Source organism: Nonomuraea sp. WAC 01424, from assembly GCF_003947315.1.
GTDB classification, from domain to species: Bacteria; Actinomycetota; Actinomycetes; order Streptosporangiales; family Streptosporangiaceae; genus Nonomuraea; species Nonomuraea spiralis.
Genome location: NZ_QHHZ01000006.1, coordinates 57,672 through 173,014 on the forward strand (window position 1 = coordinate 57,672; position 115,343 = coordinate 173,014).

Consider the following 115,343-nt stretch of genomic DNA (forward strand, 5'->3'; position numbering starts at 1 on the left):
TGGAGTGAAGTGCCGCGGCCATTTGGCTTGAGGCGGGATCAAGGTTGCGTCGAGAACGCCTAAAAGAACTTGCAGGGCCTGCAAGTAATCTCTTCGCCTCGAACAGCCCCCGCCTCAGAGGCCGACGAGCACAGGTGTAACCCTGTGCTCGTCGGCTCCTTATTCATGTTCGACGGACTGGCCCACCGAGCAAGACGCGACCATGCGGACGCTACAAAGGTTGAATTCGTAAAGTCGGTCATGGCTTTGCCCAGGGCCGTGGCGTTCTCGACTGGCGAGACTGTGCCGCTCGAATATTGAGTTACGTGTCCTGAGCTGCGGTTAAGCGGCGTGGTGGTATTCGCTGATCATGCCGGCAACGACGGGTCTTCGATGGACGGTTCGCTGATCGTTGAGGTCGGTCACGTCATGGGCGCGCGGCGTTGTGAGGTCCGGGGGGCGTTGCTGCCGGGATTGGTGCGGCCGGTGCCGGTTGTAGTGGATCAGGTACTCCTGGAGCACGAGGGCCAGGTGGCGTTCGTTGAGGATCAGGATCCGGTCCAGGAGTTCACGGCGCAGGGTGCCGATGACGCGCTCGCAGATGGCGTTCATCCTCGGCGTCCGCGACAGCGTTGTGATGATCTGCAGTCCTTCGGCTTCGAAGACCTGCCTGAAGGTGGAGGTGAAGAGCGGATCCCGGTCGTGGATCAGGAATCGCAGCCCGGCGATGCGGTCACTCACGTCCATTGCCAGGTTGCGGGCCTGCTGCACGGTCCATGCTCCGGTCGGGTGGGCGGTTACTCCGGCCAGGTGCAGTCGTCGGGTGCCGTGCTCGATGAAGATCAGTACATACAGTCGTTTGAGCAGCACCGTCTCGACCACCAGGAAGTCACACGCGGTGATCGCGTGGGCGTGAGCGGCCAGGAACTGTCGCCAGGTCGGCCCGGACCGGCGAGGCGCCGGATCGATACCAGCCCCGTGGAGAATCTCCCACACCGTGGAGGCCGCAATCGTGCACCCAAGGCGCGCCAACTCACCTTGAATTCTCCGGTGCCCCCAGGTCGGGTTCTCCCGCGCCATCCGCACAATCAGTGCCTTGACCGGCCGGCGGGTTCCGGGCCGCCCCGGGCGCCGCCTGTCAGTGAAGGTCCACTTACGCGCCACGAGGTGACGATGCCAACGCAGGATCGTCTCCGGGGTGACCGGGAAGACTTCCGCCCACCGGCGGCGGGGGATCAGACTCGACAATGCCGCAGCCAGAGCCGGTCGGCGTGATCCCACCGCGGCCGGCCACCGAGTTGACGGCGTAGCACTTGGTTCTCGTGACGGAGCACCAGCAGCTCAACGTCCTTGGACCGATCGGCACGGATCAGGATCACCAGCAGGCCGAACAAGCCCCTCAACAACCGGTAGACAAGCGACAACAACACCTCGTGATGGTCGAAGCCGCTGCCCAGACCGCGCAGCAAAACCCCTGCTCACAGTACGAAACCATATTTCGAGCGGGACACGATCATCCACTCCGACCAGGGCGTCCAGTTCGGCTCCTGGGCCTTCACCCAGCGGGCCAAGGACTCCGGCCTGCTGCCCTCGATGGGCAGCGTCGGGGACTGCTTCGACAACGCCATGATGGAGTCGTTCTGGTCGCGGATGCAGGTCGAGCTCCTCGACCGTCAGCGATGGAACACCCGGATCGAACTCGCGAACGCGATCTTCGAGTACCTGGAGATCTGGCACAATCGGCAACGACGGCACAGCAGCCTGGGCATGCTCACCCCGATACAGTTCGAGAACGCGTCCATCGTGGCATGACAATCCAGAAACGCGACTCCATCGAACCCAGGGCACACCATTGCCTCTACGAGATTCGGGGAGGTTCACACGGAATGGACCTGCCTCTACCGTGGATGAGGGTGGGCGAGGATTTGAACGACGCGTTTGTTTGGTTGGTGCTCCTCGGGGTTGTGCTGCTGGTGACCATGCTGGTGTCCGGTGACTCCGAAGCCAAGCCGGTCGACTACGAAGCCGACCCGGCCGTGAAGCGACGGCGGTGGGAAGTGCGGGTCCAGGCGGCACGCCGCCTCCTGGAGGTCTGCCTCACCAACGCCGCAAACGGGGAGAAGCACTACCAGGAGGCTGAGAGGCGCCTTGCCACTCCTGGTTCGGAGGCCCTCGCGGACATGGAGATCGAACAGGCCTGCATCTACGGGCACTGGCGGGCGCTGCTGCACTTGGCGGTGATCCGCGCCATGGAGAGGAAGCCCCAAGAGGCGATATGGGCGTTCGACAAGGCCGTCCTGAAGGTGAACCCTGCGGGGATCGAGCCCGATGACTTCCGGCCCAAGATGGTCGGGATGGCCCTGGTCTGGCTGGAGGTCCGCTCGGGGCTGGCCAAGGTGTGGGAGGAGTCCGTAGGCCGGAGACATCCTGGTCTGTCCGGCTCGCAGCTGCGCGCCAAAGCCGTCGAAGAGATCATCGAGACGATCCCGCCCTTGAAACCATGACGCCCTCGCAGGGCTGCCACAGGACGGGCGGGTTCTGAGTTCAGTCGAGGGTGGGTACGCGGTTGGGGTGTAGGGGCCGGTACCCGTCGGCGTCGAGCTGGGCGAGTTCCCCGTCGATGTCCACGGAGTGGGTGCCATAGAAGTGCACGTTTTCGTGGTGGGTGGGCCAGTACACCGCCGCAGGCATGCGACAGCCCCGCCCCAGGGAATTCACAGGGGCGGGGCTGTCTGGTGGGGACCATGCCCCCGAGCAGTGGAGACCTGGGTGTGGACTCCGGAGTCCGGCGCGGGACTACCCCTCCGTCATCACGTGCCGGACAGGCTCGGGGGACATGGCCGCTGGAGGACAGTGCACCGCGCTGCGTACAGCAGGACCAGGCGCGTAGGTCCACCAGATCAGACCGCCCTCACACCGGGCGGTGATGCCGGGGAACACCACGACCAGCGTGTGGTCTTGCGTGGAGGCGGCGATGTTGTACTCCTCCGCCAGGACGTCGCACAGGTCACCGGCGAGCCGGGCGTCGGCCAGCGTGGCGGTCAGATGGGGCCCCTGGAGGGAAGGCATGCCGCAACTCAACCGCATGCCCAGAGTCACCGGCAGGGGGCAGACTGTCCCACAGGCGGATATCCCCAGTCTGGCCTGGAGTGATGGCGATGAGCGAGGAACCTGTACCCCGTTGGGCGGCACGGTTGCGTGCCGAGCGGCTTAGGCCAGACAGGAGGTGGAGCCTGGCCCGCATGGCGCGGGAGCTGCGGGTCGCCGCCGGGGACCGGGTCCCGGTGTCGCATCCGGCGAGCCTGCGCCGCCAGGTCCGGGGGTGGGAGCGCGGAGAGCACCTGCCGGACGAGCGCTACCGCACTCTGTACGCCCTCGTGCTCAACATCCCCGAGCAGGAGCTGTTCGCCAGCACAAGCCCGGCGCGCATCGAGGAGGACGTGGAGCAGCTGCCGGGCCGTGTCCACGTACCGCCTGGCGGCGACGCTCGCCAGCGTCACCTCCCATACCGGTCGGCCGGGCGAGAACGCCATGGCGCCGCCACGGCCCACGAGGTGGCCACAGAGGTGCCTGCCTCCAGCGCGCACATCGTCGCACTCGACATCCGGCTCGGCGCCCGGGGCATGGTGGACACCGTCGTCAGGGCCGCCGCTCATGCCCATCGCACCGCACACAAGTTCCCCGGCAACCGGGACGTGCTCGCGGCAGCGGCCGAGGCGCATGGCGCGGACCGGGATGGCGAAAACGTGAGCGAGCGGGACACGACGTCCACAGTCGGGCCAAGATCGCGATCCTGGATCAGGAACCGCAGCCCGGCGATGCGGTCACCCAGATCCATGACCAGGTTGCGGGCTTGCTGCGCCGTCCATGCTCCGGTCGGGTGCGCGGTCACTGCGGCCAGGTGCAGTCGCCGGGTGCCGTGCTCGATAAAGACCAGCACATACAGCCGTTTGAGCAGCACGGTCTCCACTACGAGGAAGTCACAAGCGATGATCGCGTGGGCTTGAGCAGCCAGGAACTGCCGCCAGCTCGGGCCGGCCCGGCCGGGCGCCGGATCGATACCGGCGGCGTGCAGGATCTCCCACACGGTGGAGGCCGCGATGTTGTGGCCCAGGCGGGCCAGCTCGCCTTGGATTCTCCTATGCCCCCAGGTCGGGTTCTCCCGCGCCATCCGAATAATCAGTGCCTTGGCCGGCCTGCGGGTGCGGGGCCGTCCTGGGCGCCGCCTGTCGGTGAAGGTCCATTTACGCGCTACCAGGTGGCGGTGCCAGCGCAGGATTGTCGCCGGGGTGACCGGGAATACTTCCGCCCACCGGCGGCGGTGGATCAGCCGCGACAATGCCGCAAGCCAGAGCCGGTCGGCGTGACCCCACCGAGGCCGGCCACCGAGCTGACGGCGGAGCACCTGGTTCTCGTGACGGAGCACCAGCAGCTCAACGTCTTTGGACAGATCAGAGCGGACCAGCACTGTCAGCAGGCCGAACAAGCCCCTCACCAACTGGTAGCCAAGCGACAACAGCACCTCGCGATGGTCGCAGCCGCCGCTCTGATCACGCAGCGAAACCCAGCTCACGCCGCGAAACCGGGTTTTCGAGCGGGACAGGGTCCAGCGTTGACTGACCAGCTGGTGGTGCCAGGCCAGCAATGTGCCCGGCGTCACGATCCGATGGAGGCGAAGCCGCGTGGGCAACAGTCGCGCCAGCGCGGCCAGCAGCGCTCGGTCGGCCCAGTCTGGTCGTGGTCGGGAGACCTGACGACGCAGGACGGCGACCTCATGACGCAGCACCAAGATCTCTACGTCCTTGGAGGTGTCGCCCCGTGTGAGAAGCGTCAACCAGCCGAACAACCAGACCATCGGCAGATACAGCAGGCGTAGAAACACGAGTGCCGAGGATAGAAGGCCAGATCAGATGCCACGGGCGAGGTTTTGGCACCTCACAGGTGCTGAACGCTGAAGAAGGTCACGAAGACCGATCGTGCGAGCTACGGTATTACACCTTGACGTTGTGCGGATATCTGCTGGTCACGTTGCGGGAGGCTCTTGCCGTGGCCCTGGCCCCTGGCCCCTGGCCTCAGCGCCGCGCGGGCGGTGGTGCGCCTGGTCGGCCTGCCGGTCCAGTGCCCTGCGAGGACTTGGAAGCGGTACAGGGCGAGCGCGACGGCCTCGTTCCCATCGGCCGCCTCGCCGACCACGTCGATCCCGTCCGCGCTCTCCGTGACCAGCCGGAGACCCGCTCTGATCATGGCATGGTCATCAGCGATGATCAGCTTGATCGTCATAAGGCATTCCGCATGTTGCAGGTACGGTTTGACCTTGCCTGGCCCGGAAACATGACCACCTCGGCTGGAACGCGGAGCCGTCCGCGCCCTCATCTCCGCCCTCCGGCCGAACCGCCCTCCGCCCGGCGGCCATCTTCACCAGTTCCGATCAGTCCTCCATCAACGCGGCGGCCTCCTCGTCGGACAACTGGTCGATCTCGGCGATCAGGCGCGCTTCCACGGCGGCGGCCAGGCGGCGCACCGTCCTGGTCTGGAAGAGCGTGTTGAGCGGCAACTCGAGGTCCAGCTCGGAGCAGATCCGGGCGATCACGCGGGCGCCGAGCATGGAATGTCCGCCCAGGTCGAAGAAGTCCTCGTCCACACCGAACCCGTCGTGACCGAGCACTTCGCCCCAGATCTCGTGTACCAGTTCCTCCGCGGCGGTCACCGGGGCGGAGCCGGCGGCGGGGGCCTGCGCTCGGGGCGGTGCCGGCAGCGCGGCGCGGTCGAGCTTGCCGTTGGGCAGTCGGGGGAAGGAGTCGACGCCGACGTAGAAGCTGGGGACCATCGTGGGCGGCAGCCGCTCCTCCAGGAAGGTGCGCAACTCCGCCACCGGGACGTGCCCGTCCACATAGGCCACCAGAGCCGGCCCGCCCGAAGCGTCGGCACGGACCGCCGCTGCGGCGTGCCGGACACCGGGATGGGCCGTCAGTACCGACTCCACCTCGCCGAGTTCGATCCGGACACCCCGTACCTTCACCTGATCGTCCACCCGTCCGACGAACTCCAGCAGGCCGTCCGCGCCGCGCCTCACCAGATCGCCGGTGCGGTAGAGCCGGCCGCCCTTGCCGTACGGGTCGGGGACGAAAGACGACGCGGTGAGCGCCGCCCGGCGGTGGTAGCCGCGTGCCAGTCCGTCGCCGCCCAGGCAGAGCTCGCCCGTCACGCCGATCGGCACCGGCTCCATGGCCTCATCCAGGACGTATGCGATGGTGTTGGCCACCGGACTGCCGATCGAGATGGTCCGGTCCTGCGGCTGGAGGCGATGGGTGAGGGACCAGATGGTGGTCTCGGTGGGGCCGTACATGTTGTGCACCTGCCCGGCCGCCTCCTGCAGCGGGCCCGCCAGCCCGGCCGTGAGCGGCTCACCTCCGCTGAACACGCGGGGCAGCCCAGGGGGCAGCCGGTCGATCAGCTCTGCCAGAACCGACGGCGGTGCCTGGACGGTGGTCACCTCCGTTTCAGCCCGCAGCGGGCCGCTTTCCGGCGGCGGTGCCACCACCGTCACGCCCCCGGCCAGCAGCGGCCCGAAGATTTCGAGAGCAGCGATGTCGAAGGAGAGAGGGGTGAGCAGCAGCATACGCTCGGTGGCGTCGAAGGCGAGGCTCTCGACCAGGTTGACCACGCCTCGGTGCGGCACCATGACCCCCTTGGGGACACCCGTGGAGCCGGAGGTGTAGATGACGTAGGCGAGGCTGTCGGGAGACACGTGCGGGAGTACGAGATCGCCCGGCGGGACCGAGGGGAATTCCGCGGCCACGAAGGTCGCCACCCCGGGCAGCCGTTCGGCCAGCTCAGCCGTGGTCAGCGCCAGAGCGCACCCGGAGTCCTCCAGCATGAAACGCAGCCGGGCCGCCGGATAACGCGGATCGAGCGGCACGTAACAGCCGCCTGACTTCAGCACCGCGAGCAGTGCGATCAGCAGCTCGCCGCACGGTGGCAGGCATACGGCCACCGGTGACTCCGCGCCGACGCCACGCTCGATCAGCGCGGACGCCAGGGCGGACGATCGCCGGTCGAGTTCGCCGTAGGTCAGCGTGCTCTTCTCGTGCGGGACGGTCACGGCGGGCGCGTCGGGCTCGGCCGCCGCGCGGGCCGCGATCAGCTCGTGCATGGGCTGCTGAGGGTACGATCTGCGCGGGCCGTGCCAGGATGCCAGCACGTGTTGGCGGCGCGCCCCGGACATCAGCGGCAGGCGCGACAGCGGTAGCGCGGGCTCGGCGCGGACCGCGTCGAGCAGCGAGAGATACCCCTCGGTGAGCCTGACCACGGTGTCTCTGTCGAACAGGTCAGTGTTGTACTCGAGCCAGGCGCTCATCTCGCCTTCCGGGTTCTGCACCTCCAGCGTCAGATCGGTCTTGGCGGTCCTGGTGCCGAACAGGCCGCGGACGTCGTACGGCACCTGGTTGATGGCGACCTGGTACAGCGGCGTACGTGCGGGGTCGCGCGGTGGGCGCAGCTTCTCCACGATGAGGGCGAAGGGCACGTCCTGGTGGTCGAGCGCCTCTATGGTGGTGGCCCGCATCCGGTCGAGGGCCTCGGCGAAGGACGGATCGCCGCCGAGGTCGGCACGCAGCGGCAGAACGTTGACGAACATGCCGACGAGCGGGCTGAGCTCGGGCAGATCCCGCCCGGCGACCGGCGAGCCGATCACCACGTCGCTCTGGCCGCTCCAGCGAGCCAGCAGCGCGGCGAAGGCGGTGAGCAGCACCATGAACGAGGTCGCGCCGGCGGCCTTGGCCAAGGCGCCCACTCGTTCCGCCAGCTCGGCGGGCACGGTGAAGGCGTGGTTGGTTCCCGCGTAGCTGAGTTCGGCCGGGCGGGGCCGGTCGGTGGGCAGTTCCAGCGGCACGGACCCGGCCAGCCGGTCGGACCAGTAAGCCAGGCCCTCGTCGAGTTCTCCGGCGTCGAGCCGGGTGCGTTGCCAGGCGGCGTAGTCGGCGTACTGGATGGGCAGCTCGGCGAAGCGGGGCGAGCGGCCGGCACGCACCGCGGCGTGCGCTTCGACCAGATCCTCGGCCATGACCTCCGCCGACCACGCGTCGAAGATCGTGTGGTGGACGACGAGCACGAGCCGCCACTGGCCGCCGCCCAGCTCCACCAGCCTGACCCGCCACAGCGGCGCGCGGTCGAGAGTGAACGGCCGGGCCGCGTCGGCCGCGGCAAGAGCGGCCAGTTCCGCCTCCTGGGCGGATCCGTCGAGCCCGGACAGATCGGTGTGGGTCAGATGCACCGGCACCTCGGGTGCGATGAGCTGCACGACCTTGCCGTCGCGCAGTTCGAAGCGGGTGCGCAGCGGCTCGTGCCGCTGGACCACCAGCCTGAGCGCCTCCTCCACCGGCTTGGGCCCGGCGACGTCCAGCCGCTTCAGGTGGGAGATGGCGCCGATGTTGTAAAGCGGCAGGTCGGGCAGCAACTCAGTGAGGAACCAGATGCGTTCCTGCGCGTGCGAGGCGGGAAACTCGTCCTCTGTCATGGCGTCTCCGTCAGGTGTCGGCGTATCTCCCGTGTGATCGGGTCAAGCGCGCTGACCTCGCCGATCGTGGCCAGCCAGTGCCACTGGTCCAGGGCGTGGTAGAGCCGGTAGAAGGCCAGGCGCCGCGCCCAGTCCTGGGGCGGTGCGCCGTATCCCGCCAGCAGCGCCCGGCGGCGCAGGGAGTCGTCGCGGACGGCGAAGTAATCGGTGCGCGCCAGGTCCATCAGCGGATCGCCGCCGAGCGCGTTCTCGACGTCGATGACACCGGTCAGCCGCCACCGTCCGGCCTGCTCGGCGACCATGACGTTGCGTTCGTGGTAGTCGTGGTGCAGCAGGACGGGAGTCTCGCAGCCGGCCAGCAGGTGGCGATCGGCGTGGAAGCGTTCGGTCAGCGCCGTGTGCAGTTCCGGGTCGCCGCCGAACTCGGCGAACTGGGCGATCTTCAGTTCGAACTGGCCGCCGACGTAGGCGAGATTCGTCGGCTCACGCGGCCCGTCCAAGGGGCCGAACATGGGCAGTTCGACGCTGTGGATCGCGCGCAGTACCCGTCCCATGTCGTGGTAGAGCCGCTCGATCGTCTCCTCGTCCAGGTCGGCGGAGACCTGCGAGAGCGGCCGGCCGGGAACCTTGGTCATGATCAGGTATGCCTGGGGCAGGTCGCGCTTGGAGTCGTCGGCGCGCACCACGGCGGGCACCGGGGCGCCACTGCCGCTCAGCAGCTCGTAGACGTGCTGCTCCTTGCGCATGCGTTCGGTGAACACCCTCGGGTACAGCTTGAAGATCAGCTCACGTCCGCCGCTGCTGACCTCGTAGACGGCGCTGATCTCGCCGCCGGTGCGCAGCAGCACGCCGTCGACGGGCTCGCCCAGCAGCTCGCTCGCTTTGGCGGCGCTCAACGGCATGGTCAGCGCCTTGGCGAAGGCGGGCGCGCTCCACGCCAGGCTGACCGTGTTGCCGGCGCGCGCCTGCAACGCCTGCGCGCCCACGAGGTCGTCGGGTTCCGCCTCAGGCACCTGGTCGTCGAACTGGGCCAGCACCGGGATCCGCATCGAGACCAGCACGTGGACGGCGATGCCGAGGCCCAGCAGGATGTACATGAAAGCGAGGCCGCGTCCCTCGCCCACGCCGATCACCGCGCCGACGGTGGAGGCCAGCGTCCCACCTGGTGCCAGGAGCGGCTCCAGCAACAGTTCTCCGAGCGGTGCGACGACGGCCATGCCGACCGGCAGCGTCGACCAGGAGACCATCTGGTTGAACGCCGTGACCCGGCCGTGGAAACGTTGCGGCACCTTCACGTGAATGATCGTCATGAAGACGCCGTTGACGACAGAGAGGCTGCCCCACAGGCCGAACGCGCCCAAGCCCACCACCAGTGGCGAGGCGTACAGCCCCGTGATGACGGCGAACAGGCTCAGCAGCAGCGTGCTCAGCATGACCGCCCGCATCCGCCGGTGCCGGGGGCCTCCCCACAGTGCGACGAGCATGCCGCCGAGCGTGGCGCCCAGGCCGCCGACGAAGGAGATGAGCCCGGCCGTCTCCAGGTCGGAGAACGACAGCACCAGCGGCGAGATGGACATCAGCACCGCGGCCAGCATGATGTTCAGTACCGCGAAGTAGAGCAGCGCGGCCCGCAGGTGCCGGTTGCCCAGCGACATCCGGAACCCGGCCGCGATCTCGGTCGCCATCGGCTCGCGCCGCTCCAGGCCCAGGGTCGCGGGGAAGCGGATCAGCGCCAGCGCGACGAGCACGACGGCGAAACTGGCCACGTCGATCATCAGGATGCCGTCCAGGCCGATCCCGGCCAGCAGGGCGACGGCCAGCAGCGGCGCGGCGAACTGGGAGGTGCCGACCAGCGTCTGCACCACGCCCGCCGCGTGACCCAAGTAGCGCTTGGGCACCAGCTGAGGCAGTGCCGAGATGTAGGCGATCCGCTGGATGACCAGGGTGACCGACAGCGCCGCGGTGAGCGGGTAGAGATGCCAGGAGGCCAGGTTGCCGGTCCACAACAGCAGCCCGAACAGCAGTTGTACCCCGCCGGCGAGGCTGTTGCCGAGCGTCATCACCGCCCGCTTGCCCGACCGGTCGACGATCGCGCCGATCAGCGGCGCGACCAGAACTCCCGGCATGATCCCCAGGGCGATCAGCAGGGTGAAGCTCAGCAGAGAGCCCGTGGTGGTGTAGACCCAGATCGGGATGGCGAAGTCGGTGACCGCAGTGCCGATCATGGAAGCGAGCTGGGCGGCGGAGACGCTCAGGAAGCGCCGCAGACTGGGCGGTGGTGGCTCCTTCCCCCGCCGCTTCGAGGATGGGTCGCGCTGCGCCGGTGGGTGATCGTGCCTCTTCGGAGGGTGCTCGTCGGTGTGGGACGTGGTCTCCTCGATCCACCATCCCGCCGCCGGGCCCCGTGCGGAACGGCTCAACGCCTCGGCCGCCCCGTACTCCATGGCGATGTGCGTGTTCGTCAGGATCTGGGCCAGGTCGTCGGCGCGGTACTTCAGGTAGTAGTGGCCCGCCTCGTCCAGGACGACCAGCGCGTTGCTCGGCGACAGGAAGTGCCACTCCTTGTAGCGCTCGCGGTAGTAGTCGGTGGCCGGGTCCTGCTCGCCGACCACCGAGATGACGGGGGCGCGCAGTGGCTCGCTCCGTTCGGCCAGCATGCGTGTGAAGCTCTCCTCCGCGATCAGCGTGTCGCGTCGCTGGTTGCGGACCATGAACCCGACCTGCTCCTCGTCCAGGCCGGAGATGTCGTTGCCCATCGACTTCATCCGGTTCTCGTAGACGCGGTCGCCGCGTAGCCGGTCGGTTCGCAGCAACCTGCCCAGGGGCCCGGCGATGCGGCCGACGGGGCGGGCGAACGGGAAGATCGCCCCGAGGTAGACCGCTTCCGGCTCGCGGCCTCGTGCCTCCAGGCGCCTGGCGATGTCGGCGGTGACGGCGCCGCCGATGCCGCAGTGGCCGTACAGGACGATCGGCCCGGGTATGCCGTCGAGGATTTCCGTGACGCACTGGGCGATGACGTCTTCGAGCGGCATGACCGGCTCGTCGGGACGGCCGGGATCATGACCGGGGAAGGCCATGGAGTACAACGCGACCTCGTCGGGCAGCGCGTCGGCCAGAGGCTGGTAGACCAGGGCGCTGCCACCGCCGTACGGGAAGCAGATCAGGGTGAGCGTGGGAGCGGAGGACGAGCGCGTCAGCCGGTGCAGCAGTTGGCGCGGCCGGTCGTCTGACGGGGCGGGCCCTTCGATGAGCGCCGCCAGCATCCGCACGGTGGAGTGATTGAACAGGTCCATGACGCCGACGGAGCGTCGCTCGGCGGCCGCCTGCACGTGCCGCAGCCTGGCCACGGCCTGGATGGCCATCAGCGAGTGTCCGCCGAGTTCGAAGAAGTCGTCGTCCAGGCGGATGTCGGACACACCGAGCAATTCGCTCCAGATCTCGGCGATGGCGATCTCGGCCGGGCTGCTCGGCGCCGCTCCCTGCCCGCCCCCGGCGCCGGGACGCGGCGGCGAGGGCAGCGCGGCGCGGTCCACCTTGCCATTGGGGCTGAGCGGCAGCGCCGGCAGGAAGACGTACGCGGTGGGCACCATGTGGTCGGGCAGGAGCGCTTTGAGCGCCGCGCGCAGGTCAGCGTCGGGAACGTCGGTGACGACGTAGGCCGCGAGTCCGTCGCCGCCGGCCACCACCAGCGCCACGCGCACGCCGGGCTGTTCGCGGAGCACGGCTTCGATCTCGCCCAGTTCGACCCGCTGGCCGCGGATCTTGACCTGGTTGTCGATGCGGCCGAGGAACTCCACGGCGCCGTCACGGCGCAGCCTGGCCAGGTCGCCGGTGCGGTAGAGACGCGAGCCCGAGTGGCTGTAGGGGTCGGGCACGAAACGCTCGGCGGTCAGCGCGGGCCTGGCGTGGTAGCCCGGGGAGAGCTGAACCCCGCCGATGTGCAACTCGCCCGGCACGTCGAAAGGCACCGGGCGCAGCCGCGAGTCGAGGATGTGGATGCTGGTGTTCTGCAACGGGTGCCCGATCGGCACGCGGCTCTCGCCCGGGGCGCACCGCCATGCCGTCACGTCCACGGCCGCCTCGGTCGGTCCGTACAGGTTGTGCAGCTCGGCATGCGGCAGCCGCTCGAAGAAGCGGGCGGCCACGGCGGGCGGCAGCTCCTCCCCGCTGCAGATCACCCGGCGCAGCGATGTGCACGCCTCGACGCCGTCTTCTTCCAGGAAGGGGGCCAGCATGGACGGCACGAAGTGCATGGTGGTCACGCTGCTGCCGATGATGAGGTCGCGTAAGTAGGCGGTGTCGCGGTGGCCGTCGGGCGCGGCCAGCACCAGCCGGGCACCGGTGATGAGCGGCCAGAAGAATTCCCAGACCGACACGTCGAACCCGGCGGGGGTCTTCTGCATCACCGCGTCGGCGCCGGTCAGGCCGAATCTGCGCTGCATCCAGTCGAGCCGGTTGCCGATGGCCACGTGGGTGTTGGGCGCTCCCTTGGGGCGGCCGGTCGAGCCGGAGGTGTAGATCATGTAAGCCGGGTGAGCGGGGCCCGCCGTGACGGGGGGCGCATGATGCGGCGGATCGACCGGCTCCGCCACGGACGGCCCGGACGGTTCCTCTGGAGCTACGGTTGCGATCCCGGTCTCGGGGAGCCGCTCGCGTACCGCATGCTGGGCCAGCAGCACGACGGCCTGGGCGTCGCGGAGCATGAAGTCGAGCCGGTCTCGCGGGTATTCGGGGTCGAGCGGCACGTAGGCGGCTCCGGACTTGACCACGGCCAGCAGGCTCACCACCAGCTCGATGGAGCGCTCGGCGCAGATCGCGACCCGGGTGCCCGGCCCCGCACCGCGTTCGCGCAGGCGGTGCGCCAGCCGGTTGGCCCGCTGCTCCAGCTCCGCGTAGGTGAGCCGGTGGTCGCCGAACTCCAGGGCGACGGCCTCCGGGGTGCGGGTTGCCTGGGCCTGGAACAGCTCGCCCAGCGTCTTGTCCGCCGGGTACGGCAGCCGCGGCCCGTGCGCGCGTGCCAGAATGCGGTCGCGTTCGTCGGCGGTCAGCATCTCCAGGTCCGACACGCGCAGGTCGGGAGCTTCGACGGCGGCGCGCAGCAGGGTCGCGAAATGGACCCCCAGGTCGTCGACGGTCGCCCCGGCCAGCACGTCGCGGTTGAAGACGAACACGCCGTCGAGCCCGCCCCGCCGTTCCGTGAGGAAGAGCTCCAGCTCGAAGGGGGCGGCCGTGGCCGCCATGGGGAACGGCTCGACGTCCAGGCCGGACCAGGCGGCGGTGTCCTCGGCGTAGCTCTGCAAGGTCAGCGCGACCTGGAAGACCGGGGTGCGCGAGGTGTCGCGTGTCGCTGCGAGTTCCCCGGTGAGCTGCTCGAACGGCAGCCGCTGGTGTTCGAAGGCGGCCAGCGTGGTCCGCCGCACCCGGGCGAGCAGCTCGGCGAAGGTAGGATCGCCCGCCAGGTCGGCGCGCATGGGCAGCATGTTGACGAACGTGCCGATGAGCTGCTCCAGCTCGCTGCGGGGGCGCCCGCTCACCGGCGTGCCGACGGCGAAGTCGTCCTGCCCGCTGTAGCGGCCCAGGAGCACCTGGTAGACCGCCAGGGCGACCATGTAGAGCGTCGCGTCGTGCGCCTTCGCCAGGTTCTTGGCCGCGGCCAGCAGGTCGGGGCCGAGTTCGAAGGCGCGGGAATCGCCCTCGAAGGTGGGCGCGGCTCCGCGTCGCCCGTCCAGGGGCAGGTCGATGGGCGGCACTCCGGCCAGCCGCTCGCGCCAGTAGGCCAGATCCGCCTCATCGGCGGGGCGGGTGCGCTGCCACAGGGCGAAGTCGCCGTACTGCACGGCGGGCTCGGGCAGGTGCTCTCCCGCGTAGAGCGCGCGCAGCTCCCCGGCCAGAATCTCCAGCGACCAGCCGTCACAGGCGATGTGGTGCACCGTCACCAGCAGTACGTGGTCGTCGTCGGCCAGCCGCACGAGCAGGGCCCGCAGTGGCGGCTCGGTGGCGATGGAGAAGGGTCTGGCCTGCTCCGCGCTCACCAGGTCACGGACGCCGGCCTCGTCCGCCGCGCTCCGCCTGCGCAGCTCGGTGCGGTCGGGAGCGGTCACCTCGACCAGCGGCCGTCCGCCGGCGTCGGTGGGAAAGCGTGTGCGCAGGATCTCGTGCCTGGCCACGACCGTGTCGAGGGCGTGCTGCAGCCGGTCGACATCGAGTCGGCCGCGCAGGCGCAGCACGAGGGGGATGGTGTACGCGGCGGTACCCGGAGCGAACTGCTCCATGAACCACAGGCCCTCTTGCGCGAACGAGAGAGGCACTTCGGCGTCGGGGGCGCGGCGCGGGATGCCGGCGGGCCTGGCGCCGGATCGGCGGCGCAGACGTTGCTCGACCAGTGCCCGCTTGGGGTCGGAGAGCGTCACGTCACTCGAGGAAAGCCCTGGCGAGGAGGTCACGCAAGCCTCTCTTTCTGGCGGGAACGGTAGACCAGGACGCGTGGATGAACGCCGGATGTCGTACGGGTTCGCGGGCTCGGTGATGGATGAACGTATTCATACACACTTTTAAGTGTCAAGTCGATGCCAGGAAAACGGCGGCTGGAGAGAATTCTTGCTTTGGCGAGGATGTCCGGGCCCATGTACAGAGGTGGAAAGTTCGGGGTCTCATGTCTCGCGTTCCGCGGCTCGTGGGTACACGGAATCATCCAGTGGGATGATTCCGCTGGTAGAGCCCTTGTCGAGGATGCGATCAAGCGCTCCGAGCCGAAAACGCGGTCACCCGGCCCGCCAAGAACTACTACGGTGGGCTGTGCTCTTGTGATTCTGTGTAGTCATGTATTTGCGGTTCACCCAGCGGGGTAACGCGGACGGGGCGAGTGTGCGGTATATCGCGCTCGCCCGTCATCGTCGGGTTGGCGGCAAAGTCAAACGGACGTCTTGTTGAATCTGCCGCAGGCAAGAAGCAGGCATTCGAATGCTGCTGCCCGGACATGAAGGAGACGAAGTCCCTGACGAAGGCGCCGCGTGAGTAGCTGCCGCCGCCGCTGTCGAGAGCGGTCTGTAGCTCGCGCCACCAGGTGGCGTACGCCTGAAACAGCTGCTCCTCGTCCTGCGCGCCCAGGTTGAGCCGCGTGGCGATCTCCCTGGCCATGGCGGCCAGATCGGGCCAGCGCAGGCAGCCGTCGCCCGTCTGGTCGAGGACCTCGGTGAAGAAACTGTCGGCAGATCGGACCGCACGGTCGTCCTCGTCGGAGGCGGGGTGAGCAGCCGTACCAGGGCGCGCGGCCTTGCCGGTCGGGCGGCGTACGGAGGGCGGCGCTCAGGTACGTGGACCGCATGAGCGTCCGGGCTTCCGGCAGGTCGGGCAGGGCGAGGCGCCGGCTGAAGGCTTCGGGGAGCGAGGCCATGGTGATCACGGCGGACTCATGGAGGACGCCGCCGAGCCGGTCTCGTCGGCGTACATTCAGGTCGATGATTCGCTCTGGATCCGTGATCGGATCGGGGACGGTGCGCAGTGGGGCTGTTGGTTCAGGGTTTAATGCGCTCGGTGCTGGTTGTAGAAGTGTTTGTACCCGCGCAGGGCGTGCCGAAGGTGGCGTTCGCTCCATACGAGGCAGCGGTCGAGAAGCTCGCGGCGGCACGACTGCACTCACCGCTCCGTGATCGAGTTCATCCGCGGCATCCGAATGCCGGTGAGCACCGTCTTGATGCCGGCCGCGGCGAGGACGTCGTCCATGAGGGCCGGGAACTTCCCCTCCCTGTCTCGGAGCAGAAACGCGCCCGGCAGCCGACATCGTCCAGATCCATCAGGTTCCTGATCGCTTGGGTGACCCGGTTTGCGTTCGGGTGCGCGGTGGAAGCCTGCTCGGGCGCTGGATCAAGATCGGCCTGTTTGAGGATCTCTCAAACGTTGGACGGTGCCATTTCGATACCGAGGGTGGTGGAGCTCACCGTGGACCCGCGGGGAGCCCCAGCCGGGGTTCTCCCGAACCAGACGCAGGACGAGAGAGTGCGGATGGAGCGGACCGTGCGCGGGCGGCCAGACCTCTTCGGCCGGCAGGTACGGGCATGGTGCTGTCGTATCAGATCGCGGTGCCAGCGCACGACGGGGTCCGGGCGGACGAGGAGCCTCAGCCGGTGTAGGGCCTCGCGGGGCAGCGCGGTCAGGAGCGCGGCGAGAAGGGTGTAGGGCGTCAAAACTCGCGTGCGTGGGTTGAGCTGGGGTTTCTCCGACGTAGCCGTGCGACTCGGCGGTACTCGTTGATCACTCCTCCGAGCACTTTGTTGCGTTCGATCCGACCTTCCATGGACACCACCGTCACCAGGCGTGCGCCCAACGACTCACCCGATCAAGACGAACAGGCACGATTGGGCCAGTGCCGCGAGAACGGCTCGGTCGGCCCAGTCCGGCTTGGGGCGTCCGATCTGGCGTCGTAGTACCGCCACTTCGTGACGCAGCACCATGATTTCCGCGTTTTTCGACGCATGACTGCGGCCCAATGACATCAGCCAGCCGAAGAGTCGCAGCGTGATGAGGTAGAGCAGGCGGACAAGTACAAGACGCGACCTGTGTCTCACATCTCGGGTGGCACGGACAGCTGTTGAGATTCCTCCCGTGAGACTGGGCCGCCGGCGAAATCTGACACTGCCGTACGACCGAGGATGACCGGAAGATCTGCCGGCGGTTGACGGTTGCGCGCAGAGATCACCGCTCCGACGACTCGTCAGGCAAGGCGCTCCGCAGGTGCCTGGCCATCGTCTCGCTGACCGGGACAGTGGTGGGCAGTTGGGGCTCGTCGAAGTAGCGGGACTTGTACCGGCGCAGCAGTGACTCCCCGTGCTCGGGCCAGGAGAAGCCCTTCTTCTTGAGAAGCTTGCCGAAGACCACGCCGGCATTGTCCGGGGCGGGGTCGGTCAGGAGCCGGATGGCCGCGGGGGAGATGTCGTCGCCCCGCAGGTAAGAGGTCAGGGTTTCGCGGTAGCGGCGCCGGTTGATCAGGAGCGGGTCGGCGAAGAGCTCCTGGAGGAGACCGAACTCGAGGTAGAAGCTGATTCCTGTTTCCGGGTCGAAGTGGATGGCCACCGTTTCGGCGTCCAGCACCTCCTCGGGATAGGTGAAGCCGGGCAGGGGGAAGGTGTTGCCGGGCTGATCCCGGTCCATGCAAGCCCGCATGAAGGCATCGTGTCGCGGGGCCACGTCGTCTCCCGAAACCACGATGTATTCGGTGCCGTACAGGTCGAGGAAGACCTCTCGCTGTGCGGCGAGCATCCGGCGGGCGGCGGCGAGCTTGTCCGGGTTGCGGAAGACCAGCTTGGGGTTGCGCAGGCCGATGTCCGCGGCCTGGGTGAGGAGCTGGTCACGGGCGTCGGCGGGAAAGAGGCTGATGTGCGCGCTGACCAGCCAGTCCTCGCCGAGCGGCACCAGGCGGCAGATGAGGAACATGCCCCTCTGGATCGGGCGGAACGCGGACTTGCCCATGTTGGACCGGGCGCGATAGGTGAGCTCGTCCACGAGGTTGAACAGGACCAAGGCGTCCTGTTCTTGTCCCTGGACCTCGAAGATTCCTTCGACCACGTCCCTCCAGCCGAGGAGCATCGCCCGCTCCTGCGGGCTCAGGCCGGGGTGGGCGCGCAGGAAGCGGTCGATGACCGTGTCGCCGGAGGCCAGTCGGTGCTGCAGGGCGAAATGATCGACGATCATGCTGGCGGTCACCTCGCTGTCGGCGAGGTCGTCGGGACGGCTCCGCTCGAAGGCTTCGTCGAGTTCGCGGGTGAACTGGGGTGAGAGGGCGAAGTTGACCAGCCGCTCCTTGAGGGCCGCGGCGTGCTTGATGGCGTCCATGACAGCGCTGTTTCTTTCTCGAGCCCGTGCTTTCGCCGGGCTTGTTCGGTTACTGTCCGACACCTGCCCCGTTCCGTAGACCGGGGGACACGTGCCGGGCGGCTGAGACTGCCTGACCACCGGGTCGATGATCACAAGAAAGTCCGGGTCTCAGTGCCTGCCACCTTCCTTCGGGATCAGGTCGGCGATCAACTCGGCGAGTACGAGCTCCTCCTCGACCCGTACGCCCCGTCGCTCCATCGCGATGCCCAGTTCCGGATCCCAGGGAGTCGGGCGCACCTGCCCTGACAGTGGCGCCGACGAGGGCACGGCTTGATAGGAGGCGGTATCGAAGCGCCACGGCAGGAACCCGACCCTCTCGTGGACGGCGGCGGCGATGGCGATTCCGCCCCAGTCGAAGTCCCCGTGGTAGGCGAACGCCGCGCCGCCGACCGCGAGAAGGTCCAGCATCCGCCAGACGGCCGCCGACGGCCGGCCGCCGCCGCATACCAGGGGTGGGCAGGAGGCTCCGAGTTCGTCGGCCGCCGCGGCGACCACGACCGGGTTCTCGCAGATCCTGACCAGGTCCGCGCGCAGCGGTGCTTCGTGGCGGCGGAGTTGACGCAGGGTCAGCACGCACGGCTCGCCCGCAGCCCTGGCGGCGCTGAGCATGCGTCCGGTAGGGGAGTGGTCGTCACCTGGCAGCCCCAGGCAGAGGACGAGGGAGGACAGGTCATCGAGATGCACGCCGACCGCGGCCCAGGCCGAGCGGCGGGCGTCCGCGCCGCCTTCGCCCGCGTGCGGCAGACCGGACAGGGCACGGGCCGCGGACAGGGCGAGGGTGGCCAGCGGGCGTCCCTCGTCCAGAGCGTGTGCGTCTGCGCAGGTCTCGGCGGCGAGCCGGCCGAGGGGCGTGCCCGGTGACGGCAGTCGCTCCAGCACGGCGCTCAACCGGTCGAGCAGGATACGTGCTTCTTGGGCTGTGGCGGCGAGCCTTCTGACCAGTCCGGTGGACTCCAGCCATGATCGCCACCCGGACAGCTCGGGCCGGTCGGCGATGAGAGCGTCGAGCCTGGCGAAGGCCCGTTCCCAGGCCGCCGCCTGCGCGGCCTTCTCGCCGGCCTGGTCCCGGATCGGGCCACGCAGGCGTACGACGGCCTCGCGCAGCCCGCCTGCGGTGACGCCGCCCGCTCGCAGGATGCGGTCCACCTCGTCCAAGGAGACCGACAGGGAAGAACCGGCTCCCGCACGGCGGCCGAGCAGCACCTCGGCCGCGCGGCGCTGCGCGGAAGTCGCGGCCGTGAGCGTCACCGTCCCGGTCAGCGGCTTGCCCTGTTCCAGGCGGCGGCGTGCCCGATCGACCAGCCAGGCGATCTCGTCACCGCCGAGCAGCCGCCCCAACCGCTCATCCTGGACACTCATGCGAACAGGCCGTCCTGTGCCACGGCCACGTCAGGGGCCGGCATCGCGGTGACCGGGCGCTCCGCTCGCCGCCGCTCGCGCCCGTCCCAACGCCACGGGGTGACCAACACCGCGTCCACGCCGTCGCGACGGGACAGCTGGCAGATCGCAAGCCCCGGGACCTGCGGGTAGCAACCCCATTCGCGCTCGCTCGTCATCACCACGTCCATGTCGAACGTGGCCAGCAGGCCCAGGCATTTGGCGCGCGAGTCGTCGTCGACGCCCGCGAACGCCTCGTCCAGGGCGACCAGCCGCGGAGCGTACGGGTTGCCCGCCGATTTGTAGTGGGCCGATGCGGCGGCGAACAGCGGCACGGACGCCGCGAGCACTCTCTCACCGCCGGAGGCCGGCCCGGTGGCGGCCCGCCATTGCCCGTCCTGCAGCCGCTGGATCGCGAACTCGTGCCAGACGCGGTAGTCCAGGGCCCGGGTCAGCGCTTCCGTCCATCCGGCGGCAGGGTTGTCGGCATGCTCGCGGGCGATCCTGTCCTGGAGGAATGCGCCCACGGCCGACCGGTCGGCGACGGACCAGGCGTCCACCGTCTGCCGGAGCTTGTCGCGGACCCGCTCCAGCCCTTCAGGAGCGTTCCTGGCGATCTTCCAGACCAGGCGCAGGCGCATGCCGGTAGAGGTGGGGCGGGACTCCAGCTCGGCGTTCATCTCCCGGACCTCGGACTCGGAGGCGGCGATCAGCTCGTGCAACGTTCCGGCGACCTCGTTGAGCAGGTGGTTCTCCAGGATTTCGCGTTCCTTGGCCGACAGGAGCCGGGCTCTGTGCCCGGTCTCTTCCGCCAGCGCTTCGGCGAGGCCGGGAACGTCCCTGCTGCGGCCCTGGAACAGCACGTCCACGATCATGACCCCGTCCCGCAGGGTCAGTCCGACGGAGTGCCCGTGTCTGGCCATGGCGTCCGACAGCAGCTTGTGCTCCTCGGCCACCTTCTTCTGCACCCGGTCCCAGGGGCCGTGGCCGTCGTCCACGGTGTCGAGCTCGGCGTTGACCGTCCTGGCCAGAAGCACCGTGGGGGTGGCCGCCCACTGGCCGTCCGGGTCGGGCACGTCCAGAGCGGGGAGCGCGACGTGCAGCAGTCCCGTGGCGGCGAACGCCTGGAACTCCCGTACGGCGGTGTCGCGTGCCGTGGTCGCCTCGTCGATCTGGCCGCGCAGAGCGTCGCGCACGCCCTCGGCCTTGCCTCGTTCCTCCAGGGCCGCCTGTTCTTTGCGGCGGGTCTCGCCCTCGGCTGAGGTGCGTTCGCGCAGTTCCCGCTCCACCTCGTCGAGCCGGCGGAACAGCTCCTCGACCGCGGCGCCGGCGGTTTCCACCAGTGCGCGGTAGGTCTCCGCCGCGGCGTCCGCCTCGCCGCGTGCCCCCACCGCCAGATCGGCCGCGTCGTCGAGCCGGCTCCGGGTTCGTTCGAGGTCGTCGGCGGCTTCGTGGGCGGCCTCGCGCGCGGCTCGCCGCGCCTGTTCGGCGGGCCAGAACCGGGCCAGTGTCAGCCGGTAGCCGGCGACTCCGCTCTTGACCTCGGCCAAGGCCGGAGGCTCGGCAGGCAGGCCGACGTCGCCGGCGAACTCGGCGGCCCGGTTGCCGGCGGTCTCCAGCTCGCTCTGCCGTTGGAGCGCCACCCCTGTCGCGGCGGTGTGCTGGGCGTCGAGTTCGCGCCGGCGTTCGTACTCGGCGGCGAGTTTGACGTGGGCCTCGCGCAGCGGCGCGTCCGGGGGCAGCGCCCGGTGCTCGGCCGCGAGCCTCTCGCGCCGGGCGGCGAGCGCGTCGAGGTCGGCGCCGAGGCGATGGATCCGCTGGGCGACCTGGTCCAGCTCCTCTCGGAGAGCCGCCAGTCGGGCACGCCGCGCCGCTTCTCGCGCGCCCTCGCCGATGTAGTGGGCGTCATTCTTGCGCCATGAGCCCGCCAGCACGCCGTTGGCCCACTGTCCGTCGACGGTCACCCACGTCCCACCACCCTGGCCGAGCGCGATGCTCTTGAGCACCGTCTCGACGGCGGCGTCGGACAGGGCCGCGGCCTGCGGGTCGGCGCGGTCGAGGGCAGGACGCAGGACGGCGGAGCACGACGCCCCGGCCGGCGGCTCGCCGGTCACGACGAAGGTGTCGTCCTCGGCAAGCAGCCGCCCGTCGGGCGTGACCCACGCGTCCAGGATGCCCGCGGCCTCCAGGGCGGCCTCCAGCCCGGCCCGATGCGCGGCCGGCACTGCCTCAGCGAAGTCCACCACCTTCCACAGCGGGCCGCCAGGACGGCCGAGCCGGGCGTCTGAGCCGCGCGTGTGCGGGGTGGGCGGAGCGTCGTGTCCGCCCGCCTCCAACCGGGCCATTTCTTCCGTCAAGGATGCGGCGGCCCGCCTCGCCTCGCGCAGCTCCGCCTCCAGTCCGGCGCCCAAGCGGCCGAGCGCGTCGGTGGCGTTCCTGGCCGCGTCGTCGGCCGCCGTCGCGGCCGGGTTGGGGCCATCGACGGAGACGGCCCAGCCCTCCAGCGTCGCGAGCATCTCGTCAGGGTCGTCCAGCCGCAGCTCGGTCAGGCCGGCCAGGTACAGGGCGTACTCGTGGACCAGCCCGGCCGTGGCCGCGCCGGTGGCCTGCTCGGCGGCTTCGATGCGCTCGGCGGCGGACTGCAGCTCGCCGGTCAGCCGGTCCACCTCCGTACGGGCCGTGGCGAGCCGGGACCGAGCCTGCCGCACGGTGTCGATGAGCCGCTCCAGCTCGTTGATCGCCTGCTCCTGGCGGTCGGCCAGCGTCTCGGCCTCCCGCCGGGCCCTGGCCTGCTCCGACGGCTCGCCGAGCGCGTGCCAGTCGATGACGGCGAGGTGCCCGGCCTCGAACGCCGCCGCGCGGGCGGCCGCGAGCGCGGACTCCCTGGCCTGGTCCAGCTCCCGGTCCGCCTCCTCGGCCTTGCCGAGGGCGGTGCTCGCCCGCTGCTCCCGGCGCTGGGTCTCGCCGGTGAGGCGGTCGCGCTCCTGCTCGTACCGGCGCGCGTGGGAGTCCAGCCGGCCGGCTTCCTCTCCCATGTGTTTGAGCCGCTCGGCGTCACGCATCTCGGGGCTCTGCCGCAGCGCCTCCTTGCGGGCCTCCAGCAGGTTCCGCTGGGCTGCCAGCTCCTCCAGCACCTGCTGGGCCGCGGACAGCTCCGCCTCCGCGGCCGCGTGGCGGGCCTCGGGCTCGCCCAGGTCGCGGCCCAGGTGCTCGTACCGGCTCTGCGCCAGGCGGGGGACGGCGGCCTTGCGCTTGGCCGCGATCGCGGCGTACCGGCGGTAGTGGACGAGGAAGTCGGCCGCCGCCCCGCGCGCCTCCTCCAGCCCGCGCAGCGCGTCTCGCTCCTCGTCAAGGCCGCGGAACGCCTCGGCGACCGTGGCGATCAGAGTGGGGCTGAGCGGTGGCAGCGCCTCGGTGAGGGCCCGCGACAGGAGCTTCTCGTCGGGCTTCTTGGACAACTGCGGCTGCCGCAGCTGAATGAGAAGGTTCACCAGCGCCTCGTAGCGGTGCTCGCCGAGCCCGAACAGCGCTTCGTCCACCGCCCTGCGGTAATCGGCGGCCCGGTCGTAGGCCATGCCGTGGCCCTCGATCGCCTCCCGCAGCTTCTCCCGGGTGAGCACCACTCCAGTGGAGCTCAGCAGGTGGAGATCACGGCCGATGCGCTGGGGGGTGACGAAGAACCAGTGCCGGACGATGCCGCGGTCCTTGACCGCCTTGAGCCCGCAGCCGATCGTACGGAACTCCTCGCTCCCGTCGGCGGCCCGGCGGCCGAACTCCATCCATGCGTACCCCAGCCGCTCGGGGTGCGGGTGCCTGCCGCCCAGCAGCAGGTTCCACTCCATGCGCTTCTGCCGGTCGCCGTCAGGCTCGACCCGGTGCGGGGCGAGCTCGCCGTCGAGCAAGAACGGCAGAGTCAGGGCCAGCACCTTGGACTTGCCCGTGCCGTTGTTGCCGCGCAGCAGCAAACGGCCGTCGTGGAAGTGGAACTCCTCCACGTCGTAGTAGAACATGTCGACGAGTCCGGCGCGCAGCGGCTTCCAGCGCTCGGAGGTCGGAGAAGGCAGCATCACTGTCCTTTGATGACGGGTTCGTCCAGCGCGTAACGGGCAATGGCGGGCAGCCCCACGGCCGCATCCTCCGTAACGTGGACCAGCCGCAGCGCCGTGAGCTTGCCCAGGGCCGTGGCCAGCCGCTCGTCCTCGGCGCCCGGCTCGGTCACGCCCTTGCGCCAGAACGACACATGGTCACGGGCGGCCTGCCGGACGAAAGCCCTCAGATCATCCATGCTTGATGCCCCGCGGCTGGCGAGGTGCTCGGCCACCAGCAGCGTCACGTGGCCGTCGGTGCGCTGTTCTGGCATGCGCACGTCGGTCAGTTCGTCGTCGGGATCCACCATCGCGATGCCCTCCGCGCGTACTTCCGCCACTAACCCGGTGGCTTCCACGATCCGGCGGGTGATCGCGTGCCGTTGGGAGGTCAGGTAGACACGCTCTGCCTCGTCCAAGTCGGCGAAGTAGATCACCGGGTCCTCCAGCAGCCTGCGGGTCAGCCTGCGGCGAAGCGCCTGGTTGCGCAGGTCGTCGGTGTCGGGGACAGGCTCGGCGGTGAGCTCGGCCAGCCGCTCCTCGAACGACCCCGTGGTGATCGTCGATGGGCCTCGCGTTCCGGTGAGCAATGCGGCCAGGACCGGCCTGCGCACGTCGTACAGCACGTCACCGGTCGAGGTCAGATATGCCTCCTCATCGCCCGAGACTCTGCGCAGCACTCCCCAGCCGAGCAGCGTGCGCACCACGGTCACCAGATCGGCCCGCTCGACACGGCTGTCAAGGGTGAAGTGAAAGTCCAGTTCGGGCTCCGCCGCCGCCGACAGCACCTCCTCGGCCAGGCGGCCGAGCGTGGTCTGCGCGTCGGCCCGCTCCAGCACGGCCAGCGCCAGGCAGAACAGGACGTAGCGGCGCCTGCCGTACGGTTCTCCCGCTTTGCCCCTGGCGGGGTGGGTGGCGTCGGACGTGTCCGCGACGCCCTTGAACAGCCGCGCGGCGCCCGAATCCACCGTCAGCCGCCAGCCGGTCTCCCGGGAGAGCCACTCGCGCAGCTCGGTCAGATGACGGCGGACCAGCACCAGCGCCTCCGCGTCGTCCTCGGCCGTCAGCAGCGGCTTGGCCAGCAGCGCGCGCAGCGCGCCGCGCCGCTGGGCCAGCTCCTCCTCGGGCGTCATCGGACCACCATGAGATCGGAGATCTCCACCACGTGCTCAGGTCCAGTGAGAACGCCGTCCTCGGTGTGGATCGCGACCTCGCCGCCATCGGGGACAAGGGTGAGCCGCACCCCCATCGAGCCGTCGCCCGTCACCGTCTTCACTTCCGTCTCCCCGGGCCGCCGCGCCGCCAGCGCGTCACCCAGCAGCCCCAGGAACAGCCGGAACGCCCGCGGGTCCAGCACGTTCAGCTCCGAAAGCAGCACCGGCCCGTCCGTGCGGAGCCGGGCCCGGGCCGCGGCGGTCTCGGCCGCCTCCCGCTCGGCCTGCTCCATCAGCAGCCTGCGCGCCTGGCTGCGGTCGGCCACTTTGTTGGGCTTGCCACGCCGCTCGTAGGAGCCGGTACGCCGGAGCCGGGGAGAGATCCTGATCGGCGGTGCGTCCTGCCAGGAAGTCCCGGCGCCGACCTCCCGCCACTCCTCCAGGGTGGCGGTGGTGACCGTCAGATGGCGGGCCGGGGTCAAGCCGAAGGCCGCCCGCCACAAGCGGTGCATCGCCGCTTCGTCGGGCGCCTCGGCGAACCAGCGAGCCAGGGCACGGAAGTCCGCGGATCGGTCGGAGCGTCCGGACCTCCGCTCGTTGAGCAGCCCGACCGCGTCGATGAGCTGCTTGATCGCCGTGATCGCCGCCTGGCGCAGCAACCGCGCCTGTGACGGCCGGCCCACATCCGTGGAGACGAACCAGTCCCGAAGTCCTCGCCAGCGGTTCAGCCACGAGGAGTACGCCGCCTCCTCGGCCCTCCCGTACGCGTCTGCGGCTTCCGCCCGGTCGGGCACCGCGTCGGCGGCCTCCCTGCGCGCGGCCAGTCTCAGCAGCTCCTCATGCCCGCACGTCTCCAGCCGGGCCAGCAGGGTCGCTATCCGCGCGCCGGAGTTGGCCAGATCGGCGATGAACCGGTTGATGTACTCGATCAGCCGCTCCTTGTAGGCGACGAACCCCGCCACGTCGCCGTCGGAGAAATCGATCGCCCGGCGCAGCGAGGCCATGAACGCCTGGGCGTTGTCCGCCAGCGACGAGAAGCGCTCGGCGAGGGAGAGCAGGAGCAGATGAACCCTGGCCGGGTCGGGATCCTGCTCCTGAGCCAGAAGGGTCAGCGCCTGCAACTGTTCGGCGATGTCGCCCAGGGCCACCGACTGCAGCACCCCACGCCGCCCGATCGCCTCCTCGTAGAAGTCGATCGCCTGCTCGGCCGCCTGACCCGCAGGGGTGAGCTGGAACAGGAACCGCTTGCGGTGGAAATCCTCCACAGAGGTGACCCTGCCGGTGTCCGCGTCGGCCCGCAGGTTGCCCCACTCCCGCAGCTTCTCCAGGGCTTGCGCGAGCGCATCGTCGTTGTCCCGCCGCAACTCCGCCGCCACGTCCTCCGGCCGCAGATGCACGATGAAACGTTCCTTCGCCCGGGCGAAGACGCGCAGGATCTCCCGGTAGAGGGCAGCGTTGGGAGCGCTCAGGTGAGCGAAAGGCTGATGCTCTTCAGACGGGGAGGCCATGGTGCCAGTTTTCCTGACCGGAGAGAGTGCCGTGCCACCATTGGTGCGAGATGTTCGCAGATAGTAGGTGAATCTCGCCGTACGGTCACCGCACTGCCGCGCTGTTCGGCGATTCGGTGCATCAGGGTGTGCGCTGCGCACCGGTGGCGGGAAGGGCCAGGTCTGGGCATGTGTCGATGACCTGGTTCGCTCGCTCGACGGTCTTGCGGTGGTCGGCCAGCACGCCGTCGACGGTGTCTTCCGCGGACGGTCGCATGGTGGCGCGCCAGTCGCCGATCTTCGGGTCGATCTCGTCACCGGTCTCCAGCGCCGGCGCGTCCGACAGCGTCGGTTTCCCCGTCTGGGTCGGCTTCCGGCCTGCGCCCACCCACTGTTGCGTCCAAGTATGGTGCAGCGTTCGGCCTCAGCCGCCCGTGTCGCCGGAACGCAGTACTCCCAGCCGATGAGATACCTAGGATCGGGTGCCATGCCGAAGAAGCGTCGAGCGAAGGCAAGCCCCACGCGGGGAGTCAGCGGCCATCCTGCCCGGCGCGCGCTGCAACTCGCCGCCCGTCAGCCCTCGCCAGATCCTCGTTCTGTGCTGTTCGAGTCGCTGCTGGGGACCGCTGGGGATCAGTGGTGGCCGGACTCCCAGAATGCGATCATCGAGCGCCTCGCCGACCTGCCCGCCCACTCGCCTCTGCGGCTGGAGAACGCCGTCGTCGACTTGGTGGGCGAGGAGCTGTGGGCACGTACCCAGACCGAGACCATGGGTTTCCACTGGGACCAGTACCTGGCCGCTCTGGCTGACCTCGTCCGCGACGAGATCCGGAACGCCGCGCGCAGCGGCGGGCAGGTGGCTGACCTGTGGCGACTGTTGCACGGGCTCGCCGCGATGACCGCGCGGTCCAGCGGGGAGACGCTGCGCCGCGACCTCGATCTCGCTGTCCGCGAAGCCGTCAAGGACACCACGACGGCCTTGGCCGAGGCCGGCATCGCTCCCGGGTGGCCGAGTGGGATTCTCCGGGCTGCTCCGGCAGGGGAGCCGCTGCTGCTGGCCGACGAGTACGGCTCGCGGTACGCGCTCCTGGCCCCCTTCGCCTGGGGCGAGGAGGACCCGCACTGGTACTGCTGGGACATCGACCATTGCACCGGAGAGCGGGTCGTGCACGCCGCCGTCTTCGCCTCACCGGAGGATGCGCTCGCCGAGTGGCGAGCCGCCGTGGGGACGCACGCGGCGCCCGCCTCCACCCAACCGGCCCCGTGCGACCAAGCCACCGCCCGTGACCTGTTGGGCCCGCTGTGCCGTTCTGACCTCCTGGGTACCCTGCTGCTCGACAGCGAGTCGCAGCAGCTCGTCGCCGAGCGTTTCCGCCTGCGCCAGCGAGCCCGCGCCCTCTGCGAGCCGTTCACCGTCGCTCCTGAGCCCAAGCCCCAGCAGGACCTGAACCCGATCATCGACGACTTCGCCGCCTGGCTACGCGATCGAGCTGACCACACGCCCGAACGAGAAGACATCGCCACGCTCGCCGACAGCTGGTCCCACCTCTCCGGGCCCGGTTACTATGCCTGCTCCCCGCATCGGATCGAGCACGCCGTGATCCTCGTCGCGGACGGATACATCAAGAAGTACGCCGAGGCCGTCCTCGATCTGCTACCGCAGTGGGTCGAATGGTGCATCGAACGCACCGGCCTGACCGGCGAACCGGCAGAGCGAGCCCGCCAGGCGGCCGCGAACAACCGGTGGGACGGATCCGACAGCATGGACCTGCGCCGGACCGAATAGGGCGGCCCCGTTGCCAAGGTCGTCGCTGATGCCGCTTTCCGCAAGCACTGGAGAGCCTCCGACCTGTGGTGACCTGGGTGGGGGGACTGAGCGGCGGCAAGGTCGTTGGTCAAGGGCTGATCACCGAGGATCAGAGACGCGTTCTCACGGGTCCGCGCCCTCCGCTTGAAAGCTGCGCGAGCGTGGGGTGCTGGCTGGGACGAGTGCGTGCAGCAGGCGGCCAAAGGCGCTCAGATCGGCGCATTGGATCAGGCGAGCGTAGGCGATCGGCTTCGTGCCGGTGTGCAGTCTTTTGGGGAATCGGCGCATGTTGGAACCATGCCGTAGGTCGGATTGGACGGTGAGGCCGTGAACAGTGTGCAGCGGGGTGACATCGGTCTCGGGGTGAATCATGACAGCGATCGCGTTTTGAGGGATGCGCTGTCGGTCGAGATAGCACGTGATATGGCTGTCAGGATGACTAAGTTCGCAGTAGTACTTCACGAGGTGGGTGAGGTTGAAGCCCCGGTCGTCGGCGGCATCGACGAGGCACTGCTCGAAGTCCGTCAGGGGGTGCCTGGCGAGGTCCATTCGGCCTCCTCTTAACAGTCGCGCAAGGTCATCCATTATGGTCGTTCGGGGTCCTTGGGGTGAGGGATGCGGCCGTGCTCGGTGCGTGCTCGTACGCCCCGTCACACGCCGCCAGGACCCGGCACCGCCTGACACGCAAAACGCGCCGAGGTGCCACGAACCATCACCCAACGGCACGGCATGGTACTAAAAGATCTTGCTTCTAATCCGACGGTCGCAGGTTCGAATCCTGCAGGGCGCGCTTTGATCATGGCCTGACCTGCGGATATGCGGGATCGGGCGCGTTCTAGAATTTTCGTCTAGCGGTTGCGTGCTCCGTACGTGCCCGGTTGCACCAACCCTGGACACACCATGATCATCCGCCCTCCCGGCCCGGCTCGGCAAGAGCAGCGGCCCCGCCTCGCCGCGAGCAGGCGGCGAATGCGGGGCCGGACGCTTAATCCGACTGTCAGCTCCTCAACGAGACCACTCTCCCGCTCTCGCCCTGCTCTTCCTTGCCGAACAGCAGGGCCGCGGTCTTCTCGGCCGCCGCGGTGGCCACCTGCGGGTAGACGGAAGTGTAGGTGTCGGCGGTGAACGCGCTGGAGGTGTGGCCCAGCGTTTCCTGCACCACCTTCATCTCCACCCCGGCCGCCAGCATCAGCGAGGCCGCGCCATGCCGAAGGTCGTGCAGCCGGATGGGGGGCAGGCCGGCCAGGTAGGCCAGCCACAGGAACTGGTCGGAGACGTGCTGGGGGTGCAGGCGGTTGCCGTCGGGCTGGGTGAACACGAACCCGCTGTCGACCCACGCCTCGCCCATGGCAAAGCGTTCCTGTCGTTGCTGCTGGCGGTGGGCGCGCAGCACTTGGCGCGTGTCGGTGTCCAGGGCGACGGTACGGACCGAGGCGCCCATCAAGCCCTCGACCAGGTGGCTCCACTCCGCGCCGCCCCCGACCCGATCACCAAATCGGCGCGCATCATCGACCTGACCATCCGTCGACACGACCGGCTCGGCGGAATCCTCCACGAACACTCACACGCCGCTTGAACTGCATGGATGCGATTTTCGGCAGGCGTAGAGCGCCACCACCCCGACTGATGCTCGTCGATGCGTGCGAACAGCTTGCTCGGGTCCGGCGTGGCGTAGCGCGCGCAGTGGCGCACTGTGTGCGTATAACTACTCTGTGCCAAATGAAGTACGGAAAGTGATTTGTGTCGGTGGCGGACCCGCTGGCCTGTATTTCGCGATCCTGATGAAGCTGCGCGATCCTTCGTATGACATATCCGTTTTCGAGCGCGATCCGGCGGGTTCGACGTACGGCTGGGGCGTGACGTACTGGGGCAGCCTGCTCGACCGGCTGTACGAGAGCGATCCCGAGTCGGCCCGCGCCATCGGCGAGGCGTCCGTGCGGTGGCATGACGGGATGGCCCTCATCGGCGGCCGCACCACCACGCACCGCGGCGACGAGGGCTTCGGCATCGGCCGCCACCGGCTGCTCGGCATCCTGGCCGACCGGGCGATCGCACTCGGCGTGCGGGTGGAGTACGAGCGCGAGATCCTCGGCGAGGTCCCGGACGCCGACCTGGTGGTGGCCGCCGACGGGGTGAACAGCCAGCTGCGCGGCCGCCACGACTTCGGCACCGAGGTCGCCACTGGGGGCAACACCTACATCTGGCTCGGGACCACCAGGGTCTTCGACGCCTTCACCTTCGCCTTCGTGGAGACCGAGCACGGCTGGATCTGGTGCTACGGCTACCGCTTCGACGACGAGCGCAGCACCTGCGTGATCGAGTGCGCGCCCGCCACGTGGCGCGGGCTCGGGCTCGACCGCGCCGACGAGGCGGGCAACCTGGAGCTGCTGGACAAGCTGTTCGTCGACCTGCTCGACGGGCATCGGCTCATCGGGCGCGGGCAGGGCGTCGCGCAGTGGCTGCGCTTCCAGACCGTGACGAACCGCTCCTGGCACCGCGGCAACCTCGTCCTGCTCGGCGACGCCGCGCACACCACGCACTACTCCATCGGCGCCGGGAGCACGCTCGCGATCGAGGACGCCATCGCGCTGGCCGGCGCGATCGAGCGCCACCCCACCCTGGCGCCGGCGCTCGCGGCCTACGCGCGGGAGCGCAAGGCCGCGCTGTTGCCGGTCCAGAGCGCCGCCCGCTACAGCGCGCGGTTCTACGAGGACCTGCCGCGCTACCTGCGCCTGGAGCCCGCGCAGATGTTCGCGCTGCTCGGCCAGCGGCACTCGCCGCTGCTGCCATACATGCCGCCGCGGCTGTACTACCGGCTCGACCGGGCGGCGAGCCGGCTGGAGGCGCTGCGCAAGATCAAGCGCTGGGCCGGGCACAGGATCGCCGGGTCACTGCAGTCGTGGTCGCGCTGACGGGGTCAGCGCAGGTCGCGGACGAGGCGGCCGATGACGGAGTGGACCCTGCCGTCGTCGAACGAGTCCGAGCCGATCAGCAGGGTCATAGCCCGCCGCCGCGGAGTTCGGGAGACCCGGTGCGGGCCTTGGACCAAGCGGCTCCGCTGCGCACTGCTCCTGATCCGATCATCGATCCCGAGCGAATCACCGACCTGAACATACGCTGACGAGACGGGTAAGGCGGCATCCATCACGAGTACTCACATGCCGATTGGCCTGGACGGATGGAACTATTGGCAGGCGCAATGTCAAGGACGGTCCGGGTAAGGCCGCCATCGCCGCCGAGCTGACCGGCCTGCTCGCCACCGCGGCTGACGGGCGCTCGTCCATGCCGTGGCGGACGCCGCCTACCACGGAAATCCCCTGCGCGACCTGCCCGCTGCGGTGTCGCGGATCACCAGGGATCATGATTCGTGATCCTGTCTACGGTGTACGCCATCGCCCGGCGCTTGCTGTCAGTCTCCGCGCTGCTGCTACGGAGGAGCGTCTCCAAGGAGGCGGAACTGCTGGTGCTTCGGCATCAGAACACGGTCCTGCGCCGCCAGGTCCCACGGGTGCGCTACGAACCGGCCGATCGCCTGTGGTTGGCGGCGCTGCTCAGCGCCGGAGGTGATTCGAGTTATTGAGCCCCACAACCGCTGGGTGAGCGAGGCCCGATCCCGGACCTGAGGCGGTGCCGAATCGCGCGGGGACGGTCGCTCACCAAGGACCTGCGCCATCGGCTCGCGCAGGCTTTGTGGGAGATGGCGCATCCCGGTTTCGTCAGCGACATCTTTCGGGCCCGGCACCACTCGCGGCTATCCATACTGGCCTTCATCGAGCTCCAACGGCTTCTGGAGGAGCAAGGTCGCTTCCGTGCCATGATCGCCGACGCCGTCGACCTCGCTTGATCATGTGCCTGGCCGCGGCGCAGGAAGCGCGCAGACATATTGACACGGCCGTGTGCTGAGTCCGTGTCAGCAGTCAACCGCTCGGCCACCATGGCAGCTCAGTGACGGGGGCGTGCCTGCGGGGAGCGGGACCTCGTCAAGCTGTGCTACAACCTGACGGCCGTCAGGACCGTCCAGCAGAAAGCGCCGGTGCTCGGCGTGAGGGTGTTCAGGCAGCTCGCGTACGGCCTCGATCAGCGCGGCGGCCCGCCTGTGTGGCACCCGTGGGAGGCATGCCGGTGTAGTGAGTCGGCCAGGATGGCTACGGCCGCCGTAGCGACGTTGACGCCGCGGCGGCGGTAGGCGGACAGCGAGGCCTGGGGCACCGGATGGTCCAGCAAGGCGACGGTGGTCTCCAACGGCGCCGGTGTGTATGTCATGCGCACCTGCTTGCGCTTGAGGTGGACGCGTTCCGCCGGGTCCTGCGCGGCTTGGCGGCCAGTGCGGCCGGCGACGACCGGCCCCTCATCTAGGGCGGCGATCTCGAGAAACTGCTCGGCGGTAACGTCGATCAAGTAGTCCAGGGGGTAGCCAGACCACGGTGTGCCCGTGGATCATTCCGTCTTCCCAGCGTGGGGTGAGGGTGCCGCGGCTGATGACGGCCTTGTCCAAGACACTGGCGATAGCGAGGTCCACCGCGCGGACCTGGGCGGGGATGCCGAGCTGGGCATAGGCGTGAGCAAGGGTCATGCAGTCGTCCAGGCAGCGCTCGGCGGGCAGCAGGTACTCGGCGGCGATGACGTCGAGGAAGAGCGGCAGTACAGCGGGAATCTGCATCGGGTCGGCTGGGGGGCGGTAAGCGATCGTCCCGGCGATCCGCGCGGCCGCGCGATACACCGGATCGGTCTCTCTGGCCACGCGCTCGTCCATGACCCGACGCCGAGGGTCACCGGAGCGGTTGATGACACGACCCGCGCTGAGGCCGAGGCTTACGGCTGCGGGGCTTGGCCACTCTTCGACGGTAGCTCGTCGTGGCCGCCATGGTCCGCCGTAGCGAGGACTGGGCAGCTGTCCCTTCCGGATGAAGTTGCCGGAAGGGACAGCGATTGTCCTGCAGTAAGTCATGTCGCTGCGGACGGTTTCGGCTGGAGTCGTTCAGATCTTGTTGTCGACGAGACGGGCAGGTGCTGTGCAGAGGTGAGCCAAGGACATCGACGCCACCCTGACCTGGCTCTGAGCGTTGATCATTCGGTGGGGCAGACTGTGCCCGGTTCTGGGAGTGTCAGGTCGGTCAGGTACCTGGTGGCGTGCCGGATCGGGCACTTCTTGCCTGACAGGTACATGACGTGACCGGGTCCGTCGTAGGCGATGGTCACCGATCCCGGGATCATGCTGGTGAAGCTCTTGGTCGAGGTGTAGTCGAACCACGTGGTGCCCACCCCCAGAAAGGGCGGCAGACCCCGCGTGAGCAGCGGGCGGGACGGATTGGCCACCGGCAGCGGCCAGCCTGTGCAGCCGAGCGCGTCGATGGCCGCTCCCGCGTACTCAGGTGCGATCTTCCGCGCTTTCCTGCGGAAGTCCTCAAGCTGGGCATAGCTGGTGTATCCGCGGTCGTCCCCGCAGCTCATCACCTGTGCCCCGGGCGTTGCCGAATATCGCGCGTTGAAGAGCGCCTGATCGGCGAACCCTGACCCGTCCCCGCTCCGCGCCTTGTCCACCGCGGCCGCGAAGGTCAGCCAGTTGGCGTTCTCCGGCCCTGGGTCGAGGGGGAGGGTGGATGTCAACAGCCATCCGGTCAGCTTCCCCTTGCCGTACTGGGATGAGGTGACCGAAATCGGATGGCGATCGGCATCCCGCAGGAGCCTGCGCCACACCGCCTCGGCGTCCTGGCCGTGCAGTGCGCAGGCGGGAGTCTCCGCGCACCAGTCGGCGAACCTGGTGAACATCCGCTGCATGACCGGCAGGCTCAGCAGCCGCTGCGCGGGCCAGCCCTCGGTCTGGTTGTTCACTCCATCGAGGTACATGGCCTGGATGCGCTGTGGGAACAGCCGGGCGTACGCGGCGGCCGCGGACCCGCCGATGCCGCTGGCCATGAAGCTCAGCCGCTCTTCGCCCAGCGCCTTGCGGATCGCCTCGGTGTCCCTGGCGATCGACAAGGCATCCAGGTGCGCGAACAGCCCCGTCGTGTCCGCCTTCTGACACTCCTTGAACGCCTCGTTCATCGCCGCGGCCAGCGCCGCGAGCTCCTTCGCGTTGCGCGGATCATGCAGGGACACCCCCGGCTGCGTGCATGCCTGGGGCATGTGTGCGATCCACGTGGTGGTACGCGCGTTGTAGCCGACCAGATCGAACTTGCGCCGCAGCTCGGTGAGATCCGCCGCGGAACGGGTCAGGTCCTGGATCCCGTAACCGCTGGAGATGCCCAGGACGCTGCCGAGCCGGCGTGGCGGCTCAGTGGCCGGCAACCGGGCCAGCTCCAGTGTGATCTTCTGTCCCTGCGGCTTTGCCCAGTCCGCGGGGACATCGATCGCAGCGCACTGCATGCCCGCGGGTACGCCCTCGCTCTCGCAGTCCTGCCATCTCAGCGGTCCGTCAATCCCGGCAGCCGACGCCGCCGGGGCCATCCCGATCAGCATCGCCGCGGCTACGGCGATGACCGGCCACCTGCTCCTACGGCGTTCGCCGCCGTGGCGCTTACCAGGGTTCCGTGCGCGTATCGTGATCATGATCCCAGCGTGCCGTCGCGGGCGGCCGATTACTTCCTGCCTTGAGACGGTTCCAGCAGAGGCGATCTGGGACCCCGGTCCTAGTCTCCAGGGTGAACCAAGGCCACGTAGGCGTGATCGCGGCTCGCGGGCGAGCCGCTTCAATGGCTCTGCCACGATGCCAGGCCAACAGGGTGCCCGGGGTGTCCACGTTTATGGGGGAAGCCCCGAAGCGGTCGCGAAGACACCACGCCGACCGCGACGACGAGCTCAGCGCCCTCGCCGGGCCTGCACCACGTCGACAGAGGGTGTATCTGCTCCGGTGGATGACCTCAAGATGGTCAGGTGCCCGGCCCAGACGTAACGACTTGCCGCTGGCCATCCGTTCTGAGCTTCTAACGGCTTCCGCAGTTGCCCGTGGGTGGTGGTGAGACAAGCGGCGCGGCTGCGCACCGAGCCGGATCCGATCACGGCAAACGATGGCCGTGTGGGTACCCGTTGCCCGAACGATTTTGATCCTTTTAGGTTGGCAGGCGCAGTGCTCCAGGCCGGTCGGTGAGGCACCTTCTCCTTCCTGCGGATCCGTTCGCCGCCGCGGTATCTGTCGGCGGCCTGGTGCTACGGTTGGCTCTCTAATGCGCACATAAGGGGACGTATGTTCGGCATTGTCCGCCCGTGTCGGCACGTCATGTGCAAGGGGCTCTACGCGGACTGGATGGGGCACCTGTGCGGGCTCTGCCTGGCGCTCCGCGACGAGCACGGACACCTGTCGCGCCTGGTGACCAACTACGACGGCCTGCTCGTGTCCGTCCTCACCGAGGCCCAGTCGCCCACGTCCGCGTCGCGTCGGCGGGCGGGCCCATGTGCGCTGCGCGGTTTCAAGGGCGCCGACGTAGTGGAGTCCGAGGGAGTACGGCTGGCGGCCTCGGTGTCGCTGCTCCTGGCGGCCGGAAAGGTGGGCGATCACGTGGCGGACGGGGACGGCGTGTACGCCCGCGGCCTGGTGGCCGCCGGCGCCACCCGTCTGGCGGGCCGCTGGTCCTCGGCCGGCACGGCCATGGCCGGTACGCTGGGGTTCGACCCCACTCCGCTGACAGCAGCGGCCGACCGCCAGACCCTCCTGGAACGCGCCCCCGCCCAGGCGCCCCCGGGGAGCAGCGCGGCGCCCGGGTTACGAGAGTTGACGGGGCCCACCGAGGACGCCGTAGCCGCCGCGTTCGCGCACACCGCAGTGCTCGGGGGGAAGCCGCACAACCGGGAGGCCCTGGAGGCGGCCGGTCGCGGATTCGGGAAGCTGGCACACCTGATCGACGCGGTGGAGGACCTGGCCGACGACCGGGTGTCTGGGGCGTACAACCCGCTGGCCGCCACCGGCACCGGCCTGGACGAGGCGCGCCGCCACTGCGACGCCGCGCATGCCGAGCTGCGCGCCGCCGTGGACGAGCTGGACCTGCCCCGACCTGGCCTGACGCGCGCCCTGCTGGTGCGGGAGACCGGCAGCGCCGTCTCCCGAGCCTTCGCCACCGCCGCAACCCACGGCACCGGCCACCCGCCTGGACACGCGCCCGGCGATCCCGGCGCCCCGCCGGGAGGACGGCCGCCGAAGCAGGATCCCGGCGGGCTGCTGTCGCTGGCGTGCGCCGCACTGACGTGCTGCACGTGCGGCCTGTACCGGCCTGCCTGGGACGAGGACCGCGAGGGCTCCTTTTGCGAGCGCTTCGACTGCTCCGGCTGTGACTGTTGCGGCAACTGCTGCTCCTGCTGCCCGGGCGAGGACGGCTGTTCCTGTGACGGCTGCGGCTGCGGCTGCGACTGACCGCCGCGGGGAGTCCCGTCAGCAGGGTCTGGGCGATAAGCACGGTGGCCGATGCCGAAGCGCGCCCGGTCAGGATCGCGACCCCAGGAGCGTGCCGTCAGACCTCAGCACCGGCGGTCAGCCGTGCTCGGCTTCAGAGCGCGGTGCCGGCGCCGGACTGTGTCCGGCCGGACGAGGAGCCGCAGCCGAATGGTAATCGCAGTGCGGCGAACATGTTCGTGACGGTGAGGCTGGCCAGGTGGAGGAGCACGGCCGATTGTCACACTGCACCGGGTTCGTCTCCTGGCTGGTTGGAGTCTGCGCCGCCACGTGAAGCCATCGCAGAGGCATGACCTGGGCGGATGTGATTATCGGCAAGCGCAGTGACCACCAATTGCGGAACCCGGGTTGCTCTTGCGGCGGACCGTCTCCATGTTCGGGAGCGTGTGGATCTCGGCCGGTGTGCGTACGATCTGGATCGGCGATTCGGGTACAGGTGGCGGCCTCGCCAGGGTTAGCAGGTCGCGCAGCTTACGGGGGCGGTCCTGGATCCTGTCTGTGCCCCTAAAATTGCCGCATGCCGAACAGTGGGGGCTTCGCTTCGTCGCGCCGTGAAGGCGGCGGCCACAGGGGTGGGACGGATGACGCGCGCTCACGGGCCAGCGTGCAAGATCGGGTGCTCAGCCGGAACGCCCAGTTCCAGGAGTGGCAGGCGCTGCTGACCAACCGTACCAAGCGCCAGCGCCTTGGGGAGTTCCTCATCCACGGCGTCCGGCCGATCTCTCTGGCCGTCGAGTACGGCTGGCCGTTGCGCCGGCTCCTCTATCCGCTCGGGCAGAAATTGTCCTCCTGGGCCGAGGACCTCCTGAGCGAGAGCGGCGTCCAGTCGGTGGGGGTGGAACCGGAACTCCTGCGAGAGCTCGGTGAACGAGAGTCCGGGGCTCCGGAACTGATCGCCGTCGGTGCCCTACGGTCCGACGACCTCGGCCGGTTGAATGCGGGCGAGGACTTCCTCGGGGTTGCCTTCGACAGGCCGACGAACCCGGGCAACATCGGCACGCTGCTCCGTTCCGCCGACGCCTTCGGCGCCTCGTGCCTGATCGTCACCGGCCACGCCGCCGACGTCTATGACCCCAAGTCCGTACGGGCCAGCACGGGCTCACTGTTTCGGCTTCCCGCGGTCCGCACGTCCTCCCCGACGGAGGTATTGGACTGGGTGACGGCACAGCGCGAGCGGGGCCTGCCCATCAAGATCGTCGGTACGGACGAACGCGGTGACGTCCTGGTCACCGAATGCGACCTCACAGGGCCTGTCCTCCTGGTGGTCGGCAACGAAACCACCGGCATGAGCTCCCGCTGGCGCGAGCTGTGCGACGAGATCGTGCGCATCCCCATCGGAGGCGCGGCCAGCTCGCTCAACGCCGCCTCGGCGGGCACACTCATGCTCTATGAGGTCGCCCGGCAGCGGGGGTTCCCGACGTGACGGATTCGTACGACTCGACGGTGCCTTACGGCTCGTCGGTGCCTGCACACCGACAACGCTGGAGAGGGCCGTCCGCCGCCCATGGCGATCGGCCGGGCGGGCGACGTCATGGCCCAGCCGAATTTGGAACCGGTGGGCCGGCGGAGCTAGAGCGGCCGGACGGGCTCTGCGCGCCCGCTGAGCGGGCCATATGGCTTGGCCTGGGATGGGAGGCATCTAAGATCGGACCGGGGAGAGTCTGATCGGGAAGGAAGCCGGGTGAGCTACCGCCACGTCCTGACCAAGGGCGACTACTCGGACCTCGCCAGTGGTTCCGTCCTGCGTTCCGCGCCCGGATTCCCCGCCTTCCCTGTCCGCCTGGCTTCGGAGATCTTTCTGCGTGCTTTGGCGCTGCGCGGCGGCGACGCTCCGGCGGTCGTCTGGGATCCGTGCTGCGGCAGCGGCCATCTGCTCTCGGTGGTCGGGCTGCTGCACCGACGGCTGATCGCCTCGCTGGTCGCCAGCGACATCTCTGCGAACGCGCTCGATCTCGCCGCCGCGAATCTGCTCCTGCTCGATCCCGACGCCTTGGAAGCTCGCGCACGGGTTCTGGAGGAACGCGCGGAACGTTTCGACAAGCCCTCCTACCTGGAGGCCGCCGGAGCGGCACGCAGGCTCGGCGGCGGGCTCGCGGCGGCGGGCGGCTCCCTTCCGTCCTTGGTCCGGCGGGCTGACGTCTTCGACCGCGACGAGCTGGCGGCGGTGACTGCCGCGACCACCCCGGACATCGTGATCACGGATGTCCCCTACGGGGAGCAGACGAACTGGCTGGGTGGGCACGGCGAGGCCGGCGTGCCGGAGATGCTCGGCAACGTGGCGTCGGTGTTGCCCGGCGAGGCGGTGCTCGCGGTGACGGCGCGCGGGCGGAAGGTGCCGCTGGGCGCCGGCCCCCGGCCCAGGAAAGAGTTCCGCATCGGCACCCGGTCGGTCGCGTTGCTGAAAGTCGCGCAGTTTTCCACCTGACCAGTAGATTCACTACTCCCGACTGGTGATCCTGCCTTTTTGGAAATCGGTCCCGTAATCTTTGATCGCTCCGCTGAGCGCCTTGGCGTACTCCTCCAGGGCCGTTCGAAGGTGGCGCGCCGCCGATGGGTTCTGCTTCGCCGAGGCGGTCGAGGAGGTGCTGGGGCAAGACCGTCATCTCCCAGGAGGACTACTCCGACCAGCTCGACGCGGCGGTGCGGAAGTTGTTGAGCGTGCTCGACCAGGACAAGCAGCTCGTCGAGCTGGGCAAGCGGTTCGCCGCGTGCCTGGGCGTCAGCAAGAGCGAGCCGACCGAGCTGGACGGTCTGAGCCACACGAAGATCGTGCGGGAGCTTCGGACGTCGCCAGGCCGTACCTGGACAAGGAGATCAAGGCGGCGCTGAAGGACCTGGGCTGCGGCAAGGACTTCTACCCCGCCTGCTCCCCGAAGGCTGTGGAGATCACGTCGCGGGTCTGCCAGGAGTTCGGCCGGGAGGGCGCGGCCCAGGCGATCCCGTCCCGGATCCACCGCAAGCTCGTCTGACGCGGCGCCTCCGGGGTGCCGCTCGTGGCGCGCGAGCGGCACCCGTTGCGACCGGTCCGGAAGGGCATGCACCTGATCGCTGACGCTCTCGGCTGTCCCTCCGCCTGCTGCCGGCCGTCGATGCACGTGGCGTGGACACGCCGCATCGTCGTGACAGCTCTAGTTCACCGAGCTCTCCAGATGGGCGAGTGCGCTGTCCAGCAGCGCCGGGGCGTCCATTTCCGGATCCTGGGCCCAGTCCAGCCAGACCGAGAGCAGGATGCCGAACACCGCGCCCGCGACGGCCCGCACCTGGTCGTCGTGTCGCGGACGGCCGAGCCTGGCTGCGACCAGTTCGGTGAGCGTCTGCTTGGTCCTGGTGATGTTGGCGAGGCTGGCCGCCCACAGCGAGGGGACGCTGAGCACCAGCGCCTGGCGCTCCCGCTTCGCGGCGACCTCTGTGTCGGTCAGGTCGGTGAACACGGCCCGGAAGGCGTTGCGCAGCGCCGACACCGGACCGAGTTCCGGCGGCTGGGCCGCGCACGCCTCGGCGATGAGGGTGTCGTAGTCATCGAGGGTGACCAGCGCTTCCTTGGTCGGGAAGTAGCGGAACACCGTCCGGTGCGAGACGTCGGCCGCCTGGGCGATCTGCTCGACGCTGGTGGCGTCGTACCCCTGCTCGCGGAACAGGCGCAGCGCATGTCGCTGAATGGCGGCGCGAGTGCCGGCCTTCTTGCGCTCCCGCAGGCCGGGCTGCTCGGAATCTGACATCATGCGAAATCCTTCAGCGGGATGACCGTCCGGTACTTTCCGCCGGGGGCTTGCTGCGGCGGCTCCTCAGCGCGTTCCAGGATGACATGGTCCAGCTTGTGGTCGGCGAGCAGGCCGCCGATCCCGTCACGCACTGTGCTCCACACCGTTTCCGGATCCGCCCCGGGCGCGGGCAGCATCCGTATGCGCAAGCTCGCCGGGCTGGTTTGGACGATCTGGTAGAGCTGTACTCCAGGCGTGCGGTCCACCAGGGTGTTGAGCATCAGCGGCGCGATGACGACCTCGCCCCGTGCGGTGGCGAACGTGAGCAGGTTGGCCACGCGTCCCTGTACATGCATGGCCGGCAGGGGGTTGCCGCACGGGCACGGGTCAGGCCGTTGCAGCACGCTGTCGCCGAGGTCGTAACGCAGGATCGGCTGTACGCGGTTGGCCAGATTGGTCACCAGAACGGTGTGGGACGGCCTGCCCGGCGGGGTGGGGGAGTAGTCCGCTTCGACCGGTTCGACCAAGGCCCAGTCGCTGTTGACGTGATACCAGCCGTACGCGCAGCCCTCGGTGAGGAAGGGACACTCGCTGGCGCCGTAGGTGTCGCGTACCTTGGCTTCGAAGGCGCGGGCCATCCGCGCGTAGTCGCCGCTGGTCAGCGTCTCGCCGGCGGGTTCGACCACTACCGGCGCGATGTGCAGCCGTCCCGACTCCTGCTCGGCGGCGAGCATGTTGAGGACGCTGCCGTACCCGAGCAGGAGGGCGGGGCGGAACTGGTTGAGCGCCTCGACCAGTTCGCGGAGAGGGGTGTGCACGGAGAAGAGGCGGATGGACCTGCGCTGCAGCCGGTGTGCGCGCATGCGGGCGGCGCCGGCCGAGACCAGGAAATGGCCGTTCGTCGCGGCCACGATGGCCATCCGTCCGCCGCCTGCCACGATCCGGGTGATGTCGGCGAGGTTCAGCCAGGACCCCATCATCCGCATGCTGAGGGCGTAGTTGACGGCGATGTCCCGATCGTCCTTGACGAAGATCGCGGGGTTTCCTGTGGTGCCTGAGGTGGTGACCAGCAGGTATCGGTCGAGGAACCGTTCACCTACCAGTTGCGGATCGGTGGCGAAGGCGCGCGCCCGTGCCAGCGTCACCTCGCGATCGGTGGCCCAGTCGTCGTAGTGCGCCATCAGCGCCTTCTTGCCGGTGACGGGCAGGGATGAGGAGTCGTCGACGCCGGGGGGCAGGCCGCTGTAGAGATCGCGGTAGTAGGGCGAACCGGTGCGGGCGTGCTCGACGATCTCGCCGAGCCGCCGTCGCTGAACTGCCACCCACTCGTGGCGCCTTCTGACGCGGCGTGCGTCTCGCAGCAGCCGCGGAACGCTTTCGTTCATGCCCAACATCATGTCATATGAATGTCAAATGTCACTCCGATGACAGATTTGCCGTCTGGGGTGCACCGCTCGGGACGGGTCGGGCGCCGCGGCGGCCGAGCCCGCACAGGCGTCCCGCTCATGTCGCGCCAGTAGGTCCGGTCGCGCCCGCCGTGACGTACGGCGCGGGCCCGACAGTAGGGGCCATCGCGTGCCTCCTTCGATCTGGCTTGTGCCTTCGAAGGAATCACGCGATGGCCGTCACCACACCAGTGACCAGGTCGACGCAATCAGGAGTGTCCTTGACGTGCCGGAGGCGGACCTCAATGGCGGCCGGAGTCGATCGCGAGCTCGGTGCCGAGAGCCGTCACGGCACGCGCCGTCTCGACGACCTGGGGTCCCATGACCTCTCTCAGCTCGTCCGCGTCCATCGGCCGGGCGATGGAGACGTTGATCGACGCGATGGGACTGCTCACCGCGTTGAAGACCGGAGCGGCGATGCGGTGACGCCGACGCCGGCGACCGTGCCGAGCGAGGGCGAGCAGTTGAGCGGGTTGCTCTACCTACCGGACGGGCCCGGCCCCCATCCCGCGGTCGTGCTCGCCGGAGGATGGTGTTACGTCAAGGAGGTGGCGCAACCGCTGTTCGCCGAGGTGTTCGCACAGTCGGGGATCGCGGCCCTCGTCATCGACTACCGGTACTTCGGCGAGAGCACCGGCGAGCCGCGGCGGCACATCGACCCGTGGAAGCAGATCGAGGACTATCGCAACGCGGTCTCCTTCTTGCAGGCCCGCGAGGACGTCGACGCCGGCAGGATCGGGGCCTGGGGCATCTCCTACAGCGGTGGCCACGTGCTCATCCTCGGCGCCGTCGACGCCCGGGTACGTGCCGTCTGCTCCGTGGTCCCGGTCATCGACGGATACGACAACCTGCGTCTCGCTCACGGCACGGTGAGCTTCCGCGTACTGCGGAAGGCCCTTGAGACGGCTCGGCAGCGGTTGTTCGAGACCGGCGAGCACTCCTACATCGATCACCAGCCGGTGGAGCTGGGAGCGGTCGGGATGCATGGACGACCTGGTCGAGCACCGGTGGTGCGCGTCATCGCGGCCGCCCGGCGTACTGGGGTGATCCCAGGCCAGCTTGTCGGTGGCGTCTGCGACCGTGTGCTGCGTGGGTGAGCTGATCGAGCGGGTGGATGAACAGGACCGCGTGCTGCACGTCGTGGAGCGCGCGGAGGCGGTGCGTCGGCGGTGGATGCATCGGATCGCGACGACGATCTGCCGCGATCCGACGGGGCGGATCCTCGTGCTGCGCCGAGCCGAGGAGCATGTTCGTTTTCCCGGCCACTATGACGTGCTGGCCGGCGGCGCCGTGGGCGTAGGCGAGTCGTACGAGGACGCGGCGGCCCGCGAACTGGTCGAGGAACTGGGGGCCGGCGTCCCGGTCCGCTTTTTGTTCAAGTTCCTGTGCCGGGACGGGATCAGCCCTGCCTGGTTCGGGGTGCACGAGGCTTTGATCACCGGGCCGTTGTCTCCAGATCCGTCCGAGATCGCTTGGCATGCCTGGCTCACGGAGCCCCAACTGCGGAACGTGGTCGATCGAGGGCCCTTCGTACCAGGTGGGCGAGAAGCCCTGCGCCGATATCTTGGCCGCTCGCCTCAGTGACGAACAGCCGCTCCCTGGCTGATGCTTCCCCAGTCACAGCACAGGGCAGCGGCCGGCACGTGCTGGAGGGCGGGGGTTCAGGTCCGGCGGGAGTTTCGGCGAGGCGGCCGTGGCATGAGTACACGCAGGAACGTCGAGGGCGCGTACAGACTGAGCGGGGTTCGCAGGGCGGTGAAGACCTGGAGGAAGGCCAGGTGGACCTCAGGGTCTTGGGTGCCTGCCGCCCGCAGGCGGCTCAGGTATCGGGCCGCGAGGCGCCGCGCGGGCGAGGCGCCGGAGGTGTCGCCGGACATCATGTGATCGCCGAGGGTGGCCATGTACCAGAAAGCACGGTTCGCTCTTGCGAGCCGGTGATGGTAGCGGCGGGCCAGGTCAGCGGGATCATGGCCGGCCTTCAGGCAGTCGCCGAGGAGCACCGCGCCGAACGCCGCGGTGGTCATGCCTTGGGCGTAGAGGGGGTTGAAGCAGTACGCGGCGTCGCCGGTCAGCAGGAGATTGCCCGGACGGCCCGGTTCTGCGGTGATCAGGCGGCGGCGATTGGCGGTGGCGCGGGTGGTGACGACCTCCGACAGCGGCTGCGCGCCGTTGACGGCGTTCGCGACGAGCGGGCTGGGCAGGCTGCGCGCGTACGGCAGGAAATCCTCCCCCCGGGCTGTGGGGCGGTCGGAGCCGACGCCGAACAGGGTCACGATCCAGCGGTTGCCCTCGATCGGGATGAGGGTGGATCCGCGGAGCCGGTCGCCTCGTCCGGGCAGGAGGTGGCAGGCCTTCCAGTCCGCGGTGTGTCCGGGCGGTATGGCGAAGATCCGGCTGGCGTAACCCAGGTGAGGGTCGAAGGACTGCTCGGCCGGTACGGCGGCGCCGATGTCGCCGAGCCAGGCAGGGGTTCGCGAGCCGCGTCCGGCCGCGTCGACGACCAGGTCGGCGGCCAGGACCTCCTCGACCGTCTCCCGCGACGGCTCTCGCGGCACTTCCTGCCCTCGTGGCCGGACGTGGACACCGAGTACGGCCTTCGCGTCGCCGGCCAGGCCGCAGGCCCGGGTCTGCTGCCGTACGACGACGTTGGGCAGTGCCAGGACCCGGCGGCGGATGATCCATTCGACCAGGACGCGGCTGGCGCCGATCACGCGCAGGCCGCAAGGGCGGCGGGCGGCCCACCCGGCAGGGGAGAGCATGACGAACTCGGAGCCGAGATCGCATGTCGGCGCCTCGTGCTCGATCAGTTCGGCGGTGAAGCCGGGAAGCAGGTCGTCGATCGCCTCGCGGCCGCCGATGAGCAGTCCGTGCACGTGGTGGGACTGCGGCACACCGCGGCGGTGTCCGGGGGAATCGGGGAAGGTGTCCTGGTCGACCACGGTGACCTGGTGGAAGTGGTCGGCGAGGACGCGGGCGGCCAGCAGACCGGCGATGCTTCCCCCGATCACCACCGCGTGGCCGTGGCGGGGTGGGGCGGTCACGGGGAACTCCAGAAGCCGGGGAGTTCGGCGGGCGTGATCGTGGCCGCCAGCCCGCACAACACCAGGACGGCGATGTAGCAGAACGTGACGAAGTTGGCGACGCCGATGACGGCCAGGAAGGGCACCGCGCGGCGAAGTGTGCGCGGGCCGGTGGAAGCGGGCCGCAGGAAGTCGCCGCCGTGCAGGCGGTACCAGCAGTAGAAGCCGACGAATCCGATCATCAGCATGGAAAAGGCCAACGTCTCGTGCAGCGGGAACTGGTGCCAGGTGCCAGGCCAGAGGGTGAAGCCGTCGATTCCCTTGTCGTAACGTACGAAACCGAGCGCGAAGAACAGCGGATCTTGCAGGTTGACGACCGCGACACTGCTGATGACCAGCAGCGCGATGAAACGCCGGGTGCTCATGTCCGGGTGCCGGCGCCGGTGGCGGATCAGCCCTTCCCCGTACAGGACTCCGGCGACGGTCCCGCCCACCCAGGCCGGCACGAGCGTCAAGGGCTGGTGCGTGGCGTGATGGCGAGCGGGCCCCTGCCAGCCGGGCAGATACGGCGCCCAGGACGAGGCGGGGCCGACCGCGTTGGCGTTGTACTCGATGATCAGGCCCGCCACGTTGGCCAGCGGCTCCAGCCACAGCGCGAAGACGATCGCGGCCCCCAACGCGACGCCCATCCTCAGCCGCTGCCGGACCAGGACGATCCCGCCGAAGAACAGGATCATCACGTACATCCCGCAGACGATCGTCTGGGTGATGAGCGGGAAGAGGGATCCGTCGGAGGGCCGGGGGGTGGCCAGCCGGTATCCATGGTCGGCGAGCCACGCGGAGTACAGGAGAAACTGCATCACCAGGCATGCCACTCCCACCCACGCCCACACCGGGCGAGGCACCAGAAAACGCCGCTTCGGATCGGGGGGCGGTAGGTCGTACGGCATGGGTCGCTCCCTTCTTCGACGGGCTGGCCCTCCCTTGAGCACGTGTGTCAGGCACCCGCTCCCTCGCCGGACCGGAGTCCCATCCGGTTCATGATCCATTCGGTGAGGCCGGCCGGGGTGGGACGGACCCAGATGACCCCGGGGTCGATGGAGGTCTTCAGCGAGTTCTCCAGCTGGGCGCGTAGCCGTACCGCGCAGAGGGAGTCCAGGCCGAGGATGACCAGGCTGGTGGCGGGTCCGATGTGCTGGGAGGTGCCGCCGAGGATCTGGCGGGTGAGCGTGATGATGTGATCCTGGATGAGTGACGTGCGCCGGCCGTCGGTCTCGGCGGCGAGAACCTCGTCCAGCAGCGCGGAGTCGCCGTCGTCGCCCGCGAGGCCGAACTCGGCGAGGAGCTCGGAGGCCGCCACGGCGGGAAAGCCCTTGGCGTACGCGCCGGCCTCGATCGGGGAGTAGGCGACCCGGGTGTGGCCGGCGGTCAGGATGCGGCCCAGCGCGTCGGTGCCGTCCTCGGGGGAGATCATGACGAAGCCCCGGTCGGCGAGGTGTTGTCCGCGTCCGGTACGGGCCCAGGCGCCCCAGTGGATCGCGGTGGCGGGCAGTCCGCGGGCCGCGCGCCAGTCGGCCAGGTCGTCCAGGAAGGTGTTGGCCGCGGCGTACATGCTCTGGCCGGGGGAGCCGATGAGGGAGGCGAGGGAGGAGTACAGGACGAAGAAGTCCAGGTCCTGGCCGGCCGTGGCGGTGTGCAGGGCCCAGGCGCCTTCGGCCTTGCCGCGCCAGACCCGGTGCAGGAGATCCTCGTCGACATTGGCCAAGGTCGCGTCCTCCACCACGCCCGCGGCGTGGATCACTCCGCGCAGCGGACGCTCCCCGGCGGCGGCCGTCGCCCTGGCCGTGACCGCGCTGTCGGCGATGTCCCCCTGGACGACGTTCACGACGGTGCCCGACTCGCGCAGCCGTGCGAACGTCTTCTCGGCGTCACCGGTGGGAGCCGAGCGGCCGACGAGGATCAGGTGGTCCGCTCCCTGAGCGGCCAGCCACTGGGCGGTCGCCAGCCCGAGACCGGTCAGTCCGCCGGAGACCAGGTACGAGGACCCGCCCCGGATGAGCGGCCGGCTCCCCGCGGCGGGCTCCTCGGGGGACCCGGAGCGCAGATGGGCCACGTGGCGTACGCCGTCGCGCCAGGAGATCTCGATCACCGGATGCGCGACCAGGATGTCGGCCGCCACCTCGGTCAGGTCGGTTCCGGAGGTGAAGTCGATGATCGAGGCGGTGAGCCGGGGAAGCTCGTAGGCGGCGGCCCGCAGCACGCCGCGCGGCCCGGTGGTGGCGGCGGCGGGACCGTCCTGACGTGAGGCGATCCACAACCGGGGCGGGTCGGGCAGTTCGGCCAACCGGCGGATGAGCGCTGTCAGCCGGACGACGCTGTCACGGGCGGCCAGCGGCGGTGCGGTGGGGCTGTCGCCGGTCGAACCGCCCAAGGCCAGCACCACACCGCCCAGGTCGCCCATGTCACTCATGTCGTCCAGGCCGGGCAGGCGGGCCAGGCGGGCCAGGCGGCACACCGTACCCTGGCCGGGCGTTCGCCGGGCCAGCAAGCGGGAAAGGTGTCGCGACAGCTCGCCCGCCAGGCCGTCTCGACCTGGGTGCCGTCGGTGAGCACCAGCCAGGACCCGGTCCGAGCCGTCGGCCCCGCCTGCCCGGTCGCGTCGTCGCCGAAGGGTTTCGCGGGCACCCAGGCGACGTGGGACAGCCGGTCGGCGTACCGCTGGTCGGGCGGGGTGACGTTGGTCAGCCGCAGGCCGCGGATCTCGGCCACCACCGTGTCGTCGGCGTTCATCAGCACCCCGGAGGAGGTGCTGGCCAGGTCGTCGGCCTCGTGCAGGCGCACCCGGGCCCGGCGGGCGTGCGCGGTGGGACCGTAGACGCGGATCTCCTCGAACCCGGCCACGACCACCGGGCCGGGGCTGATGGCATGGCGGGCCAGCCAGACCGACGCCGCGGCCTGGACGAACTCGTCGGTCAGCGCCGGGTGCAGCGTCATCATCCACGAGGTGACGCGGGCGCTGTCGTCCAGCCGCAACGTCGCCACCGCCACGTCCTGTTCAGGGTGGATACGCGTACGTTCCAGCCCGGCGAACGCGGGCCCGTGGTAGATCTGGTGCCGGTCGCGGAGGCGCTCGTACAACTCCTGCGGTGGCGACTCCTGCCAGTCCTCACCGGCGTTCCCGGTCTCGGCGGGCGGCGGCCCGTCCAGCGTTCCTGCGGTGGCGTGCGCGTGGACCTGCAGATTCTCCCGTTCGCCGGAGACCACCTCCACCGTGGCGGGCTCGCCGTCCTCGCGCAGGGTGAGCCGGGTGGTGACGGTCGGTTCGGGGTCGAGCACCAGCGGGCTGAGCAGCGTGACCTGGCCCAGAGCGACCTGATCGCACCCCAATGCCGCGCGGGCGGCGCTCAGCATCATCTCGGCGATGCCCGCGCCGGCCAGCACCGGCACCCCGGCGACCTGGTGATCGCCGAGCCATGGCAGGCGGCGCGGTGAGATCGGCGTCTGCCAGGTGTGCAGGTGCGGCTGTCGCGGATCCCGCACGTGCCCGCCCAGCAGCGGGTGCTGACCGGCCCCGACCAGGTGCGGGGGGACAAGCCGGTACGGTTCGCCGTCCCCGCCGTGCCGTTCCCGGTTCCACGCCCCGGTCGGCAGCTCGGCCAGCTCGCCGTGCGCGTACCGCGAGGCCCACTCGACGGGGAGTCCGGCGCAGTGCGCCATGCCCAGGTTGGCCAGGAAGGTCTCCTGGTCGTCGGTGCCGCGGCGCAGGGTGGGCACGGTCACGACATCGCGTACGTGCCGGGCCTCGGCGATGCCCGCGACCGCGCGCAGTGCCAGCGGGTGCGGGGTGCACTCGACGAACAGCCGGTGCCCGTCGGCCAGCGCGGCATCGGTGGCGGCCGCGAACCGTACCACCTGGCGCAGGTTGTCGCGCCAGTAGCCGGCGTCCATCGGCTGGTTCCGGCGGGGGTCGTCGGTGACGGTGGAGTAGAGGGCCAGTTCGGGCGAGCGCGGGCGCAGATCCTCCAGCGCGGCCTCCAGCCGCCCCAGGATCGGGTCCATGTACGGCGAGTGCGAGGCGACGTCCACCTCGATCTCGGCGGCGGGCACCCCGGCCTCCCGCCAGGAGGCGATCAGCACGCCGATCTGCGCCGGATCCCCGGAGATCACAGTGGAGTCGTCCGCGCTCATCACCGCCACCGACACCCGATGGGCGCCGGCTCGGGCGATGTCGTACTCCACCTGTTCGGCGGGCAGCAGCACCGAGGCCATCGCACCGCCGGCGACCTCACCCAGCAGCGCCGAGCGGCGGCAGATCACCGCGGCCCCCTCGGCCGGGGTGAGCGCGCCGGCGACGACCGCGGCGGCGGCCTCGCCCATCGAGTGGCCGATGACGGCTGCCGGGCGTACGCCCCAGGACCGCCACAGTTCGGCGAGGGCGACCTGCAACGCGAACAGCGCGGGCTGGATCCGGCCGACCGTCGCGGGTGGATCCTGTGCGAGCAGGGCCTCGCGCAGGGAGAAACCGCCCTCGGTGGCGATCAGCGGTTCGAACGCGTCGATGGCGTCGGCGAAGGCCGGCTCGGCCGCGAGCAGGGTACGGCCCATGCCCGCCCATTGGGAGCCCTGGCCGGTGAAGACGAACACCGGGCCCGGGTACCCGTCCGGCAGCAGGGTCGTACCCGTGACAAGGCCGTCGGCTTCCCCGTTCGCCGCGAAGGACGTCAACTTCGCGGCGAGTTCGCCCGCGTCACGCGCGACCGCGGCCAGCCGGAAGGGGGCGTGGCTGCGCCGAAGGGCCAGCGTGTGGGCGACATCCACCAGTTCGGGGCCGTCCCCGTCGGCGGGGTGTCGCTCCAGCCAGTGGCCGAGGCGACCGGCGGCCATGCCCAGCGCCGCCTGCGAGGACGCCGACAACGGGAACAGCGACGGCGGCCGCGCGGCAGTGGTGTCCGGTTCGGTGGCATTCGTGTGCGGGCCGGGGTCGGCTGCGGTCTTCTCCTCGTGGCGGCGCGGGGCGCGGGTGGTCGCCCGCGGCCCGGTGCCGGGGGGCGGCGCCTGTTCCAGCAGGATGTGCGCGTTGGTGCCGGTGACACCGTAGGAGCAGACCGCCGCTTGCCGCGGCCCCTCCGCGACCGGCCAGGGGATCAGTTCGGTCGGGACGAAAAGCCGCGACTCCTCATCCAGCGGGATCGCCGGGTTCCAGGCGCGGAAGTTCAGGTTGGGTGGGATCTGTCCTTGCCGCAGCGCCTGGACGGCCTTGATGGTCCCGGCGATGCCCGAGACCGGTTCGCTGTGCCCGATGTTCGTCTTGATCGAGCCCAGCGCGCACCGGCCGCGGCCCCGGCCGTACACGGCGTTGATCGAGGTGTACTCGATCGGGTCGCCCACCGCCGTGCCGGGGCCGTGCGCCTCGACCAGGCCGACCCCGTCCGGGTCCATCCCGGCGCGCTTCAGCGCGGTCCTGAACAACTCCTGCTGTACGACGGTGGACGGCGCGGTGAGCCGGGTGGACTGCCCGTCGTTGTTCACCGCCGAGCCGCGGATCACCGCCAGCACCCGGTCGCCGTCGGCGCGGGCGTCCTGCAGCCGTTTGAGCAGCAGCATCCCGGCGCCCTCACCACGTACGTATCCATCGGCGCGCTCGTCGAAGGCGAAACAGGCGCCGCGCGCCGACAGCAGCCACGGCGCCTCCAGCAGTTGGGTGACCGGGGACAACATCAGCAGCACGCCGCCGGCCAGCGCGGCGTCGCACGCCCCGGTGGTCAGCGCGGCGCACGCGGTGTCCACCGCGACCAGCCCGGACGAGCAATGCGTGGACACCACCATCGCCGGGCCGCGCAGGTCCATCGCGAAGGCGACCCGCCCGGCCGCGCCCGCGGTGAAGTTGCCGAACAGGTACAGGCTGTCGGGGGAGTCCTCCACCGGGCGGGCCTCGCGCAGCAGGTTGTCCGGCGCGTAGGTGCCCACGTAGACGCCGGTACGCGTACCGCGGATCGAGCCCATCGGGATCCCGGCGTGCTCGACGGCCTCCCACGCCACCTCGGCGATCAGCCGGAACTGCGGGTCGATCGCGTCCTGCTCGGCCGGCGCGACCGACAAAGCCTGCGGATCCCACGCCCACACGTCCCCGTCCAGGAAACACCCGCGGGCGGCGCGGGCGGCCGTCTCCGGATCGTGCACGGCCGACAGCCACTCGGCGTCCCATCGTCCCTTGGGTACCGGGCCGATGGTGCTGCGCCCCTGACTGACGAGATTCCACAGCTCGGCGGGCGTCTCCACCCCGCCCGGGAACCGGCAGCCGATCCCGATGACCGCGATCGGCGTCTGCGTAGTCGGCGACATGCGTCGTTCCTCCCGGCCGGCGACGTAGGTGCGGTCATGAAGGTCCCCGAGTGAAGCTCTTCGAACTGTCGTTACTGTGCGTACCCGTCAATTGACAAAGAGCTTCTCTTCTTGCAGGTAAGCACCACACTTGACGACATTTCGACGCAATCGTGAGAGCGGCGTGACAGGTCGGCAGGGGGCGCCGGGCAGTCGCGTCACAGCGAGAGTTACCTTACCGAGAGTAACTGTTTGCACTCTTGTAACTACTGTACGTAGTCGCAATGGTGGGAGGGACCGCCCGGGTGCGTCCAAAGCCATGACACAGGCACCCGGTCAGCACCCCCAGAGGAGTTCCCTTGTCACAGTTCCCTCGCGTCGCCGCCCTGCTGGCCACGGTGATCGCCACCGCCGGCCTCACCTCCCTCACCACGCCCGCCTACGCCGCCGGAAGCGTCACCTGTGACACCTCCGGCACCATGTACTTCAAGCCCGGAGTACAGATCGTCCCCCTCAAACAGGACATCGAGATCCGCGGCGCCAACGGCTCCTGCCGCGACTCCACCGGCCTCGGCATCGACGAGGCCAGGCTCACCGCGAACTTCAGCGGCGTCTGGCTCACCTGCGAACTCGGCGGCGGCGGCACCGGCCACGGCACCGGCACCCTGGACTGGACCCTGGACGACGGCAGGAAGGCCCGCAGCGACCTCGACCTGAACTTCGAAAGCAACATCGCCAGCGAGGTGACCCTGTCCGGCCAGGTCGTCGGCGGCCCCCTCGACGGCGAGAAGTTCTCCGCCCACCTCAGCGCCGACCTGTTCCGCGGCAGCCTCAAGTGCACCGTCGGCGGCCCCTTCGGCGGCGCCAAGAGCATCGGCTACCACGGCGACCTCAGCGTCGGCTGACCTCACCCGCAACACCGACCAGAACGACGGCAGCACCGGCATCCGCGCCTCCCACCCCGACCGGCCTCGACCAGCCTCACAAGGTGGACGGATGCCGCGTGCGCCGCAGCCTGCCGGCACTTGGGTCATGGGGCTTGACCTGCGCGACGGCTTCCCGCTGGTGGTGTGATCCGGAGTGACGCTCGGACGGCGTCGGATGCCTGGCTCGAAGGGCTGACACCGCGGTGGTGATCCGCCTAGTCGGGGGAGCGCAAGAGCATTGCCTCCACCTCGGCGCCGGCGTCGGCCGTGCAGACGTACGTGGGCCTTCCGGTCGCCGGATCGACGAAGTACAGGGTCGCACGCTTGCCGCACCTTGAGCACCAGGAGTCAGGGCCGCCACCGAGTTCGGCCAGGCCGACCTTGATCTCTGGGATAACAAAAGCCATGCGGGAAGCGTAAGTCGGCCTGGTCAGGACTTCTGTGGCGACAGTGCGGCTTGCGTAATCCATGCCCGTAGATTGGCCGACGCGGGAGGTGGCGGGCCGACCGGGTCGTGAGGTGGGATCCGGAAGGACTGGGCAAGACAACAAGGCCTTCAGCATTCCCGACGCAGGGGTGACGCCCAAAGGCGCGATCGAATGGTGAGTCGTTCGCGAAACCCGGGCCTGACCTGATTCAACGGGTCAGCGGTCCGGCGCTCACTCATCACGTAATGATCAATAGGACTCCCCGCGGCGGCTCCGAGTGGCAGCATCTGCAGAATGCCTTCATCTACCGGATGGGTCTCGCCGTGATCGCCGCGACCAATGCGGGCCGTCTGCTGGTGGGCCTTCTCGTGGTCATCGGCGCAACGAGTTGCGCGACAGCCGGGGAAGATGGGCATGCCAGTCCCATCAGGTCGAGGGCGGCGCATGGCTGAACACAGCACGATCATCCGTCGACACCGCAAGGTCATCGGCTCGAACTGGCGGCATCTCAACCCGGGACAGCTGTATGCAGCCGATGTCGCTGAGGGGAGGACGATCGAGTAAGACGAGAATGCGGTCATCATCGACGAATCTCGCAGGATCAGCGCGGAGGTCGCCCATCCGTGCCGTGACCGTGTTCTCCGGTGCCCGCCGGCTGGCCGCGCCGACTGGCTCCGGCGCTGAGGGTCTCGGCTCGGGAGTGTTGGTAGGTGACCTGCGTGGTGGATGCTCGTTCGGGGGCTGGATCAAGGCCGTTCCTTTTGGAGAGTTCCCACATCGTGGACGGCGCCGCTTTGACGCCGGGCGTGGTGCGCTCTCCACGGATCCGCCGGTACGCCTCAACGGGCGTTCTCTTGGGCGCGACCGGCGGCGGGAGATGCTGTGTTGATTCCAGGTCTTGACGATGGCTCGTGGCCGGTGCTCACCTGAATGTGTTCTCCTTCCCAAATGTGAGGAGTCACCTGCGATGAAGATCAGCCGATTACATTCCGTTCTCCTCGCCGCGGCTCTGAGCGCCAGTGTTCTGGCTGGTGTCGCACCCGCCTTCGCCGCCACACAGTCCAGCGCGTCCGTGGCCGGCGCGGGCTGGCCCACACCGGACTGGTACCTGCAGGGCCCGTACCAGACCCTGGCCGCCTGCGATGCCGCCTATGAGGACGCTGCGCAGAACGGTCAATACACCGGGCTCGTCTACTGTCATTGGTTCCGCGGAGGTGGCCCCTATCTGCCGGGCTTCTACTACGAGGTGTACATCCCCTGATCAGCGGGCGCACCGGGCAGGCCGGCCGCAACGCCGGGGTGATCATCCGAGTTCCGGGCGCTGATCGCCGAGGCATGGTGGGCCGTCTGATGTAGCGGGGAGTCGATCACTCCCCGCTGTCGTCCACGGCGGTCAGAGGGCTGAGGGCAGCGCCGGTCTCATCGCCTCCGAACGAATCGCCTCCGAACGAGGCGGTTGGCGGGTGGACGTGGGCGACGGCGGCATCGGATCCTTGAGGGCGGGCCGGCCAGGCAACTGTCGGGTGTCTTGTCGAAGCGGCCCTTCGTGCGACCTGGCCTGCTTCGGAGCTGTCGCACCGCCTGCGGGCCGATTTGATCGTTCGACAATTCTCGCACTATCATCGTGCGAAAATTGTCGAACGATTGAAGGTGGTTCCGTTGGCGCCGTCACGCATGTACCAGCATCCCGAGGTTGATGAGATCGCGATCCCGCGCGTGCTGTTCGCGTTGAGTGAGCCGCTGCGGTTGTCGATGGTGCGGATGCTCGCGGAACGCGGCGAGGTGGACAGCATAGAGCTGGGCCCGGACCTGCCGCGCTCGACGCTCACACATCACACCAGCCTCCTGCGCGAGTCCGGAGTGGTGTTCGTCCGCGCCGAGGGGCGCAAGTGCCTGATCCAGCTTCGCCACGACGACCTGGAGGCGCGGTTCCCCGGATTGATCGACACCGTGCTCAACGGCTACCAGGAAGCCGCTCCAGCGCAGGAGGATGCGTGATCCGCCGCGTCTGGCCGCTGGTCGCCGCCGCGATCGCACTGGGGATCGACGCGTACGTTCTCGCCGGGGTGCTGCCCTCGATCGCCGATTCGCTCGCCACGACGGTCGCGGCGGTCGGCCTGGGGGTGACGGCCTTCACCGCCGCGTACGCCCTGGCGGGACCGTTGTTGTCCGGATCGCTGATCCGCGGGAGCACCGCGAGGGCGCTGCTGATCGCGCTGGGCGTGTTCAATCTCGGCAACCTCGTCACCGTGGTCTCGCCGGGGACCGAGGTGTTCCTCGCCTCACGGGTGATCGCGGGCGCCGGCGCCGGCGTGCTCACCGCTGTGGCGACCGCAGCCGCCGCCGCCATGGTCGCCGACCATGAACGGGGTCGCGCCATGGCCATGGTGACCTTCGGCCTGTCCACCGGGACGGTCGCCGGAGTGCCGGTCGGGATGCTCATCGGCGACCGGCTGAGCTGGCGATGGACCATGGCCCTGGTCGTCGCCGTCGGCCTGCTCAGCATGGTGGCCCTGGCCGTCAAGGCGCGTACGATCCCGTCGTTGCCCGCTTCGCGTGGTCCAGCCTTCGCGGTGCTGCGTTCGGCGAGGACGCTCGTCGGGATCGCTGCCGCGTTCCTTCTCGGTGTGGCCAGTCTCGGGCTCTACACCTACCTGCTGCCCATGGCCGAGGCGCGAGGGCTCCAGGATTGGGGTTTCGCGCTGGTGTGGGCCTGGGGCATCGGTGGAGTCGCCGGCTCCGCCCTGGTCGGCAGGCCCCTGGACGCCTTCGGGCCCCGTGCGCTGCTCATCGTCCTGCCCGCCGTGCTCCTGGGGGGCTTCGCCGTCTTCTGGCTTTCCGCCGCCCCGGCGGCCTGGCTCGTCGCGGCGGCGTTGTGGGGTGCGGCGGGGTGGGCGAGCGTTCCCACCCTGCAACAAGCCCTGACCGGAGCCTGGCCCGAGCGGGCGATGCCGATCGTCGCGTTCCAGATGGCGGCGATGTATCTCGGGTCCGCCGCGGGAGCCGCCGTGGGCAGCGGCCTGCTCGCCAAGGGCGTCGATCCGGGCGATCTGTCCGCATGGGCACTGATCCCCGCAGCCCTGGCGTTGCTGCTCACCTGCCGGCTCGGCATCGGTACGCTCCGCGCTCATGCCCGGCACCCCGCCGCCCGCCTCGCGTGCGAGGCCGCAGACTGAGCGGGCGACCCGTACGACACGTCGGTGGGGACGGTCGCCGTCGCGGCTAGCCGGAGGTCGTGAGGCGTTGCGCCTGCGCGCGGCCCACCGTGGCGGCCTGGTGGAGGTAGTCGGCGATCAGGGCCAGTGCGTCGTCGTCGTAGCGGTCGAGCATCTCGACGAACGCCCTGCCGGGCGCGTCCCAGGCCGCACCGATCCGGGCGCGGGCCTCGGGGGTGAGGGCGACCAGGGCGCGCCTGCGGTCGGCCGGGTCGGCGTGCCGTACGACGAGGCCCGCCTTGTCCAGGCGGTCGACCAGGCGGGTGGCCGATCCCGGGGTGAGGCCGGCCAGGCGGGCGATCTCGCCGGTGCTGATCGGGCCCGACTCCAGGTCGAGCAGGGCCACGCATTGCAGGTCGGTGGGGTGGATGCCGAGCTGGTCGGCCATGGCCTGGTTGAACAGGGTGTAGGCCGCGTAGTGGCGCTGACTCTCGTCGGTGATGCGCTTGAGCATCTCGGCTCGGTTTGACACGTGCGGCTCCATGCTCCCCATAATATTCGTCACACAATATTTGCGTGACGCAATGTCTGTGTCACGCTTCCATTCTATCGACAGGTGCCGCGCTCAGGTCGCGGAGCACCTCGGTGAAGGGATCTGTACCGACATGACCATTCTTGTCACGGGCGCTCGCGGTGCTGTCGCGACCGCGCTCATCGGCCTCCTGCGCGAGCAGGGCCTGCCCGTACGTCCGGCCTCCAAGGCCCCCGCCGACCCGTCCGTCGTCAGGTGCGACCTGGGCGACCCGGCCACCTTTGCCCCTGCCCTGGCGGGTGTGACCTCGGTGTTCCTGTACGCCGAACCGTCCCACGCGCAGGAGTTCGCCTCGGTGGCCGCGACGGCCGGGGTCGAGCACATCGTGCTGCTGTCCTCCGCCGCCGTGCTCGCGCCCGACCCCGACGGCAGCCCCCTGGCCACCTCGCATCTCGTCCCGGAACGCGCACTGGCCGCCTCGCCCGTGCCGAGCACCGTTCTGCGGCCCGGCACCTTCTGCGGCAACGCGATGGCGTGGTCATGGTCGATCAGGTCGGGGACGCCGATCAGCCTGCCCTACCCGTACGCGCACGTCGACGCCATCCACGAGGCGGACGTCGCGGCGGTGGCAGCCGCTGTCCTGGCCGATCCCGCGCTCGGCGGCAGGGCGTACACACTGACCGGGCCGCAGTCGCTCACGTTCACCGACCAGATCGGGACCCTCTCGCGCGTCACCGGGCGGGACATCGCGATCAAGCCCGTCACCAGGCAGGAGTGGAAGGCCGAAGTGGCGCAGCACATGGACGGGACCTTCGCCGACGCCCTGCTGGACTACTGGCAGGGCTGCGACGGCCGCCCGGTCGAGCTCACCTCGGTCGTGGAGGAACTGACCGGGACGCCCGCGCGGACGTTCGCCTCCTGGGCCGAGGAGAACCGGGCGGCGTTCCTCGGCTGACGTGCACGGTGCTCTCCTGGGGCGTACGGCGTGCTCGGTGGTCAGCTGTTGAGTCTGGACCGGTCGGTGTTCGTGATCCCGAAAGGGGGAGGTCCTGGCTCTCGGGCTCGGGTGGTTCTCGTCGCCACGGGTGGTTGAGGTGAGTGGCCTCGGTTCGGGGCGAAGCGGGAGTCGCGGCTCTTCAGCCGGGTACGCCGGCAGGTGTGACGCGACGATCAAGCCTGATCGTCCTGGTCGGCGGGTGGATTGTCATTGCCATCCGTGCGGTGGCGATTTACGATCACGAGTCCTACTCACACCCCCCTCTCGGAGTCAGTCGTGCGACTCAAGCTCCTTCTCGCTGTCCTGCTCTGCTTAGCCATGGTCGCCGTCGGTGGCACAGCCGCGCTCGCCGACGTCGGCCCCTACAAAGCCAAGACCGCCATCGACGGTCGCGGCAGCATGGATCCGAACGACAGGATCCGCACCGACGCCTACCTCGCCGAAGCCGACATCATGATCCGCTGCCAGGACACCGGCCCCTCCGTGGGCGGCAGCACCATCTGGGACTACACCTCCGACCTGCTGTGGGTCCCCGACGTCTACGTCCGTACCGGCACCACCGGCTTCCTGTCCGGTGTGCCCCGCTGCCTGTCGATCGGCATCGACGGGAACGCGGCCAAGGGCTCGCCCCACGGCCCCTACAAGGTCAAGATCGACGTGGACGGCCGCGGCAGCCCCAACCCCGACGACCGCGTGCGCACCGACGCCTACCTGGGCGAGAGCCAGGTGTTCATCAAATGCCAGGAGTACGGCCTGGCCGCGGGCGGCAGCACCTTGTGGGACTACACCGGCGAGGGCTTGTGGGTCCCGGACGCCTACATCACCACGGGCACGGACGGCTGGATCTCGGGCATGCCCTCCTGCTCCTCCCTGGGCATCGCGACCGGCGGCACCAACACCGCGGGCGGACGCCAGTTCCTGGTACGGACGACCCTCAACGGCTACCGCGCCAAGAGCCTGTCGGCCGCCAGGGAAGAGGACAGATACGCGGACGGGTCGTACATCACGATCAAGTGCCAGGCGTACGGCGAGGCCAACTACGGCGGCTCCAGCATCTGGGACCTCACGACCGACGACCTGTGGGTGGCCGACTACTACGTGCGTACCGGCTCGACCGGCATCGTCATGAACCGCTGCGACGGCGACGGCCCCGGCTCCGGCGGCGGCAACCGCTTCCTGGTGCGCACGACCCTCAACGGCTACCACGCCAAGAGCCTCACCGCCGCCAGGGAGGAGGACCGGTACGGCGGCGGCACCTACGTCACGATCAAGTGCCAGGCCTATGGCCAGTTCAACTACGGCGGATCGGCGGTCTGGGACCTCACCTCGGACGACCTGTGGGTGGCCGACTACTACGTGCGTACCGGCTCCAGCGACATCATCATGAACCGCTGCGACAACGATCCCAAGCCCGCGGGAGGCGGCAACGGAAACCCGGCGACACCGCTGCCGCCCGGCGCGGGGTCGGTCGGGCAGGGCGACATGCGGTACAAGATCGTCCAGGCCGCCTACAGCCAGCTCGGCGTGTCCGAGTGGGGCGACAACTGCAACCCGTACGGCGCGGGCGGGACGGTCAAGTGCGGCTGGGCGTGGTGCAGCATGTTCGCGAGCTGGACGTGGCGGCAGGCGGGCATCGACGTCTTCCTCCCGTACAGCGGCACGTTCTACTCCTGGGGCCGCAACCGGGGCACCGTGCGCGCCCTCTCCGACGCCCGGCCCGGCGACGTCGTCCTGTTCGGGTACGGCGCCTCGGCCAGCGAGCACGTGGGGGTGGTCGTCGACGTCTATCCCGACGGCCGGATCACCACGATCGAGGGCAACTTCCACGACGAGGTCCGCCTCGTCGGCCCGTTCTCGCCGTACGGCAGCAAGCCGGGCGGCCACAACTACCCGATCTACGGCGTCGTCTCGCCGATCGCCGACTCCTCCACGGCCTGGGCCCCCTCGGACGGCTTCCCCGAGGACGCGAACGCGATGATCTGCACGCAGACGGAGTGGAGCAGCGGCCTGCTCCCCGAGTTCAAGACCTGCCTGGAGAACAACCGCAATCCCGACACCCCGTCCTGGTCGCCCGGTCCGTGGGTGCGGGTCGTGGCCATGATCAGGTCGGTGGGCGGCGTCAACCGGGCCGACATCACCCTGCGAACACCCGACCTGCCCAACGGCCGGACCACCACCTACCGGTACAGATGCGAGTCGGCGCTGACCCTGTCCACGTACCGCAAGTGTGTGACGCCCTGGCAGCAGCGCGGCATCGGCGGCACCACCGCCGAGGTGGTCTACAACTTCAACGGCGCCACCGTCGTACGCAACCTGGGCGATCTGCCCTTCCGCGGATGGGCGCAGTCGTACGCGACCTACTGCGGCCCCTCCGCGCTTCAGGCCGTGCTCGCCAGCACGGGCGCGGACCCCGTCCCGAGCCAGGGCGAGCTCGACGGCGTGCTCGGCACCAGCGTGTACGGCACGCTGCCCAACAAGATGGCCGACTACCCGGTCAAGATCGTGGGCTACCAGTACAACAACAACGAGCTGGTGAACATCAACGACAACGACGCGGGTCTCATCGACCGCACGATGGCCCGCATCAGGCGGTTCATCGATCGCGGCCAGCCGACGCTGCTGCTGGCCAAGTCGGCGAACCTGCCATGGGTCGGCAACGTCAACAGCCTTCTGCGGCACTGGCTGCCCATCCACGGATACGCCACCCAGGGAGGTACCACCCGTTTCCGGGTCTGGGACCCGCAGACGGGGAGGTTCCACTTCATGACCGTCAACGAGGTGATGACCGCCGGGCAGGCCGGCTCCATCATCGCCCCTGACCTGCGGCACTTCGTCATGCCACGCGAAGACCTCTGACCGCTCACCCGGACCGGCCGCCACAGGCGACCGGTCCGGGTTCTCCCGGCCCGTCGTCGCCGCGGCGTCAAGATCGTGAAGCGGTGCGCTGAGTTCGTATAGGGATGGCGTCAAAACGCACCCGGTCGCGGCCCGTGAGGGTGAGGCTGGGGAGATCAACAATGCGGACGAAAGCGACACATGCCTACCAATCCAGCGCCATGGCTGCCCTCCGGCGAGCCTCCCGGCCCGTACGACGTGGAGATCGAACGAGCGAGGCTCAGGGAGCTCAGGTCCCGCCTCCCCGACGCCGCCCGGCCGCTCGACGGCGTGCTCCCGAGCCTGGCCGGGCTCACGGTGACGGAGTCCGCCTTCACCTCCTTCACGTACTCGCTGGCCCTGGCCTACGGCGAGGTCGAGGCGTTCACCATGGTGGAGGTGCGCCACCGGGTGGAGGACGTCGTACGCATCCAGGACGGCATGACCACGTCCATCACGACCTGGGAGAACGCCGAACGCGCCAGCGCGGTGGGCCGGTGGTGAACCTCACGACCCTGGGCCGGGACGGCCTGATGACGGGCACGGGCGCGGCGGTGACGCTGTCGGCTCTGGGCGTTCCGGCGGCGTGGCCGTTCGTCGGCAAGATGTACGTCCACCAGTACGATCCGCAGGCGTTCTTCGACGCGGCCACCACCTGGTTGTCGGCGCACGACGACGTGGTCGCCACCCGGCTGGACGTCGAGGCCCTCGTCGCCGGAGTGGCCGTGACGGACTGGCGCAGCGAGGACGGCCGGGCCTTCCAGCGCCGCATGGACGCCTACCTGGCCGACCTGCGCGGGGTCGAGATCCGCGCCGTGGTCACCGCGATCGTGTTGTACACGGCGGGGGCGGCGCTGGCGGCGATGTTGTTGTTCCAGTTCCTGGTCGCGGCGGCCATGGCGGCGGTGGCGCTCTGGGTGCTGACCGCGGCCGTCACGCCGCTCAGCCTGGCCTCGGCCCGGCTCCTGGCCATGCAGTGCCTGATCAAGCTCTTCGAGGGTTACCAGGCGGTGGAGTCGATGCTCGACGCGCTGCTGCACGCCGCCGCCGCCACCCTGGGCGCGGCGGTGGCGGTCGACGTGGCCGCCGAGACTGTCCGCGGCGATCGCGGCGGCCTGAACGACCTCGCCGCGGCGACCTTCGCCCAAGGCCCCATGCTGGTCTGGGGCACGGCCAACCGCGTCGAACGCGACCTGACCGCTCATGGCCTCAGCGGCCGGTTCCCGTCCTCCGGCCCCTGGTCGAGCGCACGCGGGGGCTCGCCACTGCCGCCCGGCCTGTCGCAGGTGGCGGGCGGCAAGGCGGTCAACGACCTGATGACCGGCGGCCAGACGGTCACCGGCCGGTTCACGCCGGAGCAGAACGCCGACGGCTCGTACTCGTTCCCCTGGGAGTGACCATGGACTTCAAGGACGTGCTCGGGATCGACCCCGAGCGGCTCGCGGCCGACGCCGACGGCTTCTTCAGCCTGCTGGGCCGTGCGACCGGCGGCGTCGCGACGGCACACGCCGAGTCGAAGGACGGCTGGGTGCGCGTCGAGTACAGCTGCGCGTCCGGCGTACGGGATCTGCGCCTTGACCCGCGGGCCATGCGCATGGACTCAGGCCGGCTCGCCGAGACCATCCTCGGCCTGATCCAGCAGGCGCGCGAGCAGGCCGAGAACGAGGAACGCGCCAGGGCCGAGGCTCTTCTCGGCACCGGCAACACCCTCCTGACCGACCGCCGGCTCGTCGCCGACCAGCTGCGCGCCGCGACCGGCACTCTCCAGGAGAACCTGGAACGCGCCGGCGCGACCATCGACCGGGTACGCGCCCTGCTCCACGCCGACCGGCCCCGGACCCGCCCGTAGTCCCGGACGACCCGGACGACCCGGACACGGTACGTGGCCCTGATCCGCGTCGATCGCGTCGCTCGTACGGGCGTGCTCATTCGCCTTTCATGAGCCGCGAGAGGCGGTCCCAGGCCGGGGAGGAGACGCCGGGCAGGGACTGCGCGAGCAACTGGGCGAGGGCGGGGTCGTCGACCGGACGGGACTCCGATCGGCTGTCGCGGCCGGCGAACCACCTCATGGTGCGGTCCGCGAGGGGGAGGAGTCGGGGGTCGTCCGGCGACCAGTCGTAGGCCGCGTCGTGTTCGAGGCAGAGGGCTCGGAACTCGGGATCGGCCATGAGCTCCCGCTTCTCGCTGATCCACACGGCGGCGTCCTCGGGGGAGGCGGTCTGCATGAGGATCCAGCCGTCGCGTTCCAGGCGGATGTGGCGTTCGCCGGCGCCGAGTTCGCGCAGGTCGTCGAGGTAGCCGGCGACTTCGGGAGAGACGAAGAGCTGGTCGCCGTCGCGCAACTGGGCGAGCTGGTCGCGGGTGCGCCGCAGTTGCGCGATGCGTTCCTGGAGGTCGCGGTCGATCTCGGCGACGGCCGACGCGAACGTGTCCTGGTCGGCGTCGAGGAGTTCCTTGACGCGGGCCAGCGGCACGCCGGCACCGGCCAGCGTCCTGATCTTGATGAGGTCGACGGCGTCCTGCGCGGTGTAGCGCCGGTAGCCGGAGGAGTCGCGGTCGGGCTCGGCGATCAGGCCGCGCTGGTGGTAGTGGCGGACGGCCTTGACGGTCACTCCGGCGTAGTCCGCGAGCCGCCCGATTGTGATCATTCTGGACATCCTTCCAGTCGCCGGTCGGGTCAGGCGCGCCGGGTCAGGCGGCCGCCACCGTTGCGGAAACGCGCCTGGCCGTCGCGGAGGTCATGGTAGGAGACGAGCAGCAACCGCAGGTAGCCGTCGAACGTCTCCGGCGGGTATCCGGCGGGCGCGAACAGACCAGGCCGGATCGGTACGTATCGCTGCGGCGGGGCCGACGTCGCGCCGCCGGCGAACTCGGTGAAGATGTGCTCCTGCGAGGCGTCCGCCGGTTCGTAGGTCACCCGCTCCTCAAGCTGGCCGTCGACGATGCTGACGTCGACGCGGAGCTGGTCGGATCGGTAGGTGCCCACGTAGGGGGTGAGGTCGACGTCCTGATCGGACTCGGTGATCAGGGCGGGGATCCGGACGCCGAGATGTTCGGTCAGGAGCCACCGCAGGAGCTCGTCCTGCAACATGATCGCGCCCGGGGTGTTGCCGAAGGCGGCGAAGACCAGGTCGTGCTCGGGCATGACGCACAGGATGGACACGCCGCCGGGCGAGGCGCCCGACATCGCCAGGACGGTCGTGTCCCCGAACGGGTAGCGCACCCAGCCCAGGCCCATGGGCGGGACGTTCGGGGTGTCCATGTCGTACGAGACCTCCTGCATCAGCGCGGTCGAGCCGGCCGACAGGACGCGCGCCCCGGTGGGGGACACCCCACCCGCCAGGTGGGTGCGTCCGAAGGCGAGCAGGTCGGCGATGGTGCCGATGGGGGTGCCTCCGGCCGGGCCCCAGGTGTCGGGCAGCGTGAACATGCCCGTGGGCCTGGCCGCCATGGTGTCCGGGTCGAGGAAGTGGCCGACGGCGGTGCTGCGCAGGATGGCCTGCTCGGCCGAGGTGCTGGAGTCGGTCATGCCGACGGGCCGGTAGATGTCGCGTTCGAGCAGGTCGGAGAAGGACAGGCCGGTCACCACCTCCAGCAGGCGGCCCGCCACGATCATGCCGCCGTTGGAGTAGCTGAGCTGCTCGCCGGGTTCGAACAGGGTGCCGCAACCGCTCGCCAGACCCTCGACGTAGGTCTTCAGGGCGTCGCGGCCCTTGGCGTCGGGGAAGAACAGGTCCGCGTCGATGCCGTTGGTGTGCGAGATCAGGTGCCGGACCAGGATCTTTTCCACCGCGCCCGGCACGGTCAGGGCCAGCTCGGGGAGGTACGTCACCACGACCGCGCCGATGTCCAGGACTCCGCGTTCGACCTGCTGGAGGACCAGCGTGGTGGTCAGGACCTTGGTGACGGAGCCGAGCAGGAAACCGGTGTCCTGGAGCATCGGCGCGCCGGTGGCGACGTTCGCGACGCCGTGGGCGACGACGATCTGCTCGCCGGCGTGGTGGACGCCGGCCACGAAGCCGGGGATGTCGCCGGCCTCGCAGTGGGCGGCGGCCTGCTCGCTGATCTGGGCTGCGACTGCGCGCAGTGCGTTGTTGCTCATGACGGCCATCGTCCGACCCTGCCCCTGGGGCAAGGTCAAGCCTTGAACGGTGAGGAGCCGGATCACGGTCTGAAGCGGTAGCCCATCCCGGGTTCGGTGATCAGATGGACCGGGCGGGCCGGGTCCCGTTCGAGCTTGCGGCGGATCTGGGCCATGTACTGGCGCAGGTAGTGGGTCTCCTTGACGAACCTGGCGCCCCACACCTCGGTGAGGACCTGGCGCTGGCTGATCAGCTTGCCGGGATGGCGCAGCAGCAGGTCGAGGATGTGCCACTCCGTCGGCGTCAGCCGTACGTTGCTGGAGATCGTCTTGTTCGTGAGGTCGATGACGTGGTCGCCGAGCCGGATGCTCGCCAGCTCGGCCTCCTGGATGGCGGTGCGCCGGGTCACCGCCCGTACGCGGGCCAGCAGCTCGTCGATGCCGAACGGTTTCGTGACGTAGTCGTCGGCGCCGGCGTCCAGGGCCTCGATCTTGTCCTGGTTCCCGGCCCGGCCGGACAGCACGATGATCGGGATGCTGCTCCAGCCGCGAAGGCCGTGGATCACCTCCACGCCGTCCAGGTCCGGCAGGCCGAGGTCGAGGATGACCAGGTCCGGGGCGGCGTCGGCGGCGGCCCCGAGCGCGGCGGCGCCGTCGGCGGCGACGGTGACGTCGTAGTGGCGGGCGGCCAGGTTGATGCGCAGGGCGCGCAGGATCTGCGGCTCGTCGTCCACGACGAGGATGTGGGTCACGGGGTCACCCTCCGGGAGGTGGCGATGGGCAGGGTGAGGATCATGGTGAGACCGCCACCAGGCGTCTCCTCGGGTACGAGCGTGCCGCCCATGGCCTCGGCCAGCCCGCGCGACAGGGCGAGCCCGAGCCCGACGCCGGAGTGGTTGTCGCGGTCGCCGAGTCGCTGGAACGGCTGGAAGACCCGGTCGTGCGCCTCCGCCGGGATGCCGGGCCCGCGGTCCATCACCCGGATCTCGACGTGGTCGCCGTGCCCGCTCGCGGTGATCAGTACGGCCCGGTCGGGCGGGCTGTAGCGCACGGCGTTGGACATGAGGTTGACCAGGACCCGTTCGAGCAGCGCGGGATCGGCCAGGACGTCCGGCAGCTCGACGGAGATGTCGCCTTCGATGCGAGCCTGCAGCGGCCCGAGATCGTCGACGGCCCTCGGCACGACCTCTTCCAGCGCCAGCGGCTGCGCGCTCACGCCGAGCACGCCCGCCTGCAGCCGGCTCATGTCCAGCAGGTTCGCCACCAGCCGGTCCAGCTTGTCCAGCGACTCCTCCGCGGTGGCGAGCAGCTCGGACCGGTCCCGTTCCGACCAGGCGATCTCGGTGCTGCCCAGGCTCTCGACGGCGGCCTTGGCGGAGGCGAGCGGCGTACGCAGGTCGTGGCTGACGGCGGCCAGCAGCGCGGTGCGCATGCGGTCGGCCTCGACCAGCGGGCGGGCGCGTTCGGCCTCCTGTTGCAGGCGTTCCTGGCGCAGCGCGACGGCGGCCTCGGCGGCGAACGCCTCCAGCACCGTACGGTCGGCGGCCTCCAGCGGCGCGCCCTTGGCGGCCAGGACCAGCTCCTCGTCGATGACCACGTCGGTGTCGGAGCGTCCCGGACAGGTCGCGGGGGCGCCGCCGGAGGTGGCCACGATCCGCCAGGCGTCCGGGTCGGACTGGTGGTCGGGGATGCGCGCGGCCTCGGGCTGCCGCTCCAGCAGGGTGACGGAGGTCAGTCCGAACGTCTCGCGCATGCGCTCCAGCAACGACGGCACCGCGGCCTCGCCGCGCAGCACGTGGCCGGCCATGGTGGACAGCAGCTCGGCGTCCGCGCCGGCCCGCGCCGCCTCCCTCGTACGGCGGGCGGCGATGTCCACGATCGTGCTCACCGCGGCCGCCACCAGCACGAACACGACCAGCGCGAACAGGTTCTCCGGCGCGGCGATGGTGAACTCGCCGACCGGCGGCGTGAAGAACCAGTTGAGCAGCAGCGACCCGCCGACGGCTGCGGTGATGGCCGGCCACATGCCGCCCGCCAGCGCCACCCCGACGGTCAGGCACAGGAAGAACAGGATCTCGCTGGGCAACGACAGCAGGTCCCGGAACGGCCACAGCGCGGCCGTCAGCAGCGGCATCCCGGCCACCGCCAGCACCCAGCCGGTCGTGCGCCGGGCACGGGTGAGCGCGGCCCGCGACCGGGCCGGCCGCCGGCCCTTCTTGACCTCCTCGTGCGTGATCATGTGGACGTCGATCGAGCCGGACCGCGCGGTCGTCTCCACCCCGACGCCCCGGGAGAAGATCTGCGCGAACCGCCCCCTGCGCGACGCCCCGAGCACGAGCTGGGTGGCGTTGACGCCGCGGGCGAAGTCGAGCAGCGCCCGCGGGACGTCGTCGCCGACGACCTGGTGATAGGTGCCGCCCATGTCCTCCACCAGCGTGCGCTGGCGGGCCAGGCTGGCCGGATCGGCCCCGGCCAGCCCGTCGGCGCTGGTCACGTGCACGGCCAGCAGGTCGGCGCCCTTGGTACGGGCGGCGGCGCGGGCGGCCCGCCGGACGAGCGTGTCGCCCTCGCGGCCGCCGGTCAGGGCGACGACGACACGTTCGCGGGTCTCCCAGGTGGTGGCGATGCCGTGGTCGGCGCGGTAGCGGTCGAGCTGGTCGTCCACCTTGCCGGCCACCCACAGCAGCGCCAGTTCGCGCAGGGCGGTGAGGTTGCCGACGCGGAAGTAGTTCGCCAGGGCCGCGCTGACCTTCTCGGGGGCGTACACGTTGCCGTGGGCCATCCGCCTGCGCAGCGCCTCGGGCGACATGTCCACCAGCTCGATCTGGTCGGCCCGGCGTACGACCTCGTCGGGCACGGTCTCGCGCTGCGGCACGCCGGTGATCTCCTGGACGACGTCGTTGACCGACTCCAGGTGCTGGATGTTCACCGTGGAGATCACGTCGATGCCGGCGTCCAGGATCTCGTCGATGTCCTGCCAGCGCTTGACGTTCACGGAGCCGGGCACGTTGGTGTGGGCCAGCTCGTCGATCAGCGCCACCTTCGGCCTGCGGGCGATCACGGCCTCGGTGTCGAGCTCGGTGAACGTGGTGCCGCGGTACCGGAGGGTCTTGCGGGGGATGACCTCCATGCCCTCCAGGAGGGCGGCGGTGCGGGGCCGGCCGTGGGTCTCGACGAAACCCACGACCACGTCCCGGCCGCGCTCGCGGGCCCTGCGGCCCTCGCCGAGCATCGCGTACGTCTTGCCGACCCCGGGCGCCGCCCCGAGGTAGACCCGCAGCCGGCCCCTCACCTCATGCCTTGTCGAGCGCGAGGTTGAGTTCGAGCACGTTGACCGCGGGCTCGCCCATGAAGCCGAGGACGCGGCCGGTGGTGTGCTCCTTGACGAGCCGCTCCACGGCGGCCCGGTCGAGGCCGCGCTCGCGGGCCACGCGGGGCGCCTGGAGCTCGGCGTACGCGACCGAGATGTGCGGGTCGAGGCCGGAGCCGCTGGCGGTCACCGCGTCGGCGGGGACGACCGCCGTCGTGTTCCCCCGGACGGGGACGGTGCGCCCGGCGGCGTAGTCCTCGCCCGGCCTGCCGCACTCGACCTTGACACCCTGGTACGTGGCGACGAACGGGACGGCCGGGCACGCCTGGTTGACGCTGACGACCCGCCCGGGGAAGACCTTCAGCACCGCGCCGACCCCGTCGGCCGTGCAGTACGGACGGGCGCCGCTGACGCCCTCCAGCTCGCCGGCCGCCTTGGAACGGGCGCAGACCCGGGTGAGCAGCGACTGCCTGCCCTCCTCGCCCGCGCCCGGCAGCACGTCCACGACGTCCTCGGGGCCGAGGTTGCTGGCCCCGGACGCGGTCGGGTCGTAGCCGTCGCCGGCCGCCGACGGGCGGGACTGGAAGTACGTCCTGACCGGATTGCCGTCCTTGTCGGTGAAGGACTGGCCGATCAGGGCACTGCCATGACCGCCTTCGACGATCGAGCCGTTGGCCAGGCCGATGAACAGCGCCTGGGCGACGCCGGTGGTGACCAGTGGGTAGACGATGCCGAGCAGCACGGTCAGGACGGCGACCGCGCGCAACGCGGCGAGATGCTGGCGGACCCAGCTTGGCAGGCGTTCCATTTAAGACATCCCCGGAAGGAACTGGATCAGCAGGTCGATGATTTTGATGCCGACGAAGGGGGCGACGATGCCGCCCAGGCCGTAGACGTACAGGTTGCGGGAGAGCAGTTTGGAGGCGCTGGAGGGCCGGTAGCGCACCCCGCGCAGCGCCAGCGGGATGAGGGCGACGATGACCAGCGCGTTGAAGACGACCGCCGACAGGATGGCCGACTGGGGGCTGGCCAGGCGCATGACGTTGAGCGCGTCCAGGCCGGGGTAGACGGCCGCGAACATGGCCGGGATGATCGCGAAGTACTTGGCGATGTCGTTGGCGATCGAGAACGTGGTCAGCGCGCCCCGGGTGATCAGCAGTTGTTTGCCGATCTCGACGATCTCGATGAGCTTGGTCGGGTTGGAGTCCAGGTCCACCATGTTCCCGGCCTCCTTGGCGGCCGAGGTGCCGGTGTTCATGGCGACGCCGACGTCCGACTGGGCCAGGGCGGGGGCGTCGTTGGTGCCGTCGCCGGTCATCGCGACCAGCCGGCCGCCCTCCTGCTCCTTCTTGATCAGCGCGAGCTTGTCCTCGGGGGTGGCCTCGGCCAGGAAGTCGTCCACGCCGGCCTCGTCGGCGATGGCCTTGGCGGTCAGCGGGTTGTCGCCGGTGATCATGACGGTGCGGATGCCCATGCGGCGCATCTCGTCGAAGCGTTCGCGCATGCCCTGCTTGACGACGTCCTTGAGGTGGATGACGCCGAGCACGTGGCCTCGTTCGGCCACGACCAGCGGGGTGCCGCCGGAGGCGGAGATGCCGTCCACGATGTGGCCGACGTCGTCGGTGGGGTGGCCGCCGTTGTCGCGTACCCACTTCATGACCGCGGTGGCCGCGCCCTTGCGGACCTCGCGGCCGTCCAGGTTCACGCCGGACATGCGGGTCTGCGCGGTGAACTGCACCCATTCGGCGCCGTGGATCTCGCGTTCGCGCAGGCCATAGCGTTCCTTGGCGTACACCACGATCGAGCGGCCCTCGGGGGTCTCGTCGGCGAGGCTGGATAGCTGGGCGGCCTCGGCGAGCTCGGCCTCGGTGATCCCGTCCACGGGGACGAACTCGGCCGCCTGCCGGTTGCCCAGCGTGATCGTGCCGGTCTTGTCCAGCAGCAGCGTGGACACGTCCCCGGCCGCCTCCACGGCCCGGCCCGACATGGCCAGGACGTTGCGCTGCACCAGGCGGTCCATGCCGGCGATGCCGATGGCCGACAGCAGTGCCCCGATGGTCGTCGGGATCAGGCAGACCAGCAGCGACACCAGGACGATGCCGGTGACGCCGTTCGCGTCCAGGGCGATCGAGTCGGGGACGCCGGGGTTGATCTGCTTGGAGTAGATGGCCAGCGGCTGCATGGTCACGGTGGCGACCAGGAAGATGATCGTCAGGGCGGCCAGCAGGATGTTGAGCGCGATCTCGTTCGGCGTCTTCTGCCGGTTGGCGCCCTCGACCAGGGCGATCATCCGGTCGATGAAGCTCTCGCCGGGCTTCTGGGTGATCTTGACGACGATCCGGTCGGAGAGCACCTTCGTGCCGCCGGTCACCGCGGACCGGTCGCCGCCGGACTCGCGGATGACGGGCGCGGACTCGCCGGTGATGGCCGACTCGTCCACCGAGGCGATCCCCTCGACCACGTCGCCGTCGCCGGGGATGACCTCGCCCGCCTCGACGACCACCAGGTCGCCCTGCCGCAGGTCGGGCGCGCCGACCGCGTCCCACTCGCCCGTGCTCCCGCCGCGCAGGCGGCGGGCCTGGGTGTCGGTCTTGGCCTTGCGCAGCGTCGCCGCCTGCGCCTTGCCGCGCCCTTCGGCGACGGCCTCGGCCAGGTTGGCGAAGACCACGGTCAGCCACAGCCATACGACGGTCGCCCAGGCGAAGAACGACGGCTCGACGATCGCCAGGACGGTGGTGAACACCGCGCCGACCTCGACGATCAGCATGACGGGGTTGCGCCACAACGTGGCCGGGTTCAGCTTCCTGACGGCGTCGGGGAACGACCTGACCAGTTGCCGGGGGTCCAGCAGTCCGCCGCCCACGCGGCCGTCCCGCCGCGCGGCGGGTTTGTCCAGTACGGGGCTTGACATGTCAGGACAGTCCTTCTGCGATCGGGCCGAGCGCGAGCGCCGGGAGGAAGGTGAGGGCGACGAGGATCACCGTCACGCCGACGACCATGCCGACGAACTGCGGCCGGTGCGTGGGCAGCGTGCCGGCGCCCGCCGGGACGGGCGACTGCGCCGCCAGCGACCCGGCCAGGGCCAGCACCAGGATGATCGGCAGGAACCGGCCGAAGACCATGCACAGGCCGAGCGCCACGTCGTACCACGGGGTGTTGACGGTCAGGCCGCCGAAGGCCGAGCCGTTGTTGTTGGAGGCGCTGGTGAAGGCGTAGAGGACCTCCGACAGGCCGTGCGGGCCGCCGTTCAGCATGCCCGCCCGCTGCTGCGGGGAGCCCATCGCGAAGGCCGTGCCGATCAGCACCAGGGCTGGGGTGACCAGGAAGTACAGGGAGGCGAGCTTGATCTCGCGCGCCCCGATGCGCTTGCCCAGGTACTCGGGGGTGCGGCCGACCATCAGGCCCGCCACGAAGACCGTGATCACGGCGAGGATGAGCATGCCGTACAGGCCCGAGCCGACGCCGCCGGGGGCGACCTCGCCGAGCATCATGTTGACCATCGTCATCATGCCGCCGAACGGCGTGTAGGAGTCGTGGAAGGAGTTCACGGCTCCGGTCGAGGTGAGCGTGGTCGCCGCGCCGAAGGTAGCCGAGTTGGACACCCCGAAGCGCAGTTCCTTGCCCTCCATCGCCGCGCCGACGGCCTGCGGGACCGTGGCGTTGCCGGACAGCTCGAAGACGTTGGTCAGGATCACGCTGGTCAGCGCGATGACGGCCATCACGGCGAGGATCGCGTACCCCTGCCGGACCTGGCCGACCAGCCGGCCGAACGTACGGGTGAGCGAGAACGGGATCACCAGGATCAGGAAGATCTCGAACCAGTTCGTCCAGCTCGTGGCGTTCTCGAACGGGTGGGCGGAGTTGGCGTTGTAGAAGCCGCCGCCGTTGGTGCCCAGTTCCTTGATGACCTCCTGGGAGGCCACCGGGCCGCCGGTGATGCCCTGCGTGCCGCCGGTCAGCGTGGTCACCTCGTGCACGCCGGAGAAGTTCTGCACCAGGCCGCCGGCCACCAGCACCAGCGCGCCCACGAAGGCGATCGGCAGCAGGATGCGCAGCGCGCCGCGGATCAGGTCCACCCAGAAGTTGCCGATCGTGCCGGACTTACGGCGGGCGAACCCGCGTACGAGCGCCACCGCGACCGCCATGCCGACGGCCGCCGAGACGAAGTTCTGCACGGCCAGGGCGGCCATCTGGGTCAGATGGCCCATCGTGGTCTCGCCCGAGTACGCCTGCCAGTTGGTGTTGGTCACGAAGCTGATCGCGGTGTTCCAGGCGATGTGGTCGGTGACCGGCGCCATGCCCAGGCTGAGCGGCAGCTTGTCCTGAAGGCGCTGGAGGCCGTACACGACCAGGACGGAGACGGCCGAGAACGCCAGCAGGCTGCGCGCGTAGACCGGCCAGCTCTGCTCGGCGTCGGCGCGCACCCCGAGCAGCCGGTAGATCCCGCGCTCGGCCGCGTTGTGCCTCGTCGTGGAGTAGACGCGGAACATGTAGTCGCCGAACGGCTTGTGCACCAGCGCCAGCGCGGCGATCAGGGAGGCGATGAAGATCAAACCTGCGACGGTCGTGCTCATCAGAACCGCTCCGGGAACAGCAGGGCGGCGACCATGAAGATCACCAGGGCCGCGACCACTACGAGACCGGTGGCGTTGATCGCGCTCACAGGCGCTCCACCGCCTTCACCACGAGCCCGAAGACCACGAACACCGCGATCGTCAGGGCGACGAAGATGACGTCTGCCATCCCCACTCCTCAGCTCTGGAACATTCCTTACCGCCCGGAATGAGCGGTTCCAGACCAAGGAAAACCCGGAAAAAGCCCCGTTTAGCCTTTCTTGACGGCATCCCTACGTCGGGGTCCTGATTCTTGACGCGATTCATACGCGCCACCTCGGGACAGCCCGATTCGGCCCGGCTCAGCCCACGTGGACGTGCGGGCGGCGTTCCAGGTCCGGCTCCGCCTGGCGCAGCACCTCCCTGGTCAGCGGCGGTACGTCCCCGCCGCCGAAGACCAGGTAGCGCAGCATCGCCACGACCGGATTGCCCTCGGTCCAGTGGAAATAGATGTGCGGCACCGAGCCGGTCCGGTCGCGCAGGTGGAGCAGGAGCGCGGCGAGCGAGTTGGGCACGGCCGAGCTCTCGATGGTGAGGATCCGGTGGCCGTAGCGTTCTTCGCCCTTGACGTGCAGCTCGGTCTCGAACTCGGAGGCGTCCGGCACCGAGACCTCCACGAACAGGACCGGCTCCGAGCTGCGCAGCCGGTGGTTGAGCCAGGTCTCGCGGAGTTTGTCGTGGTACTCGTCCTGGTCGCGCTGGTGGGGCTCGTTCGCGATCAGGTGGAGGTCTCCGCAGGCGTCGTTGACGTACTGCTCGGCCAGCGGGTCCAGGCGCACCTCGGTCACGCGCAACTCGGTGGAGCGGGTGGCGCGCGAGATCAGCGAGGTGACGACGATGGCCGCGATGAAGAACGAGGCGATCTTCACGCCGTCGGGCCGTTCGATCACGTTGTCGACCAGCGTGTAGACCAGCACCGCCGTGATCACGGCGAAGCCGGCCGCGGCCCGGTGTTGCCGCTTCTTGCGCGCCGACAGGGTGACCGCGACGGCCGCCGACAACATGAGCACCAGCACGCCGGTGGCGTACGCGCCTCCCTGGGCGTCCACGTCGGCGTCGAAGATGATCGTGATCGCGAACGCGATCACGGAGAACACCAGCACCAGCGGCCGGACCGCGCCGGTCCACTCCGGCGCCATGCCGTAGCGGGGCAGGTAGCGCGGAACCAGGTTGATCAGGCCCGCCATGGCCGACGCCCCGGCGAACCACAGGATCGTGATGGTGGAGACGTCGTAGACGGTGCCGAACCAGTCGCCCAGGTAGCCGTGGGCCAGGTAGGCCAGGGCCCGGCCGCCGGCCCTGCCGCCCTCCTCGAACTCCTCGTGCGGGATCAGCACGGTGGTGACGAAACTGGAGAAGATCAGGAACACGCTCATGATCAACGCCGCGACCGTGAGCATCCGCTTGGTGCCCTTGACCCGCTGCCCGACCTCGCCCTTGACCACCGGCATCACCGCCACGCCGGTCTCGAACCCCGACAGGCCCAGCGCCAGCTTGGGCATCACGAGCAGCGACAATCCGATCATGGTGAGCGGGCTGCTGAAGTCGAGGCTCAGGGCACGCTGCCAGTCCACGACCACCTGCGGCGCCTGGACGACCCGTACGACGGCGGTGGCCACGACGACCGCGTTCAGCCCGAGATAGACGAGGACGAGCAGCACCGCGATGCCGATCGCCTCGCTGAAGCCCATCAGGAACACCCCGCCGAGCGCGGCCAGCAGCACCAGCGTGACGATCACCCGCCGGCCGGCCAGGAAGTCGGGCACGAAGGGGTTCTCCAGGATGTGCGCGGTGGCGTCGGCCGCCGACAATGTCATGGTGATGACGAAGTCGGTCGCCGCGAACCCGAGCAGCGCCAGCACGAAGAACTTGCCCCACCACTGCGGGGCGAGCTTCTCCAGCATCGCGATCGAGCCCTGGCCGTACGGGCTCTCGGCCGCGACCCGGCGGTAGACCGGCAGCGCGCCCAGCAGGGTGAGCGCCACCAGGAAGAGCGTGGCCAGGGGCGACAGGAACCCGGCGGCCAGGGCGGCGATGCCCGGCTGGTAGCCCAGGGTGGAGAAGTAGTCGACGCCGGTCAGGCACATCACCCGCCACCACGGGTGCTTGACGTGGGGGCCGTGCTCGATCTGCCTGCGGTCGGTCTGCAGGCCCTGGAGGAGCCAGGAACGCAGTGTTCCTTCCGTGGCCGCCGGCCGTTTCGCCAGCACCATTTCTGGTTGTCCCTCCGTCAAGGCGGCGTAAATACGCATCGCACCCTACTGACGGTTTGGGGCGGTTTGGCTGGGTTGGGGCGTCAAGAAAACGTATGGATGCGTATGTGCGTGTGGGACGGCGGCACCCGGGGTCAGGTGAGGGTGATCAGCGCGACGAGGGCGATCAGGGCGAGCAACACCACCGCCTCGGGCCGGATCCGGGTCACGGTCCCACCGCCTCGGGCCGGGTTCGGGTCACAGGCCCACGTCCCGGCGCAGGAGGTCGTCGATGTCCTCGCGGCGTACCACGACCCGTGCCGCGCCGTCCGCCACCGCGATGACCGGCGGGCGGCCGGTCAGGTTGTAGGTGGAGGCCATCGAGTGGTGGTAGGCGCCGGTGGCCGGCACCGCGACGACGTCGCCCGGCCGGACGTCCGCGGGCAGCGCGACGCTCTCGGCGATCACGTCACCCGCCTCGCAGTGGTGCCCGGCCAGGGTGACCTGCCGGGCGGGCGCGGCCGACCGGGCGGCGGCCGGGCGGGCGGTGTAGCGCGCGCCGTACAGGGACGGGCGCGGGTTGTCGCTCATCCCGCCGTCCAACCGCGACGAAGGTCCGGGTGAGGGTGCGCTTGACCGCGATCACCCGGTACAGGGTGAGCCCCGCTGGGCCGCTGATCGACCGTCCCGGCTCGATGACCAGCAGGGGCATGGGGAGGTCCAGGGCCGCGCAGCGGTCCCGCGTCACCTTGAGCACCGTCCTGGCGAACGCCTCGGGGGTCAGGCCGCGCTCGTCCTCCAGGTACGCGATCCCCTGGCCGCCGACCAGGTCGAGCTGGGGGAGGACGATCCCGTACGTGTCCCGTACGTGGGCGAGCTGCTCCACCATGACCCGGGCCGCCCGCTCGTACGGCTCGGCCGCGCGGATCTGGGAACCCAGGTGGCAGTGGAGGCCGACCAGTCGCAGTTCCGGCCGGCCCAGCACTCTGGACACGGCCTCGGCCGCGTCCCCCGAGGCGATGGACAGGCCGAACTTCTGGTCCTCGCCGCCCGTACGGATCGCCCTATGGGCGCCTGCCTCGACGTCCGGGACGACGCGCAGCAGGACCTGCTGACGCCGGCCCGGTGGGATCAGCGCGGCGAGCCGGGTGATCTCGGCGAGGTTGTCGACGACGATGCGACCCACGTCGTACTCGACCGCCTCCAGCAGTTCCCGGGGGGTCTTGGCGTTGCCGTGGAAGACGATCCGGTCGGCCGGGAAGCCGGCCGATCGGGCGACGGCCAGCTCGCCGCCGGAGCACACGTCGAGGCCCAGCCCCTCCTGGCGGATCCAGGTGGCCATCGCGCGGCACAGGAACGCCTTGGCGGCGTAGAGGATGTCGGCGTCCGGCAGCGCGGCGCGGAAGGCGCGGCAGCGTTCGCGTACGTCGGTCTCGTCCATGACGTACGCGGGGGTGCCGTGGCGTTCCACGATGTCCATGAGGGGCACGTCCCCGGTGCGGGCGACCGGCCGGAGGCGGGTGGTGGACGACCAGGGCTCCGCCGTCTCCTGCCCCGCCCGGTCCTGTCGGAGGACTCGCGCTCGGTCCTGCTGGAGGACTCCCGCCTGGTCCTGCTGGAGGAGGCACATCATGCCACCTGCTTCGCCGCGGGGCCGTTCATCGTGCCCGCGGGATCGACGACGACGCCGGTGACGTCCAGGTCGGCGATCATGCTCCGCAACGCCGGAACCGTGAGCACCACCCACCGTTGCTGCGGCCCGAGCACCTTGGCCAGCTTGAGCGGCGAGGAGAAGGCCACCGCCGTCCGCTCGCCCGACGCGGTACGGAACAGCCGCAGGCCCATGGCGTACGCGCCCGCCCTGACGGGGACGAAGAATCGAGGTTCTGGCATCTGTTTCCTTCCAGCGAAAAAGCCGAACAGGAAAGACGCTAGAACCGTCTCCGGCGATACTCCGCGATCACTACGCGATTCAGACGCGGACCTCAGGAATTCTGGCGTGACATTGACGCCGTCCCCGTACGGACGGTCCCGAACAGGCTGCCGGCCCGCGAACGCGACAACACCGGCAGACCTCCGGCGAACCCGAGACCGAGGAACACGAGCGCCCGCACCACGTCGGCGCTCGCGAAGGTCAGCTCCCCGGCGCCGTTGACCAGGAAACCCGTGGCGAAGAACCAGCTCATGACCGCGGTGGCCGACCCGGCGACCGCGCTGCGGGACCAGAACGAGTAGATCGGGACGACCGCGCCCATCACGACGACCCGGAGCGCGACCGCGTCGCCGGGCAGCACCAGGGACACTGCGGCGCAGGCCGAAACAGACAACACGAACCCGCCCACGATCAGAAACTCCAGCGGCCGACTCGTCCGCATGATCCCTCCGTTCCAGATGGAAATGCTCATACAGCAAAACGCATTCATCGGCGGCGGGGAACTTTTCGATATGACATCACTACGGCTTCGGTACACGCGCTTACGCGATATTGATGCCGGCGTTCTGGCCGGGCATCGTGTCGTTCCGCGACAGTGACTCCCTGCACGAGGACCTCTTCGGCGGCGCGATCGACCTCGGCGCGGTCGCGCGCGGCGAGCCGACCGGCCGCACCAGGCTTGGACGGAGGCCCCGGTGAGCCGGTCCGCGAGGCGTTGCGGGCCGTCTCGGCCGCGTACGGCCCCGCTCCCGGCGGGCGGTGCCCGGGTCGGACCTCGCGCGGGCGCTCGCTCCGCACGGCGGCCGGCTGGGCGAGGTCGACGGCGACGAGGTGATGGGGATGGTGCAGTGGCTCCAGCGGGTCCGTACCGACGGAACCCTGTTCGACGCGATGCGCGCCGCGACGTGGACCATGGGCGGCCCCGGCGACCTCGTCGCGTTCGAGAACGGCTGCGAGGTGAAGCCTGAGCTGGAGGCGGCCCTGCGCCGGATCCCGGACCCGCGGCTGCGCGACCGCCTCCGCACGTTGTGCCTGACGGCGGAGTGGGCCCGCCGCGACGGCGGGTACTACCTCGGCCCGCGCGAGTGCCCGAGCGGCCTGCGGTGGATCGCCGAGCAACCCGGCCACGAAGTGGTGGCCGGGCCACCGGATGAACGTTTCACCGTCTGTGTGACGTTCGTGCTGGTCGCCGGAGGACTGTGGGGGGCGATCTTGCGGTCGTGAGGGGCGCCGGCGTGCAATTCACGGTGGTCGCTTCTCACACAATCCGACCCTTCATGAGGGGAGAGCTGGTGCGTCGCAGAATCACCGCCTTGGCGCTCGTCGCGGTCACCGCCCTGGCGCCTGTCCTGGCCACGAGTACGCCGGCACACGCCACATCCACGCTCCAGGTCGTCTACACCAACCTGCCCTACGACATCTGCATCTCCTTCGGCCGGTCGGGCCAGGAGAACGGACGCTGGCAGACCTGGTGGTGCAGCACGCACTATCCGCAGAGCTACCCGGGCTCCTACACCTACGATCTGTGGGCGTACGTGGACTGACGCTCTCAGGTGAAGTCCTCGCAGCGGGTCTGTCCGCCGGTCGGGACGGTCACCCGTACGTCGTTCACCTCGATGCCGCGCTTGGTGGCGGTGGCGGCGGCGATCGTGCAGACGATCTGGCCGGTCGCCGTCCGCGACAGGCGGGAGACCGGTGTCGAGGCTCCCTCGGTCAGGGTGAACCCGTCGTCGGTCACCCTGACGGCCAGGTTCTTGGGCAGGGTGGTGTCGAAGGAGCGTTCGCGTTCTTTCGAGGTGGGGCCGCCGGTGAGCAGTTCGACGGCTTCGGCGGCTTCCAGCGGGCCTTCGGGGCGGCCGACGGAGACGAGGCGGTCGTCCTGCACGAAGTACAGGCGGGTGCCCTCGATGAAGCCGCGGGCGGGCTCCCCGGCGCCGATCACAGCGGTGGGACCGACCCCGCAGGCCGTGCAGCCGACCAGGAGCAGGACCAGAAGCAGGGCCAAGGGCAGGACCGGAGGCAGGGGCGGAAGCAGGGCCGGGGGGAGAACCGGGGGCCGGGCTCTCATGGGTGCTTCTCCGAGGGGTGGGGGGCGGGTGGGCCGGTTCTTCGGAGGGTGAGGGTGAAGACGGCGCCGGGGCCCGGGGCGACGGTCAGGTCGCCTCCGTGCAGGAGGGCGTTCTCGCGGGCGATGGCCAGTCCCAGCCCGCTCCCCTCGGATCGCGTACGGGCCGCGTCCGCCTTGTAGAAGCGCTCGAAGACGTACGGGAGCACGTCGGCGGGCAGGCCCGGCCCGTGGTCGGCCACCCCGACGGCGACGGTCTCGCCGGTGGCGCGCACCCGTACCGTGACGGGTGGCGTGCCGTGCCGCAGGGCGTTGCCGACGAGGTTGGCGACGATGACGTCCAGGCGGCGGGGGTCAAGGGGGACGATGACGTCCGGCGGCAGGTCCGCGCTGACGGCGGAGCTCCAGCCGCGTGAGCGCAGGCACGCGGCGACGGCGGCGCCGAGGTCCACGTCGTCGAGGTTGAGCACGGCGGCTCCGGCGTCGAAGCGGGAGATCTCCATCAGGTCGTCGACGAGCCTGGTGAGCCTGGTGATCTCGGCGGTGACCAGCCGGGCCGCCGCGCCGGCGTCGGCGTCCAGCCGGTCGGCGCCGGCTTCGAGCACGTCGGTGACGGCGGTGGCGGTGGCCAGCGGGGTGCGCAGCTCGTGGGAGACGTCGGCGACGAACCGCCGCGACCTGGCCTCCAGCTCGCGCAGCTCGCCCACCGAACGTTCGAGCGCCGCGGCGGTCTCGTTGAACCGTCCGGCCAGCCGGGCCAGCTCGTCGCCGCCGCGTACGGGCAGGCGGGTCTCCAGGCGCCCCTCGCCCAGCCGCCGGGCCGCGTGGTCCAGGTCGGCGACCGGACGCAGCACGCCGCGCGCGGCCAGCAGCCCGGCCAGCACCGCCACCAGCACGACGGGTACGGCGGCGGCCTGCGCGGCGCGCAACACGGCCGTCTCGTCGGACGCGGCCTGCGCCAGCGACTCGACGAGATAGACGGTGATCCCCGACGGCGTGCCGCCCGCGATGAGCATGACCCGGCTGCCGGCCACCAGGTACGGCACCCCGTCGCGGGTCACCCGCTGCCAGGCCAGCACCGGCCGGCGCAGCACGTCCGCGCGCAGTTCGGCGGTGACGCGGGCGTCGCTCGGGACGGCGCCGTCCCGGACGACGTACACCTTGCGGTCGCCCACCTCAAGGTCCTCGGCCAGCAGGGCGAGCTCCTCGTCGGTGGCGGGCACCGCGACGTCACGCGACAGCAGCAGCACCCGGTACCTGAAGTCGTCGAGCAACCGGTCCTGTACGCCGGACAGCAGGTTGTGCCGGGCCACGTAGTAGGTCAGCCCGGCGGCCCCCACCGCGCTCAGCCCGCCCACCAGCACGAACGTGATCACCAGCCGGGCCCGCAACCCCCGCAACCAGGTCATACCGGCCCGAAGCGGTAACCGAATCCGCGTACGGTCTGCACGTATCTCGGCTCGGCCGGCACGTCCTCGATCTTGGCGCGCAGTCGCTGCACGCACGCGTCCACCAGCCGCGAGTCGCCCAGGTAGTCATGCTCCCACACCGACTCCAGGAGCTGCTGCCGGTTGAAGACCTGTCCGGGCGCCGCCGACAGGTACAGCAGCAGCCGCAACTCCATCGGCGGCAGCGCGACCTGCCGTCCGTCCCTGCTCACGGTCAGGGAGGCGCGGTCCACGCGCAGCGCGCCGTACGTCTCCACCGGTGAGGGCACGCTGTCGGTACGCCGCAGCACCGCCCTGATCCGGGCCTCCAGCACCTGCGGGCGCACCGGTTTGACCACGTAGTCGTCCGCCCCGGCCTCCAGGCCGCCGACCACGTCGAAGTCGTCGCCCCGCGCGCTCAGCATCACGATCGAGGTGGAGGTGGTCGCGCGGATGCGCCGGCAGACCTCGAACCCGTCGATGCCCGGCAACATGAGGTCGAGCACGACCACGTCGGCGGCGAAGCGGGCCAGCCGTTGCAGCCCCTCCTCGCCGGACGCCGCCGACGCGACCTCGTGATCCCGGCCCTTGAGGGCGAGCGTCAGGGCTTCCCTGACGTTCGGGTCGTCTTCGATCAGGAGCACGCGAGCCATGCGGTCCAGTATCGACGGCTCCGACGTGCGATTTGTCCGGCTTTGAAAGCTATTACAGGTTCATGACATGTGGCAGATGGCCTGCTTACAGAGAGAGGCCATGGTGAGGGCCGATCACGGACCTGTAGGAGGACATGTGTTCATCACCAAGCGGCGCCTCGCCGTCCTGGCCGCCGTTCCCGCCCTGGCGCTGAGCGCCGCGTGCGGCGCCCAGAGTTTCGCCAGCACGTCGAGCGCCGCCCCGAGTGTCGCCGCCACCGCCACTGCCGCCGCCAAACCGAGCTGGCACGAGACCGCCGTGAAGTTCGCCGGCTGCATGCGCGAGAACGGGATCGACATCCCGGACCCGGTCAAGGGCCAGGACCTCGACACCAGCGCCGTCACCAAGGTCACCCAGGCCAAGCTCGACGCCGCCATGAAGGCGTGCAAGGAGTGGGACTCGGCGATCCTCGGCGGCGCCGAACCGTCCTCGCCCGAGGACGAGGCCAAGTTCGCGGCGTGGGCCCAGTGCCTGCGCAAGGGCGGCGTCTGGCAGCCCATCGGCAAGGACGAGACGAGGCCCGCCGGGTTCAAGGCGGTCAAGCCCGGTTCGGCCGCCGAGAAGCAGGTCTTCGAGGGTTGCGACTCCCTGCGCCCGCCCGCGCCGTACGAGGAGAACTAGCCGCCCGCGCCGTACGGGGAGAACTAGCCGCCCCGTACGAGAACCGGCCGCCCGCGTTCCCGCCTGGCCATGCCCTCCCCTCGACGTCCGGGGAGAGGGTTGGCGGGAACGCGGGTCCGGCCCGGCGACACGGGGGCCGGGCCGGACGGGCGGTGGTTCATGAGCCGGCGCGTCCGGGGGCGAGGAAGGGGCGGATCACCGCGGCCACGCGCTCGGGGCGTCCGCGCTGGGCGGCGTTCGACGTGGCACTGTGGTCGAGCCCGTCCAGGAGCGTACGCCGGGCGTGCGGCAGGATCCGTTCCAGCCGCTCCAGGGCGGCACGCAGGTAGGCGGGGCTCTTGCTGCCGCTGAGCAGCAGCACCTCGGGCCGTACCGTCCCGTACTCGGTCAGGTCGCCCGCCGCGTCCACGGCCACCTGGATGTCCTGGCGCAGTGTCGGGGCGAGCTCTTCGAACGTCGGCGCTCCGCCGGGCGCGGCGTCCTTGCTCCCGCCCTTCAGCATCAGGCCGGTCAGCAGTTCGAGCACCCGGCGCGGCATGACCTGGAAGATCGGCGGCCCGAGCTGGGCGGCCTTCATGCCGGTGACGAGCGCCGCCGCGGTCCGGCCGGCGGCGAGTTCCCGGTCGAGGCGCGGCAGGCCGGCGGCCGGGGCCGAGCCGTCGGTGAAGAGCGGCGGCTCGAAGACGACGGCGCTGTCCAGGTCGGGGCGGACGAGCAGGGTGCGCAGCGTGATGATCGCGCCCGAGCTCACGCCCGCGACGTGGCGTGCGCCCGTGGCATCGATCAGCGCCGCCAGGTCCTCCACCTCGCGGTGCAGGCCGTAGCCGGGGCCGACAGGACCGCTGCGGCCCCGGCCGCGACGGTCGGGCAGGTAGCAGGTGAAGTCCTGCGACAGGGCCTCGGCCAGTTCGAGCTGGCTGTCTCCCGTCTGCATGGCGCCGTGCAGGATCACCAGGCCGGGGCCGTGCCCGATCTCGCGGTAGCCGATCGTGGTGCCGTCGGCCGACGTCACCGAGCCGATGGTGGTCGTGGTCATGATGGCTTCCCTTCGTTGCGGTACGGGAAGGGAGCCCGGCTATCGTTGTTCGCGGTATCTCGTGGCCGGGGCTCCGCTTCGCGGTTTCTTCGGTTCCCGAGGTCTCCCGGCGGTGGTGTTCCAGCACCGCCGCCGGGATCTTTCACTCCTGGGTCATGTGGAAGGCGCGCCAGGCGTCCAGGTCGGGGAACGTGCCCTCGGACAGTTCCGTCAGCAGCGATTGCACCCAGGCGGCCTGCGCCTCCAGCATCGCCAGCGCGTACTCCGACTCGATGAGGAAGAGCCTGGGCACTTCGCCCTGCTCCTCCGCCAGGGTCCGGCGGGCGTCCTCGATGCGTTCCGCCAGCAGGTGCGAACGCTGCCGCAGCAGCGTCGCGACCTCGTCGGGGCGCAGGCCGCCCATCACCGACAACCCGGCCTCGAACGACGACGGCTCCCGCTGCGGGGTGGACAGCAGTTCGCGGGTCCAGTCCTCGGCCTCGCGGCGCCCGGCTTCGGTGACGCGGTAGACGGTCCGTTCGGGGCGGGCGCCCTGCCGGCCGCTCTCCACCGCTTCCAGCAGTCCGTGTTTGGCGAGGTTCCGTACGACGGTGTAGAGCGAGCCCCACTTGATGGGCATGTCCTGGTCCTTGCCACGGGACCGCAGTACGGAGGCCATCTCGTAGGGATGCATCGGCCGCTGTACGGCGATGGTGAGCACAGCCAGCGCCAGCAGATTCCCCACCGGTCGCCGCTCGGCCATCCTCGTCACCTCCTCACTCGCACACGATTACTCGTAGACGAATATACGTACGCGAGCATCAGACCGCAAGATGCGGCCGTAGCCTTGCGGTCATGATCGAACGGGTGAGGGTCGCGGTGGTCGGCGTCGGCAACAACGTGTCCGCGCTGGTGCAGGGGATAGCGCTGTACCGGGCGTCAGGGAGTGTGGCCGGGATCCGCCGGCCGGTGCTGGAGGGGCTGGGGGTGGGCGACGTCGACTTCGTGGCGGCGTTCGCCACCTCGCCGGAGAAGGTCGGGCGGGACCTGTCCGAGGTGATCTTCCTGCCGCCCAACAACTATCCGCGGATCATCGGCGAGCTGCCGCTCTCGGGCGTCACGGTGTGCCGGGGCATCACCGACGCCGCCGACGGCGCCGAGGTGGACCGGGTGGCCGCGGAGCTGGCCGGTGCGGAGGTCGTGCTCTATGCCGCTCCCAGCGGCCGGCCGGAGACGGCGCTCGCCTACGCGGAGGCGGCGCTGCGGGCCGGGAAGGCGGCGTTCGTCAACACCACCTCCGACCCGGTGGCCCGCGATCCGCAGGTGCTGGACCGCTTCGCCGCGGCCGGGCTGCCGCTCCTCGGCGACGATCTGACCAGCCAGTTCGGCACCTCGATCGTCCATCACGCGCTGCTGCGGCTGCTGGAGGAGCGCGGGCTCACCCTCACCAGCTCCTACCAGGTCAATCTGGGAGGAACCGAGGACTTCCGCAACCTGGTCGAGCACGGCGAGGGCAAGATGCGGTCCAAGCTCAACGCCCTCACCTCGCAAGGGGAGGCGCCCGACCTGGTGGAGGTCGCCCCGCTCGGATACCTTCCGCACCTGAAGTCGCACAAGGTGGCCCACATCAACATCGAGGCCCAGGCGTGGGGCGAGACCACGGTGTCCCTCGACGTGAAGCTGAAGGTGCACGACCCCAGCGGCGCCGCCGGAGTCAACATCGACCTCATCCGCATGGCGGCCGGCGCGTCGCGGCAACACCGTGGCGGTTACCTCGACGAGGCCGCGTCGCTGCTGAAGTCCCCTCCGGGCACCGCCGTCTGAACTCCGGGGTCAGAAGTAGTCCGCCGGCCAGTGTGCGGCGTTCGCGGCCCCGACCACGGGCGCCGGGTCGGCCAGGAGCGTACGGGCCATCCCCGTACGGTCCCGCTCCGGCGTGACGGCCGAGAACAGGGCCGGCAGGGCCGGATCGTGCCAGGTCAGCCGGGCCCTCCCGGAACGGACGCGCCTGGCGCCCGCCTCGGCGGCCAGGGCGGCGAGCACCTGGGGCAGGTCACCGGCGACCTCGAGCACGTCGAGCACGCCGCCGTCCCAGCGTACGGCCGCGTACCCGGCGTCACCGGCCAGCAGCTCGACCGGCTCGCCGTACCAGGCCGGCACCCGCTCGCGCCAGTGCGCCGCGTCCCGTACGGCGGTCAGGGGACGCCGTGCGTTGTGCCGTTCGTGCAGGTCCCGCAGGACGGCCGCGTCGCGCGCGGCGACCCTGCGCAGGCCCGGCCCGGAAGGGGTGGCGGGGCGCAGAGGGCCGGAGACGGTCTGGAGTTCGAAGGTGGTCCACTCCTTGTAGACGCCGGGCGTGCCGGTGAACAGCAGCGACCACGCGCAACCGTCGGCCGTCATCGCCTCGGCCGCCAGCGCCAGCAGCCGCCGGACGTGCCCGCGGCCCCGGACCGAGGGGTGGGCGGCGACGTTGGCCACCCCGCCCACCAGCACCTCGCCGCCCAGGCCGTCGTGGACCCGGCGCGGGAGGTAGTACACGCAGGCCGACACGTCGTCGGTCACGAACGTCCGGTCGTACCGGCCGGGGTCGGTCTCGTACAGGGGGACCACGTGCGGGGCGTCGAAACAGGTGGCCCACAGGGTGTACAGCGCCTCACGGTCGCCGGGCCGCGCGCTGCGCAACGCCGTCATCGCGTCCTCCCCAGAAAGCGTGTCGTCATCCCGTCCTCCCCGGAAGATCCGTCGTCATCCCATTCTCTCCAGGAGGTCCGGGGTCACCTCGTGCTCCAGCGGGACGCCGCCGGCGTACCGGGCGATCTCCTCGACCACCAGCCGGCCCTGGCGGGCCCGGCCGGAATCGGTGCCGGCCGCCTGGTGCGGGGTGAGCAGCGCGTTCGGCAGTCCGCGGAACGGGTGCCCGACCGGCAGCGGCTCCTCGTCGAAGACGTCGATCGCCGCGTCCAGCCGTCCCGTACGCAGCTCCGCCAGCAGCGCGGCGACCTCGACCAGCCACGACCTGGCGGTGTTGACCAGCCCGGCGCCGTCCGGCATCAGCGCCAGCTCCCGCGCCCCGAGCAGGTGGCGCGTCTCCGGCAGCGCCGGGGCGTGCACGGCGACGATCCGGCTGGTGGACAGCAGTTCGTCGAGTTCCACGGCCCCGTCGTGGTACGGGTCGGCGACGCTGACCTCGGCGCCGAGGGCGCGGACGAGGTCCAGGTACGCCCGGCCGGTCCGGGAGGCGCCGATGACGCCGATCGGGCAGCCGAGGATCTCGCGCCTGGCCGGCGCCCGCTCGGCCGTCTCCCACGGCAGGCCGCTGCGCAGGGCGTGGTCGAAGCGGTGCACCTGGTGCAGCAGCGCCAGGGTGAAGGTCAGCGCCACCTCCGCCACCGACCGCGCCATGGCCGCACCCGCCTGGGTGACCCGGATGCCGCGCGCCCACAACTCCCCGGTGACGAACGGCTTGACCGTCGCCCCGGTGTGCGCGACCAGCCGCAGTCCGGGCGCCCGGTCGAGCAGCGCGGCGGTGAGCGGCGGCGTTCCCCACGAGGTCACCAGCACGTCGGTGCCGGGCAGCGACTCGGGGAGCGCCCGGTGGTCGTCGACCAGCCGTACGTCCCCCAAGGCCAGCAGGGCCGCGGGGTCGGGGAAGAACTGCTCGCGCAACCGCGGCGAGACGCTGACCAGGACGCGTACGGGGGAGTCAGCGCAGCCAGGCATCGCGGTGCTCCGCCACGAAGTCGTCGTCGGTCAGCCACGGGTAGGCGGCGCTGACGCGGGTCAGTTCCTCGGCCTGGCCGGGGGAGAGGCCCTCGCCGGGGTCGAGGCACCAGGTCCCGTCCAGCAGGCCCTGCCTGCGCAGCACCTCGTGCACCCCGGCGATGCAGCCGGCGAAGGCGTTGGCGGCGTCGAAGACGGCGGCGTTGGCGTCGGTGAGCGCCGTGGCCCGGCCCCACCACGACGCCGGGTCGTTCCGCAGGCCGTCGAACATCTCCCCCGCCGCCCGGGTCCACACCGCCCACTGGCCGAGCAGCCCGCCGGTGAAGCGCAACCCGCCGGGCAGCTCGGCCAGCAGGTCGCCGATGATGTGGTCGTCGTTGCCGGTGTACAGCGTGACCTGGTCGGCCCGGTCGGAGGCGGCCACGCCGTGCGCCACGTCCAGGGAGCGATAGCGGTCGAACGCCGCCACCTTCACCGCGACCGTGGAGGGCTGGTCGGCCAGCGCCCGCCAGAAGCCGCGCGACAACACCGGCCCGCCGATGGCCGCTTGCAGGTAGAAGCCGATGACCGGCAGCACCTCGCCCACGGCCGCGGCCCGTGCCAGCAGGTCGTCCTCGGAGGCGCCCGGCACGACCGGCGAGAGCAGTACGGCGTCGTACCCGAGCGAGGCGGCCAGTTCGGCCTCGGACACCGCCTGCGCGGTCGGCCCGCACGCCCCGGCGACGAGCACCGGCCGTTCACCGGCCGATTCCGCGGCCACGTCGGCGGCCAGGCGCAGGACCGGCTCCAGCAGCCCGGCCCGGCGGATCTCGAACTGGGTCGTGTGCACGCCCACGGCCAGCCCACCGGCGCCCGCGGCCAGGTAGTACCGGGTCAGCGCGGCCTGGCGGCGCTCGTCGAACACCCGGTCCGCGGTCAGCGCGGGCGGGTGGGCGGGGATGACGGTCCCGGCCCGCAGGCGGGACAGCGCGGAGGGCGGGGTGGGCATCAGAATCTCCCGTCTCGTACGGCGAACTTGGTGGGTTTGCCCGACGTCGGCAGCCCGGCGGACAACCAGGCGGCCTGCCAGTCGATGAGCGTGCCCAGCGGCACCTGCGGGTAGCCGAAGAGCCGGTGGCAGAGCGTGGCGTCGTTCAGCAGCGCCGTCTCGGCCTCCGACCCGTCGAAGGACACCGGTGTGCCGAGGCGTGCGCCGAAGTCGGCGGCCACCCGGCGGACCGAGGCGGTCTCGGGGCCGGTCAGGTTCAGCGTGAAGGGCGTGCCGGCGGTCGCGTGGCCGAGCGAGCGCAGCACGACCTCGTTGGCGTAGCCCTGCCAGACCACGTTGACGTGCCCGGTCGTCACGTCCACCGCAGTGCCGGACAACACCCGCTGCCCGATGTCGGCGAGCACGCCGTATCGCAGGTCGACGGCGTAGTTGAGGCGGATGAGCGTCACGGCCGTGCCGCGGGTGGCGGCCGCGTGCTCGAAGATGCGTTCGCGTCCGAGGCAGCTCATCGCGTACTCGCCCACCGGCCCGACCGGGTCGCCCTCGGCGCTGCCGCCCGACGAGAGGGGCACCAGCGGGTAGACGTTGCCCGTGGACAGCGCGGCCACGCGCGCCTCGCCGTACCGTTCGGCGACGCGCGCGGGCAGTGCCGCGTTGACGACCCAGGCGAGGTACGGCGCGGCGGACGTGCCGAACTTCGCCCCGACCATGAAGACCACGTCCGAGGCGTCGGGCAGCGTGCCCAGGTCGCCGTCGAGCAGGTCGAAGGGGACGACGTCCACGCCGTGTCCGGCGAGGGCGGCGGCGGCCGTACGGTCGGACCAGCGGGAGACGGCGAAGACGCGGTCGGCGCCGCGCCCGGCGGCGTCCAGGCCGCTCCGGGCCAGGCGGCACAGCGTGGGCCCCATCTTGCCCCCGGCGCCCAGCACGACCAGGTCGCCGGAGGCGGCGGCGAGGTCGGCGACGAGCGACTCGGAGGGACGGGTGAGGTGCTCTTCCAGATCGTCGACGGAGGTGAACATCAGCCCTTGATCCCCGACATCGTGACTCCTTCGGTGAAATATCGCTGGCCGACCAGATAGGCGGCGAAGATCGGTACGAACGCGACCGTGGCCCCGGCCAGCACCACGCTGAGCGGGACGTTCTCCGTCTGGAGGGAGGCGATGCCCACGGTCAGGGTACGCATGTCGGCGCCGCCGCCGATGATGAGCGGCCAGAGCAGGTCGTTCCAGTGCCACAGGAAGACGAAGACGCCCAGCGTGGCCAGGATCGGCTTGCACAGCGGCAGGACGATCCTGCTGAAGATCCGCCACTCCGAGGCGCCGTCGAGCCGGGCCGCCTCGAACAGCTCGTCCGGCAGGCCCATGATGAACTGCCGCATCAGGAACACCGCCTGCGCGTTGGCCAGCGTCGGCAGGATCAGCCCCCAGTAGGTGTCCACCCCGCCCAGCTCGGCGATGAGCATGAACGTCGGGATGAGCGTCACGTGGTACGGCACCATGACCATGGCCAGGAACGACCAGAACATGGGCTCGCGGCCGGGGAACCGTTTCTTGGCGAAGGCGTATCCGGCCAGCGAGGCCAGCAGCAGCACGGCCACCACGCTGATGACGGAGTAGATCAGCGTGTTGACCGTCCAGGTGACCAGGTCGCGCCCGCCCAGCACCTCGCCGTAGGCGCCGAAGTCGACCGGCCAGGGCAGCATGCTCTCCGGGAACGTCACCGCCGTGCCCGGCTTCAGCGACAACACGACCATCGCGTAGAAGGGGAACAGCGTGACCGGCGTGGCCACGGCCAGCAGGACGAACCTGGCGACCTTCCCGGCCCTGGTCGGCTCCAGCGCCTTGTACGAGCGATACTTCGTCACTTCGACCTCCCGATGATCAGGCGCTGGATCAGCGCGACCACGAGGGTCATGACGAACAGCGCGACGCCGATGGCGCTGGCGTAGCCGAAGTCGAAGTTCTTGAACGCCTGCTCGTACAGGGCCATGACCAGCGTGAAGCTGCCGTGTGCCGGGCCGCCGCCGGTCATCACGTAGACCAGGTCGAACACCTGGAAGGAGTTCGTCGTCTCGATGACGGCGACGAAGAACAGCGCGGGGCGCAGCTGCGGGGCCACGATGTAGCGGAACCGCTGCCAGGTGGAGGCGCCGTCGGTGAGCGCGGCCTCCTCCAGCTCCCGCGGCAGGTCCTGGAGCCGGGCCAGGACGATCAGCATGCCGTACCCGAACCTGGACCAGACCGAGACGATCACCAGGGCCGGGATGACCAGCGTGGTCGAGGCCAGCCAGGACTGCCCGGTGAGCTTGGTGATCGGCCCCTCGGAGGAGAACAGCCAGGTGAAGACCGTCCCGGCCAGGACCAGGCTGGTGACGACGGGCAGGAAGAAGACCGAACGGAAGAAGGCGGCCCCGCGGAAGGCGCGGCGTACCAGCAGCGCCATGCCCACCGAGGCGGCCATCGACGCCGGCACGTAGAGGATCGTGTAGATCAGCGTGATGCGGAGTGATTCCCAGAAGACGGGGTCGGTGGCCATCCGCCGGTAGTTGTCCACGCCGGTCCACGTCGGGCTGTCGCCGATGGAGGAGTCGAAGAACCCCAGCAACACCCCGGCGACGGACGGGCCGAACCGGAACAGCAGGAAGAGCAGGAGGCACGGCAGGACGAACAGCAGTCCGGTCCGCGCCTCCCACCGCCTGACGTCGAGCGCCGCCATCAGCCACCCAGCAGCGCGTTCGCGGCCTTGGCCGCGTCGGCGAGCGCCTGCTCGGGCGTCTTCTTGCCGATCAGCGCGGCCTGGATCTCGGGAGCCAGGACGCCCATCACATCACGTGCCTTCTCGTGCAGCGGCCCGGCCGTGGTCAGGTCGAGCGTCTTCTCCACCTCGGACTGGACCGGGTCGTCGGCGTACAGCGCGCCGGTGGACTTGCGCGGGGAGAAGTAGCCGGAGGCCAGGTCGTAGGCCTTGCTCGGGGCGGCCCCGGTGGCGAAGCCGATCCACTTGCCCGCCGCCTCCTTGTGGTCGGACGCCTTGAGCAGGGTCAGCGAGCCGACGGTGCCGTAGGCGACCTGCTTGGTGTCGGTCAGCGGAGGCATGACCTTGATGTTCTCCTTGCCCCAGAACGACTCGACGTCGGCGGGGAGCTGCTGCCAGGTGCAGGCCACCTTGTTCTGCGCGGTCCTGGTCTGCTCGAACTTGGGCAGCCCGGTCAGCAGGTCCTTCTCCACGAAGCCGCCCTCGGCCAGGTCCTTCAGGAACGTCAGCGCCTTGACGCCCTCGGGGCCGGCGAAGCCCGCCGACTTGCCGTCGGCGCTGAACACGTCGCCGCCCGCCTGCCACAGCAGCGGGTAGAACGACTGGTTGAGGGTGGCGGCGGGGTCGGCCCAGTAGTTGGTGACGTCCACGTCCTTGGCCTTGAACTTCGGGGCCAGGGTGAGCACGTCGTTCCAGGTCTTGGGGAACTCGGTGACCCCGGCGGCGTCGAAGGCCTTCTGGTTGCAGACCAGCGGGTTGGCCGACATGAGGATCGGCGCGCCCATGACCTTGCCGTCGATGGTGACCGACTTCAGGGCGTTGTCCCGGTAGTCGGCCTTGTCGGCCAGGTAGGCGTCGACCGGCTCCAGCGTCTTGGCGTACTTGGGGAGCTGGTCGGGGATGAGGTAGACCACGTCGGGCGCCTTGTTGCCGGCGATCGCCGTGGACAGCGCCTCGTCGCGCTTGGCCCACGGGTAGATCTCGACCTTGACGTCGATGTTCGGGTTGGCCGCCTCGAACGCCTTGGTCTGCTCGTCCCAGAACGCCTGGTGCTTGGCCTGGTCGACGATGGTCGGGTAGACCCACATGGTCACGGTCTGCTTCTCGTCGCCTCCGGAGCCGCCGCCGCAGGCGGTCAAGGTCCCGAGGGCGGCCGCAGCGGCGGCCAGCGCGCGCAGTCGCATGTTCGTTCCTTCCTAGGATGCGGGCACGGTGAGGACCGTGCCGCTGTGCCGGGCCTTCTCGGCGGCGAAGACCGCGAGGTGGCTGTGGAGCGACTCGGTGGGGCCCGAGCGCACGTGTGCGGGGTCGCCGGTGGCCAGCGCGGTGACGAAGGCGTCCATCACGCCGTCGTCGCCGCCGCCGTGGCCGTCGCCGGCGTTCGAGCCGGTCTCCGCGACGCCGCGACGGGTGGTACGGCCGTCGCGGAAGTCGAGCACCTCGACCGACTCGCCGTCGCCGATCAGCCGCCCGTGGGTGCCGAAGATCTTCGTCTGGCGGTGGGTCTGCTCGGTGAAGGCGGTCATGGTGAAGGTCGCGGTCGCCCCGCCGGTCAGCTCCATGGCGAGCACCTGGTGGTCGACCACGTCGTTGTCGCAGGCGTAGACGCACCTGCCGTACGGGCCGGTGCGCAGGGCGTCCATGACCTGCTGCTCGTTCTCGCCGAGGACGCTGGTCGGCCAGTCGTAGCCGCGGTTCAGGTACAGCCGGGGCGCCGAGTACGGGCAGCCGGGCTCCAGGACGCAGTCGAGGCAGCGGTCGGCGGCCTCGGCCGGACGCCGCTCTGGCCTGAAGTGGCCGAGCGAGCCGAAGCTGGCGACCTTCTCGATCCTGAGCCCGGTGACGTAGGCCAGCCAGTCCAGGTCGTGGGAGGACTTGGCCAGCAACATCGGGCTGGCCAGGCGCTCGCTGCGCCAGGGGCCGCGCACGTAGGAGTGCGCCTGGTGCCACCAGCCGACCGGTTCCAGGTGCTCGACACTCATGACCTCGCCGAGCACCCCGCTGTCCACGGTCTCCTTCACCAGCGCGGTGTAGGGGGTGTAGCGCAGCACGTGGCAGACGGCGAAGAGCACGCCCGTCTCGCGGACGGCCGAGACGATCTCGCGGCACTCCTCCTCGGTCGGCGCCACGGGCTTCTCCACCAGCAGCGCGTAACCCGCCCGTGCCAGGGCGACGGCGGGCTCGACGTGCAGGCGGTCCTGGGTGGACAGGACGACCGCGTCGGCCACCCGCTCGCGCAGCAGCTCGCGCCAGTCGGCGAGCTCGCGCACCCCGGGCCCGGCGAGCCTGGCCCGGCGGGCGGGGTCGGGGTCGGCCACGGCGACCAGCTCCGCGCGTTCGGGGTGGGCGGCGATCCAGGAGGCGTAGGTCTGCCCCCGGTTGCCCGCTCCCGCGACCGCCAGCGTGACTTTGCGCACCTAGATCACCAGATTTCCTGAAGTGAGGACCTTCGGGCCGTCGGCCGGCAGCTCCCTGGTGACGCCCTCCTCGACGTTGCCCGTGTGCTGGACCACCTCGAAGGACTTGATCGACAGGCGGCCGCCGCCGAACTGGCAGCCGGTCGCCGTGTAGCGGTTCTTGCCGGAGTCGAGCTGGACGTGGGCGCCGGCGTTCTGGCTCCGGATCCCGGCCAGCTGCCAGGAGTCGAGCCCGGCGCCCTCCACCCGCGACAACCCGGCCCCGGCCAGCTCGGTGCCGCCGTCGAGGCGGACGCGCTGGTCGGCCTTGCCGAGGGCGGCGAGGCCCACGTTCTTGACCGTGCAGCCGGTCAGCGACACCGACCCGGCGAGGACCAGCGGGGCCGCGCCCTCGGCGCCGTTCAGCGTGGAGCCGGACAGGCGCAGGTCGGCGCCGTTGTCGGTGTTGCCGTTCAGGCCGTTGAACGTGGTGCGGCTGATGTGCACCGGCGCGGTCACGTTCGCCTGGACGATCTCGCTCTTGGCCGGGACGTTGAAGACGCAGCCCTCGATCAGGTTGGGGCGGCCGGACAACTTCGACTGCTGGGAGACGATCAGCGTGTGGCTGGCCGAGCAACCGCGCATCTGCACGCCGTCGGCGTTGACCCAGATCATGCCCGAGCCGTCCAGCGACGGCTTGCCGATGACCTGAAGGTCCTCCAGCGTCAGGTCGGTGACCTTCACCCGGGCCACGAACCACGAGCAGACGTGCTTGCGCACCGTGATCCGCTTGGCCGCCGAGCCCCAGGCCGCGCCGGAGTTGGCGAAGGTCATCAGGCCGGAGTTGCCGGTGTAGGTCAGGTCGTGCTCGTACTGGCCGTGGGTGACGAACGGGCCCTGGTCGTCGCCGTCGCCGTGGCAGTTCTCCACGTAGCAGTAGGCGCTGGCGGTGAAGTCGTTCAGGTGGCGGGCGTTGGCGGTGTGGCAGTCGCTGACGTGGCCGTACAGGCAGTAGATCTGCTGGGTCAGGTAGCCCGCCCCGCCCCACGTCACGCTGGCGGGGTTCTTCAGCGTGCAGCGTTCGGTGCGGAAGTGGGTGGCCCAGCGCCGCATGATCAGCGGCCAGAACGTGCCCGTGCCGTGGATGCCCTCGACGTCGCAGTGGACGGCGTACTCGTAGGCCAGCGGGTGCGAGCCGGTGTACTGGTCGCCGTCCGCGACGCCCTCGAAGCGCAGGTTGCGTACGTGCACGCGCTCGACCGGCTCGACGAGGGTCCAGGTGATCGTCCGGCCGGCGGCCAGCTCCCAGCCGTTCTTGTACCCGACGCGGATGTGCGTGCCGTCGACGATCTGGGTGATCTCGACCAGCTTCTGCAGCTCCCGTTCCCAGCGGCCGGACAGCGCGTTGACCTCGGCGCTCCACCACTGCCCGACCTTGAAGGCGGCGGAGTCGGCGACCTCGAAGACGTCCGACAGGTCGGGCACCGCGGCGCTCAGCTTGTGGGTGACCGTGGTGGAGGTGACCTTCCCGCGGAAGAACAACACCGCCGCGAACGGGTCGTCCTGACCGGCCTTCTCGATGCCCACGGTGCGCATCGTGTGGCCGCCGAAGTCCAGCACCAGGCCGGAGCGCTGGAACTTGTGCCGCTTGACGAAGTTGAGGTCGGTGTGGGCCTCGATCCTGGACACGGCCGGGTCGTTGACCATGGCCTCCAGCGCCGCGTCCGCGGGCGTCTTGTCGTCGAAGAGGCCGAACGCCCGGAAGTCGAGGCAGCCGTCGTGGAGCTGGATCCAGCGGCCCTTGGGCGCGGAGCCGAGGACCGTGCCGCCGTTGGCGGCGGTGGTGGACGCGGCGTCCCAGCGGACGAGCTTGCCGCCGCCGTCGCCCGGCTTGAGATAGCCCGCGACCTGCGCCAGCGTGCCGTCCGCCAGCTTGGCGGCCTCGAAGGCGAGCAATTCGGCGACGGTGCCGACGGCCTGCACCTCGTCCTTGGGCTTCTTGTCCGGCTCGGCGAGCGCGGGCTTGGTCATCAGGACGGTGCCGACAGCCGCTAAACCGGTGACGCGCAGGATGTCACGACGTTCCATGGGAGGGGTTCCTTACAGTGCGAGGGTGTCGGCGATGAGGACGCGGGGACCGGACGGCGGGAAGGCGCGCTCGACGCCCTCCTCGGTGCAGCCGGTGTGCACCAGCACGGTGGCGGCCCGCAGATCGAGGCCGCCGCCGGTGAATCGGGAGCCGGTGGCGCGGAAGCGGTTGTCGCCCGCGGCCAGCTCGACGCGGGTGGCCGAGGCCGTACAGGCCGCGAGTTCCCAGGACAGCACACCCGGACCGGCGGCCCGGGAGAGGGTGGCGCCCTCCAGCGTGACGCCCTCCAGGCGCAGCCGCTGGTCGCGTACGGCGCTCAGCTCGACCCGCACGCCGTCGAGCCGGCCGCCGCTGATCACGACGTCGGACGAGCCCAGCGAGACCTGGCCCTTGCCGCTCAGGACGCACCCGGTGAAGCGCAGGGGACCCGAGCCGCGCAGGGTGGCGCCGTCGAGACCGGTGATGACGCACTCCTTGAAGTGCAGCGCGTTGCTCACCGGCGTCTGCACCAGCACCTGGTCCTTGGGCAGGTCGAAGGAGCAGCCCTCGATGACGTTGGGCCGGCCGGAGCGGCTGGAACGCTGGCCGATCGCGACGGTCCTGGCCGAGCAGCCGCGCATGTGCAGCCCGTCGGCGTTCACCTGGAGCGTTCCCGCCGGGTCGAACGTCGAGCGCGGGATCACCCGTACGTCCTCCAGCGTCAGGTCGGTGATCTTCGTCCCGGCCACGAACCATGAGCACAGGTGCTTGCGCACGGTGATGCGCTTGGCGCTGGTGCCCCACAGGGCGCCGCTGTTGGCGATGTCCATGAGGCCGGAGTTGCCGGTGAAGACCAGGTCGTGCTCGTACTGGCCGTGGGTGGTGAAGGGGTTGCCGCCCTCGTCGTCGCCGTCGCCGTGGCAGTTCTCGACGGTGCAGTAGGCGCTGGCGGTGAAGTCGTTGAGGTGGCGGACGTTGGACGTGGTGCAGTCGGCGACGTGGCCGTACAGGCAGTAGATCTGCTGGGTCAGGTAGCCGGCGCCGCCGTACATGACGGTCGGGGGGTTCTTCAGGCTGCAGCGCTCGGTGCGGAAGTGGGTGCACCAGCGCCGCATGATCACCGGCCAGAAGCTGCCGGTGGCGTGCACGCCGTCGACGTCGCAGTGGACGGCGTACTCGTAGGCGATCGGGTGCGAGCCGGTGTACTCGTCGCCGCCGGGGGCGGCCTCGAAGCGCAGGTCGCGTACGTGGGCGCGTTCGACCGGCCTGATCAGCTTCCAGGTCAGCGTACGGCCGGCCGCGAGCTCCCAGCCGTTCTTGTAGTTCACCCGGACGTGCCGGCCGTCCACGATCTGGGTGATCTGGACCAGGCGTTGCAGCTCGCGTTCGTACGTGCCGGCCAGCCGGTCGACCTCCACGGCCCACCACTGGCCGACCCGGAACTCGCGGGAGTCGACCTCGAAGACGTCGGCCAGGTCGGGGACCGTGGCCGTGAGCGTACCGGTGACGACGGTCTTGGTCGTCTCGCCCTGGAAGAACAGGACCGCGCCGAACGGGTTGTCGTGGGAGTTCTTCTCGATGCCCTCGGTGGTCATGGTGTGGCCACCGAAGTCGAGCACGATGTCCGAGCGCCGGAAGGTGTGGCGCCTGACGAAGTTGAGGTCGGTGTGGGCCTCGATCCTGGACACGGCCGGGTCGTTGACCATGGCCTCCAGCGCCGCGTCCGCGGGCGTCCTGGCGTCGAGGACGCCGAACGCCCGGAAGTCGAGGCAGCCGTCGTGGACCTGGATCCAGCGGCCCTTCGGCGCGGAGCCGAGGACCGTGCCGCCGTTGGCGGGGGCGGTGGAGGCCGCGTCCCAGCGGACGAGCTTGCCGCCGCCGTCACCGGCGCGATGGTAACCCGCGACACGCAGCAGCGTGCCGTCGGCGAGTCGGGAGACGTCGAGCGCGAGGAGGCGCGCGACGTCGGCTACATGGTTCATGGGGGGAAGGCCTTCGGGAACGGGGTGATGGGAAGGCCGGGCGGCGTGCGAAGGCGGGCAGGCGGCGGTGCTGCGGCCCTGGACGTCCGGCGCCGGGGCCGCGGCGCTCGGAGTCGGCTCTTCGCCCGAAACGATTGGCGAGGACGCTAGACAGTGGCCGCCGATCTGTCAAGCCGTCACGCGGGATGCCCGAGACTCCTGGAGATCGTCGCCGCGGTCTCCCGCACCTCCCGGCCGAGCTCCTGGTAGCGCCAGGCGGGCAGGTCACGCTTGAGCGAGGTGATGCTGATCGCGCCCACGCAGGCGCCGGTGTGGTCGCGCAGCGCGCTGCCGATGCAGAAGATCCCGTCGGCGTCCTCCTCGTCGTCGACCGCGTAGCCGAGCTCCCTGACCGTCTTCAGGTGGGCCAGCAGCAGCGGCAGCTCGGTGATCGTGTGGCCGGTCCTGCGCGGCTGGCCGACCTGGCCGACGACCCTGGCGACCTCGTCGTCGTCCATCTCGGCCAGCAGCGCCTTGCCCAGCCCGGTGCAGTGGGGCAGCTCTCTGGTGCCCATCCGCAGGTCGACCTGGATGCGCTCGCCGTTGCTCACCTGGTCGACGACGACGGCCTGTCCGGCCTCGGGCACCGCGAGCCTGGAGTTCATCCCGGTGCGCTCGGTGAGCTGGACCAGCGCCGGCCGGGCCACGTCGCGCAGCGAGAGCTGGTCCTGGGCCCTCGCTCCCAGCCTGGCCAGCGCCATGCCCAGCCGGTAGCGGCGGTTCATGCCCTCGCCGTCGTCGGCGACCAGGCTGTAGGCGCGCAGCGTGTAGAGCGTGGCGAAGGCGGCGCTCTTGCTCAACCCGCAGGCCGCGGCGACTTCGGTCACGCTCATGCCGCCGCCCTGCCCCACGCGGGACAGGACCTCAAGCACCTCGGCGGCGCGGGCGACGCTGCGGACCCAATATCGCGATTCCTCAGCAGCAGTGTTCGTCACAGCCGAACAGTTTAGCGGAATTCATCGTTGACCCCCACCCATTCTCGTGTTTCAATCTCCCTCGACTGTTCGGTATTGCCAAACACTGTTCGGAATTTGTGGCGGATGACCAGCGCACCCCAGGCCGGGCCGGGCCGGGAGGCGCGTCAGAGGAGAGAGATTTGAAGCACCTAGCCGAGCGCGCCCGCCAGGTCATCCCCGGCGGCGTGAACAGCGGGCAGCGCAGCATCCCCGGGCTCACCGACCTGGTGATCACCGAGGCCGCCGGCGCCCGCTTCCGCGACTCGCAAGGACGGGAGTACGTCGACTACCACGCCGCCTTCGGCCCGCCGCTGCTCGGCCACAACGACCCCGACGTCAGCGCGGCCGTCGCCGAGGCCGGCCGTACGGTCGACCTGTGCGGCGTGGGCGTCACCGCCGGCGAGGTCGAGCTCGCCGAGACCCTGGCCGAGCTCGTGCCGAGCGTGGAGAAGGTGCTCCTGACCAGCACCGGCAGCGAGGCCACCTTCCACGCCCTGCGTGTGGCCAGAGCCGCGACCGGCCGCCGGCTCGTGGTGAAGTTCCAGGGTTGCTACCACGGCTGGCACGACGCGGTCAGCCTCAACGTGATCTCCGCGCCGGAGAAGGTCGGCACGCACGACCCGATCTCGACCGGCATCCTGCCCGAGGTGCTCGAGGCCACGCTGGTCCTGCCGTTCAACGACGAGCAGGCCGTACGGCGGGCGTTCGCCGAGCACGGCGACGACATCGCCGCCGTCATCCTGGAGCCGGTGCCGCACAACGTCGGCTGCCTGCTGCCCGAGCAGGAGTTCCTCCGGACGCTGCGCGAGGAGTGCACCAGGGCGGGGAGCGTACTGATCTTCGACGAGGTGATCACCGGTTTCCGGCACCACCTCGGCGGCTGGCAGGCGATCTCCGGGATCACCCCCGACCTCACCACCATGGGCAAGGCGATCGCGAACGGCTACCCGGTGGGTGCGCTCGGAGGCCGCGCCGATCTCATGGAGCTGTTCAGCTCGCGGCCCGGCGGCCCGGCCTTCTTCGCCGGCACCTACAACGGCCACCCGGCCGTCGTCGCGGCCGCCCTGGCCACGCTGCGCAAGCTGCGCGAGGAGCCGGTGCCCGAGCACGTGTTCCGCCTCGGCGAGCGGATCAGGACCGGGCTGGCCGAGGTCTTCGCCTCGCTGGACATCCCGGCGCTGGTCAGCGGGTACGGCTCGGTCTTCGTCGGATATTTCATGACCGGACCCGCCCGCACCTACGACGACCTGCTGCGCAATGATGCCAACATGTTCATCGGGTACCGCCGCCGCCTGCTGGAGCACGGCATCTTCGAGTTGCCTCTCAACCTCAAGCGCAGCCACGTCTCCTACGCCCACACCGACGCCGACGTCGACCACCTGCTGGAATCGGCCGCCACGGCCGCCGAGCTCGCCCGCGGCGACGTGCTCGACCTGACCGGCGCCAGCACCATGGGCGGAGCCGATGCTCACCGTTGACACCAAGCGCCCGGCCGGCCCCGCCGGACGGATCAGCCGGGTCGAGACCCTGTCCCTCGGCACCGCCTGGCGCGACTTCTCCTACGTACGCGTCCACACCGACGAAGGGCTCACCGGCATCGGCGAGATCACCCACCCCTACCGGGGCCGGGAGACCTGCTCGCTGACCGAGGCCATGGCACAGCGCCATCTGATCGGCGCCGATCCCTTCGACGTCGAGGAGATCTGGCTGCGGATGTACCAGGGCGACTTCCTGCGCGGCGGCGATGTCGGCGGCATCGTCGTCTCCGGCGTCGACCAGGCGCTCCACGACATCATGGGCAAGGCGCTCGGCGTGCCCGTCTACCGGCTGACCGGCGGCGCCTGCCGCGACTCCGTACGGGTCTACGCCAACGGCTGGTACACCGGCGAGCGCGACCCGCAGGTGTTCGCGGCCAAGGCCAAGGAGGTCGCCGCGCGCGGCTACACCGGGCTGAAGTTCGACCCGTTCGGGGCCGGGCTGGGCGATTTGTCCCGGGCCGAGCTGCGGCTCTCGGTCGACATCGTGGCGGCCGTCCGCGAGGCCGTGCCGGATCTGGACCTCTTCGTCGAGGGGCACGCCCGCTTCGCGATGCCCACCGCCGTCCGGCTCGTACGCGAGCTGGAGCCGTTCGACCTCGGCTGGTTCGAGGAGCCGCTGCCGTGGACGCACATCGAGCGCTACGCCGAGCTGCGGGCCCGCGCCGCCATGCCCATCTCCGGCGGCGAGCACTTCCACAACCGCTACGAGTACGCCCGGCTGTTCGCCACCGGCGCGGTCGACATCATCCAGCCCGACCTGTCGATGGCCGGCGGGTTCACCGAGATCAGGAAGCTGGCCGCGCAGGCCGACGTGCACGCCATGCTCGTCGCCCCGCACAACTCCAACTCCCCGCTGTGCACCACCGCCTCCGTCCACGCCGTGCTCGGCATGCCGAACCTGCTCGTCCTGGAGACGTTCGACGGCATGCTGGAGCCGTACGTCTTCGAGGCGCTGAAGGGCGTGCTGCCCGTGACCGACGGCCACATCGGGCTGCCGGAGCGGCCGGGGCTCGGCGTCGAGCTGGCCGACGAGGTCTTCGCCGAGCACCCGCCGTCCCACCGGTTCTGGAACATGTTCAAGGAGGGCTGGGAGAAGCGTGATCGTTGACGTCCACTCCCACCTGTTCACCTGCCCGGACGACGTCGGCGACCCGTTCGCGGCCGAGTCCGCCCGCGCGCACGGCGGTCACGTCGACCTGACCGTGCGCTGGGCGGACTACGCCGCCACCTCGCCCCCCGGCACCCGCACCGTCGTGGTCGGCGGCAAGGCCAGGCGTTCGGGCCTGTGGGTGGAGGACGCCGCCGTGGCCGCCTACGCGGGCGAGCACCCCGACCGGCTCATCGGCTACCTGTCGCTGGACCCCACTCAGCCAGGCTGGCGCGACGAGCTGGAACACGGCCACCGCGACCTCGGGCTGCGCGGCATCAAACTCATGCCGATGTACGCCGGTTTCGACCCGGCCGCCCCCGAGCTGGACGACCTGTACGCCTACGCCGCCCGCCACGGCCTGCCGCTGCTCGTCCACACCGGGACCACGTTCGTCTCGGCCGCGCCCCTGCGGTACGCGCTGCCGGTGCACCTGGACGAGGTCGCCATCAGGCACCCGGAGCTGCGCATGGTCCTGGCCCACCTCGGCCACCCGTACGAGGGGGAGTGCATCGCGGTGATCCGCAAGCACCGCCACGTCTACGCCGACGTCTCCGCCCTGCACTACCGCCCCTTCCAGCTCTGGCACAGCCTGCGCCTGGCCCAGGACTACGGGGTGTGGGCCAAGCTCCTGTTCGGCAGCGACTACCCCTTCACCACGGTGGACGCCTCGGTGGAGGGGCTGCGGGCCGTCGGCGCCGTCCCCGGCATCCCCGGCCTGCCGCCCCTGGACCAGGAGGAGATCGAGAAGCTCATCCACCGCCCGTCGCTCGACCTGCTGGGGTTGTCATGACCGAACTGGCCGTCGTCACCGGCGCCGCCGGGGGCCTCGGCCAGGCCATCGCCGGACGCCTGTCGGCCGACGGCTACCGGGTGATCACCGTCGACCGGCCGGGCGCGGGCTGCGCGTACGGGTTCGACCTGGCCGACACCGAGGGCCTGGCCGGGCTCGCCGACGCGGTCCGGCGCGACCATGGGCCGATCCACGTCCTGGTCAACAACGCCGGGGTGGCTCGCCTTGAGCACTTCAACGAGATCACCGTGGCCGGCTGGCAGGCCGTCATGCGGGTCAACTGCGACGCGCCGTTCTTCCTGTCGCAGCGGGTGGCCGAGCACATGATCGCCGACGGGGTCCGGGGGCGGATCGTCTCCGTCTCCTCCAAGAACGGCCTCATGGCCGAAGCCGGCCTGGCCCACTACAACGCCTCCAAGGGCGCCCTGGAACTGATCACCCGCTCGCTCGCCGCCGAGCTGGGCGCGCACGGCATCACCGTCAACGCCGTCGCACCCGGCATGATCGCCACCCCGATCGACGGGGACTTCCCCTTCGACCGCGAGGCGTTCGAGGCGGCGTGGGAGGAGCGGATCCCGCTGCGGGGCGGCTACGGCCGGCCGGACGACGTCGCCGGCGCGGTGGCCTACCTGGCTTCGGAGGCGGCTCGTTACGTCACCGGCTCCACCCTGGTCGTGGACGGGGGAGTGCTGGCCGACCAGATGCCCAGGCTCCGTTTCATGCCGCCCTACCGGAACTCATTGCGTCCCGGCCCATAGCGGTCGGGGTTCCGGCGTCACCCGTCCAGGACCCCGCCGCCGATCTTGCGGAGGACCACGCCGAGCAGGCGGTCCGCGGTCAGGTAACCCGAGTGGCGGGAGTCGTACGAGCGGTTCGCGTTGTCCCCCAGGACGACCAGGCGGCCCGTCGGCACCCGCGTGCCCGGCGCGGTGCGCAGGGCGGGCACGGTGTCACGCGGTATCGGGTCGCCCGGGACGGCCGCGACCCGCTTGATGATCCAGCGTGCTCCGGTGACCGTCCTGTCCCCGCCGGGGTCCGCGCCCAGGATCACGACCTGGCCGGTACGCAACGACCGGGACGACGTCCGCCGGACGAGCACACGCTCGCCCGGCCGGTACGCGGGCAGCATGCTCTCCCCGTGGACCGTCACCACCACGTACCGCCGGCGCAGCCAGACCGCCCCGGCGACCAGCCCTGCCACGCCCGCGACCAGCGCCACCGCACCGGGAATCGGGCCGGTCATCGTGCCGCCCCCGTCGGCTGCGCGTCGTCCCGGTAGCCGGCGGCCTGCCGGGTGAACAGCCGCGCGTACGCGCCGCCGCCGGCCAGCAGCGCCGCGTGCGTGCCCTCCTCGGTCACGACGCCGTCGGCCAGCACCACGATCCGGCCGGCGTCGCGGACCGCTCCGAGTCGATGGGAGACGAGCACGCTGGTACGCCCGCCGCGCAGCCGCGCGAGCTGCCGATGCACCTCGTACTCGGCCTCGGGGTCCAGCCCGGCGCTGGGCTCGTCGAGGATCATCAGGTCGCGGTCGCGCCGGAGGAACGCCCTGGCCAGGGCGACCCGCTGCCACTGCCCGCCGGACAGCGCCACACCCTCAGCCGTCCCGTCCTCCTGGTCGGGGCGGAACCCGCGGCTCAGCAGCGTGCGGTACCCGGCGGGCAGGGCCTCGACGGTGTCGTGGACGCCGGCCTCCCGCGCCGCCCGCTCGATCCGCGCCCGGTCCCCGGCGGCGGACAGGTCGCCCACCGCGATGTTGTCGGCCGCGGTCAGCTCGTAGGCCACGAAGTCCTGGAAGACCGCGCCGATCCGGGCGCGCAGTGTCTCCGGCGGCACGTCGCGGAGGTCGACCCCGTCCCACAGGACGGCGCCGCGCGTCGGGTCGTAGAACCGGCACAGCAGCTTCACCAGCGTGCTCTTGCCCGCGCCGTTCCGTCCGACCAGGGCGACCGAGTCACCGTGCGGGATGAACAGGTCGAGGCCGCGCAGCACCCACGGATGGTCCTCGCTGTAGCGGAACCAGACGTCACGCAGCTCGATGCCCCGGCGCAGCGGCGGCAGAGAACGGGGACGCTCCGGCACGGGCAGGCCGGGCCCGGTGGTCACGATCGCTACATGGTGATGGAACGTCAGCAACTGCTCGTACGCCATCACACCCGCCGACACCACGACGTTCAGCGCGGACTGGACCCCGGCGACGGCGGCCACGAACATCGACACGTCACCGACGCCGAGCTGCCCGCGGCCCGCCGCGAGGATCGCCCAGACCAGCCCCGCACCGGCCACGACCGCCGAGGTGCCCGCCAGGCTCGCCCGCACCAGGAACTCCCGCCGGTCCGTCCGGCGGCGGGCGGCGTTCGCCGAGCGCAGCTCGGTCAGCATGCGCAGCCGCAGGAACGCGCCGAGATCGAACAGCCGGGTCTCCTTGGCGGCGTCCACGGTGGACATCAGCTGCGCGTAGAACATCTCCCTGCGCTCGGCGGGACCGATCCGCCACAACATCGCGACCCGCTGCCGCGACATCCGGAGCTCGATGAGCAACGCCGGCACGGCCGACACCACGACCAGGACGGTGAACCCCACGTTGATCACCGCCAGGGCCCCGATGAACCCGGCGACGGTGAGCGCGCCGCGCGCGGCCGAGAGCGCCGTGTCCACCAGCCTGCCGGGGTTGCTCGCGCTCTGCTGGGCCAGGCGCAGCCGGTCGAGGAACGCGGGGCTCTCGAACCGGGCCAGCCCCGGGAAGCCGGACACCGCCGCGAACAGCTCGTCCTTGGCCCGCAACGCCGCCCGGCGGTCCACCTCGGCGCGCAGGTACTGCCCGGCGTGCGCCGCCGCCGCGCCGGCCGTCGTCACGGCGGCGATGCCCAGCGCCAGGCCGGGCAGCACGCCGGCCCGCCCCGAGGCCACCCCGTCGAGCACGGCCTTGGCCAGCCACGCCAGGGCGACCGGTCCGGCCGCGCCGACGAGGGTGGTCGCCAGGTAGGCGAGCACGTGGGCCGGCGCCGCCCGCCACACCGTCCCGGCGGCGCGGGCCGCGCACCTCGCCAGGACCCGCGAACTCGGCGCCGTGGCGGGCCGGCTGCCGGTCACGCCGGGGATCCGGCTGCCAGCCGGGAGAGCCTGGGCGCGGTCGCGAGCAGCCTGCCGCCCGCGGACACCTGGAAGAAGGCCGGGAAGGACCGTACCCGGAACGCGTCGGCCACGTGCGGGCGCGCGTCGTCCAGGATGACCTGGGCGACCGGCAGCAGCGCCGTGACCAGCTCCGCCGGGTCCCCCGACCGGCCGTCGATCACGGCCAGCACCCGTGACCGGTCCTGCCCCGCCGCCCAGGAGGCCAGTTCGGGAAGCTGCTCGTGACAACCTCGGCAGTCCGGCGAGAGGAACGCGACGACCGTCCCCTCGGGCAGGAGGTCGCGCGTCACGTGGCCTCCTTCCACGGTCGTCGTGTCGAAGTCGCCGACGACCTCGCCCACGGCCACCCCGCCGGACGCTCCGGCCGGGCCGCCCGCGTCGGCGAGCTCGTACAGGGCGTCGATCAGTTTCGTGTGCTCCTTGAGCCGGCGGACCACGGCGAGGGTCAACAGCAGGTCCACCAGACACAGGGCGCCGACGAGGACCACGGTCGCGATCAGGTAGGGCACAGGACACCTCCGTGTGAAAGCTCATGAACGTGCCCGGCCGCGTCATGCCGCCGGGCACCGGTCATCGTGGCGGGTGATCAGTAGCAGTAGTCGTAACGCTGGCAGGAGCCACACGAACGGTGACCGTCCGGGTAGTAGCAGCAGTACCGGCCGATGCCCCAGCCGCTGCAGCACTCGTAGGAGCAGTCGGTGGCGCGGGCCACCGTGTGCGGCACGATCATTTCGAGCAGCCGGTCGGCCATTCTGGTCATCGCACGCATCGAAGCCTCCCTTTTCGGCAGTCCCGAGCGGGCCCTCGCCCGCTCGGCGCGGCGGTGTCCGGCCGGCCTCGGGCCGCCGTACCGCCGCTCGTCGCAGCCTGCACCCAGGGGTTGATCGATCTCTGAATGATTTCTTAACGGCCTATCCGCGCTGGTCACAGGCCGTGATGCGGGCTCGTACCCGGTCGGCCTGCGTGTCGCCGAGCGTGTCGTAGCACTCCGCCGCCCGCCGCCAGGCGCCGAGCGCGGAGGCGGTGTCGCCCGTCCGCAGGTGCGTCTCGCCCAGGCGGACCAGTGTCTCGGCGGCCGGGTGCAGGTCGCCGCAGCCGCGCAGCAGCTCGACGGCCCGTTCGTAGCACGTCACCGCCTGCGCGAGGTCGCCCTTGGCCGCCAGTACGTAGGCGATGCTGTCCCAGGCGTGCCCCTCGCCCTGGGCGTACCCGGACTCGGCCAGGATGCGCTGCGCCCGGCGGCAGTGGTTCAGCGCCTCGTCGTACTCGCCGGCCTCGGCGTGCAGCCAGCCCGCGTTGTTCAACGCCCGTGCCTCGCCGATGACGTCGCCCACCTGCTGGAACAGCTCCCGCGCGCGCAGCACGTGGCCCAGCGCCTCGCCGGAGCGCAGCCGGTTCAGCGAGGTCGAGACGCCGAGGTGCAGGTGCGCTTCGAGAACCGGCTCGTCGAGGTCCTCGTGCAGGTCGATCGCCCGCCGGAAGTGCTCGACCGCCTCCCGCTCCAGGCCGAGCTTGGCGTGGGCGCGCGCGATGCTGCTGTGGGAACGGGCCTGGGCCAGCCGGTCGCCGAGCCGGCCGGCCGCGTCCAACGCCACGGCCTGAACGCTCAGGATCTGCTCCCACGGGCCGTGGCGCTGCATGAACTCGGCGAACGCCCACGCCAGTTGCCACGTGTGCCGGTCGAGCCCCGCCGCGGCCGCCTCCGCCAGCAGGGACGGCAGCGCCACCGCCTCGTCGGCGTACCAGCGCAGGGCCTCCACCGGGCCGGCGAACCGTTCCCGCACGGCCCCGCGTGCCCGCGGCTCCAGCGTCAGCCGCTCGCGGTGGAGGTAGCAGAGCTCGCTCGCGGCGCACGCCGAATGCAGGTAGTAGTCCAGCAGCCGCCGCGTCGCGGCACGCAGCGCCGCGCGGTTGTCCACAGCCCGTGCCAGCTCCGCCGCGTACACCCGCAGCAGGTCGTGCGTACGCAGGCGGCCACGCGCGCGTACGTCGACCAGGTTGGCGCGGACGAGCTGCGCCGACAGCTCACCCGCGGCCTCCACCGGAAGGGCGGCCAGGCTCGCCGCGGCCGCGAGCGGCAGGGCCGGGCCGGGGTGCAGCCCGAGGCGCCGGAACAGGCGGATCGCGGGCGCGGGCAGGTGCCGGCACGACCGCCCGAAGACGTGGCGCAGGTCGACCGCCGGATCGGTGTGGGCGAACGGTTCCAGGTCCGTGCCGGCCCGCGCGAGGTCCGCGGCGGCCTTGGCCAGCGGCAGTTCGTCGCCCTGCGCGAGTTGTGCCGCGACGATCGCCAGTGCCAGCGGCAACCGGCCGCACCGGCGGATGATCAGCGCGGTGGCCTCGGGCTCGGCCGCCAGCCGGGGTTCCCCCAGCCGCGCCGCCAGCAGGCGGTGGGCGTCGTCGTCGGGGAGGACGTCCAGGCGTACCAAGGAGGCCCCTGTGGTGACCGCGAGACCGGACAACTCGGAACGGCTGATGACCAGCGTCAGGCACCCCGGCGCGGTGGCCAGCAGCGGGCGTACCTGGTCGGCGCCGCGCGCGTCGTCGAGCACGACGAGGACCCGCCGGCTGGCCAGCAGGCTGCGGTAGAGACCGATCCGGGCCTCGACGTCCGACGGCACCTGCGCCTCCGGGACCCCGAGCGCGGTGAGGAACCGGGGGAGCACCGCGGCCGCGTCGGCCGGGCCGACCGTGCCGAGATCGGCGTGCAGCTGGCCGTCCGGGAAGCGGTCGCGGTTCAGGTGGGCCCAATGCAGCGCGAGTGACGACTTGCCCACTCCGGGCGGTCCGGAGATCGCGCAGACCGCGGCGGCCGGCGGCTGGTCGCCGCGCGCCGCCGCGGTCAGCCGGGCCAGCTCGGCCGCCCGGCCGACGAAGCCCCTCAGGTCACCGGGGAGCTGGGCGGGGACCACGCGGGCGGGGTCGGCCGCGTCACCGGAGCGCAGCAACATCTGATGGGCACGCCGCAGCGCCGTGCCGGGTTCGACGCCCAGCTCCTCGGCCAGCGTCCGGCGCACGCCGGCGAAGCGGGCCAGCGCCTCGGCGGTACGGCCCCAGGTGTGCAGCGCCTCGATCAGCGCGACGGCGACCAGTTCGTCCAGCGGGTGCTCGTCGGCCAGCGGCGACAACGCGGCCACCGCGGCCGCGGCGTCGTGGGTGGTCACCGCGCGCGCCCACCGCAGCAGGTTCTCCTTGCGTTCGTCGTGCAGGCGGTGGCGGGCGCGTTCGGCCCATTCGCCGGGCAGCCCGGTCAGCGGGTCGCCGCGCCACAACTCCAGGGCCTCGCCGAGCAGCCGCGCCGGATCGGGTTCGGTCGTCGCCCGTTCGGCGAGGCCGCGGAAGCGCGACACGTCCACGGCGGAGTCGTCCAGGTCGAGCAGGTAGCCGCCGGGCCGGTGGACGACGGCGCCCTCGTCCGTCAGGACGTCGCGGCGGACGCGGGTGATGAGCGTGTACAGGGTGCGCCGCGCCCCCGGCGGGACCCGTTCGCCCCAGACCCGTCCGAGCAGCGACTCGACCGGGACGACCCGGCCGACCTCCCACGCGAGCGCGGCCAGTGCCAGCGCCACCTGAGGCGGTCGCACCGGCAGCACCTGCCCAGGACGTTCCACTTCCACCGGGCCGAGTAATCGGATCAGCACGACGGCGCACCCCCTGCTCGTGGATCTTGTTCGAGCGTAACCAACGTCCGGGAGCCGTGGGGGCCGTGAGGAAGGTGAAGCGGGAGTCCTGCCGGTTCCCGCCGTGTCGGTCAGGCCGACCGCCGCGCCCATGACGAGCGCGGCGATCGGCGGCTGATGATCGCCGCTTGTGTCAGCGGCCTCTCACCCGTACTTCGGCGAGGACCAGCGGGTTGGTGCCCGAGGCGAGCTGGATCCGTACGTACCGGCCGGACGTGCCGGCGGGCAGTTTGGTGCTGCTGGGCCGCCCGGCCTGCTCCTGCACGTGTACGGCGGTCACGCCCGGCGCGGTGCGGGCCTCCTCCAGCCCGTCCGCGGTGATCGGCTGGTCGGAGGAGATCACCCAGTAGTCCCGCAACCTGTCATTGCAGCAGTCGGTGCGGTTCCAGATCTCCACGCTGTCCAGGCCGGCCGAGGCTCCCAGGTCGACCTGCCACCAGGCTTCGTTGGCCGGTTCCGCGGTGTGGCTGACCGAACCGCTCCAGAAGTCGCCGTTCGTGTTGCCGTCCACGGCCCGTGCGGCCGGAGCGTCGTAGCCGGTGCTCTTCTGGGTGGCCGGCTTGCCCTGGGCCAGGTTGGGCAGCGCCACCGAGACGGGGACCGGGTACGGCGCGCGCAACCGGCCCGACCTGAGCGTCGCCCGCATCGGCAGCGCGGCCGGCTCGGCCCCGGCCGGGACGGTCACGGTGACGGGCACGTCGGCGCTCGCCCCGCCCGCCAGGTTGCCGATCCTGGTGCTCGCCGGGCTCACCGTCCAGCCTTCGGGCGCGGTGAGGTCCAGCGAGGCCCCGCGCAGCGGCTTGGAGCCGGGGTTGGTGACGGTCACCTTGCCGCTGAAGGTCTCACCGGCCTGTACGAACTCGGGCAGATCGGTGCCGAAGCGCGGCAGGGCCGACACGCCGGGCGTCTCGATCTTGAAGGAGTAGGCGTACTGCCCGGTCTCGGCGGGGGTGGTGACGACCACCCGGCCCTGGTCGTCGCGCTGCCACCGCAGCGGGCCGCTGTCGGAGCCGAGCAGGGTGATGCGCGTCCCGGGGCCGACCGGCACGTCCGCGCCCAGGGTGAGCTGCTCGCCCGGCCACTTCAGCGCGGTCGCGTAGAGGACGCCGTCCTTGACGGTGTACCGGAGGTCGTCCGGACCGCCCTTCTCCTCGGCCCGGTTCCAGTACGTGGTGCCGTACATGGCCTCGCCGTTGACCTTCAGCCAGGAGCCCATGTCCAGCAGCCGTTCCCGCTGCACGTCGGGGATGGTGCCGTCGGCCTTCGGGCCCACGTCCAGCAGCAGGTTGCCGTTCTTGCTGACGATGTCAACGAAGGAGTCCACGAGCTGGTCGGAGCTCAGGTAGTCCTCGACGGGCTCGTTCTGGTTGTAGCCGTAGGAGTGCGCGATGCCGCGGCTGGACTCCCACTTGACCGGGTCGATGTCCGGCTTGACGGAGTACTCGGGCGTCTGGAAGTCCAGTTCGTGGCTCTCCAGCGCGCCGCTCTCGATCTTGCACCGGTTGGCGACCGCGACCTCCTTGCCCTTCTTGAGCGCCTTGTTGTAGTAGTCGGCGATCACACCCGCGGTCTGCCACTGGGCGGCCGAGCGGTCCCACTGGCCGTCGCACCACAGGATGTCGGGGTCGTAGCCGTCGATCAGCTCGCGCATCTGCGGGAGCATGTAGTCCTTGATGTAGTCGCCGTTCTGCGGGGCCCCGGTGTACGGCACGGGCTGACCGGTGTACGGGTTGGTCGCCGGCTGGCCGGTGAACAGCGGGTTGTACCACTCCATGAGCGAGTAGTAGAAGCCCGCGCGCAGTTTCCCGTCGGCGCGGGCCGCGGTGAACAGCTCCTTCGCCAGGTCCCGCTTCGGGCCCATCGCCATGGTGTCGCGCTCGCTCACCTTGCTGTCCCACAGGGCGACGCCCTCGTGGTGCTTGGAGGTGAGGACGAAGTACTTGGCCCCGGCGTCGTTGAAGAGCTTGACCCAGTCGGCCGCGTTGAACTTCTCGGCCTTCCACTGCTCGGCGAAGCGGTCGTAGGAGAAGTCCTCCCCGTACGTGGCCCGGTGGTAGCGATTGGTCTCGTTACCGGGGGAGTTCATGTAGTACCAGTACCACTCGGCGTAACTGCCGCGCGGGCCCCACGCTGGGACAGAGTACGCGCCCCAATGGAGGAAGATGCCGAATTTGTCGTTGTTGAACCACTTGGGGGTCGGATGACTGTTCAGTGATTCGACGGTCGGCTCGTACGGGCCTTCCGTTGATGCCAGGGCGGGAGAAGAGATACATCCGATGACAGTGAGCATCGAGGCAGCGAGAAGTCGGCGTAAGCGGGCCATGACCACTCCAGGGCGGGGGGAGACGTTGGAGGAAAGGTAGCCCGACCTTCAAGCCGACAGCAAGAGTTGTGCGAGCATTCATCCGATGTCTCGTGGGCGCTCACGAGCTTGCTCCACCCGTCGCCGCGTTCCAGCGCCACGGCGGGACGTCGGTGCTGGACAGGGTCTGCCCGCCGGAGGCCGCCGCGTACAACTGCTCCAGGACGGTGTTGGCCGCGAGCCCGGCCGCCCCGGTGATCGACCCGTGTTCCTTCAGCGTCGAGGGCACGATCGGCGGCGCCGGCCGTACCGTGCACAGGGTCTCGACGTGCCGGCGGAGCGGCTCCAGGAAGGTGTCTCCGGCACGCGCGTTGCCGCCGCCGACCACCACGATCTCGGGGTCGATCGCGAGCACGAGCGCGGCGATGCCGATCGCGATCTCCCCGCTGAACCGGTCGACCGCCTGGACGGCCGCCGCCTCGCCCTCGGCCGCGGCGGCGAACACCTCCTCGCGGTTGAGCCGCCGCCCGTCGGCGAGCCGTACGTCGTGCAGGAACTCCTGGGCGTGCTCCCAGCCGAGCTGCGGCAGCGCGCCGATCTCGCCGGCCGCGCCGTTCGCGCCGCGGACGACCATGCCGTTCAGCACGAGCCCCGCTCCCGTGCGGTTGCCCGAGTGCACGTAGATCATCGAGGTCGCGTCGGTGGCGCTGCCCTTCCACGCCTCGGCGAACGCGGCCAGGTTCGAGTCGTTCTCCACCGCGATCGGGCACTCGAAGTGCGGTTCCAGCGCCGCGCGCACGCTGAACCCGGCCCAGCCCGCCGCCCCCTTGGTGATGACGTCCTGGTAGACCACGGCGGGCACGGCCACGCCGATCGCCCACGCCTCGGCACGCCCGCGGCCCTGCTCGGCGAGCAGCCGATCGACGACCTTCACCGCGGCGGCGACGAGGTCGCGGGGCGTCTCGGAGACGGACGAGGCGACCGACCCCGAGCTCAGCACCTCGCCGTTCAGGTCGGCGATCTCGGCCCTGGTGGTGTGCTGGCCGATGTCGACGCCGGCCACGACCGCCGCCTCGGCGCGGAAGCGGTAGCGGCTGGCCGGCCTTCCGGCGCCGGTCGGGGCCAGCGGCTCGACCGGGACGGCCCAGCCGAGCGTGACGAGATTGGCGACGACGGAGTCCGCGGCGGTCTTCGAGAGCCCCTTGGCCTGGGCGACCATCGGAATGGTGAGCGGTTCCTGCCGGATCGCCTCGATCACGGCCAGCGAGTTCAGGCGGCGCAGCCGCGACTGGTCTCCGGCGCGGTGCAGCAGGCTCTTTTCACGTCCGATCAGCACGCTCATCCACAACCCTCTCGGTTCCCGTGGCGCCGGGTTGACGCACGGAGTACGAACAAGCCTCTTCCATTAATACAGAAACTGTCTTTATTATTGCGCATCGCAGCCCCCCTCCGCGTCGCACGGCCCTCCGTGGACGCCTGCCCCAAGAAGGAAGCAGCAATGCGCAAGTGCATCCGCGTAGTGGCCGCCGTCGGCGCGCTCCTCGCCCTGAGTGCGTGCGGCACGAAGATCCAGGGCGGCGGGTCCTCGGACGCCGCGTCCGGCCCGGCGGCGAAACCGCTGGTCTACTGGGGGAAGTGGGCCAAGGGCACCCCGCAGGCCACGCTCTTCGAGAACGTCATCGCCGACTACGCCAAGGAGACCGGCGTCAAGGTCGACGTGCAGTGGCTCGGCAAGGCCCAGGAAGAGCAGATCAAGAACGCGATCGCGACCGGCGAGGGGCCCGACTTCTTCGACACGGCGATCGACCACACCGCCGAGTTCCGCGCCGCCGGCGCGCTCGGCGACATGTCGGCCGTCTTCAAGGCCAAGATCCCCGGCGAGAACACCACGATCGAGGAGGTCCTGCCGAAGAGCGTGCTGAAGGCGATCAGCGACGACAAGGGCTACGGGTTCGTCCCCCACAGCGTCTTCTCCGTGGGCCTCTGGTACGACGCCGCCCGCTACCCCGACTTCGCCACCACCCCGCCCAAGACCTTCGGCGACCTCCTCGCCGTCGCCGGCAAGGAGAAGGCCGCGGGGCGCCGGCCGATCGCGCTCGACGGCACGGTCAACTCCTACAACGCGTTCTGGCTCTACCAGCTGCTGCTCTCGACGGCCGGCCCCGGCGCGCTGCGGCAGCTCGCCGAGGACCCCGCCGCCTGGGACCGTCCCGAGGTGAAGCGGGCGGTGACCGAGCTGGAGTCGTTCGTGAAGGCGGGGCTCTTCCAGCCCGACTACATGGCCACGAAGTTCCCCGACGCCCAGAACGCGTGGGCGGCCGGCGACCACACCTTCAACCTGAACGGCACCTGGCTCGGCAGCGAGACGGCCTCGCTGCGCGGCCAGGCGGTCAAGCCGCGCATCATCTCGTTGCCCCCGGTCGACGCCTCGAAGAGCTCGGCGGTCACGATCGGCGCGCTCGGATGGGGGGTGAACCCGAAGTCGACGAACCAGCAGGCGGTCGCCGACTTCCTGGCGTTCGCGATGCAGAAGAAGTACATCGACCGGATCGCGACCGACGCCGGGAACATCCCGTCGCGCGGCGACTCCCCGGCCCCCGAGGAGCTCACCTCGATCCAGGAGTCGATCCGCGCCGCGACGGAGGTCAGCCTCGACTTCGACGGCGTCGCCACGGTGGCGCCCAAGTGGTTCAACGACGTCTTCCTCCCGCTCGACGACAAGCTCATCGGCGGCTCGATCGGCGCCGGGAAGTTCCTGGCCGACGGCAAGGCGCAGACCGCCGAGCTGGGAGAGTAGTGGTCGCGGACACCGTGGTGCGGCCCGCGGCACGCCGAGGGCGGGCCGAGGTTGCCGGCGGCGCCCTGGACGGCGAGCGCCGCCGGCTGTACCTCCCGCTGCTGCTGCCGGCACTGATCGCCTACCTGCTCTTCTTCGTTCTGCCGTCGATCTTCGGCGTCGTGCTCAGTTTCGCCGAATGGTCGGGGCTGGGCACCGAGTTCTCCTGGGTCGGCCTGGCCAATTACGCCGAACTCCTGTCGAGCCGGATGTTCCTGTCGTCGTTCCTGAACACCGTCCTGCTGACGTCGATCGTCGGGGTGGCGCTCTTCCTCATCGCGGTCGCCGCGATGGTCGCGCTGCGCACCGCCCGCGCCGGCGCCTTCATCCGATCGGCCGTCTTCCTGCCGTTCATGATCTCACCGATCGCGGTCGGTCTCGCGGTCTCGTTCCTCTTCAACCCGAAGGGCATGGTGAACAGCCTCCTCGGGCTGGCCGGGCTGGACGCGCTGCGCCAGCCCTGGCTCGGACCCGAGCTGATCTTCCAGGTGATCATGGCCGGGGTCGTGTGGAGCGCCGCGGGCTTCTACGTCGTCCTGGTGATGTCCGCGGTCGACGGGATCCCGCCGAGCCTGTACGAGGTGGCCCGCATCGAGGGCGCGACCCTGATCCAGCAGTTCAGGTACGTCACCCTCCCGCTGACCCGGGACATGATCGCGACCGCCGCGGCCCTGTGGGCGATCGCCGGCATCAAGACGTTCGAGATCGTCATCGCCTTCGTCGGCACGGCGGGCACCCCGCCGCTCGAAGCGCGCACCCTCGCCGTCGAGCAGTACCTGCGGGTCACGGGCGGACGCGTCGGCGGCATGGCCCAGCTCGGCGAGGCGGCCGCCATCGGGGTGGTCATGACGGCCATCACCGTCGGGCTGATCGTGTCGTCCCGCCGCATCCAGCGGCGCGACCGGCTGGAGTGGTCATGACCGGCCCCGCGCGCCGCCGTACGGCCGAGGCCTTCGGCGCCTCGGCGATCCTGCTGATCAGGGCCGGTCTGTGGCTCTGGGTGCTGGTCAACCTCGCCATGGTCGTCTGGGTCGTGCTGAACTCGGTCAAGACCTCGCGGGAGATCTTCGCCGACCCCGTGGGACTGCCCGGCACCTGGATGTGGGAGAACTTCGCCACCGCCTGGTCGACCTCGGGCCTCGGGGCCGCGACGGTCAACTCGGTGATCCTGGTGACCGTCTCGGTCGCGCTCGTCATGGGGCTCAGCATCCCGGCCGCGTACGCGGTGGCCCGGCTGGGCGGACGGTCGAGCGGGCCGGTCGCGACCTTCTTCGCCGTCGGCATGAGCATCCCGTTCCAGGCGTTCGCCGTTCCGATGGTGCTCATCAGCGTCGGCCTGTCGCGGTTCATGATCGACTGGATCACGGGGGCGTGGGATCCGCGCATCACCGTCGCGCTCTTCTACGTCGTGCTGAGCCTGCCGTTCAGCGTCTTCGTGCTCATCGGCTACTTCCGTTCGCTGCCCGGCGAGCTGGAGGAGGCCGCGGCCCTCGACGGCGCGACGCCGTTCAGGACCTTCTGGCAGATCATGGTCCCGCTCGCCAGGCCCGGCATCACGACCGTGGCCGTGCTGAACGTGCTGAGCCTGTGGAACGAGACCGTGATCGTGCTGATGCTGGTGCCGAACCAGCGCATGCAGACGCTGAACGTCGCGCTGCTCAACTTCTACTCCAACATGCAATACACCTCGAACTGGGGCGGTCTGTTCGCCGGCGTCGTCATCGTCGTGCTCCCGATGATCGTGATCTACCTCTGGTTCGGCCGCCGCATCGTGAGCGGCATGACGCAAGGCATCGGCAAATGACCGGCAATCACGCGGAAACGGATGGTCACCACATGCACGGAACGGTCGGACTCATCGGCGCGGGCGGCATCGCCAACGCGCATCTCCCGGCCTGGCTGGACCTCGGCTACGACGTCGTGGTCTTCTCCGTCGCCGATGACGCGGAACAGCTCATCGGCCGGCACGGCGGCGGGCGGCCCGTGGCCGATCTGGCGGCGCTGTTCGACGCGGCCGACATCGTCGACATCTGCACGCCGACGCACACCCACCGCGAGCTGGCGCTGGCCGCCCTCGAACACCGTCTTCCCACGGTGTGCGAGAAACCCCTGACCCGTACGCTCGGGGAGGCCGAGGATCTCGTCGCGCGGTTCGCCGAGGCCGGGGTGCCGCTCTTCCCCGCCCACGTCGTACGGTACTTCGCCGAGTACGAGGAACTGTGGCACGCGGTGACGCGCGGCGACGTGGGCCGGGTCGGCGTGCAACGCCACACCCGGCAGGGACGCAGCCCGCGCAGCGGCTGGTACCTCGACGAGCGGCTTTCGGGCGGCGTGCTCCTCGACCTCATGATCCACGACATCGACGTCGCCCGCTGGATCGGCGGCGACGTCGAGCGGGTGTTCGCCCGTACGAACGTCGTGGACGGCAGCCAGAGCACCCAGGCGTTCCTGACGCACGCCGGGGGCGCGATCTCGGTGCTCACCGCGACCTGGACCACCGCCCCGATCGAGTTCCGGACGCACTTCGAGGTCGCGGGCTCCGACGGCGTCCTGCACGGCGACTCCGACGAGCGCCGCACCTTCCGCTACCAGGGGCACGCCGAGCCCGGCGGGGACCTCCTGCCCGACTTCTCCCCTCTGACCAGCCCCTATCGCGCCGAGCTCGGCGACTTCGTCCACTCCATCGCGACCGGCGCCGCGCCGAGGGTCACCGCCCTCGACGGCCTTGAGGCCATGCGCATCGCCGACGCCGTGGCCCGCTCGGCCGCCAGTGGCCTGCCCGTCGACCTTCAGCCCGCCTTGGAAGAGGTCTCTGCCGCATGAGAATCGGAATCCTCTCGTTCGCCCACCTGCACGCGACCGAGTACGCCGCCGCGCTGCGCCGCGCCGGAGTCGTCGAGATCGCGGCCTGCGACGCCGGCCATGCCGCCCGCTCCGCCGGGGAGCCAGGCGGCCGCGCGCTCGCCGACACACTCGGCGTCGGCTACTTCGAGACCGAGG

At 70.4% G+C, this 115,343-nt stretch carries 99 protein-coding genes and 1 pseudogene (2 of these 100 cut by a window edge); 35 read left to right on the forward strand and 65 right to left on the reverse strand.

Annotated features, from left to right (window positions below; translation table 11 throughout):
- Positions 1-63, forward strand: the final stretch of a protein-coding gene (locus DMB42_RS17745) for an HAD family phosphatase (protein ID WP_125635950.1). It extends 630 nt beyond the left edge of the window; 63 of the gene's 693 nt are visible here — the last part of the coding sequence; the start codon falls outside the window, past its left edge; its stop codon occupies positions 61-63.
- A gap of 258 nt (positions 64-321) precedes the next feature.
- On the opposite strand, the gene DMB42_RS17750 is transcribed toward DMB42_RS17745, so the two are convergent.
- Positions 322-1,143 carry an integrase core domain-containing protein gene (locus tag DMB42_RS17750; protein ID WP_221762217.1) on the reverse strand — a complete coding sequence of 274 codons (822 nt, stop codon included), beginning with the start codon at positions 1,141-1,143 and terminating at the stop codon, positions 322-324.
- A gap of 71 nt (positions 1,144-1,214) precedes the next feature.
- Positions 1,215-1,448, reverse strand: a complete 234-nt coding sequence (locus DMB42_RS54275) for a hypothetical protein (protein ID WP_221762218.1) — start codon at positions 1,446-1,448, stop codon at positions 1,215-1,217.
- Between the two features lie 43 nt (positions 1,449-1,491).
- Here DMB42_RS54275 and DMB42_RS17755 point away from each other — a divergent pair.
- A pseudogene (locus tag DMB42_RS17755) lies at positions 1,492-1,791 on the forward strand (transposase); the annotation flags it as partial.
- Positions 1,792-1,892: 101 nt separating this feature from the next.
- The gene (locus DMB42_RS17760; protein ID WP_125635953.1) at positions 1,893-2,483 is read left to right on the forward strand and encodes a hypothetical protein; all 591 of its coding nucleotides are present in this window, start codon (positions 1,893-1,895) and stop codon (positions 2,481-2,483) included.
- A gap of 40 nt (positions 2,484-2,523) precedes the next feature.
- On the opposite strand, the gene DMB42_RS53235 is transcribed toward DMB42_RS17760, so the two are convergent.
- The 13 genes from DMB42_RS53235 to DMB42_RS54280 form a co-directional block, all read right to left on the reverse strand.
- Positions 2,524-2,670 (reverse strand): hypothetical protein, encoded by a 147-nt coding sequence (locus tag DMB42_RS53235; protein ID WP_185844713.1) that lies wholly within the window; start codon positions 2,668-2,670, stop codon positions 2,524-2,526.
- 105 nt (positions 2,671-2,775) lie between these two features.
- Positions 2,776-3,048 (reverse strand): hypothetical protein, encoded by a 273-nt coding sequence (locus tag DMB42_RS17765; RefSeq protein ID WP_125635955.1) that lies wholly within the window; start codon positions 3,046-3,048, stop codon positions 2,776-2,778.
- Between the two features lie 583 nt (positions 3,049-3,631).
- Complete coding sequence (locus DMB42_RS17770; RefSeq protein WP_221762219.1) at positions 3,632-4,861, reverse strand: hypothetical protein; 1,230 nt, start codon at positions 4,859-4,861, stop codon at positions 3,632-3,634.
- 101 nt (positions 4,862-4,962) lie between these two features.
- The gene (locus DMB42_RS17775; protein ID WP_125635957.1) at positions 4,963-5,259 is read right to left on the reverse strand and encodes a response regulator transcription factor; all 297 of its coding nucleotides are present in this window, start codon (positions 5,257-5,259) and stop codon (positions 4,963-4,965) included.
- A 148-nt stretch (positions 5,260-5,407) separates the two neighbouring features.
- Positions 5,408-8,494, reverse strand: a complete 3,087-nt coding sequence (locus tag DMB42_RS17780) for a non-ribosomal peptide synthetase (protein WP_125635959.1) — start codon at positions 8,492-8,494, stop codon at positions 5,408-5,410.
- Positions 8,491-14,904 carry a non-ribosomal peptide synthetase gene (locus DMB42_RS17785; protein ID WP_125635961.1) on the reverse strand — a complete coding sequence of 2,138 codons (6,414 nt, stop codon included), beginning with the start codon at positions 14,902-14,904 and terminating at the stop codon, positions 8,491-8,493. The genes DMB42_RS17780 and DMB42_RS17785 overlap by 4 nt, the downstream gene beginning before the upstream one ends.
- Positions 14,905-15,277: 373 nt before the next feature.
- Positions 15,278-15,631: a hypothetical protein gene (locus tag DMB42_RS17790; RefSeq protein WP_125635963.1), complete on the reverse strand. Its 354-nt coding sequence runs from the start codon at positions 15,629-15,631 to the stop codon at positions 15,278-15,280.
- Between the two features lie 1,554 nt (positions 15,632-17,185).
- Entirely contained in the window at positions 17,186-18,322 is a 1,137-nt protein-coding gene (locus DMB42_RS17800; protein WP_125635966.1) for a hypothetical protein, read from the reverse strand.
- Between the two features lie 150 nt (positions 18,323-18,472).
- Entirely contained in the window at positions 18,473-19,723 is a 1,251-nt protein-coding gene (locus tag DMB42_RS17805) for a TIGR02679 family protein (RefSeq protein ID WP_125635968.1), read from the reverse strand.
- Positions 19,720-23,808 carry a TIGR02680 family protein gene (locus tag DMB42_RS17810; protein WP_125635970.1) on the reverse strand — a complete coding sequence of 1,363 codons (4,089 nt, stop codon included), beginning with the start codon at positions 23,806-23,808 and terminating at the stop codon, positions 19,720-19,722. Before DMB42_RS17810 ends, DMB42_RS17805 begins: the two co-directional genes overlap by 4 nt.
- Positions 23,808-24,959 carry a TIGR02678 family protein gene (locus tag DMB42_RS17815; RefSeq protein WP_125635972.1) on the reverse strand — a complete coding sequence of 384 codons (1,152 nt, stop codon included), beginning with the start codon at positions 24,957-24,959 and terminating at the stop codon, positions 23,808-23,810. Before DMB42_RS17815 ends, DMB42_RS17810 begins: the two co-directional genes overlap by 1 nt.
- Positions 24,956-26,488, reverse strand: a complete 1,533-nt coding sequence (locus DMB42_RS17820; protein WP_125635974.1) for a TIGR02677 family protein — start codon at positions 26,486-26,488, stop codon at positions 24,956-24,958. The genes DMB42_RS17815 and DMB42_RS17820 overlap by 4 nt, the downstream gene beginning before the upstream one ends.
- 121 nt (positions 26,489-26,609) lie before the next feature.
- Positions 26,610-26,855, reverse strand: a complete 246-nt coding sequence (locus DMB42_RS54280; protein WP_221762220.1) for a hypothetical protein — start codon at positions 26,853-26,855, stop codon at positions 26,610-26,612.
- 99 nt (positions 26,856-26,954) lie between these two features.
- On the opposite strand from DMB42_RS54280, the gene DMB42_RS17830 reads away from it, so the two are divergent.
- Positions 26,955-28,253, forward strand: a complete 1,299-nt coding sequence (locus tag DMB42_RS17830; protein WP_125635976.1) for a hypothetical protein — start codon at positions 26,955-26,957, stop codon at positions 28,251-28,253.
- Positions 28,254-28,397: 144 nt separating this feature from the next.
- Here the strand turns inward: DMB42_RS17830 and DMB42_RS17835 are convergent, their stop codons facing one another.
- The gene (locus DMB42_RS17835; RefSeq protein ID WP_125635978.1) at positions 28,398-28,823 is read right to left on the reverse strand and encodes a hypothetical protein; all 426 of its coding nucleotides are present in this window, start codon (positions 28,821-28,823) and stop codon (positions 28,398-28,400) included.
- Between the two features lie 448 nt (positions 28,824-29,271).
- Entirely contained in the window at positions 29,272-29,829 is a 558-nt protein-coding gene (locus tag DMB42_RS17840) for a site-specific integrase (RefSeq protein WP_221762221.1), read from the reverse strand.
- Between the two features lie 301 nt (positions 29,830-30,130).
- On the opposite strand from DMB42_RS17840, the gene DMB42_RS17845 reads away from it, so the two are divergent.
- Positions 30,131-31,186: an FAD-dependent monooxygenase gene (locus tag DMB42_RS17845; RefSeq protein ID WP_260477760.1), complete on the forward strand. Its 1,056-nt coding sequence runs from the start codon at positions 30,131-30,133 to the stop codon at positions 31,184-31,186.
- A gap of 455 nt (positions 31,187-31,641) precedes the next feature.
- Positions 31,642-31,854, forward strand: a complete 213-nt coding sequence (locus DMB42_RS17850) for a hypothetical protein (protein ID WP_185844715.1) — start codon at positions 31,642-31,644, stop codon at positions 31,852-31,854.
- Positions 31,855-32,351: 497 nt separating this feature from the next.
- Here the strand turns inward: DMB42_RS17850 and DMB42_RS17855 are convergent, their stop codons facing one another.
- From DMB42_RS17855 to DMB42_RS17865, 3 genes are all read right to left on the reverse strand, one after another.
- Positions 32,352-32,672 carry a hypothetical protein gene (locus tag DMB42_RS17855; RefSeq protein WP_125635982.1) on the reverse strand — a complete coding sequence of 107 codons (321 nt, stop codon included), beginning with the start codon at positions 32,670-32,672 and terminating at the stop codon, positions 32,352-32,354.
- Positions 32,623-33,027, reverse strand: coding sequence for a hypothetical protein (locus DMB42_RS17860; RefSeq protein ID WP_125635984.1), 405 nt, complete (start codon positions 33,025-33,027; stop codon positions 32,623-32,625). The genes DMB42_RS17855 and DMB42_RS17860 overlap by 50 nt, the downstream gene beginning before the upstream one ends.
- 314 nt (positions 33,028-33,341) lie before the next feature.
- Positions 33,342-34,823 carry an alpha/beta fold hydrolase gene (locus DMB42_RS17865; protein WP_125635986.1) on the reverse strand — a complete coding sequence of 494 codons (1,482 nt, stop codon included), beginning with the start codon at positions 34,821-34,823 and terminating at the stop codon, positions 33,342-33,344.
- A 634-nt stretch (positions 34,824-35,457) separates the two neighbouring features.
- On the opposite strand from DMB42_RS17865, the gene DMB42_RS17870 reads away from it, so the two are divergent.
- The 4 genes from DMB42_RS17870 (at position 35,458) to DMB42_RS17885 (ending at position 39,486) form a co-directional block, all read left to right on the forward strand.
- Entirely contained in the window at positions 35,458-36,618 is a 1,161-nt protein-coding gene (locus DMB42_RS17870) for a DUF5685 family protein (protein WP_125635988.1), read from the forward strand.
- A gap of 643 nt (positions 36,619-37,261) precedes the next feature.
- Positions 37,262-38,080, forward strand: a complete 819-nt coding sequence (locus DMB42_RS17875; protein ID WP_260477761.1) for a TrmH family RNA methyltransferase — start codon at positions 37,262-37,264, stop codon at positions 38,078-38,080.
- Positions 38,081-38,338: 258 nt separating this feature from the next.
- Positions 38,339-39,082, forward strand: a complete 744-nt coding sequence (locus tag DMB42_RS17880) for an rRNA methyltransferase (RefSeq protein ID WP_125635992.1) — start codon at positions 38,339-38,341, stop codon at positions 39,080-39,082.
- Positions 39,083-39,207: 125 nt separating this feature from the next.
- Positions 39,208-39,486 (forward strand): hypothetical protein, encoded by a 279-nt coding sequence (locus tag DMB42_RS17885; protein ID WP_125635994.1) that lies wholly within the window; start codon positions 39,208-39,210, stop codon positions 39,484-39,486.
- Between the two features lie 299 nt (positions 39,487-39,785).
- Here DMB42_RS17885 and DMB42_RS17890 read toward each other — a convergent pair whose 3' ends face one another.
- From DMB42_RS17890 to DMB42_RS17900, 3 genes are all read right to left on the reverse strand, one after another.
- Positions 39,786-40,379 carry a TetR/AcrR family transcriptional regulator gene (locus tag DMB42_RS17890; protein ID WP_260477762.1) on the reverse strand — a complete coding sequence of 198 codons (594 nt, stop codon included), beginning with the start codon at positions 40,377-40,379 and terminating at the stop codon, positions 39,786-39,788.
- Positions 40,376-41,680 carry a hypothetical protein gene (locus tag DMB42_RS17895; RefSeq protein WP_221762222.1) on the reverse strand — a complete coding sequence of 435 codons (1,305 nt, stop codon included), beginning with the start codon at positions 41,678-41,680 and terminating at the stop codon, positions 40,376-40,378. The genes DMB42_RS17890 and DMB42_RS17895 overlap by 4 nt, the downstream gene beginning before the upstream one ends.
- 365 nt (positions 41,681-42,045) lie before the next feature.
- On the reverse strand, positions 42,046-42,198 hold the full coding sequence (locus tag DMB42_RS17900) for a hypothetical protein (protein ID WP_185844716.1): 153 nt from the start codon (positions 42,196-42,198) through the stop codon (positions 42,046-42,048).
- A 27-nt stretch (positions 42,199-42,225) separates the two neighbouring features.
- Between DMB42_RS17900 and DMB42_RS17905 the strand changes: the two genes are divergently transcribed.
- Together DMB42_RS17905 and DMB42_RS17910 are read left to right on the forward strand one after the other, a co-directional pair.
- The gene (locus DMB42_RS17905; RefSeq protein WP_125636000.1) at positions 42,226-42,900 is read left to right on the forward strand and encodes an alpha/beta hydrolase; all 675 of its coding nucleotides are present in this window, start codon (positions 42,226-42,228) and stop codon (positions 42,898-42,900) included.
- Entirely contained in the window at positions 42,893-43,387 is a 495-nt protein-coding gene (locus DMB42_RS17910) for an NUDIX hydrolase (RefSeq protein ID WP_125636002.1), read from the forward strand. Before DMB42_RS17905 ends, DMB42_RS17910 begins: the two co-directional genes overlap by 8 nt.
- Positions 43,388-43,464: 77 nt before the next feature.
- Here DMB42_RS17910 and DMB42_RS17915 read toward each other — a convergent pair whose 3' ends face one another.
- The 4 genes from DMB42_RS17915 to DMB42_RS17930 form a co-directional block, all read right to left on the reverse strand.
- The gene (locus DMB42_RS17915) at positions 43,465-44,844 is read right to left on the reverse strand and encodes an NAD(P)/FAD-dependent oxidoreductase (protein WP_125636004.1); all 1,380 of its coding nucleotides are present in this window, start codon (positions 44,842-44,844) and stop codon (positions 43,465-43,467) included.
- Entirely contained in the window at positions 44,841-45,683 is an 843-nt protein-coding gene (locus DMB42_RS17920) for a spirocyclase AveC family protein (protein ID WP_185844717.1), read from the reverse strand. Before DMB42_RS17920 ends, DMB42_RS17915 begins: the two co-directional genes overlap by 4 nt.
- A 137-nt stretch (positions 45,684-45,820) precedes the next feature.
- Positions 45,821-47,371: a beta-ketoacyl reductase gene (locus tag DMB42_RS17925; RefSeq protein WP_125636007.1), complete on the reverse strand. Its 1,551-nt coding sequence runs from the start codon at positions 47,369-47,371 to the stop codon at positions 45,821-45,823.
- On the reverse strand, positions 47,290-51,165 hold the full coding sequence (locus tag DMB42_RS17930; protein ID WP_125636009.1) for a type I polyketide synthase: 3,876 nt from the start codon (positions 51,163-51,165) through the stop codon (positions 47,290-47,292). Before DMB42_RS17930 ends, DMB42_RS17925 begins: the two co-directional genes overlap by 82 nt.
- Before the next feature lie 338 nt (positions 51,166-51,503).
- On the opposite strand from DMB42_RS17930, the gene DMB42_RS17935 reads away from it, so the two are divergent.
- The gene (locus DMB42_RS17935) at positions 51,504-52,049 is read left to right on the forward strand and encodes a hypothetical protein (protein WP_125636011.1); all 546 of its coding nucleotides are present in this window, start codon (positions 51,504-51,506) and stop codon (positions 52,047-52,049) included.
- A gap of 236 nt (positions 52,050-52,285) precedes the next feature.
- Here DMB42_RS17935 and DMB42_RS17940 read toward each other — a convergent pair whose 3' ends face one another.
- Complete coding sequence (locus DMB42_RS17940; RefSeq protein ID WP_125636013.1) at positions 52,286-52,477, reverse strand: hypothetical protein; 192 nt, start codon at positions 52,475-52,477, stop codon at positions 52,286-52,288.
- A gap of 988 nt (positions 52,478-53,465) precedes the next feature.
- Between DMB42_RS17940 and DMB42_RS17945 the strand changes: the two genes are divergently transcribed.
- The 3 genes from DMB42_RS17945 to DMB42_RS17955 all read left to right on the forward strand — a co-directional run bounded on the left by DMB42_RS17945 (position 53,466) and on the right by DMB42_RS17955 (position 55,674).
- Positions 53,466-53,759 carry a hypothetical protein gene (locus DMB42_RS17945; protein WP_125636015.1) on the forward strand — a complete coding sequence of 98 codons (294 nt, stop codon included), beginning with the start codon at positions 53,466-53,468 and terminating at the stop codon, positions 53,757-53,759.
- Between the two features lie 389 nt (positions 53,760-54,148).
- Positions 54,149-54,496, forward strand: coding sequence for a helix-turn-helix transcriptional regulator (locus DMB42_RS17950; RefSeq protein WP_260477792.1), 348 nt, complete (start codon positions 54,149-54,151; stop codon positions 54,494-54,496).
- Entirely contained in the window at positions 54,493-55,674 is a 1,182-nt protein-coding gene (locus DMB42_RS17955; protein WP_125636017.1) for an MFS transporter, read from the forward strand. The genes DMB42_RS17950 and DMB42_RS17955 overlap by 4 nt, the downstream gene beginning before the upstream one ends.
- Before the next feature lie 46 nt (positions 55,675-55,720).
- Here the strand turns inward: DMB42_RS17955 and DMB42_RS17960 are convergent, their stop codons facing one another.
- The gene (locus DMB42_RS17960; RefSeq protein ID WP_229824248.1) at positions 55,721-56,185 is read right to left on the reverse strand and encodes a MarR family winged helix-turn-helix transcriptional regulator; all 465 of its coding nucleotides are present in this window, start codon (positions 56,183-56,185) and stop codon (positions 55,721-55,723) included.
- 133 nt (positions 56,186-56,318) lie between these two features.
- Between DMB42_RS17960 and DMB42_RS17965 the strand changes: the two genes are divergently transcribed.
- The 5 genes from DMB42_RS17965 to DMB42_RS17985 all read left to right on the forward strand — a co-directional run bounded on the left by DMB42_RS17965 (position 56,319) and on the right by DMB42_RS17985 (position 61,905).
- The gene (locus DMB42_RS17965; RefSeq protein ID WP_125636021.1) at positions 56,319-57,140 is read left to right on the forward strand and encodes an SDR family oxidoreductase; all 822 of its coding nucleotides are present in this window, start codon (positions 56,319-56,321) and stop codon (positions 57,138-57,140) included.
- Positions 57,141-57,500: 360 nt separating this feature from the next.
- Positions 57,501-60,038, forward strand: a complete 2,538-nt coding sequence (locus DMB42_RS17970) for a CHAP domain-containing protein (protein ID WP_125636023.1) — start codon at positions 57,501-57,503, stop codon at positions 60,036-60,038.
- A gap of 180 nt (positions 60,039-60,218) precedes the next feature.
- Positions 60,219-60,560: a hypothetical protein gene (locus DMB42_RS17975; protein ID WP_125636025.1), complete on the forward strand. Its 342-nt coding sequence runs from the start codon at positions 60,219-60,221 to the stop codon at positions 60,558-60,560.
- Positions 60,557-61,453, forward strand: a complete 897-nt coding sequence (locus DMB42_RS17980; protein WP_125636027.1) for a hypothetical protein — start codon at positions 60,557-60,559, stop codon at positions 61,451-61,453. The genes DMB42_RS17975 and DMB42_RS17980 overlap by 4 nt, the downstream gene beginning before the upstream one ends.
- Before the next feature lie 2 nt (positions 61,454-61,455).
- Positions 61,456-61,905 carry a YbaB/EbfC family nucleoid-associated protein gene (locus DMB42_RS17985; protein ID WP_125636029.1) on the forward strand — a complete coding sequence of 150 codons (450 nt, stop codon included), beginning with the start codon at positions 61,456-61,458 and terminating at the stop codon, positions 61,903-61,905.
- 76 nt (positions 61,906-61,981) lie between these two features.
- Here the strand turns inward: DMB42_RS17985 and DMB42_RS17990 are convergent, their stop codons facing one another.
- The 13 genes from DMB42_RS17990 to DMB42_RS18050 form a co-directional block, all read right to left on the reverse strand.
- Positions 61,982-62,704 carry a MerR family transcriptional regulator gene (locus DMB42_RS17990; RefSeq protein ID WP_125636031.1) on the reverse strand — a complete coding sequence of 241 codons (723 nt, stop codon included), beginning with the start codon at positions 62,702-62,704 and terminating at the stop codon, positions 61,982-61,984.
- A 29-nt stretch (positions 62,705-62,733) separates the two neighbouring features.
- The gene (locus tag DMB42_RS17995) at positions 62,734-64,158 is read right to left on the reverse strand and encodes a serine hydrolase (protein ID WP_221762223.1); all 1,425 of its coding nucleotides are present in this window, start codon (positions 64,156-64,158) and stop codon (positions 62,734-62,736) included.
- 62 nt (positions 64,159-64,220) lie between these two features.
- Entirely contained in the window at positions 64,221-64,889 is a 669-nt protein-coding gene (locus DMB42_RS18000; protein WP_125636035.1) for a response regulator, read from the reverse strand.
- Positions 64,886-67,429 carry a DUF4118 domain-containing protein gene (locus DMB42_RS18005; protein WP_125636037.1) on the reverse strand — a complete coding sequence of 848 codons (2,544 nt, stop codon included), beginning with the start codon at positions 67,427-67,429 and terminating at the stop codon, positions 64,886-64,888. Before DMB42_RS18005 ends, DMB42_RS18000 begins: the two co-directional genes overlap by 4 nt.
- 1 nt (position 67,430) lies before the next feature.
- The gene (locus tag DMB42_RS18010; protein ID WP_125636039.1) at positions 67,431-68,255 is read right to left on the reverse strand and encodes a potassium-transporting ATPase subunit C; all 825 of its coding nucleotides are present in this window, start codon (positions 68,253-68,255) and stop codon (positions 67,431-67,433) included.
- Positions 68,256-70,358 carry a potassium-transporting ATPase subunit KdpB gene (kdpB, locus tag DMB42_RS18015; RefSeq protein ID WP_125636041.1) on the reverse strand — a complete coding sequence of 701 codons (2,103 nt, stop codon included), beginning with the start codon at positions 70,356-70,358 and terminating at the stop codon, positions 68,256-68,258. It abuts the gene before it with no gap.
- A 1-nt stretch (position 70,359) separates the two neighbouring features.
- The gene (kdpA, locus tag DMB42_RS18020; protein WP_125636043.1) at positions 70,360-72,021 is read right to left on the reverse strand and encodes a potassium-transporting ATPase subunit KdpA; all 1,662 of its coding nucleotides are present in this window, start codon (positions 72,019-72,021) and stop codon (positions 70,360-70,362) included.
- On the reverse strand, positions 72,021-72,110 hold the full coding sequence (gene kdpF / locus DMB42_RS18025) for a K(+)-transporting ATPase subunit F (RefSeq protein WP_125636045.1): 90 nt from the start codon (positions 72,108-72,110) through the stop codon (positions 72,021-72,023). The genes kdpA and kdpF overlap by 1 nt, the downstream gene beginning before the upstream one ends.
- Before the next feature lie 252 nt (positions 72,111-72,362).
- Complete coding sequence (locus DMB42_RS18035) at positions 72,363-74,273, reverse strand: amino acid transporter (protein WP_125636047.1); 1,911 nt, start codon at positions 74,271-74,273, stop codon at positions 72,363-72,365.
- Between the two features lie 237 nt (positions 74,274-74,510).
- Positions 74,511-74,819, reverse strand: coding sequence for a hypothetical protein (locus DMB42_RS55010; RefSeq protein WP_260477793.1), 309 nt, complete (start codon positions 74,817-74,819; stop codon positions 74,511-74,513).
- Positions 74,722-75,885, reverse strand: a complete 1,164-nt coding sequence (locus DMB42_RS18040; protein ID WP_260477763.1) for a diaminopimelate decarboxylase — start codon at positions 75,883-75,885, stop codon at positions 74,722-74,724. The genes DMB42_RS55010 and DMB42_RS18040 overlap by 98 nt, the downstream gene beginning before the upstream one ends.
- Positions 75,882-76,145 carry an SAV_915 family protein gene (locus DMB42_RS18045; protein WP_125636049.1) on the reverse strand — a complete coding sequence of 88 codons (264 nt, stop codon included), beginning with the start codon at positions 76,143-76,145 and terminating at the stop codon, positions 75,882-75,884. Before DMB42_RS18045 ends, DMB42_RS18040 begins: the two co-directional genes overlap by 4 nt.
- 92 nt (positions 76,146-76,237) lie before the next feature.
- The gene (locus DMB42_RS18050) at positions 76,238-76,627 is read right to left on the reverse strand and encodes a hypothetical protein (RefSeq protein ID WP_125636051.1); all 390 of its coding nucleotides are present in this window, start codon (positions 76,625-76,627) and stop codon (positions 76,238-76,240) included.
- A gap of 113 nt (positions 76,628-76,740) precedes the next feature.
- Here DMB42_RS18050 and DMB42_RS53240 point away from each other — a divergent pair, with 113 nt between their 5' ends.
- The 3 genes from DMB42_RS53240 (at position 76,741) to DMB42_RS18060 (ending at position 77,729) form a co-directional block, all read left to right on the forward strand.
- The gene (locus DMB42_RS53240) at positions 76,741-76,884 is read left to right on the forward strand and encodes a hypothetical protein (protein WP_185844718.1); all 144 of its coding nucleotides are present in this window, start codon (positions 76,741-76,743) and stop codon (positions 76,882-76,884) included.
- A gap of 60 nt (positions 76,885-76,944) precedes the next feature.
- Positions 76,945-77,409: a hypothetical protein gene (locus tag DMB42_RS18055; protein ID WP_125636053.1), complete on the forward strand. Its 465-nt coding sequence runs from the start codon at positions 76,945-76,947 to the stop codon at positions 77,407-77,409.
- 68 nt (positions 77,410-77,477) lie between these two features.
- Positions 77,478-77,729 carry a hypothetical protein gene (locus tag DMB42_RS18060; protein WP_125636056.1) on the forward strand — a complete coding sequence of 84 codons (252 nt, stop codon included), beginning with the start codon at positions 77,478-77,480 and terminating at the stop codon, positions 77,727-77,729.
- A gap of 5 nt (positions 77,730-77,734) precedes the next feature.
- On the opposite strand, the gene DMB42_RS18065 is transcribed toward DMB42_RS18060, so the two are convergent.
- The 3 genes from DMB42_RS18065 to DMB42_RS18075 are packed head-to-tail and all read right to left on the reverse strand — an operon-like array spanning position 77,735 to position 80,330.
- Complete coding sequence (locus tag DMB42_RS18065; RefSeq protein WP_125636058.1) at positions 77,735-78,190, reverse strand: GerMN domain-containing protein; 456 nt, start codon at positions 78,188-78,190, stop codon at positions 77,735-77,737.
- Between the two features lie 59 nt (positions 78,191-78,249).
- Positions 78,250-79,659 carry a HAMP domain-containing sensor histidine kinase gene (locus tag DMB42_RS18070; protein ID WP_125636060.1) on the reverse strand — a complete coding sequence of 470 codons (1,410 nt, stop codon included), beginning with the start codon at positions 79,657-79,659 and terminating at the stop codon, positions 78,250-78,252.
- Positions 79,656-80,330, reverse strand: a complete 675-nt coding sequence (locus tag DMB42_RS18075) for a response regulator transcription factor (protein ID WP_125636062.1) — start codon at positions 80,328-80,330, stop codon at positions 79,656-79,658. Before DMB42_RS18075 ends, DMB42_RS18070 begins: the two co-directional genes overlap by 4 nt.
- A 136-nt stretch (positions 80,331-80,466) precedes the next feature.
- Here DMB42_RS18075 and DMB42_RS18080 point away from each other — a divergent pair, with 136 nt between their 5' ends.
- Complete coding sequence (locus DMB42_RS18080) at positions 80,467-80,991, forward strand: hypothetical protein (protein ID WP_125636064.1); 525 nt, start codon at positions 80,467-80,469, stop codon at positions 80,989-80,991.
- 157 nt (positions 80,992-81,148) lie between these two features.
- Here DMB42_RS18080 and DMB42_RS18085 read toward each other — a convergent pair whose 3' ends face one another.
- Together DMB42_RS18085 and DMB42_RS18090 are read right to left on the reverse strand one after the other, a co-directional pair.
- A complete protein-coding gene (locus tag DMB42_RS18085; protein WP_125636066.1) occupies positions 81,149-82,027 on the reverse strand; it encodes an alpha/beta fold hydrolase in 879 nt (292 codons plus the stop codon).
- A gap of 142 nt (positions 82,028-82,169) precedes the next feature.
- The gene (locus DMB42_RS18090) at positions 82,170-82,769 is read right to left on the reverse strand and encodes a PadR family transcriptional regulator (RefSeq protein ID WP_125636068.1); all 600 of its coding nucleotides are present in this window, start codon (positions 82,767-82,769) and stop codon (positions 82,170-82,172) included.
- Between the two features lie 92 nt (positions 82,770-82,861).
- Between DMB42_RS18090 and DMB42_RS18095 the strand changes: the two genes are divergently transcribed.
- Entirely contained in the window at positions 82,862-83,830 is a 969-nt protein-coding gene (locus DMB42_RS18095) for an inositol-3-phosphate synthase (RefSeq protein WP_125636070.1), read from the forward strand.
- Positions 83,831-83,839: 9 nt separating this feature from the next.
- Here DMB42_RS18095 and DMB42_RS18100 read toward each other — a convergent pair whose 3' ends face one another.
- The 11 genes from DMB42_RS18100 to DMB42_RS18150 form a co-directional block, all read right to left on the reverse strand.
- A complete protein-coding gene (locus DMB42_RS18100; RefSeq protein ID WP_125636074.1) occupies positions 83,840-84,697 on the reverse strand; it encodes a GNAT family N-acetyltransferase in 858 nt (285 codons plus the stop codon).
- A 54-nt stretch (positions 84,698-84,751) separates the two neighbouring features.
- Entirely contained in the window at positions 84,752-85,726 is a 975-nt protein-coding gene (locus tag DMB42_RS18105; protein WP_125636076.1) for a hydroxyacid dehydrogenase, read from the reverse strand.
- Positions 85,710-86,714, reverse strand: coding sequence for a dihydrodipicolinate synthase family protein (locus DMB42_RS18110; RefSeq protein ID WP_125636077.1), 1,005 nt, complete (start codon positions 86,712-86,714; stop codon positions 85,710-85,712). Before DMB42_RS18110 ends, DMB42_RS18105 begins: the two co-directional genes overlap by 17 nt.
- Positions 86,714-87,736, reverse strand: a complete 1,023-nt coding sequence (locus DMB42_RS18115) for an NAD(P)-dependent oxidoreductase (RefSeq protein WP_125636078.1) — start codon at positions 87,734-87,736, stop codon at positions 86,714-86,716. Before DMB42_RS18115 ends, DMB42_RS18110 begins: the two co-directional genes overlap by 1 nt.
- Entirely contained in the window at positions 87,736-88,581 is an 846-nt protein-coding gene (locus DMB42_RS18120) for a carbohydrate ABC transporter permease (RefSeq protein ID WP_221762224.1), read from the reverse strand. Before DMB42_RS18120 ends, DMB42_RS18115 begins: the two co-directional genes overlap by 1 nt.
- Positions 88,578-89,432, reverse strand: coding sequence for a carbohydrate ABC transporter permease (locus DMB42_RS18125; RefSeq protein WP_125636079.1), 855 nt, complete (start codon positions 89,430-89,432; stop codon positions 88,578-88,580). The genes DMB42_RS18120 and DMB42_RS18125 overlap by 4 nt, the downstream gene beginning before the upstream one ends.
- Complete coding sequence (locus DMB42_RS18130) at positions 89,432-90,655, reverse strand: sugar ABC transporter substrate-binding protein (protein WP_125636080.1); 1,224 nt, start codon at positions 90,653-90,655, stop codon at positions 89,432-89,434. The genes DMB42_RS18125 and DMB42_RS18130 overlap by 1 nt, the downstream gene beginning before the upstream one ends.
- Positions 90,656-90,667: 12 nt before the next feature.
- On the reverse strand, positions 90,668-91,888 hold the full coding sequence (locus DMB42_RS18135) for a Gfo/Idh/MocA family protein (protein WP_125636081.1): 1,221 nt from the start codon (positions 91,886-91,888) through the stop codon (positions 90,668-90,670).
- Complete coding sequence (locus DMB42_RS18140; RefSeq protein WP_185844719.1) at positions 91,889-93,955, reverse strand: peptidase C14; 2,067 nt, start codon at positions 93,953-93,955, stop codon at positions 91,889-91,891.
- A gap of 12 nt (positions 93,956-93,967) precedes the next feature.
- Positions 93,968-95,917 (reverse strand): peptidase C14, encoded by a 1,950-nt coding sequence (locus DMB42_RS18145; protein ID WP_125636082.1) that lies wholly within the window; start codon positions 95,915-95,917, stop codon positions 93,968-93,970.
- A 176-nt stretch (positions 95,918-96,093) separates the two neighbouring features.
- Positions 96,094-96,891 carry an IclR family transcriptional regulator gene (locus DMB42_RS18150; protein WP_125636083.1) on the reverse strand — a complete coding sequence of 266 codons (798 nt, stop codon included), beginning with the start codon at positions 96,889-96,891 and terminating at the stop codon, positions 96,094-96,096.
- 161 nt (positions 96,892-97,052) lie between these two features.
- Between DMB42_RS18150 and DMB42_RS18155 the strand changes: the two genes are divergently transcribed.
- Genes DMB42_RS18155 through DMB42_RS18170 form a run of 4 tightly spaced genes read left to right on the forward strand, consistent with a single transcriptional unit; the run spans position 97,053 to position 101,148 of the window.
- Positions 97,053-98,390, forward strand: coding sequence for an aspartate aminotransferase family protein (locus DMB42_RS18155; protein WP_125636084.1), 1,338 nt, complete (start codon positions 97,053-97,055; stop codon positions 98,388-98,390).
- A complete protein-coding gene (locus DMB42_RS18160) occupies positions 98,377-99,558 on the forward strand; it encodes a mandelate racemase/muconate lactonizing enzyme family protein (RefSeq protein ID WP_125636085.1) in 1,182 nt (393 codons plus the stop codon). Before DMB42_RS18155 ends, DMB42_RS18160 begins: the two co-directional genes overlap by 14 nt.
- Positions 99,548-100,390 carry an amidohydrolase family protein gene (locus DMB42_RS18165; RefSeq protein ID WP_125636086.1) on the forward strand — a complete coding sequence of 281 codons (843 nt, stop codon included), beginning with the start codon at positions 99,548-99,550 and terminating at the stop codon, positions 100,388-100,390. The genes DMB42_RS18160 and DMB42_RS18165 overlap by 11 nt, the downstream gene beginning before the upstream one ends.
- Entirely contained in the window at positions 100,387-101,148 is a 762-nt protein-coding gene (locus tag DMB42_RS18170; protein WP_125636087.1) for an SDR family NAD(P)-dependent oxidoreductase, read from the forward strand. Before DMB42_RS18165 ends, DMB42_RS18170 begins: the two co-directional genes overlap by 4 nt.
- A 17-nt stretch (positions 101,149-101,165) precedes the next feature.
- Here DMB42_RS18170 and DMB42_RS18175 read toward each other — a convergent pair whose 3' ends face one another.
- The 7 genes from DMB42_RS18175 to DMB42_RS18200 all read right to left on the reverse strand — a co-directional run bounded on the left by DMB42_RS18175 (position 101,166) and on the right by DMB42_RS18200 (position 110,849).
- A complete protein-coding gene (locus DMB42_RS18175) occupies positions 101,166-101,633 on the reverse strand; it encodes a S26 family signal peptidase (protein ID WP_125636088.1) in 468 nt (155 codons plus the stop codon).
- Positions 101,630-103,483 (reverse strand): ABC transporter ATP-binding protein, encoded by a 1,854-nt coding sequence (locus tag DMB42_RS18180; protein ID WP_260477764.1) that lies wholly within the window; start codon positions 103,481-103,483, stop codon positions 101,630-101,632. Before DMB42_RS18180 ends, DMB42_RS18175 begins: the two co-directional genes overlap by 4 nt.
- On the reverse strand, positions 103,480-104,034 hold the full coding sequence (locus DMB42_RS55015; protein WP_260477765.1) for a hypothetical protein: 555 nt from the start codon (positions 104,032-104,034) through the stop codon (positions 103,480-103,482). Before DMB42_RS55015 ends, DMB42_RS18180 begins: the two co-directional genes overlap by 4 nt.
- Before the next feature lie 77 nt (positions 104,035-104,111).
- Positions 104,112-104,294: a hypothetical protein gene (locus DMB42_RS18185; protein WP_125636090.1), complete on the reverse strand. Its 183-nt coding sequence runs from the start codon at positions 104,292-104,294 to the stop codon at positions 104,112-104,114.
- Between the two features lie 142 nt (positions 104,295-104,436).
- Positions 104,437-107,166 carry a BTAD domain-containing putative transcriptional regulator gene (locus tag DMB42_RS18190; protein ID WP_185844720.1) on the reverse strand — a complete coding sequence of 910 codons (2,730 nt, stop codon included), beginning with the start codon at positions 107,164-107,166 and terminating at the stop codon, positions 104,437-104,439.
- 172 nt (positions 107,167-107,338) lie between these two features.
- The gene (locus DMB42_RS18195; protein ID WP_125636092.1) at positions 107,339-109,528 is read right to left on the reverse strand and encodes an alpha-L-fucosidase; all 2,190 of its coding nucleotides are present in this window, start codon (positions 109,526-109,528) and stop codon (positions 107,339-107,341) included.
- Positions 109,529-109,628: 100 nt separating this feature from the next.
- Entirely contained in the window at positions 109,629-110,849 is a 1,221-nt protein-coding gene (locus DMB42_RS18200; protein WP_125636093.1) for an ROK family protein, read from the reverse strand.
- A 156-nt stretch (positions 110,850-111,005) separates the two neighbouring features.
- Here DMB42_RS18200 and DMB42_RS18205 point away from each other — a divergent pair, with 156 nt between their 5' ends.
- The 5 genes in view from DMB42_RS18205 to DMB42_RS18225 are tightly spaced (at most 32 nt apart) and all read left to right on the forward strand, a layout consistent with a single transcriptional unit that may run on beyond the window.
- Entirely contained in the window at positions 111,006-112,304 is a 1,299-nt protein-coding gene (locus DMB42_RS18205; RefSeq protein ID WP_125636094.1) for an ABC transporter substrate-binding protein, read from the forward strand.
- Positions 112,304-113,263: a carbohydrate ABC transporter permease gene (locus DMB42_RS18210; RefSeq protein ID WP_125636095.1), complete on the forward strand. Its 960-nt coding sequence runs from the start codon at positions 112,304-112,306 to the stop codon at positions 113,261-113,263. The genes DMB42_RS18205 and DMB42_RS18210 overlap by 1 nt, the downstream gene beginning before the upstream one ends.
- Positions 113,260-114,147 (forward strand): carbohydrate ABC transporter permease, encoded by an 888-nt coding sequence (locus tag DMB42_RS18215; RefSeq protein ID WP_125636096.1) that lies wholly within the window; start codon positions 113,260-113,262, stop codon positions 114,145-114,147. The genes DMB42_RS18210 and DMB42_RS18215 overlap by 4 nt, the downstream gene beginning before the upstream one ends.
- Before the next feature lie 32 nt (positions 114,148-114,179).
- Positions 114,180-115,166, forward strand: a complete 987-nt coding sequence (locus DMB42_RS18220) for a Gfo/Idh/MocA family protein (RefSeq protein ID WP_185844722.1) — start codon at positions 114,180-114,182, stop codon at positions 115,164-115,166.
- Positions 115,163-115,343, forward strand: partial view of a Gfo/Idh/MocA family protein gene (locus DMB42_RS18225; protein ID WP_125636098.1) — the 5' end (the start) only. 848 nt of this gene lie beyond the right edge of the window; 181 of the gene's 1,029 nt are visible here — the first part of the coding sequence; its start codon is at positions 115,163-115,165; its stop codon lies beyond the right edge, outside the window. Before DMB42_RS18220 ends, DMB42_RS18225 begins: the two co-directional genes overlap by 4 nt.

Bases quoted from the DNA above. Each gene is read 5' to 3' on its own strand.
- DMB42_RS53235 (WP_185844713.1), bottom strand. From the start codon at position 2,670: ATGCCTGCGGCGGTGTACTGGCCCACCCACCACGAAAACGTGCACTTC.
- DMB42_RS17765 (WP_125635955.1), bottom strand. From the start codon at position 3,048: ATGCCTTCCCTCCAGGGGCCCCATCTGACCGCCACGCTGGCCGACGCC.
- DMB42_RS17775 (WP_125635957.1), bottom strand. From the start codon at position 5,259: ATGACGATCAAGCTGATCATCGCTGATGACCATGCCATGATCAGAGCG.
- DMB42_RS17780 (WP_125635959.1), bottom strand. From the start codon at position 8,494: ATGACAGAGGACGAGTTTCCCGCCTCGCACGCGCAGGAACGCATCTGG.
- DMB42_RS17790 (WP_125635963.1), bottom strand. From the start codon at position 15,631: ATGGCCAGGGAGATCGCCACGCGGCTCAACCTGGGCGCGCAGGACGAG.
- DMB42_RS17800 (WP_125635966.1), bottom strand. From the start codon at position 18,322: ATGGACGCCATCAAGCACGCCGCGGCCCTCAAGGAGCGGCTGGTCAAC.
- DMB42_RS17805 (WP_125635968.1), bottom strand. From the start codon at position 19,723: ATGAGTGTCCAGGATGAGCGGTTGGGGCGGCTGCTCGGCGGTGACGAG.
- DMB42_RS17810 (WP_125635970.1), bottom strand. From the start codon at position 23,808: ATGCTGCCTTCTCCGACCTCCGAGCGCTGGAAGCCGCTGCGCGCCGGA.
- DMB42_RS17815 (WP_125635972.1), bottom strand. From the start codon at position 24,959: ATGACGCCCGAGGAGGAGCTGGCCCAGCGGCGCGGCGCGCTGCGCGCG.
- DMB42_RS17820 (WP_125635974.1), bottom strand. From the start codon at position 26,488: ATGGCCTCCCCGTCTGAAGAGCATCAGCCTTTCGCTCACCTGAGCGCT.
- DMB42_RS17830 (WP_125635976.1), top strand. From the start codon at position 26,955: ATGCCGAAGAAGCGTCGAGCGAAGGCAAGCCCCACGCGGGGAGTCAGC.
- DMB42_RS17835 (WP_125635978.1), bottom strand. From the start codon at position 28,823: ATGGACCTCGCCAGGCACCCCCTGACGGACTTCGAGCAGTGCCTCGTC.
- DMB42_RS17860 (WP_125635984.1), bottom strand. From the start codon at position 33,027: ATGGACGAGCGCGTGGCCAGAGAGACCGATCCGGTGTATCGCGCGGCC.
- DMB42_RS17865 (WP_125635986.1), bottom strand. From the start codon at position 34,823: ATGATCACGATACGCGCACGGAACCCTGGTAAGCGCCACGGCGGCGAA.
- DMB42_RS17870 (WP_125635988.1), top strand. From the start codon at position 35,458: ATGTTCGGCATTGTCCGCCCGTGTCGGCACGTCATGTGCAAGGGGCTC.
- DMB42_RS17885 (WP_125635994.1), top strand. From the start codon at position 39,208: ATGGGTTCTGCTTCGCCGAGGCGGTCGAGGAGGTGCTGGGGCAAGACC.
- DMB42_RS17890 (WP_260477762.1), bottom strand. From the start codon at position 40,379: ATGATGTCAGATTCCGAGCAGCCCGGCCTGCGGGAGCGCAAGAAGGCC.
- DMB42_RS17920 (WP_185844717.1), bottom strand. From the start codon at position 45,683: ATGCAGTTTCTCCTGTACTCCGCGTGGCTCGCCGACCATGGATACCGG.
- DMB42_RS17930 (WP_125636009.1), bottom strand. From the start codon at position 51,165: ATGTCGCCGACTACGCAGACGCCGATCGCGGTCATCGGGATCGGCTGC.
- DMB42_RS17940 (WP_125636013.1), bottom strand. From the start codon at position 52,477: ATGGCTTTTGTTATCCCAGAGATCAAGGTCGGCCTGGCCGAACTCGGT.
- DMB42_RS17945 (WP_125636015.1), top strand. From the start codon at position 53,466: ATGAAGATCAGCCGATTACATTCCGTTCTCCTCGCCGCGGCTCTGAGC.
- DMB42_RS17965 (WP_125636021.1), top strand. From the start codon at position 56,319: ATGACCATTCTTGTCACGGGCGCTCGCGGTGCTGTCGCGACCGCGCTC.
- DMB42_RS17970 (WP_125636023.1), top strand. From the start codon at position 57,501: ATGGTCGCCGTCGGTGGCACAGCCGCGCTCGCCGACGTCGGCCCCTAC.
- DMB42_RS17975 (WP_125636025.1), top strand. From the start codon at position 60,219: ATGCCTACCAATCCAGCGCCATGGCTGCCCTCCGGCGAGCCTCCCGGC.
- DMB42_RS17985 (WP_125636029.1), top strand. From the start codon at position 61,456: ATGGACTTCAAGGACGTGCTCGGGATCGACCCCGAGCGGCTCGCGGCC.
- DMB42_RS17990 (WP_125636031.1), bottom strand. From the start codon at position 62,704: ATGATCACAATCGGGCGGCTCGCGGACTACGCCGGAGTGACCGTCAAG.
- DMB42_RS17995 (WP_221762223.1), bottom strand. From the start codon at position 64,158: ATGAGCAACAACGCACTGCGCGCAGTCGCAGCCCAGATCAGCGAGCAG.
- DMB42_RS18010 (WP_125636039.1), bottom strand. From the start codon at position 68,255: ATGGAACGCCTGCCAAGCTGGGTCCGCCAGCATCTCGCCGCGTTGCGC.
- kdpB (WP_125636041.1), bottom strand. From the start codon at position 70,358: ATGTCAAGCCCCGTACTGGACAAACCCGCCGCGCGGCGGGACGGCCGC.
- kdpA (WP_125636043.1), bottom strand. From the start codon at position 72,021: ATGAGCACGACCGTCGCAGGTTTGATCTTCATCGCCTCCCTGATCGCC.
- DMB42_RS18035 (WP_125636047.1), bottom strand. From the start codon at position 74,273: ATGGTGCTGGCGAAACGGCCGGCGGCCACGGAAGGAACACTGCGTTCC.
- DMB42_RS18040 (WP_260477763.1), bottom strand. From the start codon at position 75,885: ATGATGTGCCTCCTCCAGCAGGACCAGGCGGGAGTCCTCCAGCAGGAC.
- DMB42_RS18045 (WP_125636049.1), bottom strand. From the start codon at position 76,145: ATGCCAGAACCTCGATTCTTCGTCCCCGTCAGGGCGGGCGCGTACGCC.
- DMB42_RS18050 (WP_125636051.1), bottom strand. From the start codon at position 76,627: ATGCGGACGAGTCGGCCGCTGGAGTTTCTGATCGTGGGCGGGTTCGTG.
- DMB42_RS53240 (WP_185844718.1), top strand. From the start codon at position 76,741: ATGCCGGCGTTCTGGCCGGGCATCGTGTCGTTCCGCGACAGTGACTCC.
- DMB42_RS18070 (WP_125636060.1), bottom strand. From the start codon at position 79,659: ATGACCTGGTTGCGGGGGTTGCGGGCCCGGCTGGTGATCACGTTCGTG.
- DMB42_RS18075 (WP_125636062.1), bottom strand. From the start codon at position 80,330: ATGGCTCGCGTGCTCCTGATCGAAGACGACCCGAACGTCAGGGAAGCC.
- DMB42_RS18085 (WP_125636066.1), bottom strand. From the start codon at position 82,027: ATGACCACGACCACCATCGGCTCGGTGACGTCGGCCGACGGCACCACG.
- DMB42_RS18090 (WP_125636068.1), bottom strand. From the start codon at position 82,769: ATGGCCGAGCGGCGACCGGTGGGGAATCTGCTGGCGCTGGCTGTGCTC.
- DMB42_RS18095 (WP_125636070.1), top strand. From the start codon at position 82,862: ATGATCGAACGGGTGAGGGTCGCGGTGGTCGGCGTCGGCAACAACGTG.
- DMB42_RS18100 (WP_125636074.1), bottom strand. From the start codon at position 84,697: ATGACGGCGTTGCGCAGCGCGCGGCCCGGCGACCGTGAGGCGCTGTAC.
- DMB42_RS18105 (WP_125636076.1), bottom strand. From the start codon at position 85,726: ATGCCTGGCTGCGCTGACTCCCCCGTACGCGTCCTGGTCAGCGTCTCG.
- DMB42_RS18110 (WP_125636077.1), bottom strand. From the start codon at position 86,714: ATGCCCACCCCGCCCTCCGCGCTGTCCCGCCTGCGGGCCGGGACCGTC.
- DMB42_RS18115 (WP_125636078.1), bottom strand. From the start codon at position 87,736: ATGTTCACCTCCGTCGACGATCTGGAAGAGCACCTCACCCGTCCCTCC.
- DMB42_RS18125 (WP_125636079.1), bottom strand. From the start codon at position 89,432: ATGGCGGCGCTCGACGTCAGGCGGTGGGAGGCGCGGACCGGACTGCTG.
- DMB42_RS18130 (WP_125636080.1), bottom strand. From the start codon at position 90,655: ATGCGACTGCGCGCGCTGGCCGCCGCTGCGGCCGCCCTCGGGACCTTG.
- DMB42_RS18140 (WP_185844719.1), bottom strand. From the start codon at position 93,955: ATGGAACGTCGTGACATCCTGCGCGTCACCGGTTTAGCGGCTGTCGGC.
- DMB42_RS18145 (WP_125636082.1), bottom strand. From the start codon at position 95,917: ATGAACCATGTAGCCGACGTCGCGCGCCTCCTCGCGCTCGACGTCTCC.
- DMB42_RS18160 (WP_125636085.1), top strand. From the start codon at position 98,377: ATGCTCACCGTTGACACCAAGCGCCCGGCCGGCCCCGCCGGACGGATC.
- DMB42_RS18170 (WP_125636087.1), top strand. From the start codon at position 100,387: ATGACCGAACTGGCCGTCGTCACCGGCGCCGCCGGGGGCCTCGGCCAG.
- DMB42_RS18175 (WP_125636088.1), bottom strand. From the start codon at position 101,633: ATGACCGGCCCGATTCCCGGTGCGGTGGCGCTGGTCGCGGGCGTGGCA.
- DMB42_RS18185 (WP_125636090.1), bottom strand. From the start codon at position 104,294: ATGCGTGCGATGACCAGAATGGCCGACCGGCTGCTCGAAATGATCGTG.
- DMB42_RS18195 (WP_125636092.1), bottom strand. From the start codon at position 109,528: ATGGCCCGCTTACGCCGACTTCTCGCTGCCTCGATGCTCACTGTCATC.
- DMB42_RS18200 (WP_125636093.1), bottom strand. From the start codon at position 110,849: ATGAGCGTGCTGATCGGACGTGAAAAGAGCCTGCTGCACCGCGCCGGA.
- DMB42_RS18205 (WP_125636094.1), top strand. From the start codon at position 111,006: ATGCGCAAGTGCATCCGCGTAGTGGCCGCCGTCGGCGCGCTCCTCGCC.
- DMB42_RS18215 (WP_125636096.1), top strand. From the start codon at position 113,260: ATGACCGGCCCCGCGCGCCGCCGTACGGCCGAGGCCTTCGGCGCCTCG.
- DMB42_RS18220 (WP_185844722.1), top strand. From the start codon at position 114,180: ATGCACGGAACGGTCGGACTCATCGGCGCGGGCGGCATCGCCAACGCG.